The following is a 115,343-nucleotide window of genomic DNA, read 5'->3' on the forward strand; positions in this document are numbered from 1 at the left end:
CCGAAGGGAAGGTCGAGTTCGACGGCCGGCCCGTCGACGCGTCGGCGCCCGCCCGGTCGCTGCACTGGCTGCGCCGACGCACCGGCATCGTGTTCCAGGATCCGTACGCGTCGCTCGATCCCCGCATGAGCGTGGGGCGCATCGTGGGCGAGCCGCTGTGGGCGCTCGGCATCGACGGCGACCGCCGCGCCCGCGTGCGCGAGGTGCTCGAAGACGTCGGCCTCGAGGCCGGCATGGCCAATCGCTTCCCGCACGAGTTCTCGGGCGGCCAGCGCCAGCGGATCGCGCTGGCCCGCGCCATCGTGCATCGCCCCGGGCTGCTCGTGGGCGACGAGCCGCTGTCGGCGCTAGACGTCACCGTGCGGGCGCAGATCCTCGAGCTGCTGGCCGAGCTGCGGGCTCGCGACGGGCTGACCATGCTGCTCGTGTCGCACGACATCGGCGTGGTGCAGAGCCTGTGCGACGAGGTGGTGGTCATGAAGGACGGCCGCATCGTCGAGGAGGGTCCGACCGAGAAGGTGCTGCTCCAGCCTCAGGTGTCGTACACGCGTCGCCTCCTCGCCTCGATCCCGGTCATCGATCCCGGCACCGTCTGACCGCGGCGCGGCCGTCCGCGCGGGCTCTGCTGCTGCGGCACCGAGCAGCGACGTCGTCATGCGGACGCGCTGGCGCGATGCGCCCACCGTCGGACCTCGCCGCTAGCCTCTGACCATGGCCCACGCGATCGTCCCCCCGTACCTGCTCGCCCGCATCGCCGCCGTGCAGGAGCCCACGTGGGCCAAGGCGGCCGAGGCGGCCCGGTCGACACTGGCGGCGCCGCGCGAGTACCGTCCGGTGCGCTCGCGACTGCGGCTGTCGATCGAAGACGATGGCACCCTGGTCGCCGAAGCCACCCCCGCCCCCGACCGGGAGATCTCCGACGCGCAACAGAAGGAGCAGCTCCCCGGCGTGAAGGTGAGGGGCGAAGACGACCCGCCGACCGGCGACACCGCCGTGGACCAGGCGTTCGACGGACTCGGCGCGACGTTCGACTTCCTGTGGGACGCCTTCGCTCGCGACAGCATCGACGGCTCGGGCGGCTCGCTCCTGTCGACCGTGCACTACGGCGAGAACTACGACAACGCGTTCTGGAACGGCGAGCGCATGGTGTTCGGCGACGGCGACGGCGAGGTCTTCTCCGGGTTCACCGGATCGCTCACCGTCATCGCGCACGAACTCGCCCACGGCGTCATCGAAGACGAGGGCGGCCTGCTCTACCGCGGCCAGTCGGGTGCGCTCAACGAGTCGTTCGCCGACGTCGTCGGTGCGCTCGCCGAGCAGCACCATCTCGGGCAGACCGCTGACCAGGCGTCGTGGCTCATCGGCGAAGGCATCTTCACGGATGCGGTGGAAGGTCGGGCGCTGCGCTCCATGGCCGCACCCGGCACGGCGTACGACGACGACGTGCTCGGCCGCGACCCGCAGCCCGCGCACATGCGCGACTTCGTCGTGACCCGCGACGACAACGGCGGCGTGCACATCAACTCCGGCATCCCGAATCACGCGTTCTATCTCCTGGCCACCGCGCTCGGCGGGCACGCGTGGGAACGTGCAGGCCTGATCTGGTATCGCGCGCTCGGCGGCGCCCTGCCGTCGACGGCCGACTTCTCGACCTTCGCGAACGCCACCCTGGCGGCCGCCGCCGCGGAGTACGGTGAGGAGTCGGAGGAGGTCGCCGCCGTCCGGGCCGCCTGGACGAGCGTCGGCGTGATCGACGATGCACGAGCCGCAGAGACCGCTGCCTGACGCGCCCCACGGCGCACGTCCCGCCGCCCGTTCGCCGCGCCCGTCGCCGACGCCCTCGCCGGGGCCTTCGCCCGAGCCCCCCGTCCGCGGCGAGCAGCCGGCACCGCCCGCGGAGGACGACACGAGCGCCAAGCTCCCGGTCTCGGTGACCGTGACACGCTCGGGCGGGTTCGCAGGCCTGTCGCGCGAGTGGCGCGCCGAGGCGGACGGGTCCGACGCCGAGCGGTGGCGCGCGCTGATCGAGGGGTGCCCGTGGGAGGCGGTGGCGATCCTGCGCGACGACGCCGGCGCCGACCGCTTCGTGTGGCGTCTCGACGCCCGGTGCGGCGAGCGTGCACGCGAGGCCGAGCTCGCCGACGCCGACGCCCGGGGTCCGTGGCGTGAGCTCATCGACGCTGTGAAGGACGCCGCAGCCTCCTCACCGCGGCGCTGAGCCGGTCAGCGGGCGATGAGCGTGTCAGCGCGCGAAGAGCTCGTCAGCGAGCGAAGAGCCCCTTCTTCTTGGCGGGCTTGAGCTCCTTCTGCAGGTAGATCGTGCCGAGCCACCGTCCGAACTTGAAGCCGACACGGCCCATGCGGCCCACTTCGACGAACCCGAGCTTCTCGTGCAGGGCGACCGAACCCTCAGCGCCTTTGTCGCTGATCACGGCGACCATCTGCCGGATGCCCTTCTGCTCGCACGCCGCGATGAGGGCGACCAGCAGCGCCTTGCCGAGTCCCTTGCCGGTTGCGGCCTGCCCCAGATAGATCGAGTTCTCGACCGAGAAGCGATACGCCGACTTCGTCGACATCGGCTGCACCAGCGCGTAGCCGAGGATCTGCCCGGTCGGCGACTCCGCGACGAGGAACGGCAGATCGAGCTTCCGCAGGTACGCGAGCTTCTCGCGCCACTGCGCGATCGACCACCTCTTCTCGTCGAACGTCACGACCGAGTTGGTCACGTAGTAGTTGTAGATCTCGCGGATATCGGGGATGTCGCGCTCGGCGACCGGCCGGATGTCGAACGAGAAGGGACGCTCCGGTTCAGGACGACGACGCAGATGACGCGGCAGCCGGCGCCGGTCGCGGTCGTATTCCTCCTCGAGCATGCCGTCAGCCTACGCTCCGGCCGGGAGGGTCCAGTCGACCGGCCGACCGCCCTGCTGATCGATCAGCGCGTTCGCCCGGGAGAACGGGCGGGACCCGAAGAACCCCCTGCTGGCCGACAGCGGCGACGGGTGGGCAGACTCGATGATCGGCGTCGGACCCAGCAGAGGGCGCAGGTTCGCGGCATCCCTCCCCCATAGGATCGCGACGAGCGGGCGGTCCCGGTCGACCAGCGTGCGGATCGCATGCTCGGTGACCTTCTCCCAGCCCCAGCCGCGATGGGATGCCGGCTGCCCCGGAGTCACCGTGAGCACGCGGTTGAGCAGCATGACGCCCTGGTCGCTCCACGCGGACAGGTCGCCGTGGTCGGCCCGGGGGATGCCGAGGTCGGCCTCGAGCTCCTGGTAGATGTTCGAGAGGCTCCGCGGCAGCGGACGGACGTGCCGGTCGACCGCGAAGGACAGGCCGATGGGATGCCCCGGAGTCGGGTAGGGGTCCTGTCCTACGATCAGCACGCGCACATCGGCGAGAGGCCTCTGGAACGCCCTCAGCACGCGGTCTCCGGCGGGCAGGTACGACCTGCCCGATGCCACCTCCGCCCGCAGTCGCTCGCCGATCACCGCGATGTCGGGGGCGACCGGCGCGAGTGCCTCGGCCCACCCCGGGTCGATGAGCCCCGCATCCGCGAGCTCGGGCAGCGTCATCGCCATGGAGCGCTCCCGCGCCGGGCATCCAGGACCGTCATCCACACGCTCCCAGACTAGGCGCGCGGTTCGAGTAGTCTCGCCCTCGTGTCCCGAGTCTCCAGCGCCACCGACCGCCTCCGCGGCTCGGCCCTCGGCATCACCGCGGGCCTCATCGGCTGGTTCGTCCTCGTCGAGGTCACGAGCGGCATCCTGCAGGGGTACTACGTGCCCCTGTTCAGCGACATCGTCGATCAGCTGGGCATCCACGACTCCGATGTGAACTGGTTCGAAGCCGCGCAGCTGCTGCTGTCGGCGCTCGTCGTTCCGGTGCTCGCGAAGCTCGGTGACATGTACGGGCATAAGAAGATCCTGCTGATCGCGGCGATCCTGACCGCCGGTGCGAGCTGGTGGCTGGCCTTCGCCGGCGACTTCTCGAGCTTCCTCATCGCGTGGGCGCTGCAGGGCTTCTACGTCGTGTGGCTGCCGCTCGAGATCGCGCTGATCTTCGAGCGCGGCAGGAAGCAGAACCGGGGCGTCTCGCTGACGCGCCGGGCAGCCGGTCTCCTCGTCGTCGGGCTCGAGGCCGGAGCGATCATCGGCGCCCTCGCCGCGGGGCGCATCTTCACCGCTACCGGCGACCTGACGCTCACCCTCATGGTGCCCGCGATCGCCGTCACCCTCGTGTGCCTCGTGATCTGGCTCGGCGTGCCCGAGTCCGAGCCGGTGCGCGGCCGGCGACTCGACACGTGGGGCTTCGTCATCCTCGCCCTCGGCCTGCTGCTCGTCACGAGCTCGCTCACGTTCCTGCGGCTCAACGGAGCGGGCGCCGCGTTCGTGTGGGTGCTCCTCGCGCTCGGCATCGTCGCGTTCGTGCTCTTCGTGCTGTTCGAGCTGAGGCAGCCCGATCCTGCCATCGACATCCGCGTGCTGCGGCGACCCGAGATGTGGCCCGTGCAGGCGACGGCGTTCCTCGTCGGCATCAGCCTGCTCGGCGCGCAGGGCCCGCTGTCGACCTACGCCGGCACGGACTCATCGCTCGGCTACGGCCTCGGACTCGATGCCGAAGCGCGCTCCTACGTGATCGGCCTCTACCTCGTGTCCCTCATCGTGGGGGCGATTCTGTTCGCCGTGACCTCTCGCCGTGCGAACCCGCGTGCGATCCTCATCGTCGCCTCGGCGCTCGTCGGCATCGGCTACGTGCTGTTCCTTCCGTTCCACACCGAGCTGTGGCAGGTGCTGCTCAACCTGTCCATCGCGGGCATCGGCTCGGGTGCGCTCGTCGGCGCGCTCCCCGCCGCCGCCGCGGCGGCGGCTCCTCACGGTCAGACCGGGATCGCCTCGGCGCTGACGAACACGACGAAGACCATCGGCGGAACGTTCGCCTCAGCCGTCTTCGGCGTCGTCCTCGCCGCCGGTGCGGGCGTCGTCGCGAGCGAGACAGCGGCGTCGCTCGGCGGCTACCTCGCGGTGTGGTCGATCTGCGCGGCGGGCGGCTTCCTCGCCGCGGTGCTGCTGTTCTTCGTCCCGAAGGTCGCGTTCGCCGACACCCTGCCCGAAGAGGTCGAGACCGTTGCCGGCGAGGCACAGATCCTCTGACGCCTGCGCCGTGCGACGAAGACGACGGGATGAGCGGATGCCGCGGCCCGGCGTCAGCGCCGGGTCGCGGTCGTCGTCATGACCACCTCGAGGCCGCCCTCGACGTGGTGCGCCTCGAGCGACACGGTCGCCGACGCCAGCTCCGACAGCGCCGACACGTGCGTTCCGCCGCAGGGGATGCGCACCTCCGCCGAGGGAAGCTCGCAGACCCATGTACGGCGGTCGGCGAGGCTCGGGCCGTCGGCGTCGACGCGCACGGCTGCGCCGCTCGCGATCCACTCGGCGAGCAGCGCGTTCGCCCGCTCGGCCACCGCGGCGGGGTCGTCGAAGGCGGCCGGGTCGAAGCCCTTGCGGCGCAGAGACTTGCCGATGCGGTAGACGTCGCGCGATCCGTCGGGAAGGATCCGCGACTCCTGGATCGCGAGGGCGTCGAATGCCGGGGCGCCGAGCGCATCGGTGGCCGTCTCCTTGCGCCACGCGTCCGCGAGCGCGGCGTCGAGCGCCAGCGAGGCGAGGTGGCAGGCGGTATGTCCCGCTGAGAGCGCGGTGCGGTACGCGGCATCCGCTTCGATCTCCACGGTGTCGCCCTCGGTGATGCCATCGCCCTCGACGATGTGGGCGACCACGAAGGTCCAGCCCTCGGTGCCGGTGCGCACCGGCACATCGCGGCCGAGCACGAGCCCGTCGCCCTGCGTCGCACCGAGGACGGCGTCGACGATCGCGCGCGTCGCGCCGCCCGCGCTCAGCATGCCGCGGTCGGCCGGCTGGTCGGGCCACGCGGTGTCGACCGGATGGAAGGCGGTCGTGTCGAGCACGATGGCCGAGCGCCCGTCGCCGGCGTCGGCGACGTGCACGACCGTGCCCGTGGACGACGTCGCGCCGGATGCGTAGGTGATCGTCGTGCCGGTGGCGGGGATCACGCGAGGCCGCCTTCGCCGCGCGGACGCAGCGGACCGCGGGCGAGCAGGTGCTGGGCGGACTGCGCGACCGGGCGCATCGTGATGAGGTCGAGGTTGACGTGACCCGGCGCATCGAGCGCGTAGGCGATGACGTCGGCGACGTCGTCGGCGGTGAGGGGCGCGAGAACGCCCTCGTACACACGCTCGGCCGCCACCTTGTCGCCGCCGAGCCGGTTGGTCGTGAACTCCTCGGTGTGCACCATGCCCGGGGCGATCTCGATCACGCGGATCGGCTCGCCGTTCAGCTCGAGCCGAAGGGCGTGCGCGAGCATCGCCTCACCGGCCTTCGCGGCGTTGTAGCCCGCTCCGCCCGCGTAGGCGGTCTGTGCCGCTGTCGAGGTCACGAAGAGCGTGTCAGCGTGGCCACCCTCGCGGGCGGCGCGCCGCAGCTGCGGCAGCAGCGCTGACACCAGCCGCTGGGCCGACAGCACGTTGACGTCGAACATCCACTGCCAGTCCTCGACGAGGCCGTCCTCCACTCGGTCGGCGCCGCGGGCGCCGCCGGCGATGTGCACCAGCGAGTGCACGGGACCGGTCCCGTCGAGGAATTCGGCGAGTGCCTCGACGTCGGCATCGGAGGTGAGGTCGGCGGCGAATGCCACCGCACCGGTCTCTGCTTCGAGCGCCTCGAGGCGGTCGGCCCGGCGGGCGACGGCGACGACATCCCAGCCTCGCGAGCGCAGCTTCCGCGCGGTCGCTTCACCGATCCCCGAACTCGCCCCGGTCACCACAGCACGTCTGGTCGTCATGCCTCCACGGTACCCATTCCGCCCGGGGTCGTCCGTCGCCCGCGCGGCCCGGAGATTACGTCACATTTCCCCTTCGTTGTTGACAAGGCCGCGACATCCGTACTGTCGATCCGGTCGGGGGATGCCGCCCCCGCCCACTGAACCCGCAGGAGCAAGCCATGTCCGCACCCGAGAACTGGCGTTTCGAGACCAAGCAGATCCACTCCGGTGCCGCGCCGGACCCGGTCACCAAGGCCCGTGCCACGCCGATCTACCAGACGACCTCGTACGTGTTCGACAACGCCGACCACGCCGCGAACCTCTTCGCGCTGGCCGAGTTCGGCAACATCTACACGCGCATCCAGAACCCGACGCAGGCCGTCGTCGAGGAGCGCCTCGCCGCGCTCGAGGGTGGCACCGGTGCCCTCCTCGTCGCCAGCGGCCAGGCCGCCGAGACCTTCGCGGTGCTCAACATCGCCCAGGCCGGCGACCACATCGTGTCGTCGAGCTCGATCTACGGCGGCACATACAACCTCTTCAAGTACACGCTCGCCAAGCTCGGCATCGAGACCACGTTCGTCGAGAACCAGGACGACCCCGAGGAGTGGCGCCGCGCCGTCCGCCCGAACACGAAGCTCTTCTTCGGCGAGACCATCGGCAACCCGAAGATCAACGTGCTCGACATCCGCACGGTGGCCGACGTCGCCCACGAGAACGGCATCCCGCTCATCGTCGACAACACGATCGCGACGCCGTACCTCATCAAGCCCTTCGAGCACGGCGCCGACATCGTCATCCACTCGGCCACCAAGTTCCTCGGCGGTCACGGCACGGTCATCGGCGGCGTCATCGTCGATGGCGGAAAGTTCGAGTGGTCGAAGAACGTCGAGAAGTTCCCGGGCCTCACCGAGCCCGACCCGTCGTACCACGGCGCGTCCTACACCGCCGCGGTCGGCGACCCGCTCGCCTACATCATCAAGGCCCGCGTGCAGCTGCTCCGCGATCTCGGCGCAGCCATCTCGCCGCAGAGCGCGTGGCTGCTGATCCAGGGCATCGAGACCCTGTCGCTGCGCATCGAGCGTCACGTGCAGAACGCGCAGGAGATCGCGGAGTGGCTCGAGAACCAGGACGACGTCGCCTCGGTCAACTACTCGGGGCTGCCCACGTCGCCGTGGTACGCGGCGGCCAACACCTACGCGCCGAAGGGCGTGGGCGCCGTGCTGTCGTTCGAGCTCAAGGGCGGGGTCGAGGCGGGCCGCGAGTTCGTGAACTCGCTCACCCTGTTCAGCCACCTCGCGAACATCGGCGACGTGCGCTCGCTCGTCATCCACCCGGCGTCGACCACGCACTCGCAGCTCACCCCCGAGCAGCAGCTCACCGCCGGTGTCACGCCGGGCCTGGTGCGCCTGTCGGTCGGGCTCGAGAACATCGACGACCTCAAGGCCGACCTCGAGCAGGCGCTCGCGGCGGCTCGTCGCGTGTCGGAGGCGGCGCGCGCCTGACCTCGGTTTCAGATCAGCGGATGCCTCGGCCCACGCGGGCCGGGGCATCCGCAGTTCTGCCTCCGGGTGCCGGCGTCAGCCGGCATCCCACCAGCGCAGCACGCGCAGAGCGCGGAGGGTGACCCACCGGCTCGGGAAGCCGTCACCCTCCGCGTCGAGTTCGAACAGCACCGGCCCCTCGTGATGGTTCTCGAAGGGGAACAGGCCGTTGTCGAGCCGCTTCTCGCGGACGAGTTCGACGCCCTCGGCGCAGCGCTCGTCGCGCTCGGGGCGCGCGAGGCGGAAGTACTCGAGACCGCGCAGCACGTCGTAGTACCACCGCCACGGGGCCGATGTCAGCGTCATCCGCAGGTCGACGATCGAGCCGTCGGACTTGCGGCGGAAGAGTCGTCGCTCCAGCAGATACTCCTCGCCACGAAGCCGAGCGGCTCGGAGCTCGTCGGAGCCGCCCGTGCGCTGCTCCCACTCCCACAGCCCTTCGAGCGCGCAGATCGTCGAGTGGAAGGACGACGGTGTCGCCGTGTCGTCCTCCCAGCAGTTCCAGCCTCCGTCGGCGTGCTGGGTGTCGAGCAGGGTCTGAGCGATCGCGGCTGACTCGTCGCGCGCGAAGTACGCGCCGAGCGCGAGGGCGATCCCGTTGATGCACGGTTCGATCTCCCCCTCGAAGTATGGTGCGCCGTTGTACTCCCACCGCGCGTTCTCGCGCACCCGCGTGATCGCACGCACCGCCTCGGGCGAGTCGGGGTCGAGTCCGTACTCCATGAGCGACTGCAGCGAGAAGTGCGTCGCCGTCCACGCGTCGAAGAACGGCCGGCTCTCGTCGACCCACCCCGGTCTGTAGACGCCGCCGTCCCAGAGCCCGTCGTCACCCTGCTCGGCGAGCAGGCGTGCCCCCCAGCCTTCGGTGGCGACACGCGCGCGCTCCGCTGCGATCTCGGGCGCCGGCGCATCGGTGAGGTCGGCCATGACCTGCCACCGGATCGCCGGATCGCCGCTCAAGAGGTACTCGATCACGTCCATTCCACGGATGGTAGACCGGCCCGGCGACACGGCGGCCGGGCGATCGTAGGGTGGGCGCGTGGACACGGGTGATCCGACGGCCGCGATCGCGGCCTTCTACGACGACTTCGGCCGACGCTGGGCGCACGGCACCTCGCCGCTGTATGAGGATTGGGCGCTCGGGATCGCACGTGATCCCGAGCTGCTCGCCCGGCTGGCCGCACTCCCCCGCGCCAAGCAGCAGCCGAACCTCGTGTTCGCGTCGGCGCGCTGGGAGGGCGCCGCGATGAGCCCGTACCACGCGGTGCGGCCATGGCTGCTCGAGCACTGGGATCGCATCGTGGCGACCGGCGCCGACCGCACCGTGCAGACCAACGAAGCCAACCGGTGCGCGACCTGGCTCCCGCCCCTCTCCGGCATCGACGGTCCGATCGCCCTGCTCGAGGTCGGGGCCGCCGCGGGCCTGTGCCTGTTCCCCGACCGGTACAGCGTCGAGTACGCGACCCCGGCCGGCGTGCAGAAGGTCGACCCGCCCGACGGGCCGAGCGACGTCATGCTCACCTGCACCGTCGATGACGAGGCATCCGTCCCCGAACGGTATCCCGATGTCGTCTGGCGGCGCGGGATCGACCTCGATCCCATCGACGTCTCGGACGCCGACGCCGTCGACTGGCTCGCGAACCTCATCTGGCCCGGGCCCGACCACGATGCCCGGGTCGCCCGACTGCGAACGGCCGCCGCGATCGCGGCATCCGATCCTCCCGAGATCGTCCGCGGCGATCTGCTGGAGCGGGTGACGGATGTCGCAGCCGCCGCTCCGCCGGACGCCACGCTGGTCGTCTTCCACAGCGCGGTGCTGCTGTACCTCGATTCTGCGGAGCGCCGCCGGTTCGCCGACATCATGGCCGGGCTCGGCGCGGCGACCGGCCGCCGGGTGGTGTGGCTGTCGAACGAGACGATGGGCACGCTCGACGAGATCGACGCGCAGGTACCGCCCGGCACGCCGACGGACCACCGCTTCGTGCAGACGTGGGATGCTCGGCCGATCGCCCTCGCCGGCCAGCACGGCGCGCTGTACGAGACGGCGGCGTTCCGGAGCTGAGGGTGCCGCCCGGGGCACACAGCCCTTTCGATGTGCCAACGTCAGCGACCGGCATCGGCCGCCGTCCGTAACACTCGGCCCGAGGCCCGGGACTGGGCCGTCCCGGCCATCCCGCGTACCGAACTCGGGACCGCCGCCGTCTCACCCATCCGATCACGCCGTCTCACGGACCCGACCCCAGTTTCCGTCCTGAGCCGGGTACGGCGTAACACTCGGCCTGCGGGCAGGGGCCGGGCGGGAGAATGGTCCGATGGACTGGCAGACCTCCGAAGACACCGTGCCCTCGGCACCGGTGACGGAGGCCGACGCCCGCCTGCTGCTGGGGCGCCCGCCGGCCACCGGCGCGTGGCGCGACGGCGACCCCGTCGGCGAGCGTCACTTCGCCGCGTTCGGGTCGTTCCGCACCGAGGGCGGCCGCGAGCTCCCCGCCTACCGCCTCGCCTACGAGACGTGGGGCGAGCTGAACGCAGCGCGCGACAACGCCGTGCTGGTGCTGCATGCGCTCACCGGCGACAGCCACGTGCGCGGACCGGCCGGGCCGGGGCATCCCACGACCGGGTGGTGGGACGACATCGTCGGTCCCGGCGCGCCCATCGACACCGACCGCTGGTTCGTCGTCGCACCGAACATGCTCGGCGGCTGCCAGGGCTCGACCGGCCCCGCCAGCATCGGCCCCGACGGCTACGAGTGGGCGTCGCGGTTCCCGTACCTGACGATCCGCGACCAGGTCGCCGCACAGGTGCGCCTCGCCGACGCCCTCGGCATCGACGTGTGGGCCGGCGTCATCGGCGGATCGATGGGCGGCATGCACGCCCTGGAGTGGGCCGTCGGTCTGCCCGACCGCGTCGAGCGCGTCGGCATCCTCTCGGCTCCGCCCGTCAACACCGCCGACCAGATCGCACTGAACTCGGTGCAGCTCGAGGCCATCCGCATCGATCCGCGGTTCCAAGGCGGCGAGTACTACGACGCCGCCGACGGCGACGGCCCGAACCGCGGACTCGCGCTCGCCCGCCGCATGGCGCTGCTCAACTACCGCTCGCCCACCGAGCTCAACCAGCGCTTCCAGCGGTCGTGGCAGTCCGGCGTCAGCCCCCTCGGCCACGGCGGCCGGTTCGCGGTGGAGTCCTACCTCGACTTCCACGGCAACAAGTTCACGCGCCGCTTCGACGCCAACTCGTACATCACGCTCGTCGAGGCGATGAACTCGCACGACGTGGGCCGCGACCGCGGCGGCATCGACGACGCCCTCGCCCGCGTGACCGCCACCGCGCTCGTGGTGGGGATCGACAGCGACCGGCTCTTCCCGATCGACGGTCAGCATCGTATCGCGCGCGGCATCCGTCACACTCTCGACGGGGACCGCGCGGTCGTGCTCGCGAGCGACTTCGGCCACGACGGCTTCCTCATCGAGACGCACGCCGTCGGCACGCACGTCCGCCGCCTCCTCGAAGGCTGACGGGCGGGTCACTCCGCCTCGGTGTACCTCCAAGGCAGTGCGCCGATCTCCAGACGGTGACGGGCAGCGGATGCCGCGGCATCCACTCCCTCCTCGTATTCGGCGTCGCCGTGCCAGAGCAGCAGCGGACCCTCGGAACCCCGCCGGGCGACGGTCTCGAACCGGCGGGTGCCGCCGAGGCGCGCGGAGTCGAGGACGGAGCCTGCATCGGGATGGTGGACGAGGTGATGCAGCGTGACCCACGTCGGCGGGTAGAGCGTCAGCTCGCCGCGGCCGTGCCGGGCCAGCACCTCGGCAGGTGCCACCCACTCGGCGGTCACCGCTTCGTCGGGTGAGAGCGTCAGCGGCCCGTCGGGCGCAGCCACGACGAAGAACCAGGTGCGGATGCGCACCTTCAGCCCGGGCGGCGGATCCCAGCACGACAGGGTGACCAGGTCCGCGGCGTCGACGACGAGTCCGACTTCCTCGACGGTCTCGCGGACGGCCGCGCGACGGGCGGTGTCCTCCTCGGCGTCGCCCTCACGGTGGTCGGCGGCGTCGAGCTTGCCTCCGGGGAACACCCACGCACCGGCGAACGAGCCGCGATCGGGGCGCTCGATGAGCAGCACCTGCGGGCCGTCGGCGGTATCACGGAGGATGACGACCGTCGCGGCGACGGGGATGTCATCGCCGGCGTCGTCGGCACTGCGCGGACGCGAGTCGCCGATGGCGTCGGCGAGAGCACGCACCGCGCGATCAGGAGACGGCGCCGGCTCGGACATGCCCCTCACTCTAGGGCGCGTCCGGGGCGGTCACTCGTCCTTCGGCGTCTGCGTCTGCTCGTCGAGGGCCGCTTCGAGGCGCTCGATCTTCCCGTCGAGCTCGCCGCTGTAGCCGGGCCGGATGTCGGCCTTGAGCACCAGCGACACGCGCGAACCGTACGGCTGGACCGCTTCGGTCGCGCGCCGGACGACGTCGAAGACCTCGTCCCACTCCCCCTCGAGCTCGGTGAACATCGAGGTCGTTCGGTGCGGCAGTCCGCTGTCACGGACGACACGGACGGCCGCGGCGACGGCGTCGTGCACGGAGCCGTCGGCGTTGCCGGTGCCGCTGGGCGCGACGGAGAAGGCGACGAGCATGGGGGACCTCCGGGGTTCAGGGCGTGGTGGACAGGGAAGCGGGAGGGCGCACCCGCGAGGGCACGCGGGCGACGCACGCGATCGCCCACACCAGGAGAGCGACCATCACGACGTTGCGGGCGGTGAGCACACCGACGGCGAACACATCGGCCAGGATCAGCTGAGCGTAGAGCAGCGGGTACACGAGGTGCGTCAGGAGCGCCGCGGCGAGGGCGGCCACGGCCGGCACCTTCCACCGCCGGCGGTCGAGCACCAGGCCCATCACGAGCGGCGAGATGATCCACGTGAGGAACTGCGGTGAGCCGACCTTGTTGAACACGATGAACGCCAGCACCAGGGCGAGCCCGAGCGACGGGAAGAGTGCCGCGAAGCCGGCGCCGCGCCAGGCTTTGACGGCGCCGAGGGCGGCGATCGCCAGGACCGCGACGGCGAGCACGGGCGTCATCGCTGCGATCACGACGTCGACGTCAGCACCGGTGACCTGGAAGGTGAGGATCTCGGTGTCGTAGTACACGAATGCGCCGTCGACGCCGGCCGCGGCCTGCCACAGGAACCAGGCCGTCACCGGTGCCTCGAGCTGAAGACCGCGGCCGGTCTGCCCCGACACGAACCCGAGCAGGTGCGCACCGCCCCCGGCGACGACGACGGCGACGGCGATGAGCGCCGTCACGACGAGCGCACCGCCGATCACGGCCGGCCTGCGACGGACGGCGATCAGTGCGGCGGCGAGCAGGGCGGCGGGCCACACCTTGACCCAGGTGCCCGCAGCCAGCAGCATCGATGCGAGGAGCGGCCGCCCCACGAGCCACAGACACCCGGCGATCCCGAGCGAGACGGTGACGCCGTCCAGACGGTACATGCCGACCGGCCCCAGAAGGAGCAGGAAGGCCAGCCAGAACGCCGCGGCAAGGGTGCGTCCGCGCGAGCGGCCACGGCCGACGAGGAGCGCGAAAGCGAGCGCATTCGCGACCGTCACCAGCGCCACCCACGCGAACTCGAAGCCGATGAGCCCCTTGAGGACGAACGCGAGAACCATCGGCACGAGGGCGAGCTGCGGGTAGATCCAGCTCTGGGTGACGCCCATGATCGCCGTGCCCTCGACGGCCGCGCGGGCCCACGGCTCGTAGACGAGGGGCACGTCGCCCCGCGGCGTGTTCGGCTCGGTGAAGCCCAGCACGGCGACGACGAGGTGGACCAGCACGAATGCGATCCACAGCACGGCGCGCCTCGACATCGTGCCATCCTATTTCGCCGGGGCGACGCCGCCCGACGGCGTCTGCTCGGCCTGACGGCGGGGGTCCATCCGCCCGTGTCAGGGCGTCAGACCGCGTCGAGCGCTTCGGACACGGCGCGCGGCAGCGCCTCCGCCACATCGAGCGCCGTGATGGGGCCGCCGCCGCGCCCGGCCGACGCGAGGCGGCCGGCGTGGCCGTGCAGCCACGCACCTGAGGCGGCGAGCGCGCCGAGGGAGCCGGCATCCGTTCCCCGCTCGCCCGCGTTCGCGCCGGCCACGAGCGCCCCGACGACGCCGGCCAGCACGTCGCCGGTTCCCGCCGTTGCGAGCCAGGGCGTGCCCGCGGCGACCTCGATCGCGGACCCGTCGGGCGTCGCGACGACGGTGGCCGAGCCCTTGAGCAGGACCACCGCGCCCGTGGCCTCCGCCGTCTCGACGGCGGCGGCCACGCGGTCGTGGCCCGCGGGGGCGAGGCCGAGGGACACCCGCAGCCGCGCGTGCTCGCGGTCGTGCGGCGTGAGGATGCGGGGAGCAGTGGCATCCGCACCGAGGTCGAGTGCCCCGGCGTCGACGACGACGGGGTCGGTGTCATGGAGGATGCCCCGCAGCGCCTCGGTCTCGCCGGCGGCGCGGGACGCGGCATCCGTCCCCGATCCGATCAGCCAGGCCTGGACCCGCCCTTCGGACGCGACCGTCTCGGGGCGCCGCGCGAGCACGAGCGAGGTCGGGCGGTCCGGGCCGACGTAGCGGACCATGCCCAGCCCCGTGCGCCACGCGGCCTCCACCCCGAGCACGGCGGCGCCGGGGTAGGCGTCGGAACCGGTGCGGACTCCCAGGACGCCTCGGGAATACTTGTCATCTGCGGCCGTTGGCCTCCGAAGGGCGCGTCCCGTGTCCTCCATCGACCATGACCGCATCATGGCGCCACCCTACTCGCGGAGTCTTCCCCGGATGAGCATCCTCTTCACGCCCCTGTCGCTGCGCGACGTCACCCTGCGCAACCGGCTGTGGGTCTCGCCGATGTGCCAGTACAGCGCGGTCGACGGTGTGCCGCAGGAGTGGCATCACACCCACCTGGCGCAGTTCGCGTCGGGGGGCGCGGGGCTCGTGATCGCCGAGGCGACCGCGGTCTCACCCGAGGGTCGCATCTCGCCCGAGGACACCGGCCTCTGGACCGACGCGCAGCGCGAAGCGTGGCATCCGATCGTCGCCGCGGTGCGCGCCCGCGGCGCCGTTGCGGGGGTTCAGCTCGCGCACGCCGGCCGCAAGGCGTCGACCTGGTCGCCGTTCTCGGGTCACCGGGGCACCGTGCCCGCCGCCGAGGGCGGATGGCAGACCGTCGCGCCCTCGGCGATCGCGTACGAGGGCTTCGACGCTCCCGTCTCGCTCGACATGGCCGGGGTCGACCGGGTCGTCAGCGACTTCGGCGCCGCTGCGCGCCGCGCCGTCGAGGCCGGGTTCGAGGTGCTCGAGATCCACGCCGCGCACGGCTACCTGCTGCACCAGTTCCTGTCGCCGCTGTCCAACCGCCGAGACGACGAGTACGGCGGGTCGCTCGAGAACCGGGCGCGACTGCTGCTCCGGGTGATCGATGCGGTGAGGGATGCCGCGCCCGCCGCTCCGCTGCTGGTGCGCTTCTCCGCCACCGACTGGGCCGAGGGCGGCTGGGACGCCGACCAGACGGCGACGGTCGCCCGCTGGGCGGCCGACCGCGGCGTGGACTTCTTCGACATCTCGAGCGGCGGGCTCGTCGCCCACCAGCAGATCACGACCGGACCCGGCTACCAGGTCGACCTCGCCGCGCACGTCGCGCGGGTGGCGGGCGTACCGGTGAGCGCCGTGGGCATGATCGACGACGCCGCGCATGCCGAGAAGGTCGTCGCCGACGGACACGCGCTGGCGGTCATGGCCGGGCGCGAGTGGCTGCGCGACCCGCACTACGGTCTGCGCGCCGCCGTCGAGCTCGGCGCGGACATCGACTACTGGCCGAAGCAGTACCTCCGCGCGCGGGCCTGACGCCCCCGGGTTGTCACTCGCGGGGCGTGGCGCTCCCGCACGGAGTGTCACGCTCCCGGCCGTCGAGCGAGCGAGCCTCTCGCTGCGCCCGCTCGACGACCGGCGAGGAGACCGGGTCAGCGCCGGCCGCGACGGGTCGCGTCCTGCACCTCGCCGATGAGCTCCTCGATGATGTCCTCGAGGAACAGCACAGCGGTGGTGTCGCCCTTGGCGTTGCGGACCTGCGCGAGGTGACGCCCCGCCCGGCGCATCACGGCGAGCGCGTCCTCGAGATCGGTGGTCTCGAGCACAGGCACCATGTGGTGGATGCGCTTCGCAGGGATCGCACGCGCGACGTCGGTCGCGGCATCCGGTCCCTCAGCAGCCCTCAGGACGTCCTTGAGGTGAACGTAGCCCAGCGGCGCGCCGTCCTCGTCCACGATCACATATCGCGAGAAGCCGTGCTTCGCGACCGCGCGCTCGATCTCGTCGGGCGTCGTCGTCTGCGGCAGCGTGACGAGGTCGGCGAGCGGCACGGCGATCTCAGCGGCCTTCTTGTCGGTGAACTCGACGGCGGCCGCGACGGTGCCGGCAGCGTCGGCGAGCACGCCCTCGATGCGCGACTGGTTCACGATCGTGGCGACCTCCTCGAGCGTGAAGGTCGAGGCGGCCTCGTCCTTCGGCTCGACGCGGAACAGCCGCACGATGTGGTTCGCGATCCAGTTGAGGCTGACGATCACGGGGTGGAACACCTTCGACACCCACACGAGCGGGGTCGCGAGCATCAGCACCGCGCGGTCGGGCACCGAGAACGCCAGGTTCTTCGGCACCATCTCGCCGAACACGACGTGCAGGTACGACACGATCAGCAGCGCGACGAAGAACGCGATCGCGTCGACCGCTCCTTCCGACCAGCCGGTGAGCGCGAGGGGCTCGGCGAGCAGGTGGTGGATCGCCGGCTCCGACACGTTCAGGATCAGCAGCGAGCAGATCGTGATGCCGAGCTGGCTCGTCGCGAGCATGAGTGTCGCGTGCTCCATCGCGTAGAGCGCGGTCTTGGCCGACCGCGAGCCCTTCTCGGCGAGCGGCTCGATCTGCGAGCGCCGGGCGGAGATGACGGCGAACTCCGCGCCGACGAAGAAGGCGTTCGCGATGAGCAGCACCACGAGCCATGCGAGTCCGGCCCAATCGTTCATCGGCGATCACCCCCTTCCGTCGTCGCCTCGTCGTGCGGCATCGGCGTCGGGGTGAAGCGCACCCGGTCGACGCGGCGGCCGTCCATGCGCTGCACCTCGATGGTCCCGTCCTCGATCTCGATCGCGTCACCCACGACGGGGATGCGCTCGAGCTCGCTCATGATGAATCCGCCGACCGTGTCGTAGACGTCGCCTTCGGGAATCCGGATGCCGGTGCGGTCGCGCACCTCGTCGGGTCGCAGCTCGCCCGGGAAGATGACCGAGTTCTCGGCGCGCACGATCCCGGCGCGGCGTCGGTCGTGCTCATCGAGGACTTCGCCGACGATCTCCTCGACGAGGTCCTCCAGCGTGACGACACCGGCCGTGCCGCCGTACTCGTCGACGACGACGGCCATCTGGTATCCGCGGGCCCGCAGCTCCGACACGAGCGCGTCGAGGTGCACGGCCTCCGGGATCCGCAGCGGCTCGGTGGCGAGCGCTGCTGCGGGCACGTCGGTCCGGCGCTCGCGCGGCACGCTGACCGCGGCCTTGAGGTGCACGATGCCCGTGATGTCGTCCATGGAGTCGTCGTAGACCGGGAAGCGGCTGTGGCCGGTGCGCCGGGCGAGCTGGATGACGTCCTCGGCGGAGTCCTCGGCAGCGAGGGCGTGGATGCTGGGCCGCGGCGTCATGACGTCGGCCGCGCTCAGGCGCGCGAACGTGAGACTGCGGTCGAGCAGCGAGGCGGTGTCCTCCTCGAGCACGCCCGCGCTCGCGGAGCGGCGCACGAGGCTCGACAGCTCCTCGGCCGTGCGGGCGCCCGAGAGCTCCTCCTTCGGCTCGATCCCCACCGAGCGCAGGACGCCGTTGGCGGAGCCGTTGAGCACGGCGATCGCCGGACGGAAGACGGTGGTGAACGCGACCTGGAACGGCATCACGAGCTTCGCCGTCTGCCGCGGGATCGCGAGCGCGAAGTTCTTCGGCACGAGCTCGCCGATGATCATCGAGAAGATCGTGGCGACCGAGACCGCGATGACGACGGCGAGCGGGCTCACGAGTCCCTCGGGAAGCCCCCACGCCTCGAACACCGGTCGCAGGAGGTTCGAGATCGCCGGCTCCATCGTGTAACCGGTGAGCAGCGTCGTCAGCGTGATGCCGAGCTGCGCGCTCGACAAGTGCGTCGACGTGATCTTCAGCGCGTTGATCGTCATCGAAAGCCGGGTCTCACCGGCTGCCTGACGAGCCTCGAGGTCGGCGCGGTCCAGGTTGACCAGCGCGAACTCGCTCGCGACGAAGAGGCCGGTCCCGACCGTGAGCAGGAGCCCCACGCCCAACATGACGTAATCCATCACGCATCACCCCCGATCGAACGGGAGGAGGGTCTGTGGGGCGATCGTCTGCAACTAGGAGGGTCGTCCATTGTGCCGACAAGTCTACGTCAGCGCCCGACCCGGGCCGTAGCGCGTGTGGGTGCGAACCCGCGCGGCCGAAACCTGCATCCGCGGCTTCGCGCGACGGGCGCGGATGCCGGTTTCGACCGCGTGAAGAGTCGAGCGAGCGGACGCGCAGCATCCGCTCCTCCAGGATCGCCGACCCGGCTGCCGTCCACCGAACCCCGCCGCCCACGCGATCGGAGGTGCCCCTGGCGAGAGGATGGATCTCGCGCGGCCGAAACCTGCAGCCGCTGCCGGGGGAATCGTCCGCGCATGCCGGTTTCGACCGCGTGAGCGAGACGACGGGCGAGCGGATGCTGCGGCATCCGCTCCTCCACACTCGGGGATCCCGGGTCCCGTCCACCGATCGCTCCGTGGCGGCCGGCTCGAACGCGCCGTCGGGCGAGCCTGAGCGGGTGCCGCCCACCCTCGAATCGCCCATCGACGTCTTCCGCCGCGACGACCAGCTCGACGTCGTCGATGATCGGCGCCTGCGCCGGCGCATTCGCTCCGGAGAGTGGGTCCGAGTGACGGCGGGAGCCTACGTGCGCGCGGCCTCATGGAACGCGCTCCGGCCAATCGACCGCCATCGCGTCCGCGTGCTCGAGGTGTGCCGTCGGCTCCGCCCCGGCGCGGTGGTGTCGCACCTCGCCGCGGCGGCGGTGCACGGCATCGACGTGCTCGGATCCTGGCCGCGATACGTCGACGTGCGCATCGAGCGCGCCTCGGGCGGCCGATCAGGAGGCGCCGTGCGGCGTCATGCCCTCGGTCTCGAGGGCGTGGAGTGCACGGAGTTCGGCGTCCACCGGATCACTACGCCCGCCCAGACGGCGCTCGATCTCGCCCGCACGCTGCCCTTCCTGCGTGCGTCGACCGCCGTCGACCAAGCGCTGTGGGAAGACCGCCCGGGCGGGGCACTGGCGAGGAAGACCGCGCTGCTCGACCTGCTCGACGCAGGCGAACCTCGGCGCGGCGACGTGCGGGCGCGACGAGTCCTCGAGGCTTCAGAGAGCGGCGCCGCGAACGTGCGCGAGACGCAGGCGCGGGTCGTGCTGGCGCAGCTCGGATTCCCGCCGTCGCACCCGCAGGAGCGACGCGTCCTCGCGAGCGGCCGGCTCGTGTTCGGCGATCGCTACTTCCCTGACCACGACCACTGGCTCGAGATCGACGGGCGCGGCAAGTACCTCTCCCCCGAGTTCGGGGACGACCGCGATCCGGCCGACATCGTGATCGACGAGAAGAACCGCGAGAACGAGATCCGCCGCGAGGTCCGCGGCTTCTCGCGGCTGGAGGCGACGGACTTCGACCACGAGCGCCGCATCTACGACGTGCTCACCGGCGACGGCCTGCCGAGCTCCCGGCACCGACCGTGAGCCGGGCGCCGACCGCGAGCCGGGCGCCGACGGCCCGGCACCGCCCGGAGCCGCCCGGAGCCGTCCGGCTTCGTGCGCGCTGTCCGAACCTGCACCCGCGGCCGCGAGGGACGGGCGCGGATGCCGGGAACGACCGCACGAGGTGGTCGTACGGCTCGCGGCCCGGGCCTACCAGCTGACGGGGAGCGCCTTGCCCTCGTCGTAGCCCGCGGCGGATTGCAGGCCCACGCGCGCACGGTCGTGGAACTCCGCGACCGTCGATGCGCCGGCATAGGTGAAGGAGGAGCGCACGCCCGACGTGATCATGTCGAGCAGGTCCTCGAGGCCCGGACGCAGCGGGTCGAGGTAGATCTTCGACGACGAGATGCCCTCGGCGAAGAGCTCCTTGCGCGCGAGCTCGTACGGGTCGAGCCGCCCGAAGCGCTCGTGCACGGCCTTGGTCGAGGCCATGCCCCACGACTCCTTGTAGATGCGGCCGGCGGAGTCGGTCTGCAACTCGCCGGGCGCTTCGATCGTGCCCGCGAACCATGAGCCGATCATGACGGATGCCGCGCCCGCGGCGAGCGCGAGGGCGACGTCGCGCGGGTAGCGCACTCCCCCGTCGGCCCATACGTGCGCGCCCATGACGCGCGCGGCCTCGGCCGTCTCGAGCACGGCCGAGAACTGCGGTCGGCCGACGGCGGTCATCATGCGCGTCGTGCACATGGCGCCCGGGCCCACGCCCACCTTGAGGATGTCGGCGCCGGAAGTGACGAGGTCGTGCACGCCCTCGGCCGACACGATGTTGCCGGCGGCGATCGGGATGCCGAGGTCGAGATCCGCGACGGCGCGCAGGGCGTGCAGCATCCCTTCCTGATGTCCGTGTGCGGTGTCGACGACCAGCACGTCGACGCCGGCGCCGGCGAGTGCCTGAGCCTTGGCCGCCACGTCGCCGTTGATGCCGATCGCCGCGGCCACGATGAGTCGGCCGGACGCGTCGACGGCCGGCGCGTAGAGCGTGGAGCGCAGCGCGCTGCGGCGGGAGAGCGTGCCGACGAGGTGGCCGTGGTCGAGCACGCAGACCGTCTCGGCATCGGCGGCGACGATGACGTCGAAGGCGTGGCGCGCGCTCTCGATGTCGACCGCGTCGACGGAGGCCGTGCGCCCGCGGGTGAGGTCGCCGAGGCGTGCGTCGGGCAGGGCGGTGCCCAGGCGCGCGGCCGGCACCACGCCGAGGATGTCGTCGATGCCGATCGGGTCGTTCGAAGCCTCCGCCACGACGATGCCGTGACCGTCGGTGGCGGGCAGCAGCCGCAACGCGTCGGCGACCGTCGCATGGGGCGGGAGGACGAGCGGTGTGTCCCACGGCACGGGCTGCGCCTTGACCCACCGGATCGCGGCGTCGAGCTCCTGCAGGGGCATGTCCTGGGGCAGCACGCCCAGTCCGCCGCGGCGCGCGAGCGTCGCAGCCAGACGGGCGCCGGTGACGGAGTTCATGTTGGCCGAGACGATCGGAATCGTCGCGGTGGTCCCGTCACCCGGAGAGAGGTCCACGTCCAGCCGGCTGGTGATCGACGACCGCCGCGGGACGAGGAACACATCGGAATACGTCAGGTCGACATCGGGCTGATCGCCGTAGAACTCCATAGGCGCCAACAGTAGTGACACTTCCTGTGCAGGAAATGGTGGGCGTTCTCTCAGCTGGTGAGAGGCGGGGCCGGATTCGCCGGCCCATACTGGGCTACGCTTAAGAGTCGTGCGGGAGGGCGCATTGCGACTCTCGGATGCTTCCCAATCTTCATCGATGAAAGCAGGCGATCGAGCGTGTCGAGCCAGACGACGGGCATCGGAGTTTCGAACGAGGGGGAGTTCGGAGCCAACGAATGGCTCGTCGACGAACTGTACGAGCAGTTCAAGATCGACCGGAACTCCGTCGACAAGGCATGGTGGCCCGTCCTCGAGGCCTACCACCCCGTCGATGAGGAGGGCGCCGCACCGGCGCCGTCCGTGCCGAGCCAGCCCGTCTCAGAGGGCGCTCACCCTCCGGCTGCGGCCCCGCAGGCCAGCGAGCCCCGGCCCGTCACAGCACCCATCCCCGTGATCGGCGCCCAGCCGGTCGCCCGCACCACCGCACGGCCGGCTGCTCCCCAGCCGATCCCGGCGCAGGCGCCGAAGGTCCAGCCGTCCGCGGTCACGGAAGGCGCGGAAGACAAGGTCACGCCGCTGCGCGGCATGCCCAAGACGCTCGCATCCAACATGGACGAGTCGCTCACCGTGCCCACCGCCACCAGCGTGCGCACCGTGCCGGCGAAGCTCATGATCGACAACCGCATCGTGATCAACAACCACATGTCGCGCACCCGCGGCGGCAAGGTGAGCTTCACGCACCTCATCGGCTGGGCGATCATCCGGGCGCTCAAGGAGTTCCCGAGCCAGAACGTGTTCTACGCCGAGGTCGACGGCAAGCCCTCCGTCGTCGCCCCCGCGCACGTGAACCTCGGGATCGCGATCGACCTGCCGAAGCCCGACGGCACCCGCGCCCTGCTCGTGCCGAGCATCAAGCGCGCGGAGCAGCTCTCGTTCGGCGAGTACCTCACCACCTACGAAGACCTGGTCACTCGCGCGCGCAGCAACAAGCTGACCGCCGCCGACTTCCAGGGCACGACGATCTCGCTCACCAACCCCGGCGGCATCGGCACGGTGCACTCCGTGCCGCGCCTCATGAAGGGCCAGGGATGCATCGTGGGCGCCGGCGCCCTCGAGTACCCCGCCGAGTTCCAGGGCGCGAGTGAGAAGACGCTCAACGAGATGGCGATCGGCAAGACGATCACCCTCACCAGCACGTACGACCACCGCGTCATCCAGGGCGCCGGCTCCGGCGAGTTCCTCAAGAAGGTGCACGAGCTGCTCATCGGCCAGCGCAACTTCTACGAAGACATCTTCGCGGCGCTGCGCATCCCCTACGCCCCGATCCACTGGGCCGCCGACATCAACGTCGACCTCGCGGAGCGTGTCGACAAGACCGCGCGCGTGCAGGAGCTCATCAACGCGTTCCGCGTGCGCGGCCACCTGATGGCCGACACCGACCCGCTCGAGTACGTCCAGCGCACCCACCCCGACCTGGAGATCGAGAGCCACGGGCTGACGTTCTGGGACCTCGACCGTGTGTTCGTCACGAACGGCTTCGGCGGCAAGCGACAGATGAAGCTGCGCGACATCCTGGGCGTGCTGCGCGACTCGTACTGCCGCACGATCGGCATCGAGTACATGCACATCCAGGACCCCGAGCAGCGCAAGTGGTTCCAGGACAACGTCGAGGTCAAGTACCAGAAGCCCGGCCACGCCGAGCAGCTTCGCATCCTCGACAAGCTCAACCAGGCCGAGGCTTTCGAGACCTTCCTTCAGACGAAGTACGTCGGGCAGAAGCGCTTCAGCCTCGAGGGCGGCGAGTCGCTCATCCCGATGCTCGACGAGATCCTGCAGGGAGCGGCCGAGGCGGGCCTCGACGGCGCCGCGATCGGCATGGCCCACCGCGGCCGTCTCAACGTGCTCACGAACATCGCCGGCAAGACCTACGGGCAGGTGTTCCGCGAGTTCGAGGGCTCGGTCGCGATCGGCTCCAAGAGCGGCTCGGGCGACGTGAAGTACCACCTCGGCACCGAGGGCACCTTCGTCGCCGACAGCGGCGCACAGCTTCCCGTCTACCTCGCGGCGAACCCCTCGCACCTCGAGACGGTCGACGGCGTGCTCGAGGGGATCGTCCGCGCGAAGCAGGACCGCAAGCCCATCGGCACCTTCTCGTGGCTGCCGATCCTCGTGCACGGCGACGCCGCGTTCGCGGGCCAGGGCGTGGTGGTCGAGACGCTGCAGATGTCGCAGCTGCGCGGCTACCGCACCGGCGGCACGGTGCACGTCGTCGTCAACAACCAGGTCGGTTTCACGACCACCCCGATCGACGCCCGCACGTCGGTGTACGCCACCGACGTCGCTAAGACGATCCAGGCGCCGATCTTCCACGTGAACGGCGACGACCCCGAGGCCGTCACGCGTGTGTCGCAGCTGGCGTTCGCCTACCGCGAGCGCTTCCACCGCGACGCCGTCATCGACCTCATCTGCTACCGCCGGCGCGGTCACAACGAGGGCGACGACCCGTCGATGACTCAGCCCCTCATGACGAACCTCATCGAGGCGAAGCGCTCCGTCCGCCGCCTGTACACCGAGGCCCTGGTCGGTCGCGGTGACATCACCGAGGAGGAGTACGAGAAGGCCAAGCAGGACTTCCAGGGCCGCCTCGAGGTCGCATTCGCCGAGACCCACGCCGCCGAGACCGGCTCTTCGACGATCATCGACGCGGATGCCGCGGACGAGGGCCCCGCCGCGGGCGAGCCTGAGACCACCGGCGTCTCGCGCGAGGTCGTCAACCTGATCGGCGACGCCTTCGTCAACAAGCCCGAGGGCTTCACCGTCCACACCAAGCTCCAGCAGCTGCTCGACAAGCGTCTCGACATGAGCCGGAACGGCTCGATCGACTGGGGCTTCGGCGAGCTGCTCGCGTTCGGCTCGCTGCTGCTCGAGAAGACGAACGTCCGGCTGGCCGGTCAGGACGCCCGGCGCGGCACGTTCGTGCAGCGCCACTCGGTGCTCCACGACCGCGCCAACGGGCAGGAATGGATCCCGCTCGCCAACCTGGCCGACGACCAGGGCCGCTTCTGGGTCTACGACTCGCTGCTGAGCGAGTACGCCGCGATGGCGTTCGAGTACGGCTACTCGGTCGAGCGAGCCGACTCGCTCGTGCTGTGGGAGGCGCAGTTCGGCGACTTCGCCAACGGCGCGCAGTCTGTCATCGACGAGTTCATCTCATCGGCCGAGCAGAAGTGGGGACAGCAGTCCAGCGTCGCCCTGCTCCTGCCCCACGGCTACGAAGGCCAGGGGCCCGACCACTCGTCGGCTCGCATCGAGCGCTACCTGCAGATGTGCGCCCAGGACAACATGACGGTCGCCCGTCCGTCGACGCCCGCATCGTACTTCCACCTGCTGCGCCGCCAGGCATACGCTCGCCCGCGCCGCCCGCTCATCGTGTTCACGCCGAAGGCGATGTTGCGACTGCGCGGCGCGACGAGCCCGGTCGAGGACTTCCTGACGGGCCGTTTCGAGCCGGTGCTCGACGACAGCCGCGGCATCGACCGGTCCGCCGTCAAGCGCGTGCTGCTGCACTCCGGAAAGATCCACTGGGATCTGCGGGCCGAGCTCGACAAGAACCCGAACCCCGAGATCGCCCTGGTGCGCCTCGAGCAGTTCTACCCGACGCCGGTGGAGGCCCTGAACGCCGTCATCGAGCAGTACCCCGACGCCGAACTGGTGTGGGTGCAGGACGAGCCCGAGAACCAGGGCGCGTGGCCGTTCATGGCCCTCGAAGTGAGCAAGCACCTCCGCGGCCGCACGATCCGCCGCGTCTCGCGTGCCGCCGCCGCGTCGACGGCGACGGGTTCGCCGAAGGTCCACGCCGCCGAGCAGGCCGAGATCATGAAGGAAGCGCTGACCCTCTAATCAGTCCGTGCCGGTCACGTCGGCCCTGGGAGCGCCCGCTTCCAGGGCCGAAGTGCGTCCGGCGCCCACCAGGACGTCGGGTGCCGTCTTCACCTCGGCCCCGGCGTCCTGCGGCTGCGCCGCCCGTCCACGAAGAAGACTCCGCACCGTGGTGACGGTCACCGCGGCGAGCGCGAGCACGACGGCCGGAAGCAGCGAGCCGATCGCGAGCACCAGCATGCCCGCGCACAGCACTGCCGCGATCACCGCCATCCACCAGCCCGCGGTGCCCCGGCGAAGCAGCCGCACCGCGGCGACCATGCCGACCGCGTAGATCGCAACCATGCTGCTCGTGTGCACGAGGATGAACGGGGTCAGCTCGAGCCCGGACAGCAGCATGAGCGAGAAGTAGACGAGCACCACCGCGCCGATGAGTGCGAGTGCGCGGCGCGGCACTCCCCCGGGCTCGGCTCCGGCCGCGAACCAGCGGGGCAGGTCGCGATTGACGGCGAGGGATGCCGCGAGCTTCGCGAACGCCGCGAGGTAGGCGTTCATGACGCCGAGCGCCACGATTCCGGCGATGATGCCCACTGCCGCGGCGCCGAGACCCGGCGAGCCCAGCCGGGCGAGCTCGAGGAGCGGGACCGCGCTGTCGCCGGCGGCCGCGCCCAGCGCACCGACCGTCACGATCTGCAGCACGAGGTAGCACAGACCGGTGACGACGAGGGCGATCGCCGTGCCGATCGGGATCGCGCGGCGCGGATCGCGGAACTCACCGGAGATGTGCGTGCCGACCTCCCACCCGGCGAACGCCCACACGAACAGGCTGATCGCGGTGCCCACTCCCGCCCAGCCGTTCGGGAGGAAGGGCTGGAAGCTCTGCGGCTCGACGGCCGGGGCGGCGAGAGAGACGACACCGACGACCACGGCGAGCAGCAACGCCGTCAGCACGAACTGGACCCACCCGGCGACCCGCACGCCGAAGGCGTTCGCGGCGAACGGCGGCACGAGGATGGCGATCGCGATCAGGGGCACCATCGCCCGGTCGATGCCGGCCACGGCAGCGACGTACTCACCGCCGAGCACGGCGACGACCGGCGCGCCGGCGCACACGCCGAACATGAACCAGTAGCCCGTCATGCGCGCCGCGGTGCCGCCGAGCGCGCGACGCGCATAGCTGGCGACGCCGCCCGGGTCGGGATATCGGGCGGCGAGCACGGCGAAGGTGCCTGCGAGCGGGATCGAGAGCCCGATCACGGCGAGCACGGCCACGATGCTCGCCGGGCCGGCCGCCTCGGCGGCGAGTCCGGGCAGCACGAGCAGGCCGGTGCCGAGCACCGATGCGATGTACAGGGCCGTTCCCTGCACGACGCCGAGTGTGCCGCGCGGGCGCTCAGCGGGGTGAGGCGAGGTCATCCGTCCAGTCTTGCGCCCACCGTCGGCACGGCGCTCGCGGGCATCGGACGTCGTTCTGCGGAATCCTGCCAACGTCAGATCGGGTCGACACCGGCGCGTTCGAACGCGGCGGCCGCGGCATCCGTCGATCGCATCCGATCCGCCGCGACCAGGCCCAGCCGGGTGCGTCGGTCGAGCAGATCGCCGACGGCGAGCGCGCCCTCGACGGACACGCCCCAGTGCAGCTCCTGGGCGGTCACCCCGCATGCGGCGGGGGCTCCGTCGGGCAGCGCGGCGGCGAACGGGGCCTCCGCGCCGTAGCGGCGGACGAATCGCGCCGGCGCGGCGATCTCGGCCAGTCGCCCGCGCGGCCACGCGCCGACGAGCGGGATCCGCCGCGTCGCCGATCCGGGCAGGGCGGCGCTCGCGAACCGCCGGGCGACGACGGCGTCGACGGCGTCCTCGGCCATGCGCCGGTAGGTCGTGAGCTTTCCGCCGACGACGCTCAGCACGCCCGACGGCCCCTCGAGGATGGCGTGGCGCCGCGAGAGGTCGCTCGTCTCCCCGCCGTCGTCGGTGCCCGCCGCGTCACCGTGACCGGTCGCGTCCCCGGCGAGCAGCGGCCGCAGTCCCGCGAAGGTCGCGATCGCGTCGTCGCGGCCGAGCGGGCTGGCCAGCACCGTGTTGACGGTGGCGAGCAGCATGTCGATCTCGGCGTCGGTCGCCTGCGGCTCGTCCGGCAGCGCACCGTCGGCGGGAACGTCGGTCAGCCCGATGTAGCTGCGTCCGTGCGGCGCGGGCAGCGTGAAGACGAACCGGCTCGACGAGCCCGGAACCGGGACCGTGAGTGAGACGTCTGCTCCGCCGAGCCGTTCCGTCGAGACCACGAGGTGCGTCCCCCGGCTCGGGCGCAGCCGCACGCTGGGGTCGAGCTCGCCCGCCCACACGCCCGTCGCGCTCACGACGGCGCGAGCGCGCACCGTCAGCTCGGACCCCGTCACCACATCACGCAGCACGGCGCCGTCGCCGTCGGCGGACACCGCTTCGACCCGAGTGAGGACGGATGCCCCGTACCCCGCCGCCGTCCGGGCGATCGCGACCACCAGGCGTGCGTCGTCGAGGAGCTGTCCGTCCCACCCGCGCACCCCGCCGCGCAGGTCGTCGGGACGGACCGCGGGTGCGCGACGCAGGGTCTCCTCGGGCCCGATCAGGCTCGGCGATGCGAGTACGGCGGCCGGTGTGCCGACGAAGCGCCGCAGGCCGTCGCCGAGGCCGTACCCGGCGCCGACGAACGCCCCGCGTGGAACGTGTCCCGGGGCGTACAGCGGGACGATCTGCGCAAGCGGGCGCGTGAGGTGCGGCGCGAGGCGCGTCATCAGCAGGTGGCGTTCGGCGGCGCTCTCGTGCGCGATGCCGAACTGCCCCGAAGCGAGGTAGCGCAGGCCGCCATGGATGAGCTTGGAGCTCCAGCGGCTCGTGCCGTGGGCGAGGTCGTGCCGCTCGACGAGCACCGTCCGCAGACCGCGGGCCGCCGCATCCAGCGCGATCCCGGCGCCCGTGGCGCCGCCGCCGATCACGAGGACATCGACGACCGGCTCGGCGGCGAGCGCGTCGAGCTCCCGGACCCGTCGGCCGGCGTTCAGCGCCGACGGATGCGGGGTGCGGCCGACGATGCGCGGCATCAGCGCGGCTCCGGAGCGAGGTAGCCGCGGAGTGCGGCGCCGAGCTCGGCGTGCCAGGCGTCGGCGGGAAGCCACTCCGCGACCAGCGGCGCGGACTGCACGGCGGACTGGGTGATGAGCAGCACCATCGCCGCGAGACGGACGGGATCGCCGCCGCGCACGGCGCCGGTCGTCTGCGCCGCCGCGATCCGCCGGGCGATCTCGGCGTGCATCGCCCGCTGGCTCGCGCCCAGGCGGTCCAGGATGTAGCGCGCGAACAGCTCGGGGTCGGTGTCGCGCAGGCGGTCGACCAACGGCATGCGCCGAATGCGGTCGGCTGTCTCGACGAGCAGATCCACCATCCCGGCGAGATCGGCGGGAGGGGCGGCATCCGTCGGAAGAGCGGCGACGAGTTCGCGCGTCACGAGCGCGGCGAAGATGGCTTGCGCGTCGGGCCAGTACCGGTACAGGGTCTGCCGTGCGATGCCGCAGCGCCGGGCGATGTCGGAGGCGGTCGTGCGGCGGATGCCGTGCGCGAGCACCTCTGCCAGTGCGGCGTCGAGGATCGCCGTCTCGGTCTCGTTCGCTCCGTCGGCCATATGACAACCATACAGAATGTGTCATACTGTCGCCATGACCGCGACGGCGCCCCCGGGTTCACCCCCTCGTCCCCTGGCGGTCCCCCAGCCGCGCCCGCGATCGGCATGGGACGCGTGGGGCGCTCAGCCCGCGCGGCTCCCGGCCGGCGCGAAGGCGATCATGGCGACGCTGCTGCCGGGCAGGGCGCATCCCGTCCCCCGACGCGATCGCCCGGTCCTCACGCCGTCACGGCTGGGCGACGCCGACCTCGAAGCCCTGGCGGACGTGGTGGGCGGCGACCACGCCACACGCGACGACGCCGTGCGCACCTGGCATCTCGGCGGCAAGAGCACGCCCGACCTCCTGCGCCGGCGGCTGGACGAGCCGCAGACCGCACCTGACGCGGTCGTCTCTCCCGCCGACCACGCCGAGGTCGCCGCAGTGCTCGCGGCATGCGCGCGACTCGGTCTCGCCGTCGTGCCCTTCGGCGGCGGCACGTCGGTCGTCGGCGGCGTGGACCCCGACGCGGGCACCCATCGCGCCGTGATCGCACTCGACCTCGTCCGCACCGCGGCGCTCCTCGATCTCGACGAGACCTCACTCCTCGCCACCTTCGGCGCCGGCACGACGGGCCCGCAGGCCGAGGAGCTGCTGCGCCCGCGCGGCCTCACCCTCGGGCACTTCCCGCAGAGCTTCGAGTTCGCGTCGCTCGGCGGATACGCGGCCACGCGCTCCAGCGGCCAGGCATCACGAGGCTACGGCCGGTTCGACGACCTCGTCCACGGGCTGCGCGTCGCGACACCCGCAGGCGACCTCCGCCTGGGCCGGGCCCCGGCCAGCGCCGCGGGTCCGGACCTGCGGCAGCTGTTCCTCGGGTCGGAGGGCTCGCTCGGCGTGCTCACCGAGGTCACCGTGCGTGTCCGCGCGGTCCCGGCGGCGACCGAGTACGGCGCCTGGAGCTTCCCCGACTTCGCGTCCGGGGCGGCGGCCTTCCGGGAGGCAACGCAGCGCGGCATCCGTCCCACCGTCCTGCGACTGAGCGACGAGACCGAGACGCGTGTCAATGCCGCGATTGGCGGGCACATCACGCGGCTGCGCGGATGCCTCGCCATCGCGACCTTCGAGGGCGCGACCGCCGGCGAGGCGCAGACCGCACGCGCCGCGCTCGAGGACATCTTCGCCGCTCACGGGGCCACGTCGCGAGGAGAGGATCCCGCCCGCTCGTGGGAGCGCGGCCGCTTCGCCTCACCCGCCCTGCGCGACACCCTGATGGACTCCGGCATCCTCGCGGAGACGCTCGAGACGGCGACCACCTGGGCGGGTCTGTCTGCACTGAAGTCCGCGGTGACCACCTCCCTCGTCGACGCGCTCACGCGTACCGGCACCAAGCCGATCGTGCTGTGCCACATCTCGCACGTGTACCCGGCGGGCGCGTCGCTCTACTTCACCGTCGTCGCCGCACTGACCGCCGATCCGCTCGCGCAATGGGGGCGGGCGAAGGATGCCGCGTCCCGCGCCATCATGGACGCGGGAGGCACCATCACCCACCACCACGCCGTCGGTCGCGACCACCGCGATCACCTCGAGGCCGAGATCGGCCCGCTCGGGGTCGAGATCCTGCGCGCGGTGAAGGCCGTCGTCGATCCTCCAGGCATCATGAACCCCGGCGCGCTCATCACTCCCGGCGGCCGGGACTCCGGCGCGTGAGCGTCGCCCTGCTGGTGAACCCGGCGGCACGCGCTGGGGCCCACACCGGCGCAGCCGTGCACGCCGCCGACCGCCTCCGCGCCCACGGCGTGAAGACGGCGATCATCAGCGGCGGCAGCGCGGCCGAGTCCACCGAGCTGCTGCGCGCCGCGATCTCGCTCGGCACCGATGCGGTGGCGGTCGCTGGGGGCGACGGCACGGTGAACCTCGCGATCCAGGAGATCGCGGGCACCGGCATCCCGCTCGGCATCATCCCCTCAGGGACCGGCAACGACTTCGCCAACGTGCTCGGACTGCGGGACCTCGACGTGACTGCCGCCGCCGACGCCATCGCCGCCGGCACGACGCGCACGGTCGACCTCGCACGCGTGACACGGGAGGACGGGTCGTCGGCGTACTTCGGCACGGTCCTGGCGAGCGGCTTCGACTCGAAGGTGAACGACCGTGCGAACGCCATGCGCTGGCCTCGCGGCGGCTCGCGCTACAACATCGCGCTGCTGCTCGAGTTCGCGAAGCTCACCGGGATCCCGTACGAGGTCGAGCTCGAGCTGGCCGACGGAACCCGCGAGCACGTCGCCGGCGACCTTGTGATGGCGACGGTGGGAAACGGTCGCACCTATGGCGGCGGCATCCCGATCTGTCCCGACGCCGATCCGGCCGACGGGCTGCTCGATGTCGTGCTCGTGCGGCCTGCCGGGCGGCTGCGACTGTTGCGGCTGCTGCCGCGCGTGTACGCGGGCACGCATGCGACGATCCCCGAGGTGACGATGCGCCGTGTGCGGTCGGTGCGGCTCTCAGCGCCGGGGGTCACCGCCTACGCCGACGGCGATCCGATCGGCGCGCTGCCGCTCACGGTCGACGTGGCGGCCCGGGCGCTCACCGTGTTCGCGCGCCCCGCGCAGCCGGGTGGTGCCGGCTGACGGCCTGCCGGCGCGCCCGCTGAGGTATCAGTGCGTGGCCTGGACGGCCCGGAGCTTGGCCAGGACCTGGTCTCGGAGCTCCTCGGGAGCGGTCTCCTTGCACGCGCGCGCCACGACCTCGGTGAGGGTGGTGGCGACGAGTGCCTCGTCACGGCATTCGGTGCAGTTCTCGAGGTGCTCCGCGATGTCGGTGTGCCTCGTCTTGCACACCTCGTTGCGCAGGTACTCCTCCAGATCGCGCCGCGCCTTCTCGCAGCCGCAGTCCGTCATTTCTTGCTCCTCGTGGCGGCGGTATCGATGCCGCGCTCATTTGCGTAGTCGGCCAGCAGCTCACGCAGCATCCGCCTGCCACGGTGCAGACGGCTCATGACTGTGCCGATCGGGGTCTTCATGATGTCGGCGATCTCCTGGTAGGCGAACCCCTCGACGTCTGCGAGGTACACCGCCAGCCGGAAGTCCTCCGGGATGGATTGCAGCGCGTCTTTGACCGCTGACGCGGGCATGTGGTCGATCGCCTCCGCTTCGGCCGAGCGGGTGCTGGTGGCCGTGGTCGACTCGGCGCCGCCGAGCTGCCAGTCCTCGAGGTCGTCGATCGTGCCCTGGTAGGGCTCGCGCTGCTTCTTGCGGTACGTGTTGATGTACGTGTTCGTCAGGATGCGGTAGAGCCACGCCTTCAGATTGGTCCCCTGCGTGAAGGTCTTCCACGAGGCGAACGCCTTGACGAAGGTCTCCTGCACGAGGTCGGCCGCGTCCGCCGGGTTGCGCGTCATGCGCATCGCGGCCGCGTACAGCTGGTCCATGAAGGGCAGCGCCTGCTCTTCGAACTGTCCGCGCGCGTCCTGCTCCTGCTCGATCGGCTCGCTCATCACGCGCCAGTCTACGGCGACGGACCTCGTGTCATCCGAGGGGTCGCGCAGAGGTGCCTCGGTATCGAGGCGCTCGAGGGTGGCGATCATCCGACTCCGCTTCCGTGACGTCTTTCCCGGCCGTGGGGACGGGGTTCAGTAGGGTAGAACCCGATGACAGGCAGCGGCTATTCCCCTTCCGCCGCGTCCGGTGGGCGCGGCCCCTGGCGCGCGCCTGTGGCGGCGGGTCCGCTGCACGCCACGGTGACGGTCCCGGGGTCGAAGTCCCTCACCAACCGAGAGCTCATCCTCGCCGCACTGGCCGACGGTCCGAGCCGCCTGATCTCGCCGCTGCACTCCGACGACTCGGCGCGCATGATCGAGGCGCTGAAGGCTCTCGGAGTCGGCATCACCCTCGGGCCGGGCGCCGGCCGCTTCGGCGACGACATCATCGTCACGCCGGTCTGGCCCCTGCACGGCGACACCGTCGTCGACTGCGGGCAGGCGGGCACCGTCATGCGGTTCGTGGCCGGCCTGGGCGGCTTCGCGCGGGGCGACGTCACGATCACCGCCCACGAGAGCGCGCTGCACCGCCCTATGGGTGCGATGATCACCGCACTGCGCGACGTCGGCGTCGACATCGACGACGGCGGCCGGTGGGCGCTCCCCTTCATCGTCCGCGGCCACGGCCACACGCGGGGCGGCGAGGTGACGATCGACGCGAGTGCGTCCAGCCAGTTCGTCTCCGGTCTGCTGCTCGCCGCGCCCCGCTTCGACGTCGGCCTGCACCTTCACCACTCGGGCGCCCGGCTGCCCAGCATCCCGCACATCGACATGACGGTCGAAGCACTCGCGCACCGCGGCGTCCACGTCGAGCGGCCTGCGCAGGGCGAATGGATCGTCCCCGCCGGGCCCGTCCGCGGCAAGGATGTGGCGATCGAACCCGACCTCTCCAACGCCGCCCCGTTCCTCGCTGCCGCGATGCTCGTCGGCGGCTCGGTCTCCGTCACCGGCTGGCCGGCGCACTCGACACAGCCCGGCGCGATGCTCACCGACATCCTGTCCCTCATGGGCGCGCGGGTTCAGCGCCGCGGCGGGGCGCTCACGGTGACGGCAGGGGCGGCCGGCATCCAGGGGGTCGACCTCGATCTGTCGGCGGCCGGCGAGCTCACGCCCACGATCTTCGCGCTCGCCGCGTTCGCCGAGACGCCGTCGACGCTGCACGGCATCGGGCACATCCGCGGCCACGAGACCGACCGCATCGCGGCGCTCGTCGGCGAGCTGCGCGGTCTCGGCGGCGAGGCCGACGAGCTTCCCGACGGCATCCGCATCGTTCCCCGGCCACTGCACGGCGGCGCGTGGCACGCGCACCACGACCACCGCATGGCGACGACAGGTGCGCTGATCGGCCTCGTCGTGCCGGGCGTCGAGGTCGACGACATCGGCACGACCGCCAAGACGATGCCCGAGTTCCCCGAGCTCTGGCAGGCCATGCTCGACGACGACGGCTCGGCCGCCGGTCATCACGCGGAGGCGATGCGGGCATCGTGAGCTGGCTCGACGATTCCGACGAGGACGACGAACCCGAGTTCGACGAGGCCGACGTGCGCGTCCGGCCCAACCCGAAAGCGAACCGTCCCCGCACGAAGCGCCGCCCTGCTCACTCCGACGCCCGCATCGCGCGCGTGCTCGGCGTGGACCGCGGTCGGTACACCGTGCTCGTCGACGAGGACGGCGCCGGCGAGCGCGCGATCTCGGCGGTGCGGGCCCGCGAGCTGCGCAAGACCCCGATCGTGACCGGCGACCGTGCGCGGGTGGTGGGCGATACGAGCGGCGACCAGGGCACCCTGTCACGCATCGTCGGCATCGAGGACCGCACGTCGCTGCTGCGACGCAGCGCCGACGACACCGACCAGGTCGAGCGGGTCATCGTCGCCAACGCCGACCAGATGCTCGTCGTCGTCGCCGCCGCCGATCCGGAGCCGCGCGCCCGGCTCGTCGACCGCTACCTCGTCGCGGCGCTGGATGCCGGCATCCGTCCCCTCCTCGTCGTCACGAAGACAGACCTCGCCGACCCGACCGAGTTCCTCGCGCACTTCGAGGGGCTCGACCTCGAGGTGTTCACGAGCGCCCTCGGCACCGAAGACGATCCGGCGGCCGGCATGCCGCTCGACCGCATCGGCGCCGCGCTCATCGGCCACTCCACCGTGTTCGTCGGCCACTCCGGAGTGGGGAAGTCCACTCTGGTCAACGCGCTGGTGCCCGAGGCCCGGCGCGCGACCGGGCACGTGAACGAGGTGACCGGCCGCGGCCGCCACACGTCGAGTTCGACCGTGTCGCTGCGCTACCGCGGCGACGGCGGCAGCGGATGGGTCATCGACACCCCCGGCGTGCGCTCGTTCGGCCTCGGACACGTCGACCCGGCCAACATCCTGCGCGCCTTCACCGATCTGGCCGAGATCGCAGAGGAATGCCCGCGCGGGTGCACGCACCTGACCGACGCGCCGGACTGCGCGATCGTCGAGGCGGTCGCCGAGGGTCGTCTCGGACCCGGCGGCGAGGCGCGGCTCGACTCGCTGCAGCGTCTACTCGAGACGTTCGCCAAGCGCGACGCCACCGCCCAGCGCGACGGCGCTTAGGCTGGAGGCGTGACCACGCGCCTCGAACCCGGCTCCCCCGCACCCGACTTCACTCTCGTCGACCAGGACGACCGCTCCGTATCGCTCGGGTCGCTGCGCGGCCGGGGCGTGGTGCTGTTCTTCTACCCGGAGGCCATGACCCCGGGCTGCACGACCGAGGCGTGCGACTTCCGCGACAGCCTCGCCCCGCTGCAGGCCGCCGGATATGCGGTGCTCGGCATCTCGCGCGACGCACCCGAGAAGCTCCGCCGCTTCCGTGAGCGCGATTCCCTCACGTTCGACCTCCTGAGCGACCCCGACCACGCGGTGCACGAGGCGTACGGCGCGTGGGGAGAGAAGCTCAACTACGGCAAGAAGATCACCGGCGTGCTGCGCTCGACCTTCATCATCGGCGCCGACGGACGCATCGAGCACGCGCTCTACAACGTCAAGGCGACGGGCCACGTCGCCCGGGTCCGCAAGCTCGTCGGACTCGACGCGGCCTGAGCCCCGCGTCCGCGCGCAGCAGGGAGGTCAGCGGCCCGCGGTCAGGTGGGCTCGCCTTCGGGCGCCTCAGCGCGCGCACGGCGGCCGGCATCGCGTACGACGAGGACGAGCAGCACGAGCACGATCACCGCGGGCACAGCCAGCCACAGGGCGACGATCGGCTCGGCGTACGACCCCGTGGCCGCGCCGAGGGCGACCGCCAGGATCAGCAGCTGCAGGACGATCGCGCCCGAGCGGCCCCACGACTGATCCCGCCAGATCGCGACCGCGAACGCGATCACGATCGCCGCGCCGACCGCTGTCAGGACCAGCAGTGCGAGCGCGGTGTCGATCACCGCAGTGTCGCCCGCGAAGACGGCGATGACCTGCCACACGGTCAGCGCCACGAGCCCCAGTCCCTCGAGGCCGACGAGGAGAGCGCCGACGCGTCCGATCGTGTTTGTTCGCATACCTAACGTTCTTTCCGGTGACCGGGCCGCAGATTGTGCGAACCCTCTATGTCGCAAAGGGAATACTCAGCAAGTTGCACAGAATCCTGACGCTCATCCCTTGATTCAGGTAAACCGCTATGGGACGATTGGTGAAGCCGTGTGCTCCCACAGCGACGTGGGGCGAGCGAGTCGCTCGCACACCCCACAGGGTACCGGACCCGAATTCGGTGTCCTCACTCTCAGAACCCTCTCGTATCAAGGAGCACCACCATGGACTGGCGCGATAAGGCCGCCTGCCTGACTGTCGACCCCGAGCTGTTCTTCCCCGTGGGGAACACCGGGCCGGCCGTCGACCAGATCGAGAAGGCCAAGTCGGTGTGTGCTCGCTGCACCGTGACCGAGATCTGCCTGCAGTACGCCCTTGAGACCGGTCAGGACTCGGGCGTCTGGGGCGGTCTCTCCGAAGACGAGCGTCGCGCCCTCAAGCGCCGCGCCGCACGCGCCCGCCGCGCTTCCTGACGCGCGCCCGGGCTTCGGCCCAGGGGCCCGCCCGGGTATTACTGCCAGCGCCCGTCGCCCCGCGTCGCCTTTCGCTGGTCCCCATCGCCCTTCGTGGACCCACATCGCCCTTCGTGGACCCACATCGCCTTTCATGGGTCCCTATCGCCATTCGTGGGTCCCCATCGCCCTTCGTAGGTCCCCATTGCCCTTCGTTGGCCCCCATCGCCCTTCGTTGGCCCCCATCGCCCTTCGTGGATCCCCCGCCGCCCCTGTCCGGCGCCGTGCTCACCCGGGCACCTCTTCGCCCAGAACAGGACCGCTGGCCGAGGCAGGACGTTTCGCAGCGAATCCTCCTGTTCTCGCCAGAACACCTGTTCCGGGCGACGGCCTGTTTCTGGGCGACGAGTGGCCGAGTCCGTTCACCCCATGGTCGGCTGCGCCGTCCCGTCCGCGCCGTTCCCGCCGCCGTCCCCCGCCGCCCTGTCCCGCGCCGTCCGTCACCCGGTCACCTCTTCGCCCAGAACAGGAGATCTGACCGAGGCAGGACGTTTCGCGGCGAATCTTCCTGTCCCCGCCAGAACACCTGTTCTCGGCAACGGCAACGGCAACGGCAACGGCAACGGCCCCGGCAACGCCCCGGGGAACAGCCACGACCGCGGAGGCAGCAGCAGTACGCGACGCGAGGTCGGTGAAGGGCGAGCGGATGCCGCGGCCGAGGCATCCCGAAGCCGTCGACGGCCTCGCGCAGCGACTCAGTCGCGCGCGCGTTCGATGTAGCGCAGCGGGATATCGATCGTGACCTCGGTGCCGCTGCCCGTGATGGTGTGCCAGTCGATCGTGCCGCCGAGCTCGCCCTGGATGAGTGTGCGGACGATCTGCGTGCCGAGCCCGCGACCGACCTGGCCCTCGGGCAGCCCGGAGCCGGTGTCGCGCACGCGCACCTCGAGGCGCTCGTCTGTGCGCTCGGCGATGATCTCGACGTCGCCCTCCTGGCCGGCGAGCCCGTGCTCGACGGCGTTGGTCACGAGCTCGGTGAGCGCGAGCGCGAGCGGCGTCGCATACTCGCTCGGGAGGGTGCCGAAGCGGCCGGTCGAGTGGGTCTTCGCGCGGGTGTTGGGTGCCGCGGCGACTTCGGCGACGAGCTTGAGCACGCGGTCGAACACCTCGTCGAAGTCGACGTTCTGCGCGAGCCCCTCGGAGAGGGTGTCGTGCACCACCGCGATCGCCGAGACTCGGCGCATGGCCTGGGTCAGCGCCTCGCGTGCCTCTTCGCTGTGGGAGCGGCGTGCCTGGATGCGCAGCAGCGATGCGACGGTCTGGAGGTTGTTCTTGACGCGGTGGTGGATCTCGCGGATCGTCGCATCCTTGGTGATGAGCTCTTGCTCCTGGTGGCGGATCTCCGTGACGTCGCGGCAGAGCACGATCGCGCCGATGCGCTTGCCGTGGTCGCGGAGCGGGATGGTGCGCAGTGACACCGTCACCCCGCGCGACTCGATGTCGGATCGCCACGGTGCGCGGCCTGTCACCACGACAGGCAGCGACTCGTCGAACTGACGCTTGCCCGGCAGGATGCGCGTGACGACCTCCACCAGCGACTCTCCCTCGAGCTCGTCGTCGAAGCCGAGCCGGTTGAAGGCCGACAGGGCGTTGGGGCTCGCGAAGGTCGTGATGCCATCGACGTCGAGGCGCACGAGGCCGTCTGAGGCACGCGGAGCGCCGCGTCGAGGCGAGGTCGGCGCGGACATATCGGGGAAGTCGCCGGTCGCCACCATGCCGAACAGCTCGTCGGCGCAGTCGTTGAACGTGATCTGCTGCCGTGAGGGCGTTCGCGCCTCCCCCAGGTTGGTGTGGCGGGTCAGCACGCCGATCGTCTGCCGGTCGTCGCTGGCGCCGACGCGCACGACGGGCACGGCGCGCACGCGGGTCGGGGTCTCCTCGAACCAGTCCGGCGAGGCGGAGTCGACGATGCGACCCGTCGCGAACGCGTCGCGCACCTGGGTGCGCCATTGCGGACGCACGCGGTCACCCACGATGTCGCGATAGAAGAGCGTGGCGGCGCCGCTGGGGCGCGTGTGCGCCACGGCCACGAAGGAGTCGTCGGATGTCGGCACCCACAGCACGATGTCGGCGAAAGCCAGATCGGCGAGGAGCTGGCCGTCGCCCGCGAGACGGTGGAGCCATTCCACGTCCTCCGCACTCGAGCGGCCTTGGGCGTAGACGAGATCGCTGAGGGTCGACACGCTCTCAGCCTAGACGGCGCGTGCGAACCGCTCCGTCGGCGTGACGCGTCGGCGCCGCGACGGCCGCTCCGCCGCGGGTGGTGCGACGACGGCCTCCCCCACGAATCGTCGCAGCGCGAGCGTGAAGGGTGATCGGGGCGCGACGTCGGCGATCGGTCGCGCCGCCAGCAGCGCGGCGTCGGCGGACCGCGGGTCCTGCGGCAGGAACCAGACGTCCTGGATGCCGCCGAAGCGGTCCAGCGTGCGGCGCACCTGTCCGCGCGCATCGATGCCCAGCGCCCCCGGTCGCAGGCGGTTGGCCAGCACGGCGATCGGCGTCGCCCCGGTCGTCGACCGCAGCTCTGCGTGCGCGCGCAGGAATCGGGACACGCCGACGGGATCGGCGCCGGCGACAGCCACCACGAGATCGGCCGACCGCAGCGCCGCGAGGGTGGCGGCGTTTCGACGCGGGCCGTCGAGGTCGCTCACGATCTCCTCGTCGCGCTCGAGCGATGCGGCGACGTCGACGACGGTGAAGTGCGCCCAGTCGCGGCAGACGGTCAGGGCAGCCTCGACGCGCCGCTCGCTGAGCTCCGGCCAGCGGGACGGACGGTTGATGCCGGTCAGCACGTCGACGCCCGAGCGGCCGAGCGGCATGCTCACGCGCGTGAGCTCGCGGGTGTCGAGTCCGCCGAGCTCCGCCTGGCGGCAGGCCGCCGCGAACCCCGGGCCCTCGTCGGCCAGCCCCAGTGCGAGCGCGATGGACGGAGCGTGGGTGTCGGCATCCACGAGGCCGACGTGACGGCCGCCCCTCGCCAGCTCGACCGCGAGCTCGATCGCGACGGTCGAGCGACCCGGGGCGCCCGCCGGGCCCCACACCGCGATCAGCCGGGGCGCCGACGGTGATGTGTCTTCTGAAGGCGGGCCGGCGGGCGTCGGCGTCGACGCCAGCAGATCGGCGAGACGCCACGGCTCGACGTCGACGCCGACGGGCCGCTCGAGGCCGAACGCCGCCGCCAGCCGTTCCTCGGCCGGGCCCGCGCAGACCGGCACGATGCGCGTCGAGGCGCGGTCGCAGAGCGCGACCACCGACGCCGTCACGGTCTCACGGGTGATCTCGAGCACGACGGCGTCGGCATCGGCCACCGCCCGCAGCATCCGCTCGCCGGCGGCTCCGAGCATCCTGTCCTCGGCAACGCGGGAGAGAGCGGATGCCTCGACCGCCGCCACCACCTCGAGGCCTTCGCGGCGCAGCCCGTCGCACAGCGCGGCGCCGGCGTCGACCGCGACGAGGACTCTCACGATCCCGCGCCCGCCGTCGGGACGACCGAGAGCGCCGATTCGCCGGCCATCGCCGCCAGGGTGGCCGCGACATCCGCCCGCGGGATGACGAGCTCGACCGCTGACGCGCCGCCGCCCATCATCGAGTCGTCGCGCGCGACGGAGACGACGGTCGCATCCGCCACCAGGATGCGCGGCTTCGCGTACTCCCCGGTCTCCTCGAGCGGCGCCGCCCAGACCTCGACGACCGAGCCGGTGTCGACCGAGGACGGCACCTCGACGGCGCTGCGCACCACGACGTGGGTGGTGCGCGAGCCGGTCGCGTCGCCCACCGCCGCCCAGGGGACGAGCTCTCCTTCGGCGATCGTGCGCGTCGCCACGACGTCGGTCTCGAGCTGCTCCGGCGTCAGGTACGCGCCGCCGATCGGGCCGAGAGCGACATCGACCTCGCGGAGGTCGTCGGCCGTGATGGCCTCGCCCGGCACGATCGTGCGCGCCGCGGCGAACGCGGGCGCCGTCTGGCGCGCGGCCGAGACGACGAACCAGACGCCGGCGACCGAGGCGACGATGAGCAGCATGCCGAGCAAGAATCGGGCGTCACCCCAGAAGGCTCGGCGAGGGGTGCGGGCGGCGTCGAGGGCGGTCATCCCCCCATCGTCACCCAGGCCGCGCATCGGCCGGATTCTTTATCCACAGCCGTTGTGCCGCCGGTCCCCCCGCACCGGGGCGAGGCCATAATGGGCTCATGCCCGAGATCCCGACTTCGGACGTGCGCATGCTCGCTCCTGCTCAGGTGGGAGAGGTGCTCGGCGTGTCCGTCGACGAGGTGATGGCGCTCGTGCTGGAGGGCCGGCTGCGCGGCATGCGCGTGGGCTCCCCCGCGCGCTGGCGTGTGGAGGAGGCGAGCGTCGACGCCTACCTCGACGACCAGGCCGAGGAGGCGCGGCGCACGGCGCTCTGGCAGCAGGCGCAGAACGCGAGCTTCCCCGAGCTGTGGGGCACAGGCTCGGTCCGCCACCCCGACTGACGCCCCGCCTCTCGACGGGGCATCGCCACCGCCGGCGCAACGCCCCGCCGGCCTGGCATGACCGGGGCCATCACACGATCGGCGCGCTCCCCTCGACGCGCACCCACGCGACCGCGCTGAACGGCACGATCCGGTGCCCGGCGATCGCGTCCGCGCGACGCGGCGTACCGGGGTCGTGCAGCGCGAGGTCGAGGTGGTCGGCGCCGGCGCGGTCGATCGTGCCGGTGAGCGCACGCCCCGTGGTGAGGTGGACAGCCACCCCCGCACGGCGACGCACGAGGTCGCGCAGGACGAAGCCGAAGGTCATTCGCTCGGCGACGGCGGAGCGCGGCGGCGCGGGGCGCGCGCTGCGCAGCAGGTCGTGGTGCGGCATCCCGATCCCGACGATCCCCGTGAAAGGCACCACCACGGCTCCGGGCCCGCCCTCCGCGGCGTGCAGGGCCACCCAGTCCGCTCCGATCCCCGTCACGGTGGCACGCAGCGTCGTGGCGTCGGACAGCTCGATCGAGATGACCGGGGCCGCGGCATCCCGCGCCGTCAGCAGGCTCAGCCGCTCGTGAAGGGCGACCCGCGACAGCCTCAGCCGCTCCGCCTCGGTATCGAGGGCCGCGCGCTCCGCCTCCCACTCGGAGGCGAGCTGATCTTCGAGATCGTCGAAGAACCGGTCCCAGCGCACCCAGCGAGAGTAGGCGAATCATCACGAGTGGATCACAAGTTATCCACAATGCCCGCCGCTGATTCTCCCCGTAAGACGACCGTGTGTTCTACTGTCCGCAAGACATCCCCCCTGTCGAGATAGGCACCCATGGCAATGACGCCCGCGGGCTCCGCCCGCGTCTTCCGCGTGCCCGGCGGCGCCGTCGAGCTCTCTGAGTTCTTCGCGCCGCAGCGCACGCCGTCCACCGCGCTCCCCGAGCCCGAGCCGTTCCTCCGCAACATCACGCGAGGCGTCCTCGAAGTGCTCGCGGGGGTGCGCGAAGTCGACCAGCTCGCGCGCTGGCTCACCGAAGAGCCGTACCGCAAGCTCGTCACGAGATCCAACCTCGCGGCGCGTGCCCGCAGCGCCCGCGGCGTCCCCGCGATGCGCCCGGTGCACGCGATCCTCTCGGTGCATCACTCGTCGCCCGCTGACGGCGTGGTCGAGTCGGTCGTGATCGTGCAGGGTCCCGCCCGCACGCGTGCCGTCGCGCTGCGCCTCGAGGGCATGGACGGGCGCTGGCGCGCGACGTCGCTCGCGCTGCTGTAGTCGCCCGCCCGCCCCACACCGACGCCGGGGCCTGTCACAGCGTCGTGACCGGTCCTGACGTCAGCTCTCGTCCTGGTCGATCAGCTCCCGGAGCGCCTTGAGCGCGTCGCGGATCTCATCGTGGCCGTGCTGGCCGGCGCGGCTCTCGCCCGAGATGACACCCGATCGATGCACCTTTCGGAAGTCTCCGAACGGGAACGAGTAGGCGCCCTTCGTCTGGCGATCCTCGCTCTTGTCGATGCCGAGATGCCAGTGCGAGTACTCGGTCCACCCCTCGCGCTCGATGAACGCGTTCTCCTCATCGGGGGTCGGCGCCGCCTCCGACCACGCATCCCGGTCGTCGCGCACGACCTTGCCGTCGCGCACGAGCGCACGCGCATGCTTCAGGGCGGGACGATTCAGTTCGATGGCCATGCTGCGACGCTACGTCCGAGACGGGCGGCAGCGGGAGGGGTTGACGGATGACGCGGCATCCGTCCCGCGTCACTGCTTGTACGACGACAGGAAGTTGCCGAGACGTTCGATGGCCTCCGAGAGCACGCGCGCCTCGGGAAGGGTCACGATGCGCAGGTGGTCGTGCGTCGGCCAGTTGAAGCCGGTGCCCTGCACCAGCAGCACGTGCTCGGCGACGAGGAAGTCGTACACCAGCTTCGCGTCGTCGCGGATCTCGTACACCTCGGGGTCGAGTCGGGGGAACGCGTACAGCGCGCCCTGCGGCCGCACGCACGTGACGCCGGGGATGGCCTCGAGACCCTCCCAGGCGGCGTCCCGCTGCTCGTGAAGACGCCCCGTCGGCGCGATGAGCGCATCGATGGACTGCACGCCCGAGAGCGCCGCCTGCACCGCATGCTGCGCCGGCACGTTCGGGCACAGCCTCGTCGACGCCAGCAGCGTGATCCCCTCGAGGAAGCCCGAGGCGTGCGACTTCGGCCCCGTGATGACGAGCCAGCCGGAACGGTAGCCGGCCACACGGTACGTCTTGGAGAGGCCGTTGAACGTCAGCACCAGCAGATCGGGCGCGACGGAGGCCATCGGGATGTGCGTGGCGTCGTCGAACAGGATGCGGTCGTAGATCTCGTCGGAGAGCACGAGAAGCGAGTTCTCGCGCGCGATCTCGGCCATCCCCTCGAGCACCTCGCGCGAGTAGACCGCACCGGTGGGGTTGTTGGGGTTGATCACGACGATGGCCTTGGTGCGGGGGGTGACCTTCGCGCGGATGTCGTCGAGGTCGGGCTGCCAGCCGTTCTGCTCGTCGGCGAGGTAGTGCACGGGGGTGCCGCCGCCGAGGCTCGTCATGGCGGTCCACAGCGGGTAGTCGGGCGCGGGGATGAGCACCTCGTCGCCCTCGTCGAGGAGCGCCTGCATCACCATCGTGATGAGCTCGGACACCCCGTTGCCCAGGTAGACGTCGTCGGGGCCGAAAGCGGGGAACGTCGGGTCCTGCTCGTAGCGGTACACGACCGCGCGACGCGCCGACATGATGCCGCGGCTGTCGCTGTAGCCGTGCGCGTGCGGCACGGCCTCGAGCATGTCGCGCACGATCTGGAACGGCGCCTCGAAGCCGAACACCGCCGGGTTGCCGGTGTTGAGCTTCAGGATCGTGTGCCCCTCGTCCTCCAGCCGGTCGGCCTCGACCAGTGCCTGCCCGCGGATCTCGTAGAGCACATCCTTGAGCTTGCTGGACTGGTCGAGCGGGCGGAGGGGACTCATCGGATCAGGATACCGGCGGGATGCCGGGGCCAATCGACCGCCGGTGGCCGGTGGCGGGCGCACGAACGAGAACAGGTGATCTGGCGTAGACAGGTCGATCTGCGCGAGATCGTCCTGTTTGCGTCAGATCACCTGTTCCGAGAAAGCAGAGAGCAGAAGGAGGGGCGGATGCCGCGGCGCGGGCCCGCGGCATCGAGATCTCGGGGTGGGGGGGGGGGGGGGGGGGGGGGGGGGGGGGGGCGGGGGGGGGCGGGGCGGGGGGGGGGGGGGGGGCGGCCCCGCCCCCCCCCCCCCCCCCCCCCCCCGACCTCGGCTCACTTCTTGTTGCCTGCGGCGCGGCGCTGGGCGCGGTTCTGCGGCGCCGGTTGCGTCGCCGGGGCCGCGCCGTCGGTGCGCTGGCCGAACGCCCCACGCTGCGGCTCGGCGGCAGGTGCGGCCTGCGCCTGCGCCGGAGCCGCGGCGGCCGCGGCAGCCGCCTGGCGGAGGCGGTTCGTCGCCGCCTGCTGCACCTGACCGCGGTCGTTGCGGACCTCGACCTCGCCGGCGTCGTTGGCGGCCGAGTACTCCAGGCCCTGCGGAGCCGCCGGGATCGCGCCGAGGCCCTTGGCGTCGACCTCTGCCTCGCCCTCGCCCTGTCGACGGACCTCGACCTCGAGGTTGTAGAGGTAGCCGACCGACTCCTCCTTGATCTGCCCCATCATCGACTGGAACATCTGGTAGCCCTCGCGCTGGTACTCGATGAGCGGGTCGCGCTGGGCCATCGCGCGCAGGCCGATGCCGTCCTTGAGGTAGTCCATCTCGTAGAGGTGGTCGCGCCAGCGGCGGTCGAGCACCTGCAGCACGACGCGGCGCTCAAGCTCGCGGGTCGCCGCAGTGCCGAGCGACTCCTCGCGGGCGGTGTAGGCGATACGGGCGTCGGAGAGGATCTCGCGCTTGAGACCGTCGGCCGTGATGCCGCCCTTGCGGCCGGCGCCTTCGGCCACGACCTCGTCGATCGTCACACTGACCGGGTAGAGCGTCTTGAGCTCGGTCCACAGCGCGTCGAAGTCCCAGCTCTCGTTGTGACCCGAGCCGGTGTGGTCGTCGATGACGGCGTTGATCGCGTCTTCGATGAAGTGCTGCACGCGGTCGGCGATGTCGTCGCCCTGCAGGATGTGACGGCGGTCGGAGTAGATCGCCTCGCGCTGCCGGTTGAGGACGTCGTCGTACTTGAGGACGTTCTTGCGGATCTCGGCGTTGCGCGCCTCGACCTGGCTCTGCGCCGACTTGATCGCGCGTGTGACCATGCCGGACTCGATCGCGACGTCGTCGGGGAAGTTGGTGCGGGCGAGGATCGCCTCCGCGGCGCCGGACTGGAACAGGCGCATCAGGTCGTCGGTGAGCGACAGGTAGAAGCGGCTCTCGCCGGGGTCGCCCTGTCGACCGGAACGACCGCGCAGCTGGTTGTCGATGCGGCGCGACTCATGGCGCTCGGTGCCGAGCACGTACAGGCCGCCGGCCTCGACGACCTTGGCGCCCTCTCCGGCCACGCGCTCGCGCACGGCCTCGTAGACGGCATCCCACTCGGCCTCGTACTCCTCGGGCGTCTCGACCGGGTCGAGCCCCTTGGCCTTCATCTCCTGCACCGCGAGGAACTCGGCGTTGCCGCCGAGCATGATGTCGGTGCCTCGACCGGCCATGTTGGTGGCGACGGTGACGGCGCTGAGGCGCCCCGCACGCGCGACGATCTCGGCCTCGCGCGCGTGGTTCTTCGCGTTGAGGACCTCGTGCTTGATGCCCTTCTTGGCGAGCAGGCGCGAGAGGTACTCGCTCTTCTCGACGCTGACGGTGCCGACGAGCACCGGCTGACCGCTCGCGTGGCGCTGCGCGATGTCTTCCACGACCTGCGCGAACTTGGCCTGCTCGTTCTTGTAGACGAGGTCGGGCTGGTCCTTGCGGATCATCGGCTTGTTCGTCGGGATGGACACCACGCCGAGCTGGTAGGTCGACATGAACTCCGCCGCCTCGGTCTCGGCGGTACCGGTCATGCCGGCAAGTTTGTCGTAGAGGCGGAAGTAGTTCTGCAGGGTGACCGTGGCGAGCGTCTGGTTCTCGGCCTTGACCGGAACCGCCTCCTTCGCCTCGATCGCCTGGTGGATGCCCTCGTTGTAGCGACGGCCGACGAGGATGCGTCCGGTGTGCTCGTCGACGATCATGACCTCGTCGTTCATCACGACGTAGTCGGTGTCGCGTTTGAAGAGCGCGAGCGCCTTGATCGAGTTGTTGAGGAAGGAGATCAGCGGGGTGTTCGCCGACTCGTAGAGGTTGTCGATGCCGAGGTAGTCCTCGACCTTTTCGATGCCCGGCTCCAGCACGCCGATGGTGCGCTTCTTCTCGTCGACCTCGTAGTCGACGCCGACCTCGAGGGTCTTGGCGATCTTGGCGAACTCGACGAACCAGCGGTTGGCCTCGCCCGACGACGGCCCCGAGATGATGAGCGGCGTGCGCGCCTCATCGATGAGGATCGAGTCGACCTCGTCGACGATCGCGAAGAAGTGGCCTCGCTGCACGAGGTCTTCCTTGCGCCACGCCATGTTGTCGCGCAGGTAGTCGAAGCCGAACTCGTTGTTCGTGCCGTAGGTGATGTCGGCGTTGTACTGCTCGCGGCGGACCTCGGGGGTCTGGCCCGCGACGATGATGCCCGTCGTCATGCCGAGGGCGCGGTAGATGCGGCCCATGAGCTCGGCCTGGTACGACGCGAGGAAGTCGTTGACGGTGACGACGTGGACTCCCTGGCCCGCGATCGCGTTGAGGTAGACCGGGAACGCGCCGGTGAGCGTCTTGCCCTCACCGGTCTTCATCTCGGCGATGTTGCCGAGGTGCAGAGCGGCGCCACCCATGATCTGCACGTCGTAGGCGCGCTGGCCGAGCGTGCGCTTGGCGGCCTCGCGGACCGCGGCGAACGCCTCGGGCATGAGCTGGTCGAGCGTTGCGCCGGCGTCGAAACGGGCGCGGAGTTCCGCGGTCTCGCCCCGCAGCTCCTCGTCGGTGAGGTGCGCGTAGTCCTCTTCGAGGGCGTTGACCGCCTTGACGACCTGCTGCAGCCGTCGGAGGATGCGACCCTCTCCGGCGCGAAGCAGTTTCTCGAGCGGGTTTGCCACGGAGTCTCCATCTGTCGGGTGTGGCGCGAACGGCGCCGGTGCCGCCGGGGCGCATGGCCCCAGACATACCTGCCTATGTTATCCACCCGTGACCTTGGTGTGCGCTGGGTGTGAGCGATGACCGCCGTCTGCATTCCACGTATGTATATGCTCGGCAACTACATACGCGGTATGCACCTGAACGGAGACCGTCCATGTCGGTGAGACAGACTCTGCTGGCCATCCTCGATCAGGGCCCCTGCTACGGCTATCAGCTCCGTGCAGAGTTCGATCGACGCACCGGGTCGACGTGGCCGCTCAACGTGGGGCAGATCTACAACACGCTCGACCGCCTCGAGCGCGACGGGCTCGTGGAGAAGGGCGATGTCGACGCCCACGGGCACGTCTACTGGCAGATCACGGATGCCGGCTCCGCCGAGGCACGCACGTGGCTCGCCTCCCCCGTCGAGCGCTCCCAGGGCACGCGCGACGCCCTGGCGATCAAGCTCTCCGTCGCCGCGACCCTGCCCGGTGTCGACGTGGGCGAGATCATCCGGACGCAGCGCCGTGCGTCGCTCGCGCAGCTGGACTCGCTCCGCAGCGCGAGCTACGCCGGCGGCGACCGCGACAGCCCCGAGGCTCTGGCGTGGTCGCTCGTGGTCGACTCGATGGTGTTCGCCGCCGAGGCCGAGGCCCGCTGGCTCGACCACGCCGAGCAGCTCCTGGCGCAGCATCCCGATCACGCACTGGCCCTCGAGCTCTCGACCGAGCGCCCCAAACGCGGTCGTCCGGCGAGGGCCGAGGCATCCGTCGCCTGATCTCCGTCGGGAAGGCGTGAGACGGATCCGTCCCTGCGGACACCTCCCTGATGAACCGCTGGAGAGGACGTGCCATGACCACCGCAGTGCCCGCGATCGACCCCGCCGCCATCCACCTTCCGCCGACCGAGCCCATCGACATCACCGAGCTCGCCGCTCAGTCGCTGCGGCCGCGCTGACCCCCGCCGCGCGCGCTCACGCTGTCGGACCCCGCATCCGCCCCCGGCACAGACGGCCGCGCGCGCAGGTTCCCACAGCGCGAGGAGGCGCAGGGCTCCTCCACGGGCAGAAGACGACGAGCGGATGCCGCGCCCGCGGCGTCCTGTCGCCTCCCAGGCGGCACGCACTACCCTTAAGCGTGACCGAAACGGCAGAGACGACCGAGACCGACGCTCAAGCAGAGCCCGCCCCCCTGACCTTCGCAGACCTCGGATTGGGCGATGCGGTGCTCAAGGCGCTGCGCGACGTCGGCTACGAGACGCCGTCGGCGATCCAGGCCGCGACCATCCCGCCGCTCATCGCCGGCCGCGACGTCGTCGGCCTGGCGCAGACCGGCACCGGTAAGACGGCAGCCTTCGCACTGCCGATCATCGACCGGCTCGACCTGTCGCAGAAGAACCCGCAGGCGCTCGTGCTCGCCCCCACGCGCGAGCTCGCTCTGCAGGTCTGCGAGGCCTTCGAGAAGTACGCCTCGCACCTCAAGGGCGTGCACATCCTTCCCGTCTACGGCGGCCAGGGCTACGGCGTGCAGCTCTCGGCGCTGCGCCGCGGGGTGCACATCGTCGTCGGCACGCCCGGCCGCATCATGGACCACCTCGACAAGGGCACGCTCGACCTGTCGGAGCTGACGTATCTCGTGCTCGACGAGGCCGACGAGATGCTCAAGATGGGATTCGCCGAGGACGTGGAGACGATCCTCGCCGAGACGCCCGACACGAAGCAGGTCGCGCTGTTCTCTGCGACGATGCCGGCGCAGATCCGCCGCATGTCGCAGCAGTACCTCCACGACCCCGAAGAGATCACCGTCAAGACCAAGACGACGACCTCGGCGACGATCTCGCAGCGCTACCTGATCGTGTCGTTCCAGCAGAAGATGGACGCGCTCACCCGCATCCTCGAGGTCGAGAACTTCGACGGCATGATCGTCTTCGGCCGCACCAAGAGCGTGACCGAGGAGATCGCCGAGAAGCTCCGCGCCCGCGGGTACTCGGCCGCCGCGATCAACGGGGACGTGGCACAGGTGCAGCGCGAGCGCACCGTCAACCAGCTCAAGTCGGGCAAGCTCGACATCCTGGTGGCGACGGATGTCGCGGCCCGAGGCCTCGACGTCGAGCGCATCTCGCACGTGGTGAACTTCGACATCCCGACCGACACCGAGTCGTACGTGCACCGCATCGGCCGCACCGGTCGCGCCGGCCGCTCCGGCGACGCGATCAGCTTCGTCACCCCGCGCGAGCGGGGGCTGGTGCGCGCGATCGAGCGCGCGACCCGGCAGGAGCTCACCGAGATGCAGCTGCCGAGCGTCGATGAGGTGAACGTCACGCGCCTCTCGCGCTTCGACGACGGCATCACCGCGGCCCTTGCCGAGACCGAGCGCATCGATCGCTTCCGCGACATCGTCGCTCACTACGTGCGAAACCACGACGTGCCCGAGGTCGACGTCGCCGCAGCTCTCGCCGTCGTGGCACAGGGTGAGACCCCGCTGCTCCTCGAGCCCGAGCCCGAGCGCCCCCGCTACGAGCCGCGCGACCGTGACGACCGGCGCGGCAGCCGGTTCGACCGCGACGACCGGGGCGACCGCCCCGAGCGGCGCCAGCGCACCCCGCGCGAGGGCATGGCGACCTACCGCATCGCCGTCGGAAAGCGCCACCGCGTCGAGCCGCGCCAGATCGTCGGCGCGCTGGCGAACGAGGGCGGCCTGCGCCGTGACGACTTCGGCGCGATCCAGATCCGCCCGGACTTCTCGCTCGTCGAACTGCCCGCCGACCTTCCGCGCGGCACGCTCGACCGGCTGTCCGACACGCGGATCTCGGGCCGGCTGATCGAGTTGCGGCTCGACACCGGCGGTCCCGGACGCCGCCGTGACGACGGCGACCGCCCCGCCCGCAAGCTGCGGCACCGCGACTGACGGACGCGCGAGCGGTCGCGGTGAGCACCGCCGGGTCCAGGCTTCGACGCACCCTGGGCCGCGGGTGGCGTCCACACCTCCTGCCGCGCTCAGCCCGCTCCCCGCGACCGCCCATAGGATCGAAGGCATGGCCGGATTCTGGGGCAGACGCAAACGTGACAACGCCGAGCTCGAGGCGCAGGACGCCGATCTGGCGCGCCGCGCCCGTTCGTCGCTCGTCGCGGCGGACGAGCGCATCCGGGTGACGACCGACGAGCTGTCGTTCGCCGAGATCGAGCTGGGCGTCGAGCCCACGAAGGACCTCCGCGACGCCCTCGAGGCCGTGCGGACGCACATGTCCGAGGCGTTCCACCTGCACCAGCTCAACCACGACGAGATCCCCGATACGCCGGAAGAGCTGCGCACCCGCAATGCGCGCATCGTGCAGCTCTGCGAGTGGGCGGAGGAGCTCCTCGACGACCGCACCGAGGCGCTCGCCGCCCCCATCCAGCGGGCCCGCAGGGCTCCCGAGATCATCGCGGGGGTGCGCGCGGACGCAGAGCGGCTGCGCAGCCGCCTGCCCCAGGCCCGCGAGACCATCCACCGCCTTGCGGCGCGCTACTCGGCGGAAGCGCTCGCTCAGGTCGAGGCCAACCCCGCCGAGGCGGAGCAGCTGATCGGGTTCGCCGAGCACAGCGCGGGCATCTCCGAGCGGCGCCGCGAAGCGGGTCAGCGCGAGCAGGCGAACCTCGCGCTCGAGGCGTGCACCGAGGCCGCGCGCCGCGCGGCGACGCTGATCGATGCCGTGGAGACGTTCGAGGTCGAGGCCCTCCGCGCCGAGTCGACGCTGTCGGCCATCGTCGAGGACTCCCGCGAAGACATCGTCGTCGCCCTGAAAGAGCCGCACAACCCCGAGGTGAGCGCGGCGATCGCCAGGCTGCAGGACGCCCTCGCATCGCTTCCGGCGGCCGGCGTCAACACCGACCCGTTCACGCTGCTGTCGCGGCTGCGCGAGGCGAACTCCGGACTCGACGAGGCGATCGCCAAGGCGCGCGAGCGCGCCGCCCGCCCCATCCCGCCCTTCGAGCACGTCCGTCACTCGATCGATGACGCCGACCGGCAGCTCGCGGTCGCGCGCGACGTCATCGCCGGGCACCGCGGCTGGATCGGCGCCGACGCGCGAACGCGCCTGGCTGAAGCAGAACGCATCCGGATCGATCTCGACCGCTACCTCGGCATGTCGGCCAGCGCGGCGACGATGATCGACGACGACCACCGCGAGCAGGCCATGGCGATGTCGCGCCGCGTCGCGTTCCTTGCCGGTGAGGCGCTCCAGCTCGCGCAGCGCGACATCGACTCCTCGCGTCCGCAGGGCGGTCCCGATCAGTGGGGCGGTCCGCAGCAGGGCTGGGGCGGCGGTCGCCGCGGCGGCAGCGACCTCATGGGCGGCATCCTCGGCGGCCTCGTGATCGGCAGCATCCTCGACGGCTTCATCGACTGACGCCGCACGACAAGAGACGGATGCCCCGGCCTCCCGGCCGGGGCATCCGTCGTCGTCAGGGTGCGCCTACGAAGCGACCGCCTCGGGTGCTGCTTGCGTCGTGAGCGAGATCACGCCGTAGTCCCACCCTTTGCGGCGGTACACGACGCTCGGGTGGTCGGTGCGGGCGTCGACGAACAGGAAGAAGTCATGGCCGACCAGCTCCATCCGGTCGACGGCCTCCTCCACCGACATCCATTCCGGCTCGAACTCCTTCGTGCGGATGACGACGGGCGTATAGCCCTCCTCCTCTTCGTTGCCGGTGAGGATGGGGATCTCACCGGTCGCGACGGCGCGGAGCACGTCGACGGATGCCGGCTGCAGGTCGATCCCCTGGATGGCGCCGCTTCCCTTGTCGAGCTTCGCGCCTCGCGGGTGGTTGCGAGCGTCCACACGCTTGTCCTTCGCGCGTCGCAGCTGCTCGCACAGCTTGTCGACCGCGAGATCGAGCGCAGTGAACTTGTCACCGTCAGTGGCCTCGGCCCGGACGATCGGGCCCTTTCCGGTGACCGTGAGTTCGACCGTGTCGTCCTCCACGCGTCCGTTGTGATACGCGCGGTGAGTGACCTTGACGTCCACACGCTGAGCGCGCGGAGCGAGGTTTTCAATGCGGGCGGCCTTGTCTTCGACGACCGAGCGGAAGCGATCCGTGATCCCCACTCCCACGCCGACGATGCTGGTTTCCATCCCTGACCTCCTTGTTCCGGTCCACCCGGCCAAGGGCGGACCATCAGTCGCCTTGTCCCTCCCACGCTATCCCGGCGGGGGGCACCTGTCACCTGTGAGTTTCCGATGCGACGGGCCCGCGTGCCCCACCGTTCATCCGGCGCGGAGTCGCTGCCACCGTGGCGGCTCCGATCACGTCGGCGCCCGCCTCGCGGAGCGCCCGAACCGCTTCTGCGAGCGTGACGCCGGTCGTCACGACATCGTCGATCACGATGACGCGGAGGGACGCGGCATCCCTCGAGATCATGCTCTTCGCCACGTTTGCGCGGCGCTGGTCGCGACCGAGCCCGCGCTGATCGGCGGTGCGCCGCATCGTCCGCAGCAGGTGCCGCACCGGGAGCCCGGCGCGGCGCGCCAGCAGGTCGGGCACACGATAGCCGCGGCGGCGGAACGAGGCGCGCGAGGTTGGCAGGGGCACGAGGACGGCGTCGGGCTGTGCCAGCACCGCGACGGCCGTACGGAGTGCCGGGGCGAGTGCCCTCGCGAGCGGTGTGCGGCCCTCTTCCTTGACCGCCCGCACGATCCGCGCCGTCATGCCCTCGAACCGCAGGCCGCTGCACACCGGGACTGCGCCGCCGACCGCGTCCACCCACCGCGTGTCGACCCGTGGCACGAGCGCGAGCCGGCATTGCTCGCAGACGTCGGCATCGGGCGCACCGCAGCCCGCACACACGACGGGGAGGAGGAGGGCGAGCGCGTCGGCGAGCGCCGCGCCCACGACGGCCGGCACCGGCAGATGCGAGGTCATGCGGTCGAGTGTGACGAGGATCGGAATGCCGCGCCGGCCGCGCCGCGCATCCGGTGACCGCCCCGCACCGAAGCCGGCTGGGGAGGAGCCGCTACTCGGGCGCGCCCTGCTGCGTGGCGAGCAGCAGCACATCGGACGCCGTCGGCTGCCAGCCCGTGCCGCGCTTGACGTAGAGCGTGCCGTCGTCGGCGCGCAGTCGAGCGCTCGAGAGCGAGGTGCCGCCGGCGATGGTCACCATCCCCGCCGCGGCCGAGCTCCGCGTCCCCGCGCCGCCCACGACCTGCTCGAGGATCGTCGAACCCTCGGCGTCGCCAGAGAGGACCCCGACCGAACCGTCGTCGAGCCACGCGAGTCCGATCCCGTCCGAGACCTCGGCGAGCTGCACCGGGGCGCCCAGACGCACCGGAACCCGATCGGTCCCCCGCACGATCCCTGCGACCCACAGCCCGCTGCGGCCGCCCGCCGACACGACGGCGGCGACTCGGCTGCCGTCGCGCGACACCGCCATCGCGGTGATCGAGGTCGTGCCCGGCCACGCGTCGGCGACCTCGACGGCGCTCAGGTCCGGCAGGATGACCCGGACCGCGGCCGGCTCCTCGCGCGGCACGCTCCAGACCATGCCGAAGGGATCGATCGACGGATCGATCAGACCCGGCCGGGAGTCGACGACCTCGAAGGTCTCGTCCTCGCGGAAGCGCATCACCTCGCCCGTCTCGAGCCGCGCGGCAGCCACCTCTCGGTCGGGGGCGAGCTGCAGCGCGACGGGCGAGTACTGCTCCACCAGCGGCGAGATGCCGGGCACCGGGTCGAGGGTGTCACCGCCCGTGATGAAGCCGAAGCCGTCGGCGGTCAGGACGAGCGGCGCGCCCGGCACCCGCGTGGAGCGCACCCGCACGGCCTCGGCGTCGATGGGCACGGACTCGACGGTGAGCTCGACGTCGGTGATGTTGGCCGTGCGCAGGCTCTCGAGCAGCTGCGTGTACATGCGGTCCAGGGTCTGCGGGTCAGCCGAGAGCGCAGCCTCGTTGAGGTCGACCTGCGCGACGTTGCCCGTCACCGGCACGGCCGCTACGACCTCCACGCTCTCGGGGAACGCGGACTCGACCGATTCCGCGAGCCAGTCGCTCGGCGGCCCGTTCACGAGCGCACGGGCGACCCGGCCCGCCGAGTTGGTGGTCGGGAACCACCGGGCGTCCGGCACGAGGTACTGCCACGAGGGATCGAAGTACATGACGCCGTAGCGGTGGAATACGCGGGGGAACACGTTCTCGTCGAGGACGACACCGTCGGGGGCGAGGCTGATGCGCCACTCACCGTCCTCCTGGACCAGCTCGAACGGCAGCACGCGCTCACCGACCGCTGCGCGCTCGTATGTGCCGAGGTCGTCGACCGTGGCGAGCGCGGTGATCGCCAGCTCGACGTTGCCCTGCGGCGTCTCCGTCGGCACGCGATCCTCGAGGACGTCCACGGTCACGGCCGCTTCGGGATTCCAGACGCTCGCGAACTCCTCGGTCAGGAACTCGCGTGCGCGGTCCCACCTCGCCCCGAGCCCCGGCCCGGAGCCCGCCCGCACGAACCCTTCGACGATCTGCACCGGGGTCGCGCCCGGCTGCGGGCTGTCGGGCAGGAGGAACGAGATCTCCTCGTCGTCGGGCGCATCCGCCGTGCCGAGTCCGTAGTTGATGCGGCCGCTCGTGGGCAGGCCCGCGCAGGCGGTCAGCACCAGGGCGAGCAGCGTGATGAGTGCGATGGGGATGCCGCGGCGCCGGGTCATGACGCACCTCCCCGGGTCGCGGCATCCCGAGCTTCCGTCGCGTCCTGACGAAGAACCTGGATGGGCTGCGTGAGCCCGAGGTCTTCGACCACGCCGACGGAGTCGTCGCCGGGATCCAGGGGGATCGGCGAGGGGCCGACCAGCGGTCCGCCGCTGCGGGGCAGCGTGAGGACGAAGTTCGTGCCGCGCCCGAGCTCCGACCACACGGCCAGCTCTCCGCCGTGGAGCCGGGCGTCGCCGAGGGCGATCGAGAGCCCGAGACCGGTGCCGCCGATCGTGCGTGTGCGCGAAGGGTCGGCCCGCCAGAACCGGTCGAAGACCCGCTCCACCTCGTCCTGCTTCATGCCGAGGCCGTAGTCGCGCACGCCGAGCGCCACCGCCTGCTGATTGCTGTCGACGGTGACGACGATCGGGCGGCCCTCGCCGTGCTCGATCGCGTTGCCGAGGAGGTTGCGCACCACGCGGCGCACACGGCGCGGGTCCATGTCGACCGGCGAGTACCCGCCCGGGGCGACGAGGCGCACATCGCTGCCGTGCTGGTCGGCGAGCTGCTCCATCGAGGAGATCACGTCCTCGGCGAGGTGGGCGAGGCTCGTCGCCTCGAGCTCGAGCTGCACCGAGCCGGCGTCGTAGCGGCTGATCTCGAGCAGGTCCGTCAGCAGGGTCTCGAACCGCTGCACCTGGTTGTTGAGCAGCTCGGCGGCGCGCGCGGTCGCCGGGTCGAAGTCCTCGCGCTGGTCATTGATCATGTCGGCGGCGAGGCGGATCGTCGTGAGCGGCGTGCGCAGCTCGTGCGACACGTCCGACACGAAGCGCTGCTGCACGAGCGAGAGGTCGGCCAGCTCCTTGATCTGCGACTCGATGCTGTCGGCCATCGCGTTGAAGGATCGGCCCAGCGTCGCCAGCTCGTCCTCGCCGCGCACCGGCAGGCGCACGCCGAGTTCGCCCGCCGCGAGCTTCGCACTGGTGTCGGCCGCCTCGCCGATCGGCGTCGTCACCGAGCGCAGCACGAACCAGGCGATCCCGCTGATGAGCAGCACCAGCCCGATGCCGACGATCCACAGCGTGCTCTGGACGAAGCTGAGCGTCTGCGGCGCGTTCTCGAGGTCGTACGCGAGATAGAGCTCGTACGCGGCCACGCCCGGGACGGTCAGCTGCTGGCCGACGACGATGCCGGGCACCGTGGAGCCGTCGTCGGTGGGCATGGCGATCGACTGCCAGACCTGCCGATCCGCGCTCGCGCGCACCGCCTCGCGCAGCGACTCACTGATGGAGTCCTCGAATCGCAGGTTGCTGGTGAAGTCCTGGGGTGCCGACGGCGCCGGCGGACCGATGCGGAACGCCGCCCGCATGTCACTGGACGACTGCGCGGCGAGCGTGCTCTGCACGAGGATCATCACGTTCTGCAGCTGCACGCTGTCGCTCTGCGCGGTCGCGCTGTCGAGCGTCGTCTGCGCGGCGGACGATCCGCGCAGCGCGTCCTGGAGCACCTGGTCCTTGCGCGAGACGAAGAGGTCGTTCTGGATCGCGAGCGCCATCCACACGCACGCCACGATCACCGCGAGGGCGGTGAGCCCGAACGTGACCAGGATCGTGCGGAACCGCAGCGACCGTCGCCACAGCGCGGCGATGTTGCCCGGCCAGGCACGCCAGTCGCGCCATCCCGTGAGCGGTGTGCGGGTGGCCGTCACCCCCGTGATCGGGGCCGTCATCGTGACCTCAGACGACGGCACCGGCGCGGTAGCCCACGCCGCGCACCGTGGTCACGATCTTCGGGTTGTCGGGGTCGAGCTCGACCTTCGCGCGCAGACGCTGCACGTGGACGTTCACGAGGCGCGTGTCTGCCTTGTAGTGGTACCCCCAGACCTGCTCGAGGAGCATCTCGCGCGAGAACACCTGCTGCGGCTTCGACGCGAGCGCGACGAGCAGCTCGAACTCGAGCGGCGTCAGAGCGATGGGGGTGTCGCCGCGACGCACCTCGTGCGCGGCGACGTCGACGGTCAGGTCGCCGATGCGCAGGTGGTCGTTCGCGGGCTGACTCGCGGGGCGCAGCCGGGTCTTGATCCGCGCGACGAGCTCCTTCGGGTTGAACGGCTTGACGATGTAGTCGTCGGCGCCCGACTCGAGGCCCTTCACGACGTCGGCGGTGTCGGTGCGCGCGGTCAGCATGATGATCGGGACGCCGGACTCGGCGCGCACACGGGTGCAGATCTCGATGCCGTCCATGCCGGGGAGCATGAGGTCGAGGAGGATGAGGTCGGGCCGCTCGGTGCGCCACGCGTCGACGGCCTTCGCCCCGTCTGCGCAGAACGCCGTGTCGAACCCCTCGGTGCGCAGCACGATGCCGATCATCTCGGCGAGGGCGGTGTCGTCGTCGACCACCAGGATGCGTGAAGTCATCGCGCGGTTCGTCCTTCTTGTTGGGCACGCAGGGCACGGCACGGACGGCGCCTTCCCCCTGCGCTCCCCACAGAGTAGTGGACCCTGCCTGAGGAGGGGCCCAACACGAACCGTGACGCCGCCGAACGTCGGGGATGAACGCCCTGGGAGCCCTCGGCGGATGTGACACGATAGGGATCAGCCAGCGAGGCGCTCCGCCCCGATGCGGACAGCCCGATCCAGAAAGGGAGACCGTGACCGCCTATCCGGCTTGGACACCGGCATCCCGCCCGGGCATCATCCCCCTCCACCCGCTCCCGTTCGGAACGATCCTCGGCCGCTCGTTCTCGGCCCTCCGGCAGAACCCGCGCGTGCTGCTCGGGTTCGCGCTGGTCGTGCAGACGCTCGCCTACCTCATCGTCACGGCCGCCATCGTGGGTGTCGCGTGGGCATCCTTCACGCGGCTCGACACGCTGCGGTTCGGCACCGAGGAGTTCGAGGCCGTCATGGCCGGGTCGATCGCGATCACGCTGATCGCCGGCCTCGTGCTGGGGCTCGCCGCCGGTGCGCTCGGTGTTGTCGTGCAGGGCATCGTGGTGATCGAGGTCGCCCATGCGGCGGTAGCCGAGAAGCTGCGGCTGTCCGCGCTCTGGCGACAGCTGAGGCCGGTCGTGTGGCGGCTCATCGGTTACACGCTGCTCCTCACGCTCGCCGTGGTCATCGTGACGGGTGCTGTCGTCGCCGCGATCGTCGGCATCGCGATCGCGGCGGGCCCCATGGCCATCCTCTTCACGGTGATGGCGATCCTCGCCGCCATCCCGCTCACGCTGTGGCTGATGATCAAGCTGCTGCTCGCGCCGTCGGCGATCATCCTCGAGCAGGCCACGATCGGTCAGGCGGTCGCCCGCTCCTGGCGGCTGACCCGCGGGCGCTTCTGGCCCGCGCTCGGCGTGATCATCCTCATCTCGCTGGTCTTCGGGTTCGTCGCCCAGGTCGTCAGCGTACCGTTCAGCTTCCTGAGCACCGGGCTCACGACCGTCATCGCCCCGACCGGCGACCCCGAGCCCTCCGCGATCATCGCGATGATCGCGGTGCTGCTGCTCACCCAGGTGGTCACGCTGCTGCTGCAGTCGGTAGCCGTGGTCGTTCAGTCGACGGCGACCGCGATCATCTACATCGACTGCCGCATGCGGCACGAAGGACTCGACCTCGACCTGCTGGCCTACGTCGAGCGGCGCGACGCCGGCGCCACCGCTCTGCCCGACCCGTATCGCGAGCACATCGGCCGCGCCATCGCGCCCCGCCTGCCGCAGCCCGCCTATGCCGTGCCCCCGGGCTACCCGCCCGCCTACGGTCAGCCGCCCGCGGCACCTTACGGTCAGCCGCCCGCGGCACCGTACGCTCAGCCGCCGGGGTATGTCCAGGCGCCTGCAGCGCCCTACGGCCAGGGGCCCGCGGTCGGGTACGGCCCAGCGCAGCAGCCCTACGGCCAAGCCCCCGTGACACCCCCGTACGCGCCGCCCGCGACGCAGCCGGCGCCTGCACCGCAGCCTGCACCGACCGAGGAGCACCCCGCGCCCGCACCGACCGCCTGGACCGCCCCCGGCACTCCGGCCGACGGCGTCGACCGAGAGTCGCCGTGGGCTTGAGCGCCGGCCTCACTCTCGGCGCCGTGGTGACCGCCGGCGCGCCGAGCCACGCCGCCCACGCCGGTCCGACGCCCGACGGCGATGAGGCGCGGCGCTGGGCCGAGCAGGAGCTGTCCGACCCGGTCTACGACGTCGCCGAGCCGACGCCCTTCGACCGGATCGCCCGGGGTGTCGCCGACTTCTTCGAGCGGCTCTTCGCGACCGAGCTCTCCGGCGAATGGGGCCCCGCGGTCGCGGTCGTCGCGGCGATCGTCGTGCTCATCCTGATCGGGGTGGCGTTCGCGATCTGGGGCATCCCTCGCTCCTCGCGTCGGGCTCAGGTCCCGTCGTCCTCGCTGTTCGGAGAGGCCGAGATCCGCTCCGCCGCCGAGCTCCGGTCGGCAGCGGAGTCCCACGCCCGCAAGGCCGAATGGGACGCGGCGATCGTTCTGCACTTCCGCGCGCTGGCACGGGGATGCAGCGAACGCGGGGTCGTCGACACGCCTCCCGGCGCGACGGTCCACGCCTTCGCGCGCGCGGCCGCCCGCGTGTTCCCCCATCTCGCCGGCGAGCTGGAGCGGTCCGCGGCCGCCTTCGACGACGTGCGCTATCTGCGGCGCCCCGGAACCGCCGCCCTGTACCGGCAGGTGGCCGAGACCGACGGCGCCGTCGTCGCCGCGAAGCCGCTCGTCGCGGCGGAGGTCCCGGCATGACGGCCGTCGCGGCGCCACCGGTCACCGCCGGACCGCCGGCTTCACCGGGGCGCGCTCGGCGTGTGACGACATGGATCGTCATCGCCGTGGCGCTGCTGGCCATCGGCGGCCTCGGCACCGTGATCGCCGCGGCGGGCGAGTGGGCGCAGCGCGACGCGCTCGATCCCCAGTCGGCCGGTCCGAGCGGTACCCGCGCACTCGTCGAGGTGCTTCGCGATCAGGGCGTCGAGGTGCGCGTGGTGCGCGACCACGTCGACGCGGGCTCCGCGCTCGATGGCGCCGCGGCGACGCTCGTGCTCCCCGACACCCCGGCGCTCTCCGACGAGGGACTGCAGGACCTCATCGGCCGCGCGGCCGACGTCGTGCTCATCGAGCCGCGAGCGCGATCGCTCGACCTCCTGCTTCCTGGAGCCGAGACCGCCGGGTATGCCCCCTTCGGCACCACCGGTCCCGACTGCGACCTCGGTGACGCGGTGCGCTCGGGCGCGATCGAGCCGGGGATCGTGCTCACGCCGCCCGACGCGGACGCGGGCGCCGGAAGCGACTTCTCGGCGTGCTACCCGGCGGGAGACGGCTACGGGCTGCTCTTGGGGCCGCACGGCAACGGTCGCGCGGCTGCCATCGACGGCACCGACCTCTTCACGAACGCGCGTCTCGCCGAGGACGGCAACGCGGCACTCGCGATCAACCTGATGGGGCGGCATCCGCTCGTCGTGTGGTACCAGCCCGGTACGGGCGACACCGACATCGCCGACACCGACCTGTCGATCGGCGAGCTGACCCCGCCGTGGGTGAGTCCCGTCATCGTGCTCCTCCTCGTCGCCGGGGTGGCCGCCGGGATCTGGCGCGGACGCCGGTTCGGCCCGCTCGTGGCCGAGCGCCTCCCCGTGACGGTGCGCGCGTCCGAGACCACGGAAGGTCGCGCACGGCTCTACGCCCAGTCACGCGACGCCCTGCACGCGGCCGACCAGTTGCGCATCGGCGCCCTCGGCCGCCTGGCCCGTACGCTCGGCCTCGGTCCCGCCGCTTCCGCGCCCGAGATCTCCGACGCCGCCGCTGCGCGTGCGGGGATCGATGCGGGCGCCGCGCGCCGGATCCTCCTCGACGACATCCCCGTCACGGATTCCGACCTCGTCTCCCTCAGCCTGCGGCTGCGCCATCTCGAGGACGCCGTGCACGCGGCCGTCCGTCCGGAAAGGAACCCTCGATGACCGACACTCCCCCGATCGACACGGTCGCCGCCGACGACGCCGCGCTGCGCGAGGCCATGAACCGCGTGCGCGTCGAGGTGGGCAAGGCGGTCGTCGGGCAGGACGGCACCGTGACCGGCCTGCTCATCGCGGTCCTCGCCCGCGGCCACGTCCTCCTCGAGGGCGTGCCCGGTGTCGCCAAGACGCTGTTGGTGCGCGCGTTCTCGACGGCGCTCGGCCTGGACACCAAGCGCATCCAGTTCACGCCCGACCTCATGCCCGGCGACGTCTCGGGCTCGCTGATCTACGACGCGCGCTCGGGCGAGTTCGAGTTCCGAGAGGGGCCGGTCTTCACGAACGTCGTCCTGGCCGACGAGATCAACCGCACTCCGCCGAAGACCCAGGCCGCACTGCTGGAGGCGATGGAGGAGCGCCAGGTCTCGGCCGACGGCGTCACGCGACCGCTGCCCGATCCGTTCCTCGTGGCGGCCACGCAGAACCCGATCGAGCACGAGGGCACGTACACCCTGCCCGAGGCGCAGCTCGACCGGTTCCTGCTCAAGCTGATCGTCGACGTGCCCGCCCGCGATGCGGAGCTCGCGGTGCTGCGGCGCCACGCGAGCGGGTTCGATCCGCGCGACCTAGCCGCGGCGGGTCTCGAGCGCGCCGTGACAGCGGGCGAGATCCGCGCGGCGCAGCGGGCCGCGGCATCCGTCACCGTCTCGGACGACGTGCTGGGCTACGTCGTCGACCTCGCGCAGGCGACCCGCCGCAGCCCGTCGGTGCAGCTCGGGGTGAGCCCTCGTGCGGCGACCGCGCTGCTGGCCGCCGCGAAGGCATGGGCCTGGCTCGGCGGGTACCCGGCCATCACGCCCGACCACGTGCAGACGATGCTGCTGCCGACGTGGCGCCACCGAATCCGCCTGCGCCCCGACGCCGAGCTCGAGGGCGTCTCGGTCGACGCGGTCCTCGGCTCGGTGGTGCAGCAGACCCGCGTCCCCATCTGAGTCGCGCCCGTGTACCTCACCGGACGCACTCCCCTCCTCGTCGCCGTCGGCGCCGTGCCCGTCGTGCTGCTCTCGCTGGCCGGCGTGGACGCGTGGCTCGCGGCGTCGTCGTGGCTGGCCGTCTGCGTGATCGCCGTCCTGGCGGACGCCGCACTCGCGCCCGACCCGCGCCAGGTGACGGTGGAGCGACGGATGCCGCGCCGTGTCCTGCTGGGCGAGCCCGCGGTCGCCGAGGTCGGTCTCCGCAACACAGGATCGCGCACGCTGCGCGGGCGCCTCCGTGACGCGTGGCAGCCCACCGCGGGCGCGCCCGCCGAGCGCGTTCCCGTCGTGATCCCTCCAGGCGAGCGGCGCATGGCGGCGATCCCGCTGATCCCGCGGCGCCGAGGCGAGCTGACGACCGCGTTCGTCGTGATCCGCTCCGACGGACCGCTCCGCCTGGCCGGGCGTCAGGCGAAGATCGACGCGCGGGGCGCGATCCGGGTGCTGCCGCCGTTCACCGCCCGCCGTCATCTGCCCTCGCGCCTCGCCCGGCTGCGCGAGCTCGACGGCAACACGAGCGTCCAAGTGCGCGGCCAGGGCACCGAGTTCGACAGCCTGCGCGAGTACGTCCGAGGCGACGACGTGCGCGCGATCGACTGGCGAGCGACGGCCCGCTCGACGACGACGATGCTGCGCACGTGGCGCCCGGAGCGCGATCGCCACGTCGTGATCGTCGTGGACACCGGACGCACATCGGCCGCACGCGTCGGCGACGGTGTGCGCCTGGATGCTGCGATGGAGGCCGCGCTGCTGCTCGCGGCGCTCGCGAACCGCGCAGGTGACCACACCCACCTGCTGATGTTCGACCGGGTGATCCGGGCCCGCGTGACCCGGGTCGACGGCCCGGCCCTGCTGCCGGCGCTCGTCGATGCGATGGCACCGGTCGAGCCGCAGCTCATCGACACCGACTGGGACGCCGCTTTCGCCCAGGTGCGCGCGCTGACATCGCGTCCGTCGCTCGTCGTGCTGCTCACCGCGCAAGACGCCGCCGACGCCGCACGCGGCTTCCTCGGGTCGCTGCCGGGGCTGACCGCGCGCGCCCACGTCCTCGTGGGCACCGTCACCCAGGAAGCCTCGTCCCGCGAGCAGCGGCCGGACGCGGCATCCGTCTACCGCGATGCAGCCGCCGAGAAGACCGCCCAGGATGCCGCGGCCGTCGCCGCCGCGATCGCCCGCGCGGGCGCCGAGGCGATCGCCGACAGCCCGGAGCTGCTCCCCCCGCGCATCGCCGACCGCTACCTATCCCTGAAGGCGGCCGGCCGGCTCTGATCCGAACGCATCGCTCCCGCGCCACCACCCGTGACGCGGCGTAACCCGAGGACACTCCGCCGCCCCTTCCTGGGAATCACCTGACAGTAGCGGTACCCTCGCGACGAGGAAAGGGGTCTGTCCATGTCCGACACCACCACCACGCCTACCACCGCGAACAAGCTGGTCGCGGAGGCGCTGGGAACATTCCTGCTCGTCTTCGGCTCCATCGGGGCGGCCCTGTTCGCGGCCGACTTCGGCACCGGGTCGAACGGCTCATCGCTCGGCATCGGCTTCATCGGCGTCTCGCTGGCCTTCGGCCTGACCCTGCTCGCCGGCATCTACACGTGGGGTCCGATCTCGGGAGGGCATTTCAACCCGGCAGTGACCTTCGGGCTCGCCGCCGCGGGGCGCTTCCCGTGGAAGGACACCCCCGGCTACCTGATCGCGCAGATCGTCGGCGGCGCGCTGGCGACGACGCTCATCGTGCTGATCGGCATCTTCGGACCCGCGGGCTGGCTCGCCGCCGCGCAGGACGGCGGTTTCGCGAGCAACGGCTTCGGCGAGCAGTCGCCCGGCGGCTTCGGCCTGGGCGCCGCGATCGTGGCCGAGATCCTCTTCACGGCGGTCTTCCTGCTCGTGATCCTCGGCGTGACCCACCCGCAGCGCGGCACCGCAGGGTTCGCGGGTCTGGCGATCGGCCTCACCCTCACGTTCATCCACCTGGCGTCGATTCCGATCGACAACACCTCGGTGAACCCGGCGCGGTCGATCGCCACCGCCATCTACGGCGGCCCGGCGGCACTCGGCCAGCTGTGGGTCTTCATCGTGTTCCCGCTCGTCGGCGGTCTGCTTGCGGGCTTCCTGCACCGCGCACTGTTCGAGCCCAAGGGCTCGGTGCCGCCCGCACCGAAGGAGGCGCGCGTCAAGTAGCGCCCTCCCGAGACGCCGAAGCGGCCCGCCCCTCAGGGACGGGCCGCTTCGTGTTGCCGTGCGGGTCAGACCAGGTCGAATCGGTCGAGCTCGGTGACCTTGCCCCAGGCCTTGGCGAAGTCGCGCACGAACTTCTCCTTCGCGTCGTCGGAGGCGTACACCTCGGCGACGGCGCGCAGCTCGGAGTTCGAGCTGAACAGCAGGTCGACACGCGTGCCGATGCCGACGGGCTCGCCCGAGCCGTCCTTCGCACCCGAGAACGCGTGCGAGCCGGGGTCGAGCGGCTTCCACGTGGTGCCGAGGTCGAGCAGGTTCACGAAGAAGTCGTTCGTGAGCACACCCTTGCGGTCAGTGAAGACGCCGTAGTCGGAGCCGTCCCAGTTCGCGCCGAGCACCCGCAGACCGCCGACGAGGACGGTCATCTCGGGAGCGCTCAGCGTGAGGAGGTTCGCGCGGTCGATCAGGTGGTGCTCCTCGGGCATGAACGCACGCGGGCCGTAGTAGTTGCGGAACCCGTCGGTGATCGGCTCGAGGAACGCGAACGACGCGGCATCCGTCTGCTCCTGCGTCGCGTCGGTGCGGCCAGGGTGGAAGTCCACCTCGACCTCGACGCCCGCGTCGCGGGCCGCCTTCTCGACCGCGGCGTTGCCGGCGAGGACGATGAGGTCGGCAAGCGACACCTTCTTCCCGTCGCTGCGGTCGTCGTTGAACGACGCCTGGACCTGCTCGAGCTTGGCGAGCACGGTGGCCAGCTGCGCGGGCTTGTTGACCTCCCAGTCCTTCTGCGGCGCGAGGCGGATGCGGGCGCCGTTGACGCCGCCGCGCTTGTCGCTGCCGCGGAACGACGACGCCGCCGCCCACGTGGTCTCGACGAGCTCCGACACCGTGAGGCCGCTCTCGAGGATCTGCGCCTTGAGCGCGGCGGCGTCCGCCGCGTCGATCAGCTCGTGGTCGACCGCGGGGACGCGGTCCTGCCACAGCAGCTCCTCGGCCGGAACCTCGGGGCCCAGGTACCGGTCGATCGGTCCCATGTCGCGGTGGGTGAGCTTGAACCACGCGCGGGCGAATGCGTCGGCGAAGGCCGCGGTGTCGTCCTTGAAGCGACGCGAGATCTTGTCGTACTCGGGGTCCATGCGCAGGGCGATGTCGCTCGTGAGCATGCGCGGCTCGCGACGGCCGTCCGAGTGCGCGAGCGGCACCATGTCGGCGCCGCCGCCGTTGATCGGACGCCACTGGTGGCCGCCGCCCGGGCTGCGCATGAGCTCCCACTCGTACGCGTAGAGGATGTGGAAGAACTCGTTGTCCCAGCGCGTCGGGTGGTAGGTCCACGTCACCTCGAGGCCCGAGGTGATGGTGTCGTCCCCGTGGCCGGTGCCGAAGTTGTTCTTCCAGCCCAGTCCCTGCTGCTCCAGCCCGGCAGCCTCGGGGTTCTCCTCGATGTTGGTGTCGGGCGCGGCACCGTGCGTCTTTCCGAAGGTGTGGCCGCCGGCGATGAGCGCGACGGTCTCCTCGTCGTTCATCGCCATGCGGCCGAATGTCTCGCGGATGTCGCGGGCCGATGCCAGCGGGTCGGGGTTGCCGTTGGGGCCCTCGGGGTTGACGTAGATGAGACCCATCTGCACCGCAGCGAGCGGCTTCTCGAGCTCACGGTCGCCCGAGTAGCGCTGGTCGTCCAGCCACGTGGTCTCGGGACCCCAGTACACGTCGGCGTCGGGCTCCCACACGTCGGCGCGGCCACCGGCGAAGCCGAACGTCTCGAAGCCCATCGACTCGAGGGCCACGTTGCCGGCCAGGATCATCAGGTCCGCCCAGGAGAGCGACTGACCGTACTTCTTCTTGACGGGCCACAGCAGACGGCGCGCCTTGTCGAGGTTGACGTTGTCGGGCCAGCTGTTGAGCGGGGCGAAGCGCTGCTGGCCGGCGCCGCCGCCGCCGCGGCCGTCGGTGACGCGGTAGGTGCCGGCGCTGTGCCAGGCCATGCGGATCATCAGCGGGCCGTAGTTGCCGAAGTCGGCGGGCCACCAGTCCTGCGACGTGGTGAGCGTCTCGGCGATGTCGGCCTTGACCGCCGCGAGGTCGAGCGCCTCGAAGGCGGCCTTGTAGTCGAAGCCCTCGTCGAGCGGGTTGGCCACCGCCGGGTTCTTGGCGAGGATCTTCAGGTTCAGCTGGTTCGGCCACCACACGCTGTTCGCGTTCCCGCTCGTCGGGTGCGGCTGGCCGCCGTGGATGACCGGGCAGCCGTCGGCCTCGTTCGGACGCGGGCGGCTCTCGCCGTCCTCGCGCTCCTCGACCGGCGTGTCGATCGGCGTGACCGCCTGGTCGGCGTCGGTCGGGTTGGTGCCGATGGGCTCAGCGCCCTCATGGTTGGCGTCCATGGGTTTCCTTCCTGGTTCAGATGGATGAAGAGATCAGTGGGATGCCGCGGCACAGGCCGGGCAGACACCCCAGAACGTCACCTCGGCGACCCTCACGGCGTACCCGTGCGCGTCGGAGGGTGTGAGGCACGGCGCCGGACCCACCGCGCAGTCGACGTCCTCGACCGCACCGCACTCGGTGCACACGAGATGGTGGTGGTTGTCGTCGACGCGCAGCTCGAACAGCCCCGGACGACCCGCCGGCTCGATGCGCCGGACGAGACCGGCGTCGACGAAATCGCCGAGTGCGTTGTACACGGACTGAAGGCTCGTGTTCGGAACAGTCATCGCGACGAGAGCGAAGAGTTCGTCCGCGCTCGCATGGGGACGCTCGCGCACGGCGTCGAGCACGGCGCGGCGGGAGTCCGTCACGCGCAGGCCCGCGGAGCGGATCCGCTCCCCCGCGTCGTGCGCGGTGGAGGGAAGCGAGGTCATGCACCCATCCTACCCTCTTTTGAGAGATTCAAAAAAGGAAGGATGCCTCATCCGGCGACGAGCGTCGGAGTCCCTGTCTCGTACTCCGTGAGGTCGCCGGTCTCACCGCGGCGGTGCGCGCGACCCCCTATGACGATCATGTAGACGAGGAACAGCACGAGCGCGAGGGCGCCGATGCCGATCTTCACGGGCCACGGCCACGGCTGCGCCGTGACGAAGCCCTCGATGGCTCCTGCGACGGCCAGCCACAGCACGAGGCCGATGGCGATCGACGCGAGCGAGCGGCCGGCCGAAGCGATCGCCTCCCCGCGCGTGCGGCGGCCCGGCGCGACCCACGCCCAGAAGATTCCGAGTCCCGCAGCCGCAGAGACGAACAGGCACGTCATCTCGAGCAGTCCGTGGGGAAGGATGTACAGCACGAAGACGTCGCCGCGGCCGAAAGCGAGCATGACCGCCGCCGCGGTTCCCACGCTGACGGCGTTGGCGACGAGCACCATGACCGGCCAGAACCCGGTGATGCCGAAGATCACGCATTGAACGGCGAGCCAGGCGTTGTTGGTCCACACGGTGCCCGCGAACGTCGCCGGATGCTTCTCGCTGTAGTAGTCGGTGAAGTCGCCTTCGGCGTACTGCTCGAGCTGGAGCCGGTTGCCCAGTGCCGCGACGAGCGCGGGATCGCCGGAGATCCAGAACGCGACGACTGTGCCCACGAGGATGAACCCGAGCGCGATCACGAGCGTCCCCCACCGCACGCGGTAGAGCGCCGCGGGCAGCTGGAGCGCGAAGAACCGCGGCAGCTGTCGCAGCACATTCTCCGGCGCCCCGGTCAGCCGCAGCCGGGCACGTGCCAGCATGGTCGAGATGTGGTCTCCCTGGATGCTGCGCCCCGCCGACGTCTTCGCGTCAGCCAGATCGGCCGACGCAGCGCGATAGCGGTCGACCAGTTCGTCGACCTCCGCACCGCTCAGCCGCCGAGCGCGGCTGAGATCGTCGAGACGCTCCCATTCCGCCCGTCTCGCGGCGGTCAGGGCGTCGAGATCCATGTGCTTCACTGTACCCATGACCGACGTCCGCCCGACGATCATCGACATCCACCAGGACGAGGTGCTCACGGGCGAAGCCGTCGCGCTGGACGTGCAGCCGATCGGGTACTTTCTGCGTGCCCTCGGTGTGCTGATCGACATGCTGATCGGCGTGGCGCTGTTCCTGCTGCTGCTCCTCATCGTCGGTTGGCTCGACGGACAGGGCGCGCTTCCTCCGGACTCCGCGCCGATCCTGACGATCGCGATCGTCGTCGTGGTGACGGTCGTCGTACCGACCCTCGTCGAGACGACCTCGCGCGGCCGCAGCCTCGGCAAGCTCGCCGTGGGCGGGCGCATCGTCCGTGCCGACGGCGGCGCGGCAGGATTCCGCCATGCGCTCATCCGCGCCCTCATCGGCGTGTTCGAGCTCTGGTTCACCTTCGGCGCCGTGGCTGCGCTCGTCGGGGCGTTCACCCCCCGCTCGCAGCGCCTGGGCGACCTGATGGCCGGCACCTACTCCGAGCGCACCCGCACCCCTCGCCTCCCGCCGGCGCCGTTCGATACCCCGCCTCCGCTCGTCGCGTGGGCGGAGACCGCCGACGTCGCGCGCCTGCCGGAGCGACTCGCGCGGCGGCTGGCGCAGTTCGGCCAGTCCGCGCGCAACATGGAGCCGTCGGCCCGGGCGCGGGTCGCGGCATCCCTCGCCGCCGAGGCGTCGCTGCACGTGTCGCCCGTACCCGCGGTCGACCCCGAGACGCTGATCATGGGCGTCGTCGCGCTCCGCCGTCAGCGCGAGCTTCGCGCGCTCGAGCTCGAGCGCGACCGGGTCACCGCGCTCACCGGCACGACGCCCGCCGCGCCGAGGGGCTTCCCCGCGCGCTGAGCCGTCAGTACCGGTAGTGGTCGAGCTTGTACGGCCCCTCGACCGGAACGCCGATGTACGCGGCCTGCTCCGGCGTGAGGATCGTGAGCTCCACGCCGAGCGCGGCGAGGTGCAGCCGGGCCACCTTCTCGTCGAGGGTCTTGGGGAGCGTGTAGACGCCGACCGGGTACTCGTCCGGGCGGGTGTACAGCTCGAGCTGGGCCAGCACCTGGTTGGTGAACGACGCGCTCATCACGAACGACGGGTGGCCGGTCGCGTTGCCGAGGTTCATGAGGCGGCCCTCGCTCAGCACGAGCACGCTGCGACCGTTCGGCAGGCGCCACTCGTGCACCTGCGGCTTGATCTCGATGCGCTCGGCGCCCTCGATCGCCGCCAGCCCCGCCATGTCGATCTCGTCGTCGAAGTGGCCGACGTTCGCGACGATCGCGAGGTGCTTGAGCCCCAGGATGTGCTCCGGCGTGACGACCCGCGTGTTGCCGGTCCCCGTGATCACCAGGTCGACCTCGCCCAGGACGGACTCGAGCCGCGCCACCTGGAAGCCGTCCATCGCCGCCTGCAGCGCGCAGATCGGGTCGACCTCGCCGACGATCACCCGTGCGCCCTGCCCCCGCAGCGCCTCGGCCGCGCCCTTGCCCACATCGCCGTAGCCGGCGACGAACGCGACCTTGCCGCCGATCAGCACGTCCGTCGCCCGGTTGAGCCCGTCGGGCAGGGAGTGGCGGATGCCGTAGGTGTTGTCGAACTTGGACTTGGTCACCGAGTCGTTCACGTTGATCGCGGGGAAGAGCAGGCGGCCGCCGGCTGCGAGCTCGTAGAGACGGTGGACGCCGGTGGTGGTCTCCTCCGTCACGCCGATGAGCCCTTGCGCCATACGCGTGAAGCGCTGCGGATCGGCAGCCAGGCTCGCTCGCAGCGTGTCGAGGACGATGCCGTACTCCTCGGAGTCGCCGGGTGCGGCATCCGGCACCGCTCCTTCCTGCTCGAACTGGACGCCCCTGTGCACCAGCAGGGTCGCGTCACCGCCGTCGTCGAGGATCAGATTCGGCCCGTCGAACCCCTCCGCCGACCAGTCGAAGATGCGGTCGGCCAGTCGCCAGTACTCCTCGAGCGTCTCGCCCTTCCACGCGAACACCGGAACGCCCGCCGGTGCGTCGACGGTGCCCGTCGGACCCACGACGACCGCGGCCGCCGCTTCGTCCTGGGTGGAGAAGATGTTGCAGCTCGCCCACCGCACCTGGGCGCCGAGAGCCACGAGGGTCTCGATGAGCACGGCCGTCTGCACCGTCATGTGGAGCGAGCCGGCGATGCGTGCTCCGGCGAGCGGCTGCCGCGGGCCGTACTCCTGGCGCAGTGCCATGAGCCCGGGCATCTCGTTCTCGGCGAGACGCAGCTGGTGCCGGCCCGCTTCGGCGAGGGCGAGGTCGGCGACCTCGAAGTCGAGCGGGCGGACGGCGGCGGTGGCGGGCGACTCGATCGTCATGCGCCCATTCTCGCACCCGGCGCGCGACGCGCCCCGCGCAGCGGTCCGCCTCGTGCCGCGTCAGCCGGCAGCCGCGCGCCACCGCGGCAGCTCCGCCGACAGATACGCGGCGAGGGACTCGCGATGGTCCGGCGGGTCGAACCCGACACCCCTGATGCGGTCGAGGGCGAGCACGCTGTTGCGCGGCCGCGGGGCGGTCGGCGACGCCGCCGAGGCCGAGTACTCCTCGGTGGACACCGGCGCGACCCGGTCGGGATCCTGTCCGGCGGCGGCGAACACCACGCGGGCCACCTCCGCCCACGTCATCGGCTCGCCGGCGCCGGTCACGTTGTACACACCGTAGGGTGCGTGGGACTCCAGGAGGTGGGCGATCGCACGTGCCAGGTCGTCGGCGAACGTCAGACGCCCGCGCTGATCGTCGACGACCGACGGGGATGCGCCCCTCGCCGCCAGGTCGTGCATCGTGCGGAGGAAGTTCCTGCCGGCTCCGATCACCCATGACGTGCGGACGATGTAGTGGCGCGGCGCCGCGGCGACCGCGATGTCGCCGGCGGCCTTGGTCTGCCCGTAGACGCCGAGCGGGGTCAGCGCGTGATCCTCGGGGTACTCGCCGTCGAAGGTCCCGTCGAACACGTAGTCGGTCGAGACGTGGACGAGCGTGAGCGCATGGTCCGCGGCGACCCGCGCGAGCGCCGCGGCGCCCTCGGCATTGACCCGCCAGGCGGTCGCCCGCCCGTGCGGAGACTCCGCAGCATCGACTGCGGTGAAGGCGGCTGCATTGACGACGGTGTCGTAGTCGCGCCAGGGTCGCGCGGAGGAGAGATCCGCCCCCAGGTCGAGGTCTTCGTGCGAGGCGTACTCGACGCGACGGTCGCCGAGAACCCTGCGCAGCGCGATCCCGAGCTGTCCGTTGGCGCCGATCACCAAGACCTTCCGCGGCGCGACCGGGATGACGTCACGCAGACGCGGGTGCGCCCGGTCCTTTCCCGACATCACAGCCCGGGACAGGGGGATGGGCCACGCGATCGCCGCCGTCTCGTCCGCAAGGTTGAGGAACACGTACTCGGCGGAAGCCGACCAGTGGTCGTTCACCAGGTAGGAGTATGCGGTTCCGGGCTCCAGCGTCTGGTAGGCGTTCCCCACTCCGCGGGGCACGAATACCGCGCGGGACGGGCCGATCTCGGCCGTGAAGACCGTCCCGAACGACGGCCCGTCCCGCAGATCGACCCAGGCCCCGAAGACCCGGCCCGTCGCGACCGAGATCCACTTGTCCCACGGCTCGGCATGGATCCCTCGCGTCGTGCCCACCTGCTCGTTGTACGAGATGTTCTGCTGCACGGGGCCGAAGTCGGGGACGCCCGCAGCCGTCATCTTCGTGCGTTCCCAGTTCTCTTTGAACCATCCCCGCTCGTCGCCGTGAAGCGGCAGGCTCACGAGGAGGAGTCCCGGAATGGGCGTCTGATGGACGGCGAGCGGATCAGCGCTCATGTCGCTCCTCGACGGAGCGGTAGAAGGCCTCCGTCGCCTCCTTGGATCCGGCCCACCAGTCCTCGTTGGCGCGGTACCACTCGATCGTCGCTGCCAGCCCGGCGTCGAAGTCGCGCCGCGCGGGCTCCCAGCCGAGCTCGTCGCGCAGCTTGGACCAGTCGATGGCATACCGGAGGTCATGGCCGGCCCGATCGGTCACGAAGTCGAAGGCGTCGTCCGGCCGGCCCATCAGTCGCAGGATGTCGGCGAGAACGTCGGCGTTGCTGCGCTCACCGTCGGCGCCGATCAGGTACGTCTCCCCCACGCGCCCGCGCTCCACGATCGCGAGAACCGCGGACGAATGGTCGTCGACGTGGATCCAGTCCCGGACGTTGAGTCCTCGGCCATACAGCTTCGGCCTGATGCCGCGCAGGATGTTCGTGATCTGCCGCGGGATGAACTTCTCGACGTGCTGACGCGGACCGTAGTTGTTGGAGCAGTTCGACAGCGTCGCCCGAAGACCGAACGAGCGAACCCACGCGCGCACGAGCAGGTCGCTCGCCGCCTTCGTCGAGCTGTAGGGCGAGGAAGGGTTGTAGGGAGTCGCCTCGGTGAACCGCTCGGGATCGTCGAGGGCGAGATCGCCGTACACCTCGTCGGTGGAGATGTGGTGGAACCGGCGGTCATGGCGCCGAGCTGCCTCGAGGAGCGTGAAGGTGCCCACGACATTGGTGTCGATGAAGGGGCGCGGTTCGGCGAGGGAGTTGTCGTTGTGGGATTCGGCAGCGAAGTGCACGACCGTGTCGGCGCCGGCGACGAGGTCGTCGACGAGAGCGGAGTCGGCGATGTCTCCCCGGACGAAGGCGAGGCGGTTCTCGGGCAGGCCGGCGAGCGAGCGACGGTCGCCGGCATAGGTGAGCGCATCCAGCACCGTGACGTGGGCGTCGGTATGCGCGACGAGATGATGCACGAAGTTCGAGCCGATGAAGCCCGCGCCACCGGTGACCAGGACGTCCTTCACGACCTGCCCTCCCCGAGGATCTTGAGGAGGTAGGAGCCGTACCCCGACTTGACCAGCTGCTCTGCGCGGGCGTGCAGCGCCTCGTCGCTGAGGTAGCCCTGCCGCCACGCCACCTCTTCGGGCACGCCGATGTTCAGTCCCGTCCGCCGTTGCACCGTGCGCACGTAGTCCGCCGCATCGGTCATGTCATCGAAGGTACCGGTGTCGAGCCAAGCGCTTCCGCGCGGGAGGACCTCGACGCGGAGTGCACCCCGTGCCAGGTACGCGAGGTTCACATCGGTGATCTCGAACTCCCCCCGCGCGCTCGGGCGGAGATCGCGGGCGATGTCGACCACGTCGTTGTCGTAGAAGTAGAGTCCGGGCACCGCGAAGTTGCTCCTCGGTACGCGGGGCTTCTCCTCGAGGGATACGGCCCGGCCGGCCCCGTCGAACTCGACCACTCCATACGCCTCCGGCCGTGCCACCCAGTACGCGAAGATCGCGGCACCCTCGATCCTGCCGAAGCGCTGCAGCTGAGTCCCGAGCCCCGGCCCGTACAGGAGGTTGTCACCGAGAACGAGCGCGACCGAGTCGTCTCCGATGAAATCGGCGCCGATGGTGAACGCCTGCGCCAGACCGGACGGAGTGGGCTGCACGGCGAAGCTGAGTTCGACGCCGAATTGCGAGCCGTCACCGAGGAGACGGCGGAACTGCTCGAGGTCGTGCGGAGTGGTGATGACGAGGATGTCCCGGATGCCGGCCAGCATGAGCGTCGACAGCGGGTAGTAGATCATCGGCTTGTCGTACACCGGGACGAGCTGCTTCGAGACGCCGAGCGTCACCGGGTGCAGGCGTGTGCCAGAGCCCCCGGCGAGAATGATCCCCTTCACGCGTGCATTGTGTCACGGCGGGCGGCACTCACGCGCGACGGCGCGGCGGGCGCGGGGCCGCGGCCGATCAGGCGCGCAACCTCTCGTGGCGCACCACGACCCACCCCTTGGGCACCGACAGGCGGTCGGTGTGGATCGCGCACAGGTCGTGCGCGTGCGGATCACCCTCTCCGCCGAGGGGCCCGAGGGCGGCCATCTGGTCGCCGTAGTCGTACGTCAGCGTCGATACGGCCTCGCGGGCGCATCCGACCTTGGAGCAGAGTCTCTCGCGCATCGGCACGACACTATCCACCGGAGGCCGACGGGACGGGATGCCGCGCCCGGCGGACGCCGATCGGCTGGGGCTCCGATCCGCGAGCCTAGGATGGACGCATGGCGTGGCGGCGGACCCGGAGCACCGAGACGGCGCACCGTCGCGCCCCGCGACACGGCCGCCACGGGCGGGAAGGGCGCAGCCCGGTCGTGAGGCCGCCGCTCCCCCCGCTCGACACGCGCGTCGAGCGCTTCGACCTCGCCGTCGGCACGGCGGCGGAGTTCCTCCGCTCGGCGTGGCCCGAGCTGCGCGAGGTGAGCTTCGAGATCGCCGACATGCCGCAGGCGGCCGATGAGGACGGCATCCCTCGGTGGACGGTCCTCTCGGACGCGAAGCGCATCATCGTCTACCGGCTCCCCATCGAGCGGCTCAGCCACCTGCACCGCGACGACGAGCTCCACCGCCGCATGATGGTCGAGAGCTGCGTCTTCCGCGCGGCCGCCGAGTACCTCGACCGCGACCCGTGGGATCTCGGCCCCGAACGCTTCCGCTTCCTGTGACCGGGCGCTCCTACGGGTAGACGACGATCTCGGGGGCCGCGGCATCCGCCGGCCATACCGGAATGCCCGCGAGCGCACCGTTGCCGGTCAGCGAGATCCCGGCGCGCACTTCGCTGGTGCCGGGATCGAGCACGTAGACCGTCCGGGTGGACAGCCGGGCGGTCATGCTGCCGTTCGCGGGCACCGCGAGTTCGAGCTTGTACGAGCCGTCGGCGGACGTCACCGACACCTCGGCGGGCTCGTCGCCGGGATTGACGAGCGTCAGCGCGGGCGGCGGGCCGGACGGCACGGCGAACAGGCTCGGCACGCCGATCAGCGGCGACGGGGTGTACCAGGCGAAGTCGTCGCCCTCCTCGAAGCCGGTCGTCTGCCAGACCGCCGACACCAGCGGAGCGTCAGCGGTCACCTGCACCGTGTAGGTGCCCCGTGCAAGGCCGCTGAGGTCGACCTCGACCGGCTCTCCCGCGGTGAGGGGGACGTCGTCGGGCTCGAGGGACGGTTCGTCGCGCCCGGTGGCGGTGACCGTGATCTTCGCCGTCGTGTCGGTCGAGGGGGACAGCACGCGCAGCACAGTCGCGGCGTCGGAGGCGCCGTCGGCGCCCGGGTTTCGTGTGACCGCGACGCCCGTGATCGTCTGGACCGCCTGCGGCTCGGCCACCGCGCCGACCTGGTCCACGCCGCCGGGCGTCAGGGTGCGCGTGATGCTCGCCTGCAGCGAGGCGTGGATGGCCGCCCCGACGGCCGATACGCGCACGACGGGGCTGGCCTCGCCGATCAGCAGGCCGGCCAGCGCGACGACGCGCTGCTCGCCGGCGGGAACGACGAGGTCGGTGCCGCCGGGCGGCGTCGTGGGCCCGTCGGCTCCGTACACCGTGAGCTGTACGCGGGCGGGGACGACGCCGGGGTTGGCAAGCAGAACGAGGTCGGACGCGCCTGTCTCGCCGGAGCCGCCCACCAGCCACGACTCCAGCAGGGGCGGCCGGCACGCCGAGGCTGCGTAGCCGGCGAGGTCGTCGTCGGTCGCGGTGGCCGCGCCGGCCGCTGCCAGGTCCACGCGCTCCCGCTCGCGCGGCGGAGAGGTGAAGACCGTGGGTCCGTCGCCTTCCGGCAGGCCGGGCACGTTCAGCACCTGCTCCTGCGGGTCCTCGGCGCCTTCGCTCACGCCGCTGGTGAGCACCTGGCCCTTCGCGAGCGAGATCGCTTCGACGTCGTCGACGTCGCGGCCGAGGGAGAGCAGTCCGCCGTCGCACGAAGCGACCGACGCCGACGGGGCGGGCAGCGTGGAGATGCTCAGCGGCTCACGGGTGAGCGTCGGCCAGGGGACGGAGACCGCGGTGACGACGGCCACTGCGGCCACTGCCGAGACGGCGGTGCCGGCCAGCAGCCGTGTGCTGGTGGTCGCCCAGTGGAACACGCGGCGGTCGCTCATCGACCCTCCTGCCAATAGGGCCCGACGACGCGCGGCATGCGCCGCGCCTCTCGCCGCGACGCGGCCGTCGGAAGGGCGAGGAGCAGCGCCGCGGCGAGCACGGCGAGCTGCGCGCCTGCCACGAGACCGGCCGTGACGTGCACCGCGGCGGGGACCGACGGCCGGGACGCCACCTCCGTCGTGACGCGCCACAGCGTGCCCTTGGCGGTCTCACCGACCGAGTCGAGGCTGTCGCGCTGGTCGAGCGAGGTGGTCACCGAGAGCCGCATCGCTCGCGCGGCGTCGGACTCGGGCGGCAGCGCGGGCGCGAGGAGGACGAACCCGACGCCGTGGCCGGCGAGTTCCGCGACCACGTTCTCGGCGGACGATGTCGCGAGGTCGGCGGCGAGCTCGGCGATGACGGAGTCGTCGGCCGACGTCTCGGAACGCGTCGAGAGCAGCGTGGTCTGGCCGCCCAGAGTCTCACTGCCGCCCCACACGACACGCGCGGAGAGTCCCGTGACGTTCTGCGGCGTCAGCACGATCGTGCCCACATCCGGATCGTCGCGGCCCTCGGCGGCCACGTACGCGGGAAGCGTGCTGGCGGGTCCGTTCGTGAGCAGCGCGGTGCCTCTGGCCAGCGCGGTGAGCGAGGGAAGCGCCAGCAGCGCGACCGCGGCTAGCACGACCGCCGCGACGAGTCCCCGTGCGATCGCGAGGCGCGGCGCGAGGCCGGCGTCCAGCGTGACCAGGGCGCCGCCGACGGCGCCGAGCCACGCGAGGCTGAGCCCGCATCCCGCCCAGATCGCCACCGGGATCGACTGCTCGAATGACACGGCGACCCCGACGGCCGCGAACGCCGTGCCGAGCCCCACGGCGGTGAGCGCCAGCAGCACGATGCCCGCTGCCCATCGCTGCGTGAGTGGGGCGGCGAGCGCGAGGAGCGCGACCGGCGCGGCGAGCAGGGTGACCCACCACGTCGGGAAGTCGGCGGGCACGAAGGTCGTCCAGCCGGCGAGATCGGAGGTCGGGATGCCCGCCGCCAGCAGGGCGCGCCCGGCGGCGTCGGCCGCCACCTGGGGGCCGGCCCACGGCATCCCCGGATCGGACAGCAGACCCCAGGCCTCACCGCGGCGGATCGTCGTCCAGACCAGCGGCGCGAAGATCACGATGGACGGCACCACCGCCCAGATCAGGCGTGCGACGCCCCGTCCGCCGCGCAGGACCACGGCGAGCACGATGGACGCGGCCCACACCACGGCGAAGGCGGGGGCAAGCGAAGGGGCGACCGCCAGGACTGCGGCGAGGAGGAGGGATGCCGCGCCCGCGCCGGCCCACGACCGATGCGCGACCGACCCGGCGAGGAAGAGCCAGGGAAGCAGCACGTGCGCGATGACCGCGGTGGGGCGACCTTGCGTCAGCGCGATGAGGAACGTCGGCGCGAGCGCCCAGAGCGCACCGCCCGCCAGACGCAGCAGCGATCGGTCGGTGACGCGGGTCGAGACGAACCATCCGCCGAGCGCCGCGAGCGGCAGGGCGAAGACCCACAGCACGACGAGGGCGCGCGACGGCTCCCACGGCGACAGGGATCCGAGCACGGCGATGACGGCGGCGAACGGGTCCGCGGGTCCGATCGTGTCGAGGCCGAGCGCGCGCTGACCGAACGCCGCATCCGCCCAGAGCTGCCCGACCGTGCTGCGCAGCGGCTGGAGCGCTCCCCCGCCCAGCACCGGCCATGCCAGCAGCGCCGGGAACGCCGCGACCCCCACCACGAGCGCCGCGAGCACGAGCCACGCTCCGCCTCCGGCGAAGAAGCGCAGTTCACCGCGACGGTGGGCACCCGCGGGGCCTGGATCCGGTTCGTCGCCGAACCGCTGGCTCAGCTCGGTGCCCGTCGTGCGCAGCGGCTGGAGCTGTGCCCACGGCGCGCGCCGGGGTCCGGCCAGGCGGCGGCGCGAGCGCGCCACCGCGGCAGGTCTGACCATGACGAGGATGGCCCCGCCCCACTCGGGCAGGATGCTGCCCGGCTCTTTGCGGACCAGATCGATGATGGTGCGCCAGAGCGCTAGAGGAAGGATCGAGAGCCACAGGAACGGCACCGCGGCGGCGTGTGCGTAGACGAGGCGCCGGTGCAGCTGCGCGACACGCGCCGAGAACGTCGCCCGTCGCCGGCGCTGAGGCGTCAGGGGCGTCGGAAGCCCGGCGACGCCGTCTCCGGCGGTGGCCACGATCGCCGTCGGGGCGAGCGATACGCGTGCGCCGGCCAGGCGGGCGCGCACGCCGAGATCGAGGCCCTCGTCGGCTCCGGCGAGGGCGGGGTCGAGCCCGCCGAGCTGACGCCAGGCGTCGGCGCGCACGAGGAGTCCACGCACATCCGCGCCGAGGACGTCGTCGCGCCCGTCGTGCTGGCCTTGGTCGAGCTCGCCGTCGGCGAAGCCCACCGCGCGGCCGAAGCGCGTCATGCCGACGCCGAGGGACACGATCTCGGAGCGGTCGTCCCAGCGGACGAGCTTCGGAGCTATGCATGCCACCGACGGCGCGAGCTCGAGCGCGCCGGCGAGCCGGGCGAGCGCGTCGCGTTCGGGTGCGGTGTCCTGCGCGAGGAGCCAGACCGCGTCGCCGTCCAGCCGCGGAGACACCAGGGCGACCGCGGCCGCGTACCCCGTCGACGCGGGCGCGGTCACGACCGACTCGGCCCCGGAGGATGCGGCCACGTCGGCGAGCGTGTCGTCGCCGCCGCACAGGACGAGGGTGAGCACGTCCACTGGACGCGTCTGCTCGGCGAGAGCGGCGAGCGTTCGCCGCAAGTGGTACGCGGCGGGCGTGCGACCGTCGGGGCGCACGACGAGAATGGCGTGGACTCGAGCGGGCATGACCCCGTCAGCCTAAGCGGCGGGGCTGACCGGCCGGCGACGCACGCGCCGGGTCTGCGAGATCGGGCAGGTCAGCGCTCGCGAAAGTCAGGCGCGGCGCTTGAGCTTGCGGCGCTCGCGCTCGCTGAGACCGCCCCAGATGCCGAAGCGCTCGTCGTTCTGCAGCGCATACTCGAGGCATTCGCCCCGGACGTCGCAAGAACCGCAGACGCGCTTGGCGTCGCGGGTCGAGCCGCCCTTCTCGGGGAAGAACGCCTCGGGATCGGTCTGCGAACACAGAGCGTCGGTCTGCCACGCGAGGGGATTGTCGTCCTCGCCCTCGACGGGCCGGCGCACGCCCGGAACTCCGAGCTGCACCGGATCGACGAACCAGTTGTCGGGAACGCCTGAACGGTATTGCGATGCCGTCATCTCGTTCTTCCCCCCGGGAGATCCCCCTGCACGCGGTGTGCGTGTACGAGTAATTACACCCGTGTAGTTCACCGAGGTCAAGTCGCAGATACTAAAGCCTCAAGTCCCGATTGAAGTTTCGCGACGCGCCGACGGCGTGTCGCGCTTCGTAACGGTCGGATGAGAACTCGACCCCGGCGACCTCAGCCGACACCCGCACGGCCCGGCGCCGCGAGGAACAGCTCGCCGTCGCCGGTGACACGCACCGATCCCTCGTCGGGCGTGACGAAGGCCGCCTGACCAGGACCCAGCGTGAGCGACGACCCGCTCGTCGCCCCGACGACGACCAGCTGCCCCGCGGTTGCCAGCGCGATCGCCGGCCCGCCGACCGGGACGCGCCGCTCGCCGGCGCCCGCTGCCTGCACGCGGTCGAGCGAGAAGTCGGCGACCGGGACGTCGAAGCGGTCCACGCCGGGACTGACAGGGCGCGGATGGACGACATCGACGGGACCGGGGCGCGGTTCGACGACGGCGAGCAGCTCCGCGATGGCGATGTGCTTCGGAGTCAGCCCGCCGCGCACGACGTTGTCGCTCGCGGCCATGATCTCGACGCCGAGACCGCTGAGGTACGCGTGCAGCATTCCGGCGGGCACGAACAGCCCCTCCCCCCGGCGGAGGGTGATGCGATTCATCAACAGCGCGACGACGATGCCCGGATCCCCGGCGAACTGGGCATCCATCGCGCGGACGAGGTCGAGCTCGGCGGCGAACTCTTCCGAATCCGCTGCCGCCGCCGCGTCGATGATCGCGCGTACGTCGGGTGCCGCCTCGTCTGTGAGCACCCAGGCGAGCGCGTCGGCCATCGAATCGTCCGCCGCCAGCCGCTCCGCGAGGGGGCGGGCTCCGGGTCCGACGGCGTCGATCAGCCGGCGCGTGGAGGTGAGGTCGCGCAGCCCGGCGAGCGCGTGGAACTCATCGCTCACCGCGACGATGAGCTCGGGCTTGTGGTTCGCATCGCGGTAGGTGCGGTGCGAAGCATCCCTCGGAATGCCCGCGTCCTCCTCGCGCGCGAACCCCTGCTGTGCCTGCGTCTTCGACGGATGGACCTGGATGGAGAGGGGGGATGCCGCGGCGAGCAGCTTGAGAAGATAGGGGAGCTGCGCCGGAGCCCCGGTGGCGGCGCCGTCCTGGGCGAGCCAGGCGTCGAGGGTACGGCCGTCTGCCGTCACGGCGGGGTCGGCCGGATGGTCGCCGAACCACACCTCCGCCTCCGGACCGCCGGACGGTGCGCGACCGACCAGGTCGGGGATGAGGGTGGTCGATCCCCAGGCGTACGCCCGCGGATCGTTCGTCAACGGAACGAGCATGGATCCAGCGTAGACGGCGTGCCTGCGACGGCCGTTCCCGCGAGATCCCGCACGGGGTCGGGGGTAGCCTGTGATGCGATGGCCGTCCACTCGAAGCACCCGGCGTCGGCGCCGCCGGCTCCCCCGGTCCGTGAGAAGACGGGGCACCTCATGCTGCGCGGATGGTGCATCTTCGTGATGTTCATGTCCCTGTCGGGCACGGCCTGGGTGCACGCGTTCGGCGAGCTGACCGCCGCGGCCATCACGATCGCGGGCGGCATCCTGTCGGTCATCCTGTGGTTCGTCATCCGTCCGCCGGTGCACTGGCAGCGCCTGCCGTGGTTCGTCGTCGCCTACGTCGCGTGGGCGACGCTCTCGCTCATCTGGTCCGCCTGGCCGCAGACGACGGCGCTCACCCTTCTGCTGCTGTGGATCACGACCATCCAGGCGCTCTTCGTCGGCAGCGTGCTCACCTGGCGCGAGCTCGTGAGGGCCGCGGCATCCGCTCTCAAATGGGTGATCGCACTGTCGATCGTGTTCGAGCTGTGGGTGGCGGTCTTCGTGCAGGCCCCGATCCTGCCGGGCTTCGTCGTGGGCAAGGCCGATGACCCCATCGAGTACTGGTCGCGCAACAACCTCTTCGACTGGGGCACGCGCATCCAGGGGATCATGGGCAATGCCAACCTGCTCGGGCCGGTGGCGCTGCTGGCGATCATCGTGTTCGCGATCCGCATCGCCGCGGGGGCACCCCGTCGCGCGCTGCTGTGGGCCTGGATCGCCGTGTCGGCGTACCTCTTCTACCGCGCCTCGTCCGCCACTGCGTACGTCGCCGCCGCCGGCGTGCTCGTGGTGCTGGCCACCGTGCTGCTGATGCGGCGCGCGCGGCGGCCGGGTGAGCGGACGCGGTACTACATCGGCTACGCCGTCGTCGGACTCGGCGGGCTGGCGGTGCTCTACTTCTTCCGCACCGCGATCTTCAGCGCGCTGGGCCGCGACTCCGACCTCACCGGACGCGAGACGATCTGGGAGAAGGTGCTCGAGCGGGCGTCCGAGCGCCCGTGGGTCGGCTGGGGCTACGCGACCCCGTGGGCACCGTGGGACCCTGCGTTCGACGGCTGGATCATCGACCACGGCCAGACCGTGCTGCAGGCCCACAACATGTGGGTCGACATCCGGATGCAGCTGGGCATCGTCGGCGTCGTCCTGCTCGGCCTGCTCTACCTCGCCTTCATCTGGCGCTCCTGGTTCTTCGCGGTCGACCGGCCGCGCTGGGACCTGCGCGACGACCGGCCCTACTCGTCGCTCACGCTCCTGCCGACGCTGGTCGGGGCGATCGTGCTGGTGCAGGGCCTCGCCGAGTCCTCCCCCCTGCTGCTGTGGGGATGGCTGTTCGTCGTGATGCTCGGCTCCAAGATCAAGCAGTCGCCGCACGTCGGCGAAGGCCCCGCCGAGCAGAGTGCCGCGATCGAGCGCGGCGAACCCGAGAAGCAGGAGTCGTGACGGTGCCGCCGGCTCGCCCCGGCCACGCCGGCTGGCTGAGCACGCTGCTGGGGTCGGCGTCGTTCGCGCGCGCCTACACGCTCTCGGTTCTCGGGGCCGTCTTCGCCTCGTTCGCGGTCGAGCGGCTCGCCGGCCGCGTGACCTACATCACGATCATCGCCGGGCTGTGCGTCATCGGCGCGGGCGTGCTCGTCGTGCGCCGGCAGGAGATCTCGCTGGTCCGCCTCGTGCCCACGACGCTCGTCGCCCTCGTCGGGTGGTCGCTGATCAGCGTGTTCTGGAGCACCGACGCCGCGACCTCCTTTCTGAGCTGGATCACCACCGCCGCGCTCGCGTTCCTCGCGATCGTGATCGGCCACATCCGCGACACGCTGCAGACGGCGCGCGCGCTCGGCGACGTCCTGCGCGTCCTGCTCGGCGTGTCGCTGGGCGTCGAGGTGCTGTCCGGCGTCCTGCTCGATCTCCCCTTCCGGTTCCTCGGGATTCAGGGCAACCTCGCCCAGCTCGGCCCGGTGCAGGGCATCTTCGGCACCCGCAACATGCTCGGGTTCGTGGCCGTCCTCGCGCTCATCACCTTCCTGATCGAGTGGCGCACGCAGTCCGTGCGCCCCGGCGTCTCCATCGCCTCGGTCGTGCTCGCCGGCGGCCTTGCAGCGCTGAGCGACTCCCCCACCGTGCTCGTGCTGGCGCTCGGTGTCGGGCTGGCGGTCGGCGCGCTCGCGTGGGTGCGGCACACCCGGCCCGAGCACCGCGGCGCCCTGCAGCTCGCACTCGGCGCGGCCGTCGTGATCGGCGTCGCCGTCGGATACTTCGCGCGGCACCCGATCATCGCCTGGCTCGGCGCCGGCACCGACTTCTCGATGCGCGTCGACCTGTGGAACGTCATGGTCGATCTGGTGCGCTCGCGACCGGTGCAGGGCTGGGGCTGGTACGGCGCCTGGGCGCCGGCCGAGCAGCCCTTCAGCTTCATCAACTACTTCCTCGAGTCGGCGCACGCCACCGGCCTGAACGCGTACTTCGACGTGCTCCTCCAGTTGGGCTGGATGGGACTGATCCTGTTCATCGCACTCGCCGCAACCGCCCTCGTGCGCTCATGGCTGGCGGCGAGCGAACGCCGCTCGGTCATCTACGCGTGGACGCCGCTCATCCTCATCGCCCTGCTCATCGACTCGATGTTCGAGAGCTTCACGCTGGCGGGCATCGGCTGGCTGATGCTCGTGCTCTGCGCTGTGCGCGCCGGCCTGTCGCGGTCGTGGCGCGAGCGCATCGACGCCGCCTCCGAGACGTCCGGGCTGCCGCACGACGACGAGCGCCTCTGACGCTCGGCTCGAGCCTCGGCGCCCAGGGAGCCGGGGGATCGGCAGGGTAAGCTTCACTCTCGGCCCGACGCCTCGCGCCAGCCTGCAATACGGGAGCTCCTCACGTGACCCACATCCTTCAGAACGTCGTCTTCCCGACGGATCGCGATCCCGACCTCCTCCCCCTGTACGTCGACCCCGAGACGTGGTCGGTCATCGACGAGGAGCCCGTGCGCGTGTCGAGCCGGGCGCACCTGGGGAACATCCTCGGACGTACGTCCGCGCGCATCCTCGCCGGCCGTCGCGTGTCGTTCGGCACGTACTTCAACGCCTTCCCCGCCGCGTACTGGCAGCACTGGACCACGGTCCGGGACGTGCGCCTGACCGTTCGCACGGTCGGCCCGGCCACGATCCTCGTGTACCGGTCCAACGGCTCGGGTGTCCGTCAGCGCATCGATACGCAGGAGGTCGACGGCGCCGCCGCGACGACCTTCGACCTCGTCCTCGATCAGTACAGCGACGGCGGATTCATCTGGTTCGACATCGTCGCCGACGAGAAGAACGCGCTCTTCGAGGGCGCTGAGTGGTCGACCGAGCAGGAGCCGGCGCGCACGGGCAAGGCATCCATCGGCATCACCACATTCAACAAGCCCGACTACTGCGTCTGGACGCTCATCAATCTGTCGGAGTCGCCCGACGTCCTCGAACTCGTCGACCGGATCTTCATCGTCGACCAGGGTGATCGTCGGGTCGACGCGCAGCCCGGGTTCCCGGCGGTGGCCGAAGCGCTCGGCGAGACCCTCGAGATCGTGACGCAGCCGAACCTCGGCGGATCGGGCGGCTTCGCGCGCGTCATGGCCGAGAGCCTCGCGCGCCCCGACACCGAGTTCGTGCAGCTGATGGACGACGACGTGCGCCTCGAGCCCGAGTCCGTGCGCCGGTCGATCATCTTCTCGCGCTTCGCCACCGTCCCCACCATCGTCGGCGCGCACATGTTCGACCTGCTCGACCGGCCGAAGCTCCACGCGTGGGCCGAGGTGGTCGACGAAGAGCCGTTCATGTGGCGTGCCCTGTACCAGGAGAAGCTGCCGCACGACTTCAGCGTGGCCAACCTCCGGCAGACGCCGATGCTGCACATGCGCCTCGACGCCGACTACAACGGCTGGTGGATGTGCAGCATCCCGGTCACGGTGATCCGCGAGGTCGGCCTTCCCCTTCCCGCCTTCATCAAGTGGGACGACGCGGAGTTCTGCCTGCGCGCACGCGAGGCGGGCTACCCGACCGTGTCGATGCCCGGCGTCGCGCTCTGGCACGTGTCATGGGTGGGCAAGGACGACTCCATCGACTGGCAGGCGTACTTCCACGCGCGCAATCGCATCGTGGCGGGTCTGCTGCACTCACACGTCCCCCGGGGCGGCACGCTCATCCGGCACAGCCGCCGGATGGACCTGAAGCACCTGATGATGATGCAGTACTACCCGGTCGCACTGCGGCATCGAGCGCTCAACGACGTCCTGTCCGGTCCCGAGCACATGCGGGCGAACCTGGCCACCGCGATGCCTGCCGCGCGGGCGCTCGCGGCCGACTTCGCCGAGACCGTTATCTACAAGGATGCCGGCGTGCCGTTGCGCTCGCGCCGCGGCCGCGTGGTCTTCAAGCGCCTCTCGGTCCACAAGCTCGACAACCCGACCGGCCTGCGCCTGCGGTGGTTCACGCTGTCGACCCTTGCGTCTCACTGGTTCCACGCGCCGAGACCCGAGAACGTCGCCGAGCCCGAGGTGGAGTTCGGCAAGGGCGATGCGCACTGGTGGCGCATCCCTCGGTACGACAGCGCGCTCGTGAGCGCCGCCGACGGCTCGGGCAAGAACGTCTACACCCGCGACCGCCGGCAGTTCCGGCGCATGCTGCTCGAGAGCTTCCGGCTGCACCGGCGCCTGCGCCGCGAGTGGCCCAAGCTCGCCGCGCGCTACCGCGCCGCAGCGGCCGATCTCACCTCGCTCGCCGCGTGGGAGCGCACCTTCGAGGAGTCCCGTTGACCCAGCCGAACGATCCCACCAGTGAGCCGTTCGACCCGGCGTCGGCGACGATCGCGATCGTCACCTTCAACCGCTCGGCCCTGCTCACCCGGTTGCTCACCAGCATCGGCCAGATGGACCCCCGTCCCGGTCACGTCGTCGTGATCGACAACGCGTCCTCCGACGACACGACCGACGTCGTGGAGTCGTTCCGCGATCGCCTCGGCGCGACCCTCGTCTACCGCCGCATGGAGAAGAACACCGGCGGGTCCGGCGGATTCAGCGAGGGGATGCGCGTCGCCTTCGAGCTCGGGTCGGAGTGGATCTGGCTCATGGACGACGACGTCGAGGTGATCCCCGACGGCCTGGCGAAGATGGGGACGTGGGCGCCGCGCTTCAAGAGCATCCAGGGCCGCCGCTACGACTACGACGGCAGCGAGTTCTACTGGCAGTACCGCCTGTCGATCCCGTTCGGCATCCCGATCCCGTTCGCTCCCGCCGGCTTCGACGAGTCGCGGTACCGCGAGATGAACTCCGGATGCTTCGAGGGCATGTTCATCCATCGCGACATCGTCGCGCAGATCGGACTGCCCGATCCCCGGTTCTTCATCTACTGGGACGACTCGATCTACGGCTGGCTGGCGTCACGGCGCACCACCGCGGTCATCGTGGACGAGTTCGTGCTGCGCCGGACGCGCGAGATCAAGCAGTGGGACATGGGCGTGCGTCACCTCAACGCCTCGAGCGACGCCTACCGGTACTACATCATGCGCAACCGCGGCTACATGAAGCACTACTTCATCGCGAACGGCGCGTACCGCCCGGTGCGATTCTGGCTGGGCTCGGGCCTCACCTTCGCCAAGGAGCTGATCCGCCTTGTGTTCGTCGAGCGCAAGGTGCGCGGCACGAGCAACCTCTTCCGCGGGATCCGCGACGGCCGCCGCATCGCCCGCGACACCTCGTGGACGCCGATGCCGCCGCTCGCCGCCGCGGACGCCCCGGGCAGTCAGCCGGCGTTGTAGTCGGCGTTGTACCGGTCGAGGACCTCGCCGACGGGCGCGTCCAGCGCGAGGCGCCCCTTGTCGAGGTAGAGGCCGCGCGTGCAGAAGCGCCGCAGGTCGCGCTCGTTGTGGCTGACGAAGAACAGCGTGCGTCCCTCGGCCAGCAGCTCGTCGATGCGCGTGTAGCACTTCTCCCGGAACGCCTTGTCGCCGACGGCGAGCACCTCGTCGACGAGCAGGATCGGCTCTTCCAGCTGCGAGACCACGGCGAACGCGAGGCGCACCTTCATGCCGTTGGAGAGGTGCTTGTAGGGGGTGTCGACGAAGTCCTGCAGCTCGGCGAAGTCGATGATTCCGTCGAAGCGCCGCGAGACCTCGGCCCGCGGCATCCCGTGCAGACCCGCTGTCAGGCGGACGTTCTCGCGCACCGTCAGATCGCCGACGAAGCCGCCCGTGATCTCGATGAGCGGGGCGACGCCACCGTGGACGGTGACGCTGCCCTCGTCCTGGATGAGGACGCCCGCGACCATCTTCAGCAGCGTGCTCTTGCCCTGACCGTTGCGACCGACCACGCCGATGGACTCGCCGGGACGCACGTCGAAGCTGACGTTTCGCAGCGCCCAGAATTCGCCCGGCTTCGACCGGCGCGACGAGTCCGCGAACAGATCCTTGATGCTGCGGCGGCCGCGCCGGTTGCGGCGGAACCGCACGCCGAGATCCTTCACCTCGATGGCGAGATCGGATGCCGTCATCACAGCTCCTTCAGGAGGGGGCGCTCGAGCCGGCGGAACACGAACAGTCCCAGGGCGAGGAACAGGAACGAGATGACCGCGCCGATGCCGACGACCCACGGATCCCACTCCTCCGGGAAGAACCCGACGCGGTACAGCGCGAAGATGCCGGACAGCGGGTTGAAGGCGGCCAGGGTCTCGAACACCCCGGGAAGATCGGAGACGCCGTAGATGACGGGGGACGCGTAGAACAGGGCACGCAGGATGAGCTTCGTGGTGCGCTCGAGGTCGGTCCAGATGACGCAGAGCGGGGCCACGAGCAGCCCCAGACCGACGAGCAGCACCGCCTGCAGCACCACGGCCACGGGGAACAGGAGCAGTCCCCAGTTGAGCTGGACGGGGGTGTCGCCGAACGAGGCGACCACGACGAACAGCACGAGCACCGGGAGCGAGCACAGGAACTCGATGCCCTTGGACAGCACGATGCGGTTGACCCAGATCGAGCGCGGGATCGCCGTCGAGCGGACGAGCCGGGCGTCCTTGCTGAACGCCCGCGTGAAGTCGGACACCGCGGCGTTGAACCACACCCAGGGAAGGAGCGCCGTGATGAGGAACACGATGTAGGGCTCGTGACCGACGGTCCGCTGGAAGATCTGCGTGAAGACGAACCAGTAGATCGCGCTCATGACGAGCGGATCGAGCACGGACCACAGATAGCCGAGCGCGCTCGTGGAGTAGCGGACCTTCAGGTCGCGCCCGGACAGCAGCCACAGCGAGTGGAGATATCGCCTCGGCGATCCGGGGGCGCCGACAGCCGCGGTGGTCACGATGCGAGTCTAGGGCCGGGGCTCAGGCGAGCTGGTTGTTCCACATGGACAGCGCCGAGCCGATGGCCATGTGCATGTCGAGGTACTGGTACGTGCCGAGCCGTCCGCCGAACAGGACGCCCTGCTCGCCCTTGGCGAGCTCGCGGTAGGCGACGAGTCCCGCGCGGTCGTCGGGGGTGTTCACCGGGTAGTACGGCTCGTCCTCGCGTGTCGCGAAGCGCGAGAACTCGCGCATGATGACGGTCTTGTCGGACGGGTAGCGGTCGGCTCGCTCCGGGTGGAAGTGCTTGAACTCGTGGATGCGGGTGTAGGGGACGTCGGCGTCGGCGTAGTTCATCACCGAGGTGCCCTGGAAGTCGCCCACGTCGAGCACCTCCTGCTCGAAGTCGAGCGTCCGCCAGGAGAGCGCGCCTTCGGCGTAGTCGAAGTAGCGGTCGACCGGGCCGGTGTAGACGATCGGCAGCTGCCCGACGGTTGCGGTCTTGTGGAGCGGCTGCGAGTCGTCGAAGAAGTCGGTGTCGAGGCGCACCTCGATGTTCGGGTGGTCGGCCATCCGCTCGAGCCACGCGGTGTAGCCGTCGGTGGGCAGACCCTCCCACGTGTCGTTGAAGTAGCGGTTGTCGTAGGTGTAGCGCACCGGCAGTCGGCTGATGATCTCGGCGGGCAGGTCCTTCGGGTCGGTCTGCCACTGCTTCGCGGTGTAGTCGCGGATGAACGCCTCGTAGAGCGGCCGCCCGATCAGGGCGATGCCCTTCTCCTCGAGATTCGCCGCGTCCTTCACGTCGAACTCGCCGGCGAGCTCGTGCACGAGCGCGCGCGCCTGGTCGGGCGAGTACGCGGCCTGGAAGAACTGGTTGATGGTGCCGAGGTTGATCGGCAGCGGGAACACGACGCCCTTGTGGTTGGTGTAGACGCGGTGGACGTAGTCCGTGAACGTGGTGAACCGGTTGACGTACTCCCACACCCCCGGGTTGGACGTGTGGAACAGGTGAGCTCCGTAGCGGTGCACCTCGATGCCCGTCGTCGCCTCGTCCTCGCTGTACGCATTGCCGCCGAGGTGGGGCCGGCGATCGATCACCGTCACCTTGCGACCGGATGCCGCGGCCCGCTCCGCGATCGTGAGGCCGAAGAAGCCGGAGCCGACGACGAGAAGATCCATGCGGTTGTGCGCTTTCGTGAGACGGGGTGCCGCAGACACGGCGACGCGGCGGGCAGAAGGCCACACCGCGCATGTGCAGTTTACCGGGATGCCCTTGGCCGTCCCTGAACGCGCAGAGGGTGAGAGGCGGTTAATTTAGCGATCTCCCACCCCGGGGCGCACGCGAAACGCCGGTGTCGGACGGTTTCGTCCCCCAAAAAGGGGACACGTCCCGGCTATTGGTCCGACCGGCCTCTCGGCTAGCGTGAGGGGCAAGCGTTGCTCCGAGCGCCCGGGCGTCCCCAAGCCCTGCATGTGTACGACCCAGCGTACGAAGGAGGGCCGCTATGCGCGCCCGAACACTGTCCATCCTCCTGCCCGTCATCCTCATCGTGGGGGCGGGCGTCGCGACCGCCGCACCCGCCCACGCCGCCACCGGCGACGCGGCGAAGGTCTTCAGCCAGACGAACGCCCAGCGCACGAAGGCCGGCGTCAAGCCGCTCATCTCCGACCCCGCACTCGACAAGGCGGCCGCCGAGTGGGCCCGGGCACTCGCGAGGTCGTGCACCTTCAAGCACAGCACCGCGACGTGGCGAGCCGACCGCGTCGCGAAGGCAGGCTGGTCGGCGACCGGCGAGAACATCGCCGCCGGCTATTCCGTCAGCGCGGTCGTCGGTGCGTGGATGGCCTCACCCGGACACAAGGCGAACATCCTCGACAAGCGCTACACGGGTGTCGGGATCGGCTATGCGAAGGGAACCTGCCACTCGTCGTACTGGGTGCAGATCTTCGGCTGGACCAAGACCGCGGCACCCGCCGGCGCCGGTGACGTCAGCGGCGACCTCAACGCCGACGTGGTCGCCCAGACCTCCGACGGGGGCGTTGTGGTCTACCGCGGCAACGGCAAGGGCGGATGGAACGGCTCCGTGACGGCGAGCAAAGGCTGGGCGTCGGACGACAAGCTGGTCACGCTCGGCGACTTCACCGGCGACGGGATCAGCGACCTCGGCAGGGTGGGGAAGGACGGCGTCTTCGAGCTGCTCAAGGGCACCGGCGCCGGCAACTACGCCTCACCGGCCGCCATCGGCACCGGATGGGGCGGGTACCGCCGCGTCATCGGCGGGCTCGACGTCGACGGCGATCGCCGCCCCGACGTCCTCGCGGTGAACTCCTCCGGTGCGCTCATCCTCCACCGCGGCAGCGGCTCGGGCACATTCACGGGGAAGGCGCAGACCGTCGGAAAGGGCTGGGGAAGCATGACCGCGATCCTCTACGCCGGCGACTTCAACGGCGACACCCGCGGCGACCTGATCGCCCGCAAGAAGGACGGAACCCTGTGGCTCTACCCGACCACCGGAACCGGCTCGTTCGGCACCGCCAAGCGCATCGGCACCGGGTGGGGCTCGATGACGGCGGTCTTCAGCCCTGGCGACTTCGACGGCTCGGGAAAGCCCGACGTCCTCGCGCGTCGCAGCGACGGGAAGCTCGTGCTCTACCGCGGCAACGGCAAGGGCGGGTGGGGCACGGTCTCGGTCATCGGCAGCGGCTGGACGAAGTTCGTCGGCATCGGCTGACGGCCGCCCTCAGGGGCGCGCCGTCAGGACGCTGCGCCCACCACGATGCGCGGCGTGCCCGTCCAGACAGCGGCATCGGTCGCGTTGCGGCCGTCGACGATCAACCGGATGCCGGGCAGGTCGGCCGGGGTGACCGATCGGTACTCCGCATGGTCGGTCTGCAGGATCGCCAGTTCGACCTCCTCGCCCAGGGCGAAGGGCTCGAAACCCAGAGCGCGCAGTTCGTCGTCGGTATAGAGCGGGTCGTGGACGCGCACCTCGGCCCCGCGGGACCTCAGCGCCTCGACGGTGGGGAAGACCCCTGAGAACGCGGTCTCCTTGACGCCGCCGCGGTAGGCCGCGCCGAGCACGACGGCACGCGTGCCGTCAAGCGAGCCGAGGATGCCAGCGGCCTGGCCCACGAGCCGCTCGGGCATGGAGGCGTTGAGGAGACGCGCGGTGCGGACGATGTCGGCGTCGGGGTCGGTCGAAAGGTACAGGCGCGGGTAGACCGGGATGCAGTGCCCGCCGACGGCGATGCCGGGGCGATGGATGTGGCTGTAGGGCTGCGAGTTGCAGGCCTCGATGACCTGGTACACGTCGATGCCGTGCTCGGCCGCGAAGAGGCCGAACTGGTTGGCGAGCCCGATGTTGACGTCGCGGTAGGTCGTCTCGGCGAGCTTCGCCATCTCGGACGCCTCGGCGCTGCCGAGGTCCCACACGCCGTTCGGACGCGGCAGGTCGTCGCGCTCGTCGAACTGCAGCACGGCCTCGTAGAACTCACGTGCCCGCTGGGCCCCGGCCTCGGACAGGCCGCCGATGAGCTTGGGGTACTTGCGCAGATCGGCGAAGACCCGGCCGGTGAGCACGCGCTCGGGAGAGAAGACGAGGTGGAAGTCGGTTCCCTCGGTGAGGCCCGAGCCCTCCTCCAGCATCGGCTTCCAGCGACCGCGGGTCGTGCCCACGGGGAGCGTCGTCTCGTACGACACGAGCGTGCCGGGCGTGAGGTGCTCCGCCAGCGATCGGGTGGCGGCATCCATCCACGCGAAATCGGGCTCCCACGTGGTGTCGTTGACGAAGAGCGGCACCACGAGCACGACGGCGTCCGCGCCGGGGATGGCCTCGGCGTAGTCGGTGGTCGCGCGCAGGCGGCCGGCGGGGACGAGCGCGGACAGCTTCTCCTGCAGATGCGCCTCGCCGGGGAACGGCTCGAGGCCCGCGTTGATGGTCTCGACCGCCTTCGCGTTGACATCGACGCCGATCACCTCGTGACCGGAGTCGGCGAACTGGACGGCGAGAGGAAGGCCGATCTTTCCGAGGGCCACGACGGCGATGCGCATGGATTCCAGTCTAGGTGAGCCCGGGAGCGCCGAGCGGTGGTGCCGCCGATGCGGGCGAGGGCGAGGAGGGGTGCCGATACAATCGACGCTCGTGACCCCCGACCCGGCTGCCCGTACGCTCGGGCGCCTGGATGCCATCACCGGCCTGCGGTGGTGGGCCGCCTTCGCGGTGTTCCTGTTCCACATCAACAACCTGGTGCCGCTCCCCCTCCCGATCGCGGAGATCGCCAAGTTCGGCTACCTCGGCGTGGCCTTCTTCTTCGTGCTGTCGGGGTTCGTGCTGACCTGGTCGTGGCGGCCCGAGGTCGACAAGCGCACGTTCTACTGGCGACGGTTCTCGCGGGTGTACCCGCTGCACGTCGTGACCCTGCTGCTCGCGATCCCGGTCTTCTACAGCTTCGCCCCCGATCCGGAGCAGACCTGGGTGAAGCCCTTCGACATCGCGCTGCTCGTGCTGTGCCTGTTCCTGCTTCAGGGATGGTCACGCGACCCGGTCATCCTGTTCGCGGGGAATCCGGCGTCGTGGACGCTCACCGCCGAGGCGTTCTTCTACGCACTGCACCCGTTCATCACGCTGGTGGTGCGGCGCCTCACGCTGGTGGGCGCGCTCGCCGCGGCAGGCGGCGTCGTGGCGTTCGCCTTCGCGACGCGGGGTTGGATCGCCCTCGACCCGGGCGGGATGGTCGGCGCGCTCCCCTGGCCTGTTCTGCGGCTGAACGAGTTCGTGCTCGGAATGTGCCTCGCTTGGGCCTTCCGGAAGGGCTGGCTCCCCCGCATTCCGCTGATCGTTCCCGTCGCACTGATCGGCGCGTGGCTCGTCACGCTCGCGATCCTGCCGGATCGACCGGAGACACTCGCTGCCTACGGCGCGGTCGCCCCGTACACCAACGAGATCGCCACAGCGCTGTGCGCCCTGCTGATCGTGTCGGTCGCATCCCTCGACATGCGGGGCAGGTCGCGCATCATGTCGTCGCGGCCGCTCGTCGCCCTCGGGGAGTGGTCGTTCGCGTTCTACCTCATCCACGCGACCTTCATCTACGTCGCCCGCGACCTGTTCGGCCGTCAGCCGGGGGGCTGGACCGGACTGCTGTGGGTCGCCGGCATGCTCGCACTGTCTATCGTCGCGGCGTGGGCGCTGCACGTGCTCGTCGAGGCGCCCGTCGAGCGACGGCTCCGCCGCTGGCAGAACCGGCGCCGCGACGAGCGGACGGTCGCTGCCGCCGCGGACGAGCGGCGTCAGGACGACGTGTCGCCCGCAGGGTTCTGAAGCGCCCGGATGACCCGCTCCGCCGCGTGCCCATCACCGTAAGGGGCCGCCTGCGTGTCCGCCGGCCGCGGGCGGGTCACGGCGGCGGCGATCTCCTCCGCGGTGTTCGCGAGGACGTTCCAGCCCAAGTCGACCGTCTCGACCCACTCGGTCTCGGTGCGCACCGTGGTGCAGGGAACACGCAGGAGGAAGGCCTCTTTCTGCAGCCCGCCGGAGTCGGTCACGACACCGGCGCTCGACAGCGCCGCGGCGATGAGATCGGCGTAGGCCAGCGGTGAGTGCGCGATCAGTGAACCCTGCGTGAGAGCGATGCCGTGCGCCGACGCCTTCGCTACGACGCGCGGGTGGGCGAGGAGGACGACGGGCTTGTCGAGCGCGGCGAGGCCTGCGGCGACCTCGGCGAGACGCGCGGGGTCGTCGGTGTTCTCGGCGCGGTGGATGGTCGCCACATAGAAGCCACCCGGCTCCACGCCGAGCTCCTGCATGAGCGGCGACGGCGCATCGGCGATCTCGTCGCGCACCTCGAACAGCACGTCGGTCATGACGTCGCCGACCAGGACGGTGCGTGCCGCCAGGCCCTCAGCGGCGAGGTGGTCGACGGCGACCTCGGTCGGGGCGAGCAGCAGATCGGCGGCGTGATCGGTCATCACCCGGTTGTGCTCCTCGGGCATGCGCCGGTTGAAGCTGCGCAGCCCCGCTTCGAGGTGCGCGACGGGGATGTGCATCTTCACCGCGCTCAGCGCCGCGGCCACAGTCGAGTTGGTGTCGCCGTAGACGAGGACCCAGTCGGGTCGATGCTCGTCGAACACGGCGTCGAGCGCGGCCAGCATCGCGCCGGTCTGCACTCCGTGCGATCCGCTGCCGACGCCCAGGTGCACGTCAGGTGCGCCGATCCCCAGATCGTCGAAGAAGACGTCGGACAGCATCGGGTCGTAGTGCTGTCCCGTGTGCACGATCACGTGCTGGACCCCGGCTGCCTGCGCGGCTTTGTGGATCGGGGCGAGCTTGACGAACTGCGGGCGTGCCCCGACGACGCTGACGATCTTCACGGTCAGCCAGTGTACGTGGCGCATCCTGCGCGTGCTCGCGTGCGGCACGGCCGGCCCCAGTACACCGCCTACGATGGATCGAGTAACGCACGAGAGAGCGAGCCGCAGCGCCGTGACCGACACCACTCCGTCCGAGAGCACGGAGGACGCCCCCCGTCCGCATCTGCTCTACGTCGCGTGGGGCTTCCCTCCCTGCCGGGGCAGCGGCGTCTACCGCGCATGGGCGACGGCGAACGCGTTCGCGGCCGCCGGGTGGGACGTCACCGTGCTCACCGTGCCACGTGAGGTGTTCACGCTGTCGACCGGCGTCGACGAGTCGCTCGAGCGCACCGTGGACCCGCGCATCGAGATCGTGCGCGTGCCCTTCGACTCCGCGGCGTTCCAGAACGACCTCCGGCGCTGGCCGTGGCTGCGCGCGACCGCCCCCGAGCTGTGGAACGTCCTGAACGCCCGCAAGGAGCAGCGCACCTTTCCGGAGCGCACCTACGGCCTGTGGCGGCCGGCACTCGAGACCGCCGCGCTCGACGTGCACGCGCGGCATCCGGTCGACCTCGTCCTCGGCACCGCGAACCCGCACGTGGACTTCACACCCGGTCTGCGCCTGCACCGCGATCACGGCATCCCCTACGTCATGGACTACCGCGACGCGTGGCAGCTCGACGTGTTCACCGGCGCACGCCTCAGCGCAGCCGACAGCGCAGTGGCGGAATGGGAGCGTGAGCTGATCGCCGACGCCCACGCAGTGTGGTTCGTCAACGAGCCGATCCTTCGCTGGCATGCCGAGCTGTACCCGGAGGCGGCCGATCGATTCCGCGTCGTCTCGAACGGCTACGACAGCGCTCCCGACGACCACCCCGGATCCACGGAGGGCGACGGACTGGTCTTCGGGTACCTGGGCACCATCTCATCCGCCGTCCCGATCGACCGTCTCGTCGAAGGCTGGAAGGTCGCCCGCAGCCGTTCCCCGCTCGTGGCCGCCTCGCGCATCGAGCTGTGGGGCCATCTCAACCACGTCGGCACCCCCAACGAGGCCGTGTCCCGCCAGATGGCCGGCTTCGCCGAGAACGGCATCGCGTACCGCGGCCCGGTGCCCAAGCAGGATGTCGGTCACGTCTACTCACGGTTCGACGCGCTTCTGCTGGTACTGGGCACCGGCCGATACGTCACGAGCGGCAAGGTCTTCGAGTACGCCGCGACCGGCCTGCCGATCGTCTCGGTTCACGACCCGGGCAACGCCGCGAGCGACGTCCTCCGCGACGCGCCGGCATGGTACCCGGTGGCCTCCATCGACAGTCCCGACGCCATCGCGGATGCTCTGATCGCCGCGGCCGAGCGCGCGAAGACCCAGCTGCCCGAGGAGCGCGCGGCCGCGCGGGTCTGGGCAGGGCAGTTCCAGCGCGCGCGCCAGCTCGATCCGCAGATCGACGCGTTGCACGAATTCGTCGAGCAGCGGAAGGTCGCGCAATGAAGGTCGTGGTCTTCGCCCCGTCAGGTGCAGTCGCGTCGGCCCTCGATCAGCTGCCACTCAGCGACGACGACGACGTGCTGGTCGTCGCGGGCGGCGCGCCCGACATCGACGCCGGCGTGCGCACCGTGATCATCACGCCCTCGCTTCGCGCGGCCACGCGCTGGGCCGGTGCGGCGCTGGGCGGGTCGGTCGCGGGCCGCAACCTCCTGCGCCTGACACCGCTCGACCCCGGACGTCGTTTCGCGGGAGCGACGCGACGTGCCCGCCGGCTGCGGACGGAACTCGCGGATGCCGACCTCATCGTCGCACTCGAGCGCGACGGGATCCTCGCCGCGTGGCACGCGGCCCGCCGCGCCGGCGCCCGTGCGCACGCCGTCTACGGTGTGCCGGCCGCGCAGGGTCGGATGGCGGAGGGCCGAGCCGCACGCGCGGACTGAATCGCGCGGCCCTCCCCGCCGCATGCCGCCGACGGTGTGCGCTCAGGCGGTGGCAAGGCGTGTGAGGATGCCCTCTTGCACCGCCACGTCGGCCTCCGACGACAGAAGCTCCGCCACGTCGTCCGCGTTCTGCTTGAATCGCCGGACGTCATCGGGTGACAGCCCCCGCAATGTGCGGGCCAGATCGGCGGCGGAGTAATCCGCCGTGATGGCACCGAGGTCGTGGCGGCGGATGAGGCGGTCGGTCTCGACGGACGGTCCGAACACGATCCCCAGGCGGGCCTGGACGAAGTCGAAGAACTTGTTGGGCAGCATCAGCCGGTGGTTCGGGGTGTGCGGGGGGAGGATGAACACGCCGAGGTCGTAGGTGTTGAGGGCGTCCGGAAGGTCGTCCGGCGCGACGGGCGGATGAAGCGTGGTCCGAGGGCTCGCCTGGATGCGGTCGACGAGGCGCTGCCAGTACTTGTCGCCCTGGCGAGACGGGATCAGGAACAGGTCCAGGGAGTACGCGTCACCGAGCAGATCGACCGCGTCGATGATCGCCTCGATGTTCCGCCCGGGGACGGCGCCGCCGCTGTGGACGAGCCTGATGCGGTCGTCGGCGAGCGGCGATGGAGAGAGGTCGGGCCGATACGCGATCGCGTTGCGCACGATGCCCATGCGCACCCCGAAGCGCTCCTCGTACATGGTCGCGATCGACTGGTTCACCGTCGTGCTCGCGTCGATCCGGGGGAGGTACGTGCGGCATACCCAGTCCATGAACGGCGCCACCAGCAGCCGCCACGACAGCACGTGAGAGCGCTCTGCCGGCGCCCACTCGTGCAGGTCGCACCAGATGCGCGGAGCGCCGGCCACGACGCTCGCGAGCGGAAGTGCGCGGGCTTCGTTCGCAACGACGATGTCGAACTCACGGTCAGCGAGCAGCTCCTTCCCCGCCCGCACGGCGGGGGCGTCGAGCGCCACCGACCGGTAGCGGCGCAGGCCGAGTTTCAGGACGCCCGGGATCGTCTGCGGAAGGGACGGCAGCGCGCTGTCGATCTGCAGGTGATCGTGCGCGGCGTCGGGTCGCTCTCCGTACGAGAGCGTGGTGACCTCGCCATGCCGCGCGAGCACGTCGAGCTGCCGCAGCACACGCGCGTCGGCGCGGATGTCGGAGAAGGAGATGCAGAGGATCCGCGGGCGCGGGCTGTCGTTCACGGGCAATTCCAGAGGATCTTGTCGCGCGTCGCGACGACGGGAAGGGCGGTCGCGGACCAGGTCGAAGCCTATCAGCGGGAGGCGTGCCGGCCCGCCGAGTCGCCGAGGAGGAACTCCCGCATCGCCCGCGCCGATGCTGCGCCGTCGTGCACCGCGTCGACGAACGCGGGACCTGCCGCGGCGACGGCGGCCCAGCGCGCCGGGTCTGAGACGATCTCGCGAATGCGGGGTCCGACCTCATCGATGCGGGTCTCGATGAGCGGCAGCTCGTGCCCGGTCAGGCGTTCGACGGTGCGGCGGACATCGGCGTGGACGTGCCCGATCACGAGCCGGCCCGCAGCCATCGCCTCGCACGCCGCGACACCGTAGTCGCCGATGCGGAACTGGTCGAGGACGATGTCGGCCTGGCGGTACACGTCCGGCATCTGCTCGGCGGGGATGCGCTCGAGCCGCCGGTACACGATGAGTCCCTCGCGCTCGAGGGCGGCGAGCTGCTCGTCGACCTGCGGCCCGCCCTTCAGCGGTGAGTTGCTCGGCACGTAGGCCACGACCGGCACGGCGCCGGTGAGCGGAGAGTGCTCGGCACGCCAGCGCGCCGGGTCGACGACGACAGGGAGCCACCTCGACCGCGGCACGTCGAGGAGTCCTGGCGTCGATACGAAGACCGGGAAGTCCGAGTCCTCGACCATTCGACGGTGAGCGCGGGCGTTGGCCTCGAGGATCCGCGTGGAGTCCGACGGGTACGCGCCACGCTCCCCGAATGGCGAGTCCTGCTCCCAGGCGGCGTGCGCGCTGGGCAGGCGGATGTCGCTGCCGTGCCAGAGCAGCGCCACGCGGACGCCGTGCCGCTCGGTGTCGCGGGCGACCTGAACGGGGGTCCGGCCCGGGTCGGTGCCGTATAGGTAGCGACCGGATTCGAGCATGGCGTGGGTGAACCCGCCGAGCACCGCGTGGCGCTGCCTGCGCTGCCAGCCGCGGGCGAACAGAAAGGCCCCCTCGGGAACCGATGTGTCGGCCGGGAACCCGAAGGCCGCCATCCCCGTACTGGTGGTCTCGAGGTTGGCCGCACCGACCCCCGGAAGGGTCTCGGCGGCGCGGGCCCAGCGGAAGCCTTGACCCGCAGAGTTCACCGGCGCGATCAGCAGCCGCACGTCGCCGTCGGGCGCCTGCGAGACCGGCAGCGGATGGACGCGCCAGCCGAGCCTTCCGGGGAGGATCCGCCCGAGCACCGGGTCGGGCACCAGCGCCAGCACCGCACGGGCTGCCCGGACCGCGAGGCGCCGCAGCGTCGTCCCGCTCCTCACGCGAGCCCGGCGAGACGCGCTTGGTGCGCGAAGTCGGTGTTCTCGGCCACGACCTCGTCGAACGTCCCCTGCGCGGCGACCTCGCCGTCGCTGAGGAAGAGGATCTGGTCCGATTCGCGGATGGTGCTCAGACGGTGCGCGACGGCGATCACCGTCACGTCGCCGCGGAGCCCGCGGATCGCCTCGGCCACGTCGGACTCCGTCTTCGTGTCGAGGGCGCTCGTCGCCTCGTCGAGCACGAGGATGAGGGGATCGGAGTAGAGCGCCCGGGCGATGCCGAGGCGCTGGCGCTGGCCGCCCGAGAGACTGAGCCCACGCTCTCCCACGCGCGTGTCGAGTCCGTCGGCCCGACCCTCGATGACGCTCCACAGCTGGGCACGTCGGGCGACCTCTTCGACGCGAGCGCGGTCGTAGTCGTCGGTCCAGGTGAGGGCGATGTTCTGCGCGATGGTTCCGTCGAACAGCGTCACCTCCTGCGGTACGTAGCCCACGTGCTCGCGCCAGGCCCGCAGCACGTCGGTCAGCGGCCGCTCGTCGATGCGGATCACCCCGGACGTCGGCGTGAGCAGGCCGAGGATGAGGTCGATGAGGGTGGACTTCCCCGCACCGGAGGCGCCGGCGATGCCGACGCTGCTGCCGAGCGGGATCTCGACCGAGACGTCGCGAAGAGCCGGGATGTCGCTGCCCGGGAAGGAGAAGGAGATGTCGTCGAGTTCCAGCTTCCGCGGAGCGGCCGGCAGCGGCTCACGCCCGAGCTCCTCGCGGTCGGCGTGGAACTTCTTGGATGCCTCGACATCGGCGATGACGAGCTCGATGTACGGGCCCGCGGTGACCGTCCGGGTGAGTACGGTCTGGAAGCCCGTCAGCGAGGGCACCAGGCGGAAGCCGGCGATGCCGAACAGGGCGACTGCCGAGATCGTGGCGTCCATGTCGCCGCCGTTGGCGATGTAGGCGGCGCCGCCCACAACGACGAATCCACCGATGATCGCCGCGTCGAAGATGAACCTCGGCACGGCCGAGAGGAAGCTCGCGTTGGCGCGCGCCTGCGAGGTCATGCGACGCGTCGCCCTCACGACGTCCGCGACTTCGTCCGCCTTGTCGCGCAGCGTGATCTCCTTGAGGGAGGCGATCATTCCCGAGATCAGGGCGGCCACGCGCAGTGACGAGTCCCGAGCGACGCGAGCGGCCTGGCGGGTCTTGCCCGTCAGCACGAGGTACTGGAGCAGCGCGATGCCGCCCAGATACACGGTCGTGATGACGGCGGTGAGGGGCTGGGCGACGACGATGATCGCGACGACGCCGACCGCCGTGACGATCAGGCCGGGCAGTGTGGTCACCGGGAGGAGGAACCCGGCGACGACGTTAGCGATCGCGCTGTCGGTCATCGCGACGATCTGGGCGCTGTTGCGCGAGATCCGATCGGTCCACGATGAGCGGATGTACGCGCCGAACAGCTCCTGGCCGACGGCCAGCTCGTAGGTGGCGAAGCGGCGGGTCGCGATCCACTGCAGCCAGACGTTGGCCGCCGACTTCGCGATGACCACGCCCGCCAGCACCAGGATCAGCCAGATGACCCGGTCCTGGGGGATCGCGCCCACCAGGGGCAGCTGGACGCCGCCGGCGACGGTGCCGGCCAGCACCACGGCCAGCGTCATGAGCGCCGCGACGTCGATGATGGCGAGCACCGCCGAGACGATCCCGAACACCAGGAGGAACCTGCTGGCCGATGCCGGAAGCAGCGGCAGCAGCCTTCGGAGGGTGCGAACGATCTGGACCATCGGTCAGAAGCGCACGGACTCGCCGGTGCGCGCCGAAGCCAGCGAGGCCTCGACGACGGCGAGGGTGCGCAGTCCCTGCTCCATGGTGACGACGTCGGTCGGCACACCGAGGACGGCGTCGCGGAAGGCCTCGTGCTCCACCCGCAGCGGCTCGCGCTTGGCGAAGGCGTAGCGGGTGACATCGCCCTCCGACACGCCCCGGAATGACGACACGGACTCCCACTCGAGCGGGATGGTGCCGTTGGCGTAGAAGGTGAGGTCTCCCGTCGAGGTGTCGGCGACGAACGCGCCCTTCTCCCCCGTGACCACCGTGACCCGCTCCTTCATCGGGCTCAGCCAGTTCACGATGTTGTTGACGATGACGCCGGATGCGGTGCGCCCGGTGATCGTGATCATGTCCTCGTGCTCGCGGCCGCTCTTGAAGGCCGTCTGGGCGAAGACGCGCTCGTAGTCGCTCTGCACCACCCAGGCGGTGAGGTCCACGTCGTGCGACGCGAGGTCCTTGGCCACTCCGACATCCGCGATGCGCGAGGGGAACGGCCCCTGCCGGCGCGTGACGACCTGGTACACCGCGCCGAGCTCGCCCGCTTCGATGCGACGGCGGAGCTCCTGCAGCGCGGGATTGAAGCGCTCGATGTGCCCGACTGCGCCGACGAGACCGGCAGCGGCGAACGCGTCGACCATGCGCTGCCCTGCCTCGACCGTGTCGGCGATGGGCTTCTCGACCAGGGTGTGCACGCCGGCCTCCGCCAGCTTCAGCGCAGCAGCCTCGTGAAAGCGGGTCGGGACCGCGACGACGGCGATGTCGAGGCCCTCGGCGATGAGCGCGTCGATGTCGGGGAGGATCGCGAGGTCCCCCGCGACCCCGTGCGGGTCTCCTCCGGGGTCGGCGATCGCGACCAGGTCGACGCCGTCCAGCTCGCGCAGCACGCGCGCGTGGTGACGCCCCATCATGCCGACGCCGAGCAGGCCGGCTCGCAGAGCGGCCATCAGGCGCCTGCTCCTGCGACGGCGTTGACGGCCTCGACGATGCGCTCGAGGTCGCCTCCCGACAGCGAAGGGTGCACCGGGAGCGAGACCACTTCGCGCGCTGCGGTCTCGGTCGCGGGGAGGTCGAGTCCCGGCGCGAAATGCGCGAGCGACGGGAGCCGGTGGTTCGGGATCGGGTAGTACACGCCGCTGCCGACGTTGTGCTCGGACTTGAGCGCGGCGACGAAGCCGTCGCGGTCGTCGGCGACCCGGATCGTGTACTGGTGGTAGACGTGGACGGCGCCGTCGAGCACCGGCGGCACCACGACACCGCTGAGGTTCGCATCGAGGAACGCGGCGTTGGACTGGCGGGTCGCCGTCCAGGCATCCACCTTCGTCAGCTGCACACGTCCGATCGCGGCGTGGATGTCGGTCATGCGGGCGTTGAAGCCGATGACCTCGTTCTCGTACTGGCGCTCCATACCCTGGTTGCGCAGCAGACGCGCAGTACGCGCGATCTCGTCGTCCGCTGCCGAGATCATGCCGCCCTCGCCGCTGGTCATGTTCTTCGTCGGGTAGAGCGAGAACATGCCGAACGCGCCGAACGTGCCGACGGGCCGCCCGTCGAGCGACGCGCCGTGCGCCTGCGCGGCATCCTCGTAGAGCGCGATGCCGTGCTTCGCCGCGATGGCCTCCAGCTCGCGCATCCGGGCGGGGTGGCCGTAGAGGTGGACGGGCATGATGCCCTTGGTCTTGGAGGTGATGGATGCCTCGACCGCGGCGGGATCGAGGGTGAACGTCTCGGGCTCGATGTCGGCGAAGACCGGGGTCGCGCCGGTGAGGGCGACCGAGTTGCCGGTGGCGGCGAACGTGAACGACGGCACGATGACCTCGTCGCCGGGCCCGACGCCCGCGGCGAGGAGGCCGAGGTGCAGGCCGGCCGTGCCGGAGTTCACGGCGACGACCGGGCGTCCCTGCACGAAGTGCTCGGAGAACTCGCGCTCGAATGCGGCGACCTCGGGCCCCTGCGCGACCATGCCGCTGCGCAGCACGCGGTCGACCGCTTCGCGCTCCTCGTCACCGATGATGGGCTTGGCGGGCGGGATGAACTCGCTCACGCGTTCTCCTCTGTCAGGAGTCCGTCGGACTCGATGTATCGGGCACCCGTCGCCGGGCAGATCCAGGGGCCGTCGGGCTCGTCGCGGGTCAGCGGCACTCCCGCCCTGCCCACCCAGCCCAGGCGCCGCGCCGGCACGCCGGCGACCAACGCGTACGGGGGGACGTCCTTCACGACGACCGCGCCGGCCGCGACGGTCGCCCAGGCGCCGATGGTGACCGGCGCCACGCACGTGGCCCGCGCGCCGATGGACGCACCGGTCTCGATGGTGACCCCCACGGGCTCCCAGTCGTGCGCGCTCTTGAGCGACCCGTCGGGATTGATCGCACGGGGGTATGTGTCGTTGGTCAGCACGACCGCGGGTCCGATGAACACGCCGTCGCCGAGGCGCGCCGGCTCATAGACGAGGGCGTAATTCTGCAGCTTGCAGTTGTCGCCCATCACGACGCCGGTGCCGACGTACGCCCCGCGGCCGACGATGCAGTTGCGACCGAGAACCGCCTGCTCGCGGACCTGGGCGAGGTGCCAGATGGACGACCCGTCGCCGATCGTGGCGTCGGAGGAGACGTCGGCCGAGTCGACGATGCGCACGGCGGAAGAGTGTGTCACGGTAGGGGGCTCCTTGCACCAGGCCGCAGGCCGGCGTGCGGTGCGGGTCGATTGTATCCGGCGGTCATGGCCGCCTGCTGAGTGCCGACAGCACCGCCCGGGCGGCACGCTGACCCACCGCCGCGAGGGAGACATGCTCGAGAGCCCAGCGGGCGCGCTCGGTACGCCGGCGGTCCGTCTCGCCGGACTCGGCGGCCGCGAGCAGTCGTCGCATCGCGTCGGCGACCTCGTCCGCGTCGAAGCCGACGGCTTCCCCCAGCTGCGCCTCGGCGACGAGCTCACGACCCGATCGTGCACCGGCGAAGAGCACCGGGGTGCCGCATGCCGCGGCTGCGTAGGTCTTCGTCGGCCGGGCGAAGTCGTACCCGATGCCCGGGGCGATGCTGACGAGGGCAGCGGTCGCGCCCCGGATCCACGAGGCGGCGTCGGCGGGACCGACCACGCCGCCGAAGGTCACCCGCCCGGGCACCAGCCGCTCAGCGAGGGCGCGGAGATCGCGCTCGACAGCGCCCTGGCCGAAGAAGCGGAGCGAGACGTCCGGATGCTCGTCCGCGATCGAGGCGAAGGCGCGGACGAAGATGTCGGGGCGCTGCCACTCCGACATCGTGCCGGTGTAGACGAAATAGCGGTCGTGCGCGGCCGGCGTGAGATCGGGCGAGAACACCGCGGTGTCGACGCCGTTTCCGACGACGACGACCCGGTCACGGTCGGCTCCCAGCGCGACGAGCCTGTCGGTCACCTCGTCGGAGATCGACAGCGTGACCGCTGCGCGCCGGAGCACCGCGCGCTCCATCCAGCGCATCACCGCGACGACCGGAGCCGAGGCGCCCATGGACTTCACGCCGTCGGTCCAGACATCCGCCGCGTAGTACGCGAAGGGACGGCGTCGCAGTGCCGCCACGACGGCGACCACGAGTCCTGTCGTCGGCGGCGACTCCGCGACCGCAAGGCGCCAGCGGCGGAAGAGGATTCTCACAACCAGCGGCGCATCGAAGCTCGCGTACTGCACATAGCCGCGCACGTTCCCGCCGCGGTCGCGCAGCACAGGCCAGCGGGAGACCGCGACACCGTTCGGATCGGGGGTCGCGGGTGCGTGAGGGGGCGGCGCGGTGGTGATGACGGCGACGTCGGCGCCGGCATCCGACAGTCCGCGCGCGAGCGCTCCCAGCCGGAACGCGCCCGCGCTCACTTCGGGCACGAACAGGCGCGACGCGATCACGACCGCGGGGCGGCCGGCGGCGGGTGCCGTCATCGCCGTCCGTCCGAGCGATCGTCCGCCGTGTCATCGGCGGCGGTCTCCGCCGGTGGCGTCGGTGTGGCCGCGGCGTCGGCCCCGCCACTGCGGCCGGCGCGCTCGAGCTCGGCCAGCCGCTGCTCGTGGAACGCGCTCTGCTCGGCCAGCGTGCGGATCTTGTCCTCCACGCGCGTGAGCTCGGCGCCGTACTGGAGGCTCACGAGGAACAGCAGCCCGATCGCGATGAAGAACACCAGGTTGGTGGGAACCGCGATGCCGAGCAGCCTGGCCGCCCACGTCAGCGTCTGCGGGAAGATCGCGACGACAAGGGCGATCACACCGCCGACGAGCCACCACACCGCGTGACGCTCGCGCAGGGTCGCACGCCGCATCAGCTCGATGATCGCGACGAGAGCCAGCAGTGCGGCGGCGATGCCGAAGGCGTACGTCATCGGATTCATGAGGCCACCTCGGCAGGAATCGGCACACGCGGGCGCAGGAGCGCGAGGAGGAAGGCGATGCCCGCGCGCAGCAGGTACACGCTGGCGCGCAACGGCTGGTGCGACGGGGCCCCCGCCTGGCGCGGCCTCATGGCGACGGGGAGCTGTGTGAGACGAAGGCCCGCGCGGGCGCCGATCACGAGCGCCTCCACGGTGTCGCCCAGGTACTCGGCCGGATAGGTGTCGGCGAACAGGCGCACCGCTGCCGGACCGTTGGCCTTGAAGCCGCTCGTCACGTCGTCGAGGCGATGCCCGGCGACGCCGCTGACGGCGCGTGCCAGCACCCGCATCGCCCAGCGCCTCGGTCCCCGCGCGCCGTAGTCGCCGACGCCCGCGAACCGGGCGCCGATGACGACGTCCGCGGTGTCGAGCCGGGCGATCAGCTCGGGGATGTAGCGCGGATCGTGCTGTCCATCGGCATCGACCTGCACCACGACCGTATGGCCGTGATCGCGTGCGTAGCGAAAGCCCGCGCGCATGGCTCCTCCGACACCCAGGTTGAACGGCAATCGGAGCAGGACGGCGCCGGCCTCGCGCGCGACACGGGCGGTGGCGTCGGTCGACCCGTCGTCCACCACGAGGCAGACGGCTGCGGGCACCGCGTCACGGACGCTCTGCACCACCGTCGCGACCGACTCCTCCTCGTTCAGCGCCGGAACGACGACGAGCAGGTTCTGCACGGGGGCGGGCATATCACGCAATCCTAGTCGCGACCGGCTCGCGCTCACGGCTCGCATGCGGTGATCCGCCACAGCGACGCGTCGCCCTCGCGGTCGACCAGCTCGAAGCCCGGCCTGTCATCGAAGTCGGTCATCCCCTGGAGTTCGTAGCGGCCCGGCGTGCTCTCGCCCAGCCCGAAGTCCACCACGAAGCTCGGCGACCCGTACGTCTCGAGCGCCTCGCAGACCTCCGGGTCGGTTCCGGCATCGCGGAGGTCGTTCTGGATGAGCTGCCACTGCGGCGTCCGCGGGTGCGCCCACGTGCGGGGGAAGACGTCGCGGCCGCTGAGCATGTAGCCGAATCCCATCCCGGTGGAGGGGTTGCCGATGACCCGCTCGCCCTCGCCGACGTGCTCGTCGAGCCGCTCGAGCAGCGCTCGCTCGTCCGGTGACAGGTAGTCGGGGGTGATGTAGCGCGACTCGGCGTCGACGGTGCCCTGCGTGACCGCGCGCATCTGGATCATCGGCGCGGCGATGAGAGCGGCGACGCCGAGCGACGCCACGGCGACCAACGCCCACCGCGCACCGAAAGCGTCGGCCTCCGCCCCTCGCCGGCGCGAGATGGCGCGGGTCGCCCAGCCGGCGATCCACGCCAGACCCACGGCGGCGAGCGGCACGATGACGACCGCGCACGCGGCGGCGATGCGGTACGGGTCGGCGTACCAGGCGCCGAGCAGCATCCGGCGCAGGAGCGGATTGCCGATCGAGGCGGCGACCACGTAGAGACCGGCGAGCACCACCCAGGCGGTCGCGAGCCAGCGCAGCTCACGGCGGAGGGCCGCGACGACCACGCCGACGAGCATGAGGATGCTGACACCGGCCATCACCGGCAAGAGCACCGGCCCGTTCAGCAGCACGTCGAGCACCGCCTCGATCTTGGTGCGGAACGGCGGCCAATGAGAGCCGGAGGTGGCGCGGGACAGCACGATCCACAGCGCGACGAAGACGGCCAGCGCCGCCGCGGCGGCCACGAGCAGGACCCCGCGGGTCAGGCCCTTCGTCGCGAAAGCGGCCGGAACCGCCCACCAGGTGAACCACGACACCGCGATGATCGCCCACGTGAGCAGAGATGCGGGCTGTGACAGCGCGATCGCGCCGAGCCCCGCGAGCAGGAGCACGCCGAGCAGCACGGCCGAGCGCGCGCGACCGGCGACCGGAGAATCGGCGGTCATCCACGCCGCCGAGCCGACGACCAGGCCCGCCACCGCCGGGACGAGCGCAAGCGACAGTGCGAACGAGTACAGCACGCCCCACTGGAACATCAGCATCGGAAAGACCACGAGCGAGGCGGAGAGGGCGGCCGTCAGCGGCACCACGATCGATCCTGCGCCCGCCATGCGCCGCGCGAGCCAGGTGACGCCGACCGGCCACACCCCCGCCGCGATGACGAGGGACACCATGTTGGCCGCGACCGGGATCTCCACACCGGTGAACAGCACGACCGCCGACGCGAGAGCATGCCACGCCGCCGGGTAGAAGCCGCGGCTGCCGACCACCGAGCTCACCTGGAGCGACGACGCCGATCCGGTCTCGAGGATGTGCCGCACCGCGTTCAGATGGAACACGGCGTCGTTCGTCATCGAGATCGCCGCGGGGTCGTGCACGTAGATCACGAAGCGGACCGTCGTCAGCGCGATGCCGATCACCAGCCCGGCGGCGAGCAGGCGGATGCCGCGGCCTGCCGGCCTCGGTCCGGTTCGGCGCGGCCCCAGCCAATGCCCGGCGAGCCAGGCGATTCCGGCGAGCACCGCGAGGCCGGCGACGATCGTCAGCGCCGACCAGGGGACGCGCACCGCACCGTAGACGAGAGCGAGCCCCGCGAATGCCGCGACGCCGAGGACCGGCGCGAGCGCCCACAGCGTCAGCCCACGCAACCTCCCGGCGGCGCCGATGGCAAGACCCGGCAGGAAGACGACGGCGAACGCGACGAGGAGTACGGGCGATGCGCCTGCCCAGGCAGCGATCACGACTCCACCAGGCGGACCGCTCCCTCGATGGGACCGTCGTAGACCACCTCGCCCTTGTTGAGCACGATGCCGCGGTCGCACAGCTCGCGGACCATCTCGAGATCGTGGCTCACGATGAGCAGCGTCTTGCGATCGGCGATGAGCTCCTCGAACTTGAGGCGGCACTTCTCGCGGAAGGGCGCATCGCCCACCGACAGGATCTCGTCGACCAGGAGCACGTCGAGCTCGACGTGGATGGCGACCGAGAACGCGAGGCGCATGAACATGCCGGAGGAGTAGTGCTTGACCTCCTGGTCGATGAACGCCTCGATCTCGCTGAAGGCGACGATCTCGTCGTAGCGCGCCTCGATCTCGCTCTTCTTCATGCCGAGGATCGCGGCGTTGAGGAAGACGTTCTCGCGGCCGGAGAGCTCGGGGTGGAAGCCCGCACCCACCTCGATGAGGCCCGCCACGCGTCCGCGCGTGAGCACCTCGCCCTCATCGGGCTCCATCACTCCGGAGATCAGTTTGAGAAGCGTCGACTTGCCCGAGCCGTTCAGGCCGAGGACGGCCACCGACTGGCCCTCCCCGATGGAGAGATCGATGCCCTTGAGAGCCTCGAACTCGCTCGTGAGCTTGCGCCGCTTGATCCAGGACACGACGGTGTCCTTGAGCGAATAGGCGTGGTTGAGCGTGAAGCGCTTGCGCACACCGTCGATGATGATGCTGGGCTTGATCGCCGTCTGCTGGGTCATAGGTCTTGCGCGAACCTTCCCTCGAGGCGGCGGAACACCAGCTGACCGAGCAGCAGGGTCGCCACGGCGATGATGAAGGTCGCGAGGGTGTTCCAGGCCAGTCCGGGCGGGATCTCGAACGCACCCGGTGTCACCGGCCGCCAGAAGGCGTAGTGGAAGAGCTCGACACCCTGCGTGATCGGGTTGAGCATGTAGAGCTCGACGACCCACTGCGGCCATCCGAGCAGGTCGACGATCGCCTCCTGCACCTGCCACCAGGCGTACAGCACGGGGGATGCCCACGTGGCGAGCAGCAGCAGGAGCTCGACGATGTTCTCCGCGTCGCGGTAGCGCACGTTCATGGCGCCGAACAGCAGCCCGAGACCCAGCGCGAAGACCATCACGATCGCCATGCCGGCGAAGATCGCCAGCACCGAGAGGAGCGAGATGTTGACGATCCAGCCGAGCACCAGGCACACCACCAGCAGCAGCGCGACCTGCGGCAGGAAGTGGACGAAGGCGACCGCCACCGCAGACACGGCGAACAGCTGCCGTGGCAGGAACACCTTGCGCACAAGAGCGGCGTTGCCCACGATCGATGTGGTCGCGTTCTTGAAGCCCTCGGAGAACAGGTTGATGACGACGATCCCGCTGAAGAGGTAGATCGCGTAGTTCTCGATGCCGCGGTCCATCTGCAGGAACAGCCCGAGGACGACCCAGAACACGAGGAACTGCGCGGCAGGCCGCACATACGACCACGTCCAGCCCAGCACCGAGTTGCGATAGCGCGTCGTGACGCCGGTGCGGATGAGAAGGCGCAGCAGGTAGCGCCACCGCACGACATCGATCAGCCCTCGGCTCTTGCCGGGGGTGTCGAACTCGGAACGCGGGACGGCGCTGAAGAGGTCTCGGGTATCGGTCACAGGCCTCACTCATTCGGCACGCAGCGAGGGGGACGCCGCGGGGACCAGCACATTCTAGGACAGCGAACCTGAGCGGTCGGGACGGATGCCGCACCCCGACGGCCGCTCAGGCAGCACCTCGCCCCGCCCGGCGGGTGTCGAGCCAGGTCCGGAAGGCGCCGACGGAGTCGGGCGCCCAGATGGCCGCGTCCGTCGCGACGTCGACTGTCGGGCCATGCCCGAGCGCTTCGATCCGCCGAACGGCGTCGGCGACATCGGTCACCCGCCGGCCGAACGCCTCGCCGACGACATCGCCTCCGAACGGGCTGTCGCGGGCGATGACATGGCACCCGAACGCGCGCGCCTCGTACAGCACCGTACTGGCCTCGCCGATCACCACGGCCGACCGCTTCAGCGACTCGTACACGTCGGGCGAGAGATCGACCGCGATGCCGGGGTCGGCCGACAGCCGCGGGTAGCGCTCCAACGCCTCGGCGAACTCGCCCGGGTGCGGGCGGAAGACGAGGGACCACGTCGAGCCGAGCGCAGCCCGCAGCTCCATGACGAAGGCATCGGTCGCGTCGGGATCCGTACGGGACGAGACCACGAGGACGCTGCGGGGACGGGTCGCTTCGGCGGCGGCCGCCTCTCGCTCGAGGTGCGGCTTGCCGATCGCGGTGACGACGCCCGGGTGACGGATCGACTCCGACCAGTAGGTCCCGAACGTGAGCACCTCGTCGGGCAGCGCGCGCTGGAGCGGCGCCTCGCGGAAGACCGCACCGTAGTTGTACGCGGCGTGCGACGGACCGATCCATCCGTGCTGCGGCTCGGCCACCCAGGCTCCGGCATCCTTCATCAGCCCCACCCACTCGCCCTGGTAGCTGTAGGAGCCGTTGTCGAACAGCACCACCTTCGGCTTCACGCGCTCGAGCAGCCGCGAGAGCTCGCCGAGCTGGTGAGGGCGCTGCAGCTCGGTGACCCGGACGCGCAGCCCGACGGCCGCGAAAGCACCGGCCGGCTGATCGAGGTGCCGCGCGAAGGCATCCAGCAGCCGGTCCATCGACCGGATCGTCGCGGGGGCGAGCGACGTCCCGCGTGCCCGCCAGCGTGACCGGGCGATCGCCGATTCCATGCTCAGCGTCGGACGGAATGCCGGTGCGCCGATCGATGCCGGCAGCGGGCGAACCTGGACGACGAGCGCGTCCTCGGCGGCATCGGCGAAGTCGTCGACGAGCCAGTTCCGTGCCCTCGTCCCCTCCTGCGACAGTGTGCTGCCCGAGACGTAGAAGGCGACGTCGTGCCGGTGTGCCCGCCGTACGGCATCCCATCGGTCGGGGAGGAAGCCTCGCACGATCCGCCGGAGCTCCTTCGCCCGCGTCCACTCGCTCGTCCGGGCGACCTCGACGCTCCCCGTCTGCTGGGCCGACAGCATCCAGAAGATCTGCATCCGCACCAGTGCCCAGAACGGCACCGTCGCGCCGGGAAGCACCTCGAGGAGGTCGTCGGGCGCGGAATCCTCGAGTTCGAGAAACCGGCGCATCGTGCTCGAGGTCCGCGCCTGGAGGTGGTCGGCCGGCTGCGTCACAGATCGCTCCGCTGCGCCATGAGCCACTCGACCACCGCGAAGTCGAACTCGCTGTCGACGTCGGTCGACCGTTCCGCCGGCATCTCGAACAGGATGGTCGACGGGAAGAACACCACCTGGTCCTCGAGGAGCGCCCTGCGCTTCCACACGTAGATCGACCCGTTCATGTCGAAGCAGCGCGGTGCGTCCTGGCGCCGGAGGACCGCATCGCCGGGGGTCTTGCTGACCGCCACGGTGCCGTCGGGCTGCTCCTCGACGAGGTTGAAGTACGGGTTGCGCCGCGCCTCCGTGCCGGTGATGAGCGAATCGACGTCCGTCGCCTCGAACATCGCCACCGCGCCGCGGATGTCTTCCACCGTCCGAAGGGGACTGGTCGCGTCGAGGTCCACGCAGACGTCGTACGTGCGGCCCGTCGCCTCCTCGGTGGTGCGCACGGCGTGCGCGATGGCCGGAACCTTGCCCGCCGTGTCGGTGGCCATCTCGGCAGGCCGCACCACCACGCCGGTCGCCCCGAATCGAGGTGCGAGCGAGAGGATCTCATCGGAGTCGCTCGAGACGACGACGTCGTCGAACAGTCCGGATCGCACCGCCTGCACGACGGAGTGCGCGAACAGAGGTCGACCGGCGACGATGCGGAGGTTCTTGCCCGGCACCCCTTTGGACCCCGCACGGACGGTGATGGTGCAGATCCTCATCGCCCGCTCCGCTCCCGCGCCCGCCGGGCGCGCTCGAGGTCTTCCGGACGCCCGACGTCGATCCACTCCTCGTGGATCTCGAAGGCGCCGACGCGGCGTCGCTCGGCGATCAGCCGCGAGAGCAGCGTCGGCATATCGCAGTACTCGTCCACCTCGAGCGAGGCGAGCGCGGGGGGCTCGAGCACGTAGATTCCCGCGCTGACGAGCTCGGTGTGAAGAGGCTTCTCGGCGAGCGCCGTGACGCGGTCGCCGTCGCGTCGCACCACGCCGAACGGTATCTCGAAGCCGTACTCGCGTACGCCGATCGTGGCGGTCCCGTTCGTCCTGCGGTGGAAGTCGAGCATGCGCCGCAGGTCGACCTCGGTGAGCAGGTCGGAGTTCATGACCACGAACTCGGACTGCACCGCGTCCTTCAGCTGGGCGAGAGCGCCGGCAGTGCCCAGCGGAGCGGTCTCGTGCAGATACGAGACCTCGAGGCCGAACCGCGCGCCGTCGCCGAGGTGCTCCTCGATGAGGTGGCCCAGGTGGTTCACCGAGATGTGCACCCGCCGGAAGCCCTGAGCCTGCAGGCGTCCGACGATGATGTCGATCATCGGCGCGTCGCCGACGGGCACGAGCGGCTTGGGGATGTCCTTCGTGAGGGGGTACAGACGCTGCCCTCGGCCGCCGGCCATCAGCACGACGGGCGTCTCCAGAGGCGTCGCGATGCGCTCCCCCTCCCCCACGACATCGATCATGCGACCGTCGCCGTCGACGACCGCGACGATGCGGATGCCCCGAGCCGACTTGAGCGCGTCGACGTCATCCTGCGTGGCGGTCGGGCCGACGGTCGCGGGCGAGGAGTTCATGACGGCGCCCACGCGGTCGTCGAGTCCCGCGCCGGCGAGCAGCCCTCGTCGCACGTCGCCGTCGCTCACCGCTCCGACCAGCCGGCCGTCGGCATCCTCGACGAACACGACCTGCAGGCGACTGCGGTCCAGGCGCACCAGGGCGTCTCGGATGCTGACATCCGGCCGGACCGTGAGCTGTGCGATGTCGATCACTGTGTCGGCCCTTCACCTCGGACGCGTGCGGGAACGCCGACCACGGTAGCCCCTGCCGGGATGTCCCGCACGACGACGGCGCCGGCGCCGACCACGGCGTCCGGCCCGACGGTCACGCCCTGGATGATGCGCGCACCGAGCCCGATCAGCGCCGACTCCCCGATGCGCACGCCGCCCGCCAGCACGGCACCCGGGGCGATGTGCGCGTGCGCGCCGACCCGGGCGTCGTGCTCCACGATCGCCCCCGAATTGACGAGCGCCCCTTCGCCGAGATCCGCCCCCACGTTGACGATCGCGCCCGCGAGGACCTGGACGCCCTCGGCGATCCGGGCGCCCGGATCGACGAGCGCCTGCGGATGCACGACCTGCGCCACGGCGAACCCGCGCCGGACGACGGCCTCGTGCAGCGCGCGGCGGGCGTCGACGGAGTTCGTCGTGCCGACGCCGTTCACGAGCAGCACGACGGCCGCGTCGAGCTCGGCCAGCCGCTCGTCGGTCCCCAGATGCGGCAGGCCGGGCAGCGCCGTCGACGGTGCGGGGGCGAGGTAGCCGGCGAGGGTGATGCCCCGCGCCTCCAGGGCGGCTCGCACAGAGCGCGCATGACCGCCGGCGCCGAGCAGGATGTGGTCACTCATCGATCAGCTCGCCGCGCGTGTAGGAGCGACCGGCCGGGGTGCCCACGACCTCCCAGAAGTCGAAGGCGCTGCGCCCCGAGGCCGGGCGGAAGCAGACGAGGTCGTCCTCGCCGATCGTCGCGCCGGCGTCGATGTCGCGGGCGGCGACGAGGCTGCGCCGGACGACCGCGCGATTGCCCTCCTCCACGGGGTGCGGGCGCTTCTCGGTGGAACCCAGCATCGTCGGCACCCGTCGCAGATCAGCGACATAGGCTCGCAGCGCGTCAGGATCGAGCGACGCCGCGTGATCGGGCCCCTCGGCGGAGGTGTCGAGAGTGAAGTGCTTCTCGACCGCGACGGCGCCCAGGCCGACGGCCAGCACGGACGCGAGCGAGCCGAGCGAGTGGTCCGAGTACCCGACACGATGCCCGAAGGTCGCGCCGATGGTCTGCAGGGCGCGCAGGTCGAGATTCTCGTCGGCCGCGGGGTACTGCGTGGTGCAGTGGAAGATCGTGACGTGTTCGGCGAACGCGACGAACTCCTCGCGCCTCGCCCACGCCAGCTCGAGCACCTCGGGGGTGAGGCGCACCGTGCGTTCGAGGATTCCGTGGGCCTGCGCGAGCCCGGCGGCGAGGAACCGCAAGGCCCGGGCGATCTCGCCGAGGTCCGCCATGCCCGTCGAGAGGATCACCGGCAGGCCGGTGCGACCGGCGGCGACCAGCAGCGGGGCGAAGGTGAGGTCTCCCGACGCGATCTTCACCAGGGGGATCCCGAGATCGTCCACGAGGAAGTCGAGGCCATCGAGATCGAAGGCCGTCGAGAGGAACCGGATGCCGCGCATGTCGCAGTGATCGCGCAGGGCGCGGAACTCGTCGTGACTCAGCTCGAGCTGGCGCAGCAGGTCGTGCTGCGACCGCACGTCATCATCCGACCGCCGCTGGTAGTCGGCCATCGCGGCGCTCTCGAGCGCGAGGTTGTCGGCCGAGAAGGTCTGGAACTTCACCGCGTCGGCTCCCGCGGAGGCGGCGAGGTCGACGAGCTCCTTCGCGGTGTCGAGCGAGCCGTTGTGGTTCACCCCCGCCTCGGCGATGACGAATACAGGTTCGGTCATGGACTCACGTTCCTTTCGAGGTCGTGGAACGTCTTGCGCGGCGGTCGAGGGATCTCGTGGTCGGCGAGCGTCCGTGCGACGCGCGCGGCGAAGCCGGGCGACCCGAAGACGTCCGTTCCTCCGGCGGTCCCCGTGCGGTCGAGCGCGGCGCGCACCGCTCCCTCGATCGCCGCGCGGGTCGATCGCGGCGTCGCGACGCTCTCGGCGAGCGGTCGGCCCCGCTGACGGTCACCGATGAGAACCGACGGCACACCCAGCACGGGGGCTTCCAGCACGGTGCTGGAGGAGTTGCCGACGACGACGGATGCCGCGTGCATCGCGCTCAGGTACCCGAGTTGACCGAAAGACTCCACGTAGTCCACGCGCGTCGGGTTCTCGGCGACGAAGTCGGCGATTCGCGCGCGCACATCTGCGGTGCCGATGTCGGAGTTCGATCCGGTGATGATGATGTGAAGGTCGTCCACGGCACGCAGCGCGGCGAGCATCTCCCCGACGAGCTGCTCGGGCGGCGCGACATCCATCGCGGCAGGGTGGAAGGTGACCAGCGCGGTGCGGGCCGGCAGCCGTACGCCGAACCTCCGAACGACCTCCTCGCGCGGCAGCAGGTCGAGCGCCGCGAGGGCGTCCACGATCGGAGCGCCGTGGAAGTAGACGCGCTCGGGCGCCTCGCCCAGCTGGATCACGCGTCGACGGTGATCGGCCGTCGACGTGAAGTGCAGATACGACATCTTGGTGATCGCATGGCGCAGGGCGTCGTCCATTGCGCCCTCGGTGAGCTCGCCGCCGTGGATGTGCGCGACGGGGACCGACAGGATCGTCGCCGCCGTCGCCGCCGCGTACGCCTCGAGTCGGTCGCCGAGCACGACGAGCACATCGGGGGCGAGCCGGGC

General features: G+C 71.1%; 102 protein-coding genes (2 of these 102 running past the window's edge). 37 read left to right on the forward strand and 65 right to left on the reverse strand.

The annotated features are described in order from the left end of the window. The 3 genes from MK786_RS11005 to MK786_RS11015 form a co-directional block, all read left to right on the forward strand. Nucleotides 1-596, forward strand: the 3' portion of a protein-coding gene (locus MK786_RS11005) for an ATP-binding cassette domain-containing protein (protein ID WP_241112280.1). The gene continues 205 nt to the left of window position 1, outside the view; 596 of the gene's 801 nt are visible here — the last part of the coding sequence; its start codon lies off the left edge, out of view; it ends in the stop codon at nt 594-596. Nucleotides 597-711: 115 nt separating this feature from the next. Further along, nucleotides 712-1,785 (forward strand): M4 family metallopeptidase, encoded by a 1,074-nt coding sequence (locus tag MK786_RS11010; protein WP_241112281.1) that lies wholly within the window; start codon nt 712-714, stop codon nt 1,783-1,785. A gap of 145 nt (nt 1,786-1,930) precedes the next feature. Then, nucleotides 1,931-2,218 (forward strand): protealysin inhibitor emfourin, encoded by a 288-nt coding sequence (locus MK786_RS11015; protein WP_241112282.1) that lies wholly within the window; start codon nt 1,931-1,933, stop codon nt 2,216-2,218. A 43-nt stretch (nt 2,219-2,261) separates the two neighbouring features. On the opposite strand, the gene MK786_RS11020 is transcribed toward MK786_RS11015, so the two are convergent. Both MK786_RS11020 and MK786_RS11025 read right to left on the reverse strand, forming a co-directional pair. Beyond that, nucleotides 2,262-2,873, reverse strand: a complete 612-nt coding sequence (locus tag MK786_RS11020) for a GNAT family N-acetyltransferase (protein WP_241112283.1) — start codon at nt 2,871-2,873, stop codon at nt 2,262-2,264. A gap of 9 nt (nt 2,874-2,882) precedes the next feature. Then, entirely contained in the window at nt 2,883-3,581 is a 699-nt protein-coding gene (locus MK786_RS11025) for a uracil-DNA glycosylase (RefSeq protein WP_241112472.1), read from the reverse strand. Between the two features lie 81 nt (nt 3,582-3,662). Between MK786_RS11025 and MK786_RS11030 the strand changes: the two genes are divergently transcribed. Further along, nucleotides 3,663-5,153 (forward strand): MFS transporter, encoded by a 1,491-nt coding sequence (locus MK786_RS11030; protein WP_241112284.1) that lies wholly within the window; start codon nt 3,663-3,665, stop codon nt 5,151-5,153. A 53-nt stretch (nt 5,154-5,206) separates the two neighbouring features. On the opposite strand, the gene MK786_RS11035 is transcribed toward MK786_RS11030, so the two are convergent. Next, nucleotides 5,207-6,073: a metal-dependent hydrolase gene (locus MK786_RS11035; protein ID WP_241112285.1), complete on the reverse strand. Its 867-nt coding sequence runs from the start codon at nt 6,071-6,073 to the stop codon at nt 5,207-5,209. Further along, complete coding sequence (locus MK786_RS11040; RefSeq protein WP_241112286.1) at nt 6,070-6,861, reverse strand: SDR family oxidoreductase; 792 nt, start codon at nt 6,859-6,861, stop codon at nt 6,070-6,072. Before MK786_RS11040 ends, MK786_RS11035 begins: the two co-directional genes overlap by 4 nt. A 158-nt stretch (nt 6,862-7,019) precedes the next feature. On the opposite strand from MK786_RS11040, the gene MK786_RS11045 reads away from it, so the two are divergent. After that, nucleotides 7,020-8,342, forward strand: coding sequence for a bifunctional o-acetylhomoserine/o-acetylserine sulfhydrylase (locus MK786_RS11045; protein ID WP_241112287.1), 1,323 nt, complete (start codon nt 7,020-7,022; stop codon nt 8,340-8,342). A 75-nt stretch (nt 8,343-8,417) separates the two neighbouring features. Here MK786_RS11045 and MK786_RS11050 read toward each other — a convergent pair whose 3' ends face one another. Next, nucleotides 8,418-9,362: a hypothetical protein gene (locus MK786_RS11050; RefSeq protein WP_241112288.1), complete on the reverse strand. Its 945-nt coding sequence runs from the start codon at nt 9,360-9,362 to the stop codon at nt 8,418-8,420. Between the two features lie 58 nt (nt 9,363-9,420). Between MK786_RS11050 and MK786_RS11055 the strand changes: the two genes are divergently transcribed. Together MK786_RS11055 and MK786_RS11060 are read left to right on the forward strand one after the other, a co-directional pair. After that, nucleotides 9,421-10,443 carry a DUF2332 domain-containing protein gene (locus MK786_RS11055; protein ID WP_241112289.1) on the forward strand — a complete coding sequence of 341 codons (1,023 nt, stop codon included), beginning with the start codon at nt 9,421-9,423 and terminating at the stop codon, nt 10,441-10,443. A 250-nt stretch (nt 10,444-10,693) separates the two neighbouring features. Further along, nucleotides 10,694-11,899, forward strand: a complete 1,206-nt coding sequence (locus tag MK786_RS11060) for a homoserine O-acetyltransferase (protein ID WP_241112290.1) — start codon at nt 10,694-10,696, stop codon at nt 11,897-11,899. An 8-nt stretch (nt 11,900-11,907) separates the two neighbouring features. On the opposite strand, the gene MK786_RS11065 is transcribed toward MK786_RS11060, so the two are convergent. The 4 genes from MK786_RS11065 to MK786_RS11080 all read right to left on the reverse strand — a co-directional run bounded on the left by MK786_RS11065 (nt 11,908) and on the right by MK786_RS11080 (nt 15,171). Next, nucleotides 11,908-12,660: an NUDIX domain-containing protein gene (locus MK786_RS11065; protein ID WP_241112291.1), complete on the reverse strand. Its 753-nt coding sequence runs from the start codon at nt 12,658-12,660 to the stop codon at nt 11,908-11,910. A 30-nt stretch (nt 12,661-12,690) separates the two neighbouring features. Beyond that, entirely contained in the window at nt 12,691-13,017 is a 327-nt protein-coding gene (locus MK786_RS11070) for a thiamine-binding protein (RefSeq protein WP_241112292.1), read from the reverse strand. Nucleotides 13,018-13,033: 16 nt separating this feature from the next. After that, the gene (locus MK786_RS11075; RefSeq protein WP_241112293.1) at nt 13,034-14,251 is read right to left on the reverse strand and encodes a hypothetical protein; all 1,218 of its coding nucleotides are present in this window, start codon (nt 14,249-14,251) and stop codon (nt 13,034-13,036) included. Nucleotides 14,252-14,337: 86 nt separating this feature from the next. After that, the gene (locus tag MK786_RS11080) at nt 14,338-15,171 is read right to left on the reverse strand and encodes an NAD(P)H-hydrate dehydratase (protein WP_241112294.1); all 834 of its coding nucleotides are present in this window, start codon (nt 15,169-15,171) and stop codon (nt 14,338-14,340) included. A 31-nt stretch (nt 15,172-15,202) separates the two neighbouring features. Between MK786_RS11080 and MK786_RS11085 the strand changes: the two genes are divergently transcribed. Continuing rightward, complete coding sequence (locus tag MK786_RS11085; protein ID WP_241112295.1) at nt 15,203-16,267, forward strand: NADH:flavin oxidoreductase/NADH oxidase; 1,065 nt, start codon at nt 15,203-15,205, stop codon at nt 16,265-16,267. Nucleotides 16,268-16,383: 116 nt separating this feature from the next. Here the strand turns inward: MK786_RS11085 and MK786_RS11090 are convergent, their stop codons facing one another. Together MK786_RS11090 and MK786_RS11095 are read right to left on the reverse strand one after the other, a co-directional pair. Continuing rightward, a complete protein-coding gene (locus MK786_RS11090; RefSeq protein WP_241112296.1) occupies nt 16,384-17,442 on the reverse strand; it encodes a hemolysin family protein in 1,059 nt (352 codons plus the stop codon). Further along, nucleotides 17,439-18,770: a hemolysin family protein gene (locus tag MK786_RS11095; protein WP_241112297.1), complete on the reverse strand. Its 1,332-nt coding sequence runs from the start codon at nt 18,768-18,770 to the stop codon at nt 17,439-17,441. Before MK786_RS11095 ends, MK786_RS11090 begins: the two co-directional genes overlap by 4 nt. Nucleotides 18,771-19,144: 374 nt before the next feature. Between MK786_RS11095 and MK786_RS11100 the strand changes: the two genes are divergently transcribed. Beyond that, entirely contained in the window at nt 19,145-20,227 is a 1,083-nt protein-coding gene (locus MK786_RS11100) for a hypothetical protein (RefSeq protein ID WP_241112298.1), read from the forward strand. 168 nt (nt 20,228-20,395) lie between these two features. On the opposite strand, the gene MK786_RS11105 is transcribed toward MK786_RS11100, so the two are convergent. Then, on the reverse strand, nt 20,396-21,853 hold the full coding sequence (locus tag MK786_RS11105; protein WP_241112299.1) for a GuaB1 family IMP dehydrogenase-related protein: 1,458 nt from the start codon (nt 21,851-21,853) through the stop codon (nt 20,396-20,398). Between the two features lie 177 nt (nt 21,854-22,030). Between MK786_RS11105 and MK786_RS11110 the strand changes: the two genes are divergently transcribed. Continuing rightward, nucleotides 22,031-25,753, forward strand: a complete 3,723-nt coding sequence (locus tag MK786_RS11110) for a multifunctional oxoglutarate decarboxylase/oxoglutarate dehydrogenase thiamine pyrophosphate-binding subunit/dihydrolipoyllysine-residue succinyltransferase subunit (RefSeq protein WP_241112300.1) — start codon at nt 22,031-22,033, stop codon at nt 25,751-25,753. Here the strand turns inward: MK786_RS11110 and MK786_RS11115 are convergent, their stop codons facing one another. From MK786_RS11115 to MK786_RS11125, 3 genes are all read right to left on the reverse strand, one after another. Beyond that, nucleotides 25,754-27,148 (reverse strand): APC family permease, encoded by a 1,395-nt coding sequence (locus MK786_RS11115; RefSeq protein ID WP_241112301.1) that lies wholly within the window; start codon nt 27,146-27,148, stop codon nt 25,754-25,756. A 74-nt stretch (nt 27,149-27,222) separates the two neighbouring features. Then, complete coding sequence (locus tag MK786_RS11120) at nt 27,223-28,809, reverse strand: glycerol-3-phosphate dehydrogenase/oxidase (protein ID WP_241112302.1); 1,587 nt, start codon at nt 28,807-28,809, stop codon at nt 27,223-27,225. Then, nucleotides 28,809-29,387 carry a TetR/AcrR family transcriptional regulator gene (locus tag MK786_RS11125; protein WP_241112303.1) on the reverse strand — a complete coding sequence of 193 codons (579 nt, stop codon included), beginning with the start codon at nt 29,385-29,387 and terminating at the stop codon, nt 28,809-28,811. The genes MK786_RS11120 and MK786_RS11125 overlap by 1 nt, the downstream gene beginning before the upstream one ends. Nucleotides 29,388-29,421: 34 nt before the next feature. On the opposite strand from MK786_RS11125, the gene MK786_RS11130 reads away from it, so the two are divergent. Together MK786_RS11130 and MK786_RS11135 are read left to right on the forward strand one after the other, a co-directional pair. Then, nucleotides 29,422-31,074, forward strand: a complete 1,653-nt coding sequence (locus MK786_RS11130) for an FAD-binding oxidoreductase (RefSeq protein ID WP_241112304.1) — start codon at nt 29,422-29,424, stop codon at nt 31,072-31,074. Next, nucleotides 31,071-31,994, forward strand: a complete 924-nt coding sequence (locus MK786_RS11135; protein ID WP_241112305.1) for a diacylglycerol kinase — start codon at nt 31,071-31,073, stop codon at nt 31,992-31,994. The genes MK786_RS11130 and MK786_RS11135 overlap by 4 nt, the downstream gene beginning before the upstream one ends. A 27-nt stretch (nt 31,995-32,021) precedes the next feature. On the opposite strand, the gene MK786_RS11140 is transcribed toward MK786_RS11135, so the two are convergent. Together MK786_RS11140 and MK786_RS11145 are read right to left on the reverse strand one after the other, a co-directional pair. Beyond that, nucleotides 32,022-32,264: an alpha-ketoglutarate decarboxylase gene (locus MK786_RS11140; RefSeq protein WP_241112306.1), complete on the reverse strand. Its 243-nt coding sequence runs from the start codon at nt 32,262-32,264 to the stop codon at nt 32,022-32,024. Continuing rightward, nucleotides 32,261-32,860 (reverse strand): sigma-70 family RNA polymerase sigma factor, encoded by a 600-nt coding sequence (locus tag MK786_RS11145; protein ID WP_241112307.1) that lies wholly within the window; start codon nt 32,858-32,860, stop codon nt 32,261-32,263. The genes MK786_RS11140 and MK786_RS11145 overlap by 4 nt, the downstream gene beginning before the upstream one ends. A 153-nt stretch (nt 32,861-33,013) precedes the next feature. Here MK786_RS11145 and aroA point away from each other — a divergent pair, with 153 nt between their 5' ends. The 3 genes from aroA to bcp are packed head-to-tail and all read left to right on the forward strand — an operon-like array spanning nt 33,014 to nt 35,964. After that, nucleotides 33,014-34,390, forward strand: a complete 1,377-nt coding sequence (aroA, locus tag MK786_RS11150; RefSeq protein ID WP_241112308.1) for a 3-phosphoshikimate 1-carboxyvinyltransferase — start codon at nt 33,014-33,016, stop codon at nt 34,388-34,390. Further along, a complete protein-coding gene (rsgA, locus tag MK786_RS11155) occupies nt 34,387-35,478 on the forward strand; it encodes a ribosome small subunit-dependent GTPase A (RefSeq protein ID WP_241112309.1) in 1,092 nt (363 codons plus the stop codon). The genes aroA and rsgA overlap by 4 nt, the downstream gene beginning before the upstream one ends. Nucleotides 35,479-35,487: 9 nt before the next feature. Then, nucleotides 35,488-35,964 (forward strand): thioredoxin-dependent thiol peroxidase, encoded by a 477-nt coding sequence (bcp, locus tag MK786_RS11160; protein ID WP_241112310.1) that lies wholly within the window; start codon nt 35,488-35,490, stop codon nt 35,962-35,964. 41 nt (nt 35,965-36,005) lie between these two features. On the opposite strand, the gene MK786_RS11165 is transcribed toward bcp, so the two are convergent. Then, complete coding sequence (locus MK786_RS11165; protein WP_241112311.1) at nt 36,006-36,413, reverse strand: histidine kinase; 408 nt, start codon at nt 36,411-36,413, stop codon at nt 36,006-36,008. 252 nt (nt 36,414-36,665) lie between these two features. Between MK786_RS11165 and MK786_RS11170 the strand changes: the two genes are divergently transcribed. After that, on the forward strand, nt 36,666-36,914 hold the full coding sequence (locus tag MK786_RS11170) for a WhiB family transcriptional regulator (protein WP_018171995.1): 249 nt from the start codon (nt 36,666-36,668) through the stop codon (nt 36,912-36,914). Between the two features lie 734 nt (nt 36,915-37,648). On the opposite strand, the gene MK786_RS11175 is transcribed toward MK786_RS11170, so the two are convergent. From MK786_RS11175 to MK786_RS11185, 3 genes are read right to left on the reverse strand one after another with little or no spacing between them, the layout of a single operon-like run. Next, a complete protein-coding gene (locus MK786_RS11175; protein WP_241112312.1) occupies nt 37,649-39,136 on the reverse strand; it encodes a sensor histidine kinase in 1,488 nt (495 codons plus the stop codon). A 9-nt stretch (nt 39,137-39,145) separates the two neighbouring features. Then, nucleotides 39,146-40,417 (reverse strand): P-loop NTPase, encoded by a 1,272-nt coding sequence (locus MK786_RS11180; RefSeq protein ID WP_241112313.1) that lies wholly within the window; start codon nt 40,415-40,417, stop codon nt 39,146-39,148. Further along, complete coding sequence (locus MK786_RS11185; RefSeq protein ID WP_241112314.1) at nt 40,414-41,043, reverse strand: SAF domain-containing protein; 630 nt, start codon at nt 41,041-41,043, stop codon at nt 40,414-40,416. Before MK786_RS11185 ends, MK786_RS11180 begins: the two co-directional genes overlap by 4 nt. A gap of 98 nt (nt 41,044-41,141) precedes the next feature. On the opposite strand from MK786_RS11185, the gene MK786_RS11190 reads away from it, so the two are divergent. Then, nucleotides 41,142-41,423 (forward strand): helix-turn-helix domain-containing protein, encoded by a 282-nt coding sequence (locus MK786_RS11190; protein WP_241112315.1) that lies wholly within the window; start codon nt 41,142-41,144, stop codon nt 41,421-41,423. Nucleotides 41,424-41,493: 70 nt separating this feature from the next. Here the strand turns inward: MK786_RS11190 and MK786_RS11195 are convergent, their stop codons facing one another. Further along, nucleotides 41,494-42,099 (reverse strand): hypothetical protein, encoded by a 606-nt coding sequence (locus MK786_RS11195; protein ID WP_241112316.1) that lies wholly within the window; start codon nt 42,097-42,099, stop codon nt 41,494-41,496. A 129-nt stretch (nt 42,100-42,228) separates the two neighbouring features. Between MK786_RS11195 and MK786_RS11200 the strand changes: the two genes are divergently transcribed. Further along, nucleotides 42,229-42,669 (forward strand): Rv3235 family protein, encoded by a 441-nt coding sequence (locus MK786_RS11200; protein ID WP_241112317.1) that lies wholly within the window; start codon nt 42,229-42,231, stop codon nt 42,667-42,669. 60 nt (nt 42,670-42,729) lie between these two features. Here MK786_RS11200 and MK786_RS11205 read toward each other — a convergent pair whose 3' ends face one another. From MK786_RS11205 to secA, 3 genes are all read right to left on the reverse strand, one after another. Continuing rightward, the gene (locus tag MK786_RS11205; RefSeq protein WP_241112318.1) at nt 42,730-43,083 is read right to left on the reverse strand and encodes a hypothetical protein; all 354 of its coding nucleotides are present in this window, start codon (nt 43,081-43,083) and stop codon (nt 42,730-42,732) included. Nucleotides 43,084-43,152: 69 nt separating this feature from the next. Further along, nucleotides 43,153-44,379 (reverse strand): pyridoxal phosphate-dependent aminotransferase, encoded by a 1,227-nt coding sequence (locus MK786_RS11210; RefSeq protein WP_241112319.1) that lies wholly within the window; start codon nt 44,377-44,379, stop codon nt 43,153-43,155. 314 nt (nt 44,380-44,693) lie between these two features. After that, nucleotides 44,694-47,519, reverse strand: coding sequence for a preprotein translocase subunit SecA (secA, locus tag MK786_RS11215; protein WP_241112320.1), 2,826 nt, complete (start codon nt 47,517-47,519; stop codon nt 44,694-44,696). A 194-nt stretch (nt 47,520-47,713) separates the two neighbouring features. Here secA and MK786_RS11220 point away from each other — a divergent pair, with 194 nt between their 5' ends. From MK786_RS11220 to MK786_RS11230, 3 genes are all read left to right on the forward strand, one after another. Next, nucleotides 47,714-48,316: a PadR family transcriptional regulator gene (locus MK786_RS11220; protein WP_241112321.1), complete on the forward strand. Its 603-nt coding sequence runs from the start codon at nt 47,714-47,716 to the stop codon at nt 48,314-48,316. 358 nt (nt 48,317-48,674) lie between these two features. Beyond that, a complete protein-coding gene (locus tag MK786_RS11225; protein WP_241112322.1) occupies nt 48,675-50,444 on the forward strand; it encodes a DEAD/DEAH box helicase in 1,770 nt (589 codons plus the stop codon). Between the two features lie 127 nt (nt 50,445-50,571). Then, complete coding sequence (locus tag MK786_RS11230; RefSeq protein ID WP_241112323.1) at nt 50,572-51,924, forward strand: hypothetical protein; 1,353 nt, start codon at nt 50,572-50,574, stop codon at nt 51,922-51,924. A gap of 66 nt (nt 51,925-51,990) precedes the next feature. Here the strand turns inward: MK786_RS11230 and hpf are convergent, their stop codons facing one another. The 5 genes from hpf to mtrA form a co-directional block, all read right to left on the reverse strand. Next, nucleotides 51,991-52,650 (reverse strand): ribosome hibernation-promoting factor, HPF/YfiA family, encoded by a 660-nt coding sequence (gene hpf, locus MK786_RS11235; protein WP_241112324.1) that lies wholly within the window; start codon nt 52,648-52,650, stop codon nt 51,991-51,993. Between the two features lie 88 nt (nt 52,651-52,738). Beyond that, nucleotides 52,739-53,437 carry a ComF family protein gene (locus tag MK786_RS11240; RefSeq protein WP_241112325.1) on the reverse strand — a complete coding sequence of 233 codons (699 nt, stop codon included), beginning with the start codon at nt 53,435-53,437 and terminating at the stop codon, nt 52,739-52,741. Nucleotides 53,438-53,528: 91 nt separating this feature from the next. Next, nucleotides 53,529-55,211 (reverse strand): LpqB family beta-propeller domain-containing protein, encoded by a 1,683-nt coding sequence (locus tag MK786_RS11245; RefSeq protein WP_241112326.1) that lies wholly within the window; start codon nt 55,209-55,211, stop codon nt 53,529-53,531. Further along, nucleotides 55,208-56,923: an MtrAB system histidine kinase MtrB gene (gene mtrB, locus MK786_RS11250; RefSeq protein WP_241112327.1), complete on the reverse strand. Its 1,716-nt coding sequence runs from the start codon at nt 56,921-56,923 to the stop codon at nt 55,208-55,210. Before mtrB ends, MK786_RS11245 begins: the two co-directional genes overlap by 4 nt. 7 nt (nt 56,924-56,930) lie before the next feature. Next, the gene (gene mtrA / locus MK786_RS11255; RefSeq protein ID WP_214465797.1) at nt 56,931-57,611 is read right to left on the reverse strand and encodes an MtrAB system response regulator MtrA; all 681 of its coding nucleotides are present in this window, start codon (nt 57,609-57,611) and stop codon (nt 56,931-56,933) included. A 233-nt stretch (nt 57,612-57,844) separates the two neighbouring features. On the opposite strand from mtrA, the gene MK786_RS16465 reads away from it, so the two are divergent. The 6 genes from MK786_RS16465 (at nt 57,845) to aqpZ (ending at nt 64,351) form a co-directional block, all read left to right on the forward strand. Then, nucleotides 57,845-59,239 (forward strand): glycerophosphoryl diester phosphodiesterase membrane domain-containing protein, encoded by a 1,395-nt coding sequence (locus MK786_RS16465; RefSeq protein ID WP_241112328.1) that lies wholly within the window; start codon nt 57,845-57,847, stop codon nt 59,237-59,239. Beyond that, entirely contained in the window at nt 59,230-59,931 is a 702-nt protein-coding gene (locus tag MK786_RS11265) for a DUF4129 domain-containing protein (RefSeq protein WP_241112329.1), read from the forward strand. Before MK786_RS16465 ends, MK786_RS11265 begins: the two co-directional genes overlap by 10 nt. 62 nt (nt 59,932-59,993) lie before the next feature. After that, nucleotides 59,994-61,142 (forward strand): DUF4350 domain-containing protein, encoded by a 1,149-nt coding sequence (locus MK786_RS11270; RefSeq protein WP_241112330.1) that lies wholly within the window; start codon nt 59,994-59,996, stop codon nt 61,140-61,142. Further along, nucleotides 61,139-62,128: a MoxR family ATPase gene (locus MK786_RS11275; protein ID WP_241112331.1), complete on the forward strand. Its 990-nt coding sequence runs from the start codon at nt 61,139-61,141 to the stop codon at nt 62,126-62,128. The genes MK786_RS11270 and MK786_RS11275 overlap by 4 nt, the downstream gene beginning before the upstream one ends. A gap of 9 nt (nt 62,129-62,137) precedes the next feature. Then, nucleotides 62,138-63,439 carry a DUF58 domain-containing protein gene (locus tag MK786_RS11280; RefSeq protein WP_241112332.1) on the forward strand — a complete coding sequence of 434 codons (1,302 nt, stop codon included), beginning with the start codon at nt 62,138-62,140 and terminating at the stop codon, nt 63,437-63,439. A 123-nt stretch (nt 63,440-63,562) separates the two neighbouring features. Continuing rightward, nucleotides 63,563-64,351: an aquaporin Z gene (gene aqpZ / locus MK786_RS11285; protein WP_241112333.1), complete on the forward strand. Its 789-nt coding sequence runs from the start codon at nt 63,563-63,565 to the stop codon at nt 64,349-64,351. A gap of 65 nt (nt 64,352-64,416) precedes the next feature. Here the strand turns inward: aqpZ and katG are convergent, their stop codons facing one another. From katG to MK786_RS11300, 3 genes are read right to left on the reverse strand one after another with little or no spacing between them, the layout of a single operon-like run. Beyond that, nucleotides 64,417-66,726, reverse strand: a complete 2,310-nt coding sequence (gene katG, locus MK786_RS11290) for a catalase/peroxidase HPI (protein WP_241112334.1) — start codon at nt 66,724-66,726, stop codon at nt 64,417-64,419. 33 nt (nt 66,727-66,759) lie between these two features. Continuing rightward, nucleotides 66,760-67,200: a Fur family transcriptional regulator gene (locus MK786_RS11295; RefSeq protein ID WP_241112335.1), complete on the reverse strand. Its 441-nt coding sequence runs from the start codon at nt 67,198-67,200 to the stop codon at nt 66,760-66,762. 47 nt (nt 67,201-67,247) lie between these two features. Further along, entirely contained in the window at nt 67,248-68,243 is a 996-nt protein-coding gene (locus MK786_RS11300; protein ID WP_241112336.1) for a stage II sporulation protein M, read from the reverse strand. 16 nt (nt 68,244-68,259) lie between these two features. Here MK786_RS11300 and MK786_RS11305 point away from each other — a divergent pair, with 16 nt between their 5' ends. After that, nucleotides 68,260-69,105 (forward strand): RDD family protein, encoded by an 846-nt coding sequence (locus MK786_RS11305; protein ID WP_241112337.1) that lies wholly within the window; start codon nt 68,260-68,262, stop codon nt 69,103-69,105. A gap of 4 nt (nt 69,106-69,109) precedes the next feature. Here MK786_RS11305 and ahcY read toward each other — a convergent pair whose 3' ends face one another. The 5 genes from ahcY to MK786_RS11330 form a co-directional block, all read right to left on the reverse strand. Then, the gene (ahcY, locus tag MK786_RS11310; RefSeq protein WP_241112338.1) at nt 69,110-70,585 is read right to left on the reverse strand and encodes an adenosylhomocysteinase; all 1,476 of its coding nucleotides are present in this window, start codon (nt 70,583-70,585) and stop codon (nt 69,110-69,112) included. A gap of 60 nt (nt 70,586-70,645) precedes the next feature. Further along, nucleotides 70,646-72,073: a dTDP-4-dehydrorhamnose reductase gene (gene rfbD / locus MK786_RS11315; RefSeq protein WP_241112339.1), complete on the reverse strand. Its 1,428-nt coding sequence runs from the start codon at nt 72,071-72,073 to the stop codon at nt 70,646-70,648. Then, nucleotides 72,063-73,073, reverse strand: coding sequence for a dTDP-glucose 4,6-dehydratase (rfbB, locus tag MK786_RS11320; protein WP_241112340.1), 1,011 nt, complete (start codon nt 73,071-73,073; stop codon nt 72,063-72,065). Before rfbB ends, rfbD begins: the two co-directional genes overlap by 11 nt. Continuing rightward, nucleotides 73,070-73,942 carry a glucose-1-phosphate thymidylyltransferase RfbA gene (gene rfbA, locus MK786_RS11325; RefSeq protein WP_241112341.1) on the reverse strand — a complete coding sequence of 291 codons (873 nt, stop codon included), beginning with the start codon at nt 73,940-73,942 and terminating at the stop codon, nt 73,070-73,072. The genes rfbB and rfbA overlap by 4 nt, the downstream gene beginning before the upstream one ends. A 67-nt stretch (nt 73,943-74,009) precedes the next feature. Next, nucleotides 74,010-74,216: a DUF3499 family protein gene (locus MK786_RS11330; protein ID WP_241112342.1), complete on the reverse strand. Its 207-nt coding sequence runs from the start codon at nt 74,214-74,216 to the stop codon at nt 74,010-74,012. A gap of 98 nt (nt 74,217-74,314) precedes the next feature. On the opposite strand from MK786_RS11330, the gene MK786_RS11335 reads away from it, so the two are divergent. Then, nucleotides 74,315-74,755, forward strand: coding sequence for a metallopeptidase family protein (locus MK786_RS11335; RefSeq protein ID WP_241112343.1), 441 nt, complete (start codon nt 74,315-74,317; stop codon nt 74,753-74,755). Nucleotides 74,756-74,765: 10 nt separating this feature from the next. Here MK786_RS11335 and MK786_RS11340 read toward each other — a convergent pair whose 3' ends face one another. From MK786_RS11340 to manA, 4 genes are all read right to left on the reverse strand, one after another. Beyond that, nucleotides 74,766-76,184, reverse strand: a complete 1,419-nt coding sequence (locus tag MK786_RS11340; protein ID WP_241112344.1) for a DUF5719 family protein — start codon at nt 76,182-76,184, stop codon at nt 74,766-74,768. Further along, nucleotides 76,181-79,036 (reverse strand): glycosyltransferase, encoded by a 2,856-nt coding sequence (locus MK786_RS11345; protein WP_241112345.1) that lies wholly within the window; start codon nt 79,034-79,036, stop codon nt 76,181-76,183. Before MK786_RS11345 ends, MK786_RS11340 begins: the two co-directional genes overlap by 4 nt. 87 nt (nt 79,037-79,123) lie before the next feature. Then, nucleotides 79,124-79,447: a WhiB family transcriptional regulator gene (locus tag MK786_RS11350; protein ID WP_241112346.1), complete on the reverse strand. Its 324-nt coding sequence runs from the start codon at nt 79,445-79,447 to the stop codon at nt 79,124-79,126. Between the two features lie 182 nt (nt 79,448-79,629). After that, nucleotides 79,630-80,793 (reverse strand): mannose-6-phosphate isomerase, class I, encoded by a 1,164-nt coding sequence (manA, locus tag MK786_RS11355; protein ID WP_241112347.1) that lies wholly within the window; start codon nt 80,791-80,793, stop codon nt 79,630-79,632. Between the two features lie 78 nt (nt 80,794-80,871). Between manA and MK786_RS11360 the strand changes: the two genes are divergently transcribed. From MK786_RS11360 to MK786_RS11375, 4 genes are all read left to right on the forward strand, one after another. Further along, on the forward strand, nt 80,872-82,272 hold the full coding sequence (locus MK786_RS11360) for an O-antigen ligase (RefSeq protein WP_241112348.1): 1,401 nt from the start codon (nt 80,872-80,874) through the stop codon (nt 82,270-82,272). After that, nucleotides 82,269-83,591 carry an O-antigen ligase gene (locus tag MK786_RS11365; protein WP_241112349.1) on the forward strand — a complete coding sequence of 441 codons (1,323 nt, stop codon included), beginning with the start codon at nt 82,269-82,271 and terminating at the stop codon, nt 83,589-83,591. The genes MK786_RS11360 and MK786_RS11365 overlap by 4 nt, the downstream gene beginning before the upstream one ends. A 104-nt stretch (nt 83,592-83,695) precedes the next feature. Then, nucleotides 83,696-85,606, forward strand: a complete 1,911-nt coding sequence (locus MK786_RS16470; protein ID WP_241112350.1) for a glycosyltransferase — start codon at nt 83,696-83,698, stop codon at nt 85,604-85,606. Beyond that, nucleotides 85,603-86,607, forward strand: a complete 1,005-nt coding sequence (locus MK786_RS11375; protein ID WP_241112351.1) for a glycosyltransferase — start codon at nt 85,603-85,605, stop codon at nt 86,605-86,607. The genes MK786_RS16470 and MK786_RS11375 overlap by 4 nt, the downstream gene beginning before the upstream one ends. Here MK786_RS11375 and MK786_RS11380 read toward each other — a convergent pair. From MK786_RS11380 to glf, 3 genes are read right to left on the reverse strand one after another with little or no spacing between them, the layout of a single operon-like run. Continuing rightward, nucleotides 86,592-87,338, reverse strand: coding sequence for an ABC transporter ATP-binding protein (locus MK786_RS11380; RefSeq protein ID WP_241112352.1), 747 nt, complete (start codon nt 87,336-87,338; stop codon nt 86,592-86,594). The genes MK786_RS11375 and MK786_RS11380 overlap by 16 nt on opposite strands. Beyond that, on the reverse strand, nt 87,338-88,144 hold the full coding sequence (locus MK786_RS11385) for an ABC transporter permease (RefSeq protein WP_241112353.1): 807 nt from the start codon (nt 88,142-88,144) through the stop codon (nt 87,338-87,340). Before MK786_RS11385 ends, MK786_RS11380 begins: the two co-directional genes overlap by 1 nt. A gap of 22 nt (nt 88,145-88,166) precedes the next feature. Further along, nucleotides 88,167-89,303: a UDP-galactopyranose mutase gene (gene glf, locus MK786_RS11390; protein ID WP_241112354.1), complete on the reverse strand. Its 1,137-nt coding sequence runs from the start codon at nt 89,301-89,303 to the stop codon at nt 88,167-88,169. A gap of 326 nt (nt 89,304-89,629) precedes the next feature. On the opposite strand from glf, the gene MK786_RS11395 reads away from it, so the two are divergent. Further along, the gene (locus MK786_RS11395) at nt 89,630-90,856 is read left to right on the forward strand and encodes an FG-GAP-like repeat-containing protein (protein ID WP_241112355.1); all 1,227 of its coding nucleotides are present in this window, start codon (nt 89,630-89,632) and stop codon (nt 90,854-90,856) included. Nucleotides 90,857-90,879: 23 nt separating this feature from the next. On the opposite strand, the gene MK786_RS11400 is transcribed toward MK786_RS11395, so the two are convergent. Then, nucleotides 90,880-92,175, reverse strand: a complete 1,296-nt coding sequence (locus MK786_RS11400) for a nucleotide sugar dehydrogenase (protein ID WP_241112356.1) — start codon at nt 92,173-92,175, stop codon at nt 90,880-90,882. 91 nt (nt 92,176-92,266) lie between these two features. Between MK786_RS11400 and MK786_RS11405 the strand changes: the two genes are divergently transcribed. Next, complete coding sequence (locus tag MK786_RS11405; RefSeq protein ID WP_241112357.1) at nt 92,267-93,442, forward strand: acyltransferase; 1,176 nt, start codon at nt 92,267-92,269, stop codon at nt 93,440-93,442. On the opposite strand, the gene wecB is transcribed toward MK786_RS11405, so the two are convergent. Then, nucleotides 93,412-94,491 carry a non-hydrolyzing UDP-N-acetylglucosamine 2-epimerase gene (gene wecB, locus MK786_RS11410; protein ID WP_308220039.1) on the reverse strand — a complete coding sequence of 360 codons (1,080 nt, stop codon included), beginning with the start codon at nt 94,489-94,491 and terminating at the stop codon, nt 93,412-93,414. The genes MK786_RS11405 and wecB overlap by 31 nt on opposite strands. A 112-nt stretch (nt 94,492-94,603) precedes the next feature. Here wecB and MK786_RS11415 point away from each other — a divergent pair, with 112 nt between their 5' ends. After that, entirely contained in the window at nt 94,604-95,959 is a 1,356-nt protein-coding gene (locus MK786_RS11415) for a glycosyltransferase (RefSeq protein ID WP_241112358.1), read from the forward strand. Next, on the forward strand, nt 95,956-96,396 hold the full coding sequence (locus tag MK786_RS11420; RefSeq protein WP_241112359.1) for a hypothetical protein: 441 nt from the start codon (nt 95,956-95,958) through the stop codon (nt 96,394-96,396). The genes MK786_RS11415 and MK786_RS11420 overlap by 4 nt, the downstream gene beginning before the upstream one ends. A gap of 42 nt (nt 96,397-96,438) precedes the next feature. Here MK786_RS11420 and MK786_RS11425 read toward each other — a convergent pair whose 3' ends face one another. From MK786_RS11425 to neuC, 18 genes are all read right to left on the reverse strand, one after another. Further along, nucleotides 96,439-97,593, reverse strand: coding sequence for a hypothetical protein (locus tag MK786_RS11425; RefSeq protein WP_241112360.1), 1,155 nt, complete (start codon nt 97,591-97,593; stop codon nt 96,439-96,441). Nucleotides 97,594-97,664: 71 nt separating this feature from the next. Next, complete coding sequence (locus MK786_RS11430) at nt 97,665-98,897, reverse strand: hypothetical protein (protein WP_241112361.1); 1,233 nt, start codon at nt 98,895-98,897, stop codon at nt 97,665-97,667. Beyond that, complete coding sequence (locus tag MK786_RS11435; protein WP_241112362.1) at nt 98,894-100,675, reverse strand: ABC transporter ATP-binding protein; 1,782 nt, start codon at nt 100,673-100,675, stop codon at nt 98,894-98,896. Before MK786_RS11435 ends, MK786_RS11430 begins: the two co-directional genes overlap by 4 nt. 3 nt (nt 100,676-100,678) lie before the next feature. After that, nucleotides 100,679-101,665: a Gfo/Idh/MocA family protein gene (locus MK786_RS11440; protein ID WP_241112363.1), complete on the reverse strand. Its 987-nt coding sequence runs from the start codon at nt 101,663-101,665 to the stop codon at nt 100,679-100,681. Continuing rightward, on the reverse strand, nt 101,665-102,762 hold the full coding sequence (locus MK786_RS11445) for a DegT/DnrJ/EryC1/StrS aminotransferase family protein (protein WP_241112364.1): 1,098 nt from the start codon (nt 102,760-102,762) through the stop codon (nt 101,665-101,667). Before MK786_RS11445 ends, MK786_RS11440 begins: the two co-directional genes overlap by 1 nt. Next, the gene (locus tag MK786_RS11450) at nt 102,759-103,370 is read right to left on the reverse strand and encodes an acyltransferase (protein ID WP_241112365.1); all 612 of its coding nucleotides are present in this window, start codon (nt 103,368-103,370) and stop codon (nt 102,759-102,761) included. The genes MK786_RS11445 and MK786_RS11450 overlap by 4 nt, the downstream gene beginning before the upstream one ends. Before the next feature lie 64 nt (nt 103,371-103,434). Further along, a complete protein-coding gene (locus tag MK786_RS11455) occupies nt 103,435-104,622 on the reverse strand; it encodes a glycosyltransferase (RefSeq protein WP_241112366.1) in 1,188 nt (395 codons plus the stop codon). Continuing rightward, nucleotides 104,619-105,065 (reverse strand): DUF2304 domain-containing protein, encoded by a 447-nt coding sequence (locus MK786_RS11460; RefSeq protein ID WP_241112367.1) that lies wholly within the window; start codon nt 105,063-105,065, stop codon nt 104,619-104,621. Before MK786_RS11460 ends, MK786_RS11455 begins: the two co-directional genes overlap by 4 nt. Further along, nucleotides 105,062-105,796, reverse strand: coding sequence for a glycosyltransferase family 2 protein (locus MK786_RS11465; protein WP_241112368.1), 735 nt, complete (start codon nt 105,794-105,796; stop codon nt 105,062-105,064). Before MK786_RS11465 ends, MK786_RS11460 begins: the two co-directional genes overlap by 4 nt. A gap of 32 nt (nt 105,797-105,828) precedes the next feature. Beyond that, complete coding sequence (locus tag MK786_RS11470) at nt 105,829-107,790, reverse strand: DUF6541 family protein (protein ID WP_241112369.1); 1,962 nt, start codon at nt 107,788-107,790, stop codon at nt 105,829-105,831. After that, entirely contained in the window at nt 107,787-108,524 is a 738-nt protein-coding gene (locus tag MK786_RS11475) for an ABC transporter ATP-binding protein (RefSeq protein WP_241112370.1), read from the reverse strand. The genes MK786_RS11470 and MK786_RS11475 overlap by 4 nt, the downstream gene beginning before the upstream one ends. Beyond that, on the reverse strand, nt 108,521-109,426 hold the full coding sequence (locus MK786_RS11480) for an ABC transporter permease (RefSeq protein ID WP_241112371.1): 906 nt from the start codon (nt 109,424-109,426) through the stop codon (nt 108,521-108,523). The genes MK786_RS11475 and MK786_RS11480 overlap by 4 nt, the downstream gene beginning before the upstream one ends. A gap of 106 nt (nt 109,427-109,532) precedes the next feature. After that, nucleotides 109,533-110,990: a hypothetical protein gene (locus tag MK786_RS11485; protein WP_241112372.1), complete on the reverse strand. Its 1,458-nt coding sequence runs from the start codon at nt 110,988-110,990 to the stop codon at nt 109,533-109,535. Next, nucleotides 110,987-111,685, reverse strand: a complete 699-nt coding sequence (locus MK786_RS11490; RefSeq protein WP_241112373.1) for an acylneuraminate cytidylyltransferase family protein — start codon at nt 111,683-111,685, stop codon at nt 110,987-110,989. Before MK786_RS11490 ends, MK786_RS11485 begins: the two co-directional genes overlap by 4 nt. Further along, nucleotides 111,682-112,728, reverse strand: coding sequence for a nucleotidyltransferase family protein (locus MK786_RS16475; protein WP_241112374.1), 1,047 nt, complete (start codon nt 112,726-112,728; stop codon nt 111,682-111,684). The genes MK786_RS11490 and MK786_RS16475 overlap by 4 nt, the downstream gene beginning before the upstream one ends. Then, on the reverse strand, nt 112,725-113,363 hold the full coding sequence (locus MK786_RS11500; RefSeq protein WP_241112375.1) for a NeuD/PglB/VioB family sugar acetyltransferase: 639 nt from the start codon (nt 113,361-113,363) through the stop codon (nt 112,725-112,727). Before MK786_RS11500 ends, MK786_RS16475 begins: the two co-directional genes overlap by 4 nt. After that, nucleotides 113,356-114,453, reverse strand: coding sequence for an N-acetylneuraminate synthase family protein (locus tag MK786_RS11505; protein WP_241112376.1), 1,098 nt, complete (start codon nt 114,451-114,453; stop codon nt 113,356-113,358). Before MK786_RS11505 ends, MK786_RS11500 begins: the two co-directional genes overlap by 8 nt. After that, nucleotides 114,450-115,343: the 3' portion of a UDP-N-acetylglucosamine 2-epimerase gene (gene neuC / locus MK786_RS11510; RefSeq protein ID WP_241112377.1), read on the reverse strand. The gene runs 270 nt beyond the window's last position; the window shows 894 of its 1,164 coding nt (coding positions 271-1,164); its start codon lies off the right edge, out of view; its stop codon occupies nt 114,450-114,452. Before neuC ends, MK786_RS11505 begins: the two co-directional genes overlap by 4 nt.

Source organism: Microbacterium sp. CFH 31415, assembly GCF_022538185.1.
Lineage (GTDB): Bacteria > Actinomycetota > Actinomycetes > Actinomycetales > Microbacteriaceae > Microbacterium.

Coding starts and splice junctions, on each gene's coding strand:
- MK786_RS11010 (WP_241112281.1), top strand. CDS start 712: ATGGCCCACGCGATCGTCCCCCCGTACCTGCTCGCCCGCATCGCCGCC.
- MK786_RS11020 (WP_241112283.1), bottom strand. CDS start 2,873: ATGCTCGAGGAGGAATACGACCGCGACCGGCGCCGGCTGCCGCGTCAT.
- MK786_RS11025 (WP_241112472.1), bottom strand. CDS start 3,581: ATGGCGATGACGCTGCCCGAGCTCGCGGATGCGGGGCTCATCGACCCG.
- MK786_RS11040 (WP_241112286.1), bottom strand. CDS start 6,861: ATGACGACCAGACGTGCTGTGGTGACCGGGGCGAGTTCGGGGATCGGT.
- MK786_RS11045 (WP_241112287.1), top strand. CDS start 7,020: ATGTCCGCACCCGAGAACTGGCGTTTCGAGACCAAGCAGATCCACTCC.
- MK786_RS11050 (WP_241112288.1), bottom strand. CDS start 9,362: ATGGACGTGATCGAGTACCTCTTGAGCGGCGATCCGGCGATCCGGTGG.
- MK786_RS11060 (WP_241112290.1), top strand. CDS start 10,694: ATGGACTGGCAGACCTCCGAAGACACCGTGCCCTCGGCACCGGTGACG.
- MK786_RS11065 (WP_241112291.1), bottom strand. CDS start 12,660: ATGTCCGAGCCGGCGCCGTCTCCTGATCGCGCGGTGCGTGCTCTCGCC.
- MK786_RS11070 (WP_241112292.1), bottom strand. CDS start 13,017: ATGCTCGTCGCCTTCTCCGTCGCGCCCAGCGGCACCGGCAACGCCGAC.
- MK786_RS11075 (WP_241112293.1), bottom strand. CDS start 14,251: ATGTCGAGGCGCGCCGTGCTGTGGATCGCATTCGTGCTGGTCCACCTC.
- MK786_RS11080 (WP_241112294.1), bottom strand. CDS start 15,171: ATGATGCGGTCATGGTCGATGGAGGACACGGGACGCGCCCTTCGGAGG.
- MK786_RS11085 (WP_241112295.1), top strand. CDS start 15,203: ATGAGCATCCTCTTCACGCCCCTGTCGCTGCGCGACGTCACCCTGCGC.
- MK786_RS11090 (WP_241112296.1), bottom strand. CDS start 17,442: ATGAACGATTGGGCCGGACTCGCATGGCTCGTGGTGCTGCTCATCGCG.
- MK786_RS11095 (WP_241112297.1), bottom strand. CDS start 18,770: ATGGATTACGTCATGTTGGGCGTGGGGCTCCTGCTCACGGTCGGGACC.
- MK786_RS11105 (WP_241112299.1), bottom strand. CDS start 21,853: ATGGAGTTCTACGGCGATCAGCCCGATGTCGACCTGACGTATTCCGAT.
- MK786_RS11115 (WP_241112301.1), bottom strand. CDS start 27,148: ATGACCTCGCCTCACCCCGCTGAGCGCCCGCGCGGCACACTCGGCGTC.
- MK786_RS11120 (WP_241112302.1), bottom strand. CDS start 28,809: ATGCCGCGCATCGTCGGCCGCACCCCGCATCCGTCGGCGCTGAACGCC.
- MK786_RS11125 (WP_241112303.1), bottom strand. CDS start 29,387: ATGGCCGACGGAGCGAACGAGACCGAGACGGCGATCCTCGACGCCGCA.
- MK786_RS11130 (WP_241112304.1), top strand. CDS start 29,422: ATGACCGCGACGGCGCCCCCGGGTTCACCCCCTCGTCCCCTGGCGGTC.
- MK786_RS11140 (WP_241112306.1), bottom strand. CDS start 32,264: ATGACGGACTGCGGCTGCGAGAAGGCGCGGCGCGATCTGGAGGAGTAC.
- MK786_RS11145 (WP_241112307.1), bottom strand. CDS start 32,860: ATGAGCGAGCCGATCGAGCAGGAGCAGGACGCGCGCGGACAGTTCGAA.
- aroA (WP_241112308.1), top strand. CDS start 33,014: ATGACAGGCAGCGGCTATTCCCCTTCCGCCGCGTCCGGTGGGCGCGGC.
- MK786_RS11165 (WP_241112311.1), bottom strand. CDS start 36,413: ATGCGAACAAACACGATCGGACGCGTCGGCGCTCTCCTCGTCGGCCTC.
- MK786_RS11170 (WP_018171995.1), top strand. CDS start 36,666: ATGGACTGGCGCGATAAGGCCGCCTGCCTGACTGTCGACCCCGAGCTG.
- MK786_RS11185 (WP_241112314.1), bottom strand. CDS start 41,043: ATGACCGCCCTCGACGCCGCCCGCACCCCTCGCCGAGCCTTCTGGGGT.
- MK786_RS11190 (WP_241112315.1), top strand. CDS start 41,142: ATGCCCGAGATCCCGACTTCGGACGTGCGCATGCTCGCTCCTGCTCAG.
- MK786_RS11200 (WP_241112317.1), top strand. CDS start 42,229: ATGGCAATGACGCCCGCGGGCTCCGCCCGCGTCTTCCGCGTGCCCGGC.
- MK786_RS11205 (WP_241112318.1), bottom strand. CDS start 43,083: ATGGCCATCGAACTGAATCGTCCCGCCCTGAAGCATGCGCGTGCGCTC.
- MK786_RS11210 (WP_241112319.1), bottom strand. CDS start 44,379: ATGAGTCCCCTCCGCCCGCTCGACCAGTCCAGCAAGCTCAAGGATGTG.
- MK786_RS11220 (WP_241112321.1), top strand. CDS start 47,714: ATGTCGGTGAGACAGACTCTGCTGGCCATCCTCGATCAGGGCCCCTGC.
- MK786_RS11230 (WP_241112323.1), top strand. CDS start 50,572: ATGGCCGGATTCTGGGGCAGACGCAAACGTGACAACGCCGAGCTCGAG.
- hpf (WP_241112324.1), bottom strand. CDS start 52,650: ATGGAAACCAGCATCGTCGGCGTGGGAGTGGGGATCACGGATCGCTTC.
- MK786_RS11240 (WP_241112325.1), bottom strand. CDS start 53,437: ATGACCTCGCATCTGCCGGTGCCGGCCGTCGTGGGCGCGGCGCTCGCC.
- MK786_RS11245 (WP_241112326.1), bottom strand. CDS start 55,211: ATGACCCGGCGCCGCGGCATCCCCATCGCACTCATCACGCTGCTCGCC.
- mtrB (WP_241112327.1), bottom strand. CDS start 56,923: ATGACGGCCCCGATCACGGGGGTGACGGCCACCCGCACACCGCTCACG.
- mtrA (WP_214465797.1), bottom strand. CDS start 57,611: ATGACTTCACGCATCCTGGTGGTCGACGACGACACCGCCCTCGCCGAG.
- MK786_RS11275 (WP_241112331.1), top strand. CDS start 61,139: ATGACCGACACTCCCCCGATCGACACGGTCGCCGCCGACGACGCCGCG.
- aqpZ (WP_241112333.1), top strand. CDS start 63,563: ATGTCCGACACCACCACCACGCCTACCACCGCGAACAAGCTGGTCGCG.
- katG (WP_241112334.1), bottom strand. CDS start 66,726: ATGGACGCCAACCATGAGGGCGCTGAGCCCATCGGCACCAACCCGACC.
- MK786_RS11295 (WP_241112335.1), bottom strand. CDS start 67,200: ATGACCTCGCTTCCCTCCACCGCGCACGACGCGGGGGAGCGGATCCGC.
- MK786_RS11300 (WP_241112336.1), bottom strand. CDS start 68,243: ATGGATCTCGACGCCCTGACCGCCGCGAGACGGGCGGAATGGGAGCGT.
- MK786_RS11305 (WP_241112337.1), top strand. CDS start 68,260: ATGACCGACGTCCGCCCGACGATCATCGACATCCACCAGGACGAGGTG.
- ahcY (WP_241112338.1), bottom strand. CDS start 70,585: ATGACGATCGAGTCGCCCGCCACCGCCGCCGTCCGCCCGCTCGACTTC.
- rfbD (WP_241112339.1), bottom strand. CDS start 72,073: ATGAGCGCTGATCCGCTCGCCGTCCATCAGACGCCCATTCCGGGACTC.
- MK786_RS11330 (WP_241112342.1), bottom strand. CDS start 74,216: ATGCGCGAGAGACTCTGCTCCAAGGTCGGATGCGCCCGCGAGGCCGTA.
- MK786_RS11335 (WP_241112343.1), top strand. CDS start 74,315: ATGGCGTGGCGGCGGACCCGGAGCACCGAGACGGCGCACCGTCGCGCC.
- MK786_RS11340 (WP_241112344.1), bottom strand. CDS start 76,184: ATGAGCGACCGCCGCGTGTTCCACTGGGCGACCACCAGCACACGGCTG.
- MK786_RS11345 (WP_241112345.1), bottom strand. CDS start 79,036: ATGCCCGCTCGAGTCCACGCCATTCTCGTCGTGCGCCCCGACGGTCGC.
- MK786_RS11350 (WP_241112346.1), bottom strand. CDS start 79,447: ATGACGGCATCGCAATACCGTTCAGGCGTTCCCGACAACTGGTTCGTC.
- manA (WP_241112347.1), bottom strand. CDS start 80,793: ATGCTCGTTCCGTTGACGAACGATCCGCGGGCGTACGCCTGGGGATCG.
- MK786_RS11360 (WP_241112348.1), top strand. CDS start 80,872: ATGGCCGTCCACTCGAAGCACCCGGCGTCGGCGCCGCCGGCTCCCCCG.
- MK786_RS11380 (WP_241112352.1), bottom strand. CDS start 87,338: ATGACGGCATCCGATCTCGCCATCGAGGTGAAGGATCTCGGCGTGCGG.
- glf (WP_241112354.1), bottom strand. CDS start 89,303: ATGGATCTTCTCGTCGTCGGCTCCGGCTTCTTCGGCCTCACGATCGCG.
- MK786_RS11395 (WP_241112355.1), top strand. CDS start 89,630: ATGCGCGCCCGAACACTGTCCATCCTCCTGCCCGTCATCCTCATCGTG.
- MK786_RS11400 (WP_241112356.1), bottom strand. CDS start 92,175: ATGCGCATCGCCGTCGTGGCCCTCGGAAAGATCGGCCTTCCTCTCGCC.
- MK786_RS11420 (WP_241112359.1), top strand. CDS start 95,956: ATGAAGGTCGTGGTCTTCGCCCCGTCAGGTGCAGTCGCGTCGGCCCTC.
- MK786_RS11435 (WP_241112362.1), bottom strand. CDS start 100,675: ATGGTCCAGATCGTTCGCACCCTCCGAAGGCTGCTGCCGCTGCTTCCG.
- MK786_RS11440 (WP_241112363.1), bottom strand. CDS start 101,665: ATGGCCGCTCTGCGAGCCGGCCTGCTCGGCGTCGGCATGATGGGGCGT.
- MK786_RS11455 (WP_241112366.1), bottom strand. CDS start 104,622: ATGACGGCACCCGCCGCCGGCCGCCCCGCGGTCGTGATCGCGTCGCGC.
- MK786_RS11460 (WP_241112367.1), bottom strand. CDS start 105,065: ATGAATCCGATGACGTACGCCTTCGGCATCGCCGCCGCACTGCTGGCT.
- MK786_RS11465 (WP_241112368.1), bottom strand. CDS start 105,796: ATGCCCGCCCCCGTGCAGAACCTGCTCGTCGTCGTTCCGGCGCTGAAC.
- MK786_RS11475 (WP_241112370.1), bottom strand. CDS start 108,524: ATGACCCAGCAGACGGCGATCAAGCCCAGCATCATCATCGACGGTGTG.
- MK786_RS11490 (WP_241112373.1), bottom strand. CDS start 111,685: ATGAGGATCTGCACCATCACCGTCCGTGCGGGGTCCAAAGGGGTGCCG.
- MK786_RS11500 (WP_241112375.1), bottom strand. CDS start 113,363: ATGAGTGACCACATCCTGCTCGGCGCCGGCGGTCATGCGCGCTCTGTG.
- MK786_RS11505 (WP_241112376.1), bottom strand. CDS start 114,453: ATGACCGAACCTGTATTCGTCATCGCCGAGGCGGGGGTGAACCACAAC.